At 42.0% G+C, this 115,343-nt stretch carries 91 protein-coding genes, 1 tRNA gene and 9 pseudogenes (1 of these 101 running past the window's edge); 45 read left to right on the top strand and 56 right to left on the bottom strand.

Annotation, left to right across the window (positions count from 1 at the left end; all coding sequences use genetic code 11):
- Positions 1-278 carry the 3' end of a thioredoxin family protein gene (locus PUQ00_RS04330; protein WP_300413517.1) on the top strand. 304 nt of this gene lie to the left of the window's left edge, so the window shows 278 of its 582 coding nt (coding positions 305-582); the start codon falls outside the window, past its left edge; it ends in the stop codon at positions 276-278.
- A gap of 115 nt (positions 279-393) precedes the next feature.
- Here PUQ00_RS04330 and PUQ00_RS04325 read toward each other — a convergent pair whose 3' ends face one another.
- Entirely contained in the window at positions 394-906 is a 513-nt protein-coding gene (locus PUQ00_RS04325) for a hypothetical protein (protein WP_300413515.1), read from the bottom strand.
- A 415-nt stretch (positions 907-1,321) separates the two neighbouring features.
- Between PUQ00_RS04325 and PUQ00_RS04320 the strand changes: the two are divergent.
- Positions 1,322-1,584, top strand: a pseudogene (locus PUQ00_RS04320) (3-phosphoshikimate 1-carboxyvinyltransferase); the annotation flags it as partial.
- A gap of 475 nt (positions 1,585-2,059) precedes the next feature.
- On the opposite strand, the gene PUQ00_RS04315 reads toward PUQ00_RS04320, so the two are convergent.
- The 6 genes and pseudogenes from PUQ00_RS04315 to PUQ00_RS04290 form a co-directional block, all read right to left on the bottom strand.
- Entirely contained in the window at positions 2,060-4,090 is a 2,031-nt protein-coding gene (locus PUQ00_RS04315; protein WP_300413513.1) for an iron uptake porin, read from the bottom strand.
- Positions 4,091-4,328: 238 nt separating this feature from the next.
- Positions 4,329-4,907 (bottom strand): annotated as a pseudogene (locus tag PUQ00_RS04310) (glutathione S-transferase family protein); the annotation flags it as partial.
- A 63-nt stretch (positions 4,908-4,970) separates the two neighbouring features.
- Entirely contained in the window at positions 4,971-5,261 is a 291-nt protein-coding gene (gene gatC, locus PUQ00_RS04305; RefSeq protein WP_300413511.1) for an Asp-tRNA(Asn)/Glu-tRNA(Gln) amidotransferase subunit GatC, read from the bottom strand.
- Between the two features lie 6 nt (positions 5,262-5,267).
- Positions 5,268-5,402: a hypothetical protein gene (locus tag PUQ00_RS04300; protein ID WP_300413510.1), complete on the bottom strand. Its 135-nt coding sequence runs from the start codon at positions 5,400-5,402 to the stop codon at positions 5,268-5,270.
- Positions 5,403-5,421: 19 nt separating this feature from the next.
- On the bottom strand, positions 5,422-5,943 hold the full coding sequence (locus PUQ00_RS04295) for a photosystem I assembly protein Ycf3 (RefSeq protein ID WP_300413535.1): 522 nt from the start codon (positions 5,941-5,943) through the stop codon (positions 5,422-5,424).
- Positions 5,944-6,090: 147 nt separating this feature from the next.
- Positions 6,091-6,792 (bottom strand): SOS response-associated peptidase, encoded by a 702-nt coding sequence (locus tag PUQ00_RS04290; protein WP_300413508.1) that lies wholly within the window; start codon positions 6,790-6,792, stop codon positions 6,091-6,093.
- Between the two features lie 197 nt (positions 6,793-6,989).
- On the opposite strand from PUQ00_RS04290, the gene PUQ00_RS04285 reads away from it, so the two are divergent.
- Positions 6,990-7,601, top strand: a complete 612-nt coding sequence (locus PUQ00_RS04285; protein ID WP_300413506.1) for a glutathione S-transferase family protein — start codon at positions 6,990-6,992, stop codon at positions 7,599-7,601.
- 85 nt (positions 7,602-7,686) lie between these two features.
- On the opposite strand, the gene PUQ00_RS04280 is transcribed toward PUQ00_RS04285, so the two are convergent.
- From PUQ00_RS04280 to pgmB, 4 genes are all read right to left on the bottom strand, one after another.
- Complete coding sequence (locus PUQ00_RS04280) at positions 7,687-7,914, bottom strand: DUF167 domain-containing protein (protein WP_300413504.1); 228 nt, start codon at positions 7,912-7,914, stop codon at positions 7,687-7,689.
- Between the two features lie 34 nt (positions 7,915-7,948).
- Complete coding sequence (locus tag PUQ00_RS04275) at positions 7,949-8,386, bottom strand: Rrf2 family transcriptional regulator (RefSeq protein ID WP_300413502.1); 438 nt, start codon at positions 8,384-8,386, stop codon at positions 7,949-7,951.
- Positions 8,387-8,638: 252 nt separating this feature from the next.
- Positions 8,639-9,988, bottom strand: coding sequence for an ATP-binding protein (locus PUQ00_RS04270; protein ID WP_300413500.1), 1,350 nt, complete (start codon positions 9,986-9,988; stop codon positions 8,639-8,641).
- Positions 9,989-10,103: 115 nt separating this feature from the next.
- Complete coding sequence (gene pgmB, locus PUQ00_RS04265) at positions 10,104-13,157, bottom strand: beta-phosphoglucomutase (RefSeq protein ID WP_300413498.1); 3,054 nt, start codon at positions 13,155-13,157, stop codon at positions 10,104-10,106.
- Here pgmB and PUQ00_RS04260 point away from each other — a divergent pair.
- Positions 13,131-13,328, top strand: a complete 198-nt coding sequence (locus PUQ00_RS04260) for a hypothetical protein (RefSeq protein WP_300413496.1) — start codon at positions 13,131-13,133, stop codon at positions 13,326-13,328. The two genes, pgmB and PUQ00_RS04260, sit on opposite strands and share 27 nt — an antisense overlap.
- Here PUQ00_RS04260 and PUQ00_RS04255 read toward each other — a convergent pair.
- Together PUQ00_RS04255 and PUQ00_RS04250 are read right to left on the bottom strand one after the other, a co-directional pair.
- Positions 13,325-15,790, bottom strand: a complete 2,466-nt coding sequence (locus tag PUQ00_RS04255) for a sucrose synthase (protein ID WP_300413494.1) — start codon at positions 15,788-15,790, stop codon at positions 13,325-13,327. The genes PUQ00_RS04260 and PUQ00_RS04255 overlap by 4 nt on opposite strands.
- A gap of 402 nt (positions 15,791-16,192) precedes the next feature.
- Complete coding sequence (locus PUQ00_RS04250) at positions 16,193-16,414, bottom strand: DUF4327 family protein (protein ID WP_300413492.1); 222 nt, start codon at positions 16,412-16,414, stop codon at positions 16,193-16,195.
- Between the two features lie 307 nt (positions 16,415-16,721).
- Between PUQ00_RS04250 and PUQ00_RS04245 the strand changes: the two genes are divergently transcribed.
- Positions 16,722-17,954 (top strand): cysteine desulfurase-like protein, encoded by a 1,233-nt coding sequence (locus PUQ00_RS04245; protein ID WP_300413490.1) that lies wholly within the window; start codon positions 16,722-16,724, stop codon positions 17,952-17,954.
- 170 nt (positions 17,955-18,124) lie between these two features.
- On the opposite strand, the gene glp is transcribed toward PUQ00_RS04245, so the two are convergent.
- Complete coding sequence (glp, locus tag PUQ00_RS04240) at positions 18,125-19,390, bottom strand: gephyrin-like molybdotransferase Glp (protein WP_300413488.1); 1,266 nt, start codon at positions 19,388-19,390, stop codon at positions 18,125-18,127.
- Positions 19,391-19,439: 49 nt separating this feature from the next.
- The gene (locus PUQ00_RS04235) at positions 19,440-19,853 is read right to left on the bottom strand and encodes a hypothetical protein (protein ID WP_300413486.1); all 414 of its coding nucleotides are present in this window, start codon (positions 19,851-19,853) and stop codon (positions 19,440-19,442) included.
- Positions 19,854-20,124: 271 nt separating this feature from the next.
- Between PUQ00_RS04235 and PUQ00_RS04230 the strand changes: the two genes are divergently transcribed.
- The 5 genes from PUQ00_RS04230 (at position 20,125) to PUQ00_RS04210 (ending at position 23,553) form a co-directional block, all read left to right on the top strand.
- On the top strand, positions 20,125-20,682 hold the full coding sequence (locus PUQ00_RS04230) for an RDD family protein (RefSeq protein ID WP_300413484.1): 558 nt from the start codon (positions 20,125-20,127) through the stop codon (positions 20,680-20,682).
- Between the two features lie 43 nt (positions 20,683-20,725).
- The gene (gene rpmG, locus PUQ00_RS04225) at positions 20,726-20,920 is read left to right on the top strand and encodes a 50S ribosomal protein L33 (RefSeq protein WP_196524501.1); all 195 of its coding nucleotides are present in this window, start codon (positions 20,726-20,728) and stop codon (positions 20,918-20,920) included.
- Positions 20,921-20,922: 2 nt separating this feature from the next.
- Positions 20,923-21,138 carry a 30S ribosomal protein S18 gene (rpsR, locus tag PUQ00_RS04220; RefSeq protein ID WP_012411240.1) on the top strand — a complete coding sequence of 72 codons (216 nt, stop codon included), beginning with the start codon at positions 20,923-20,925 and terminating at the stop codon, positions 21,136-21,138.
- Between the two features lie 112 nt (positions 21,139-21,250).
- Positions 21,251-23,311 (top strand): ribonuclease R, encoded by a 2,061-nt coding sequence (locus PUQ00_RS04215; protein ID WP_300413480.1) that lies wholly within the window; start codon positions 21,251-21,253, stop codon positions 23,309-23,311.
- Between the two features lie 56 nt (positions 23,312-23,367).
- Entirely contained in the window at positions 23,368-23,553 is a 186-nt protein-coding gene (locus PUQ00_RS04210) for a type II toxin-antitoxin system ParD family antitoxin (protein ID WP_300413478.1), read from the top strand.
- A 568-nt stretch (positions 23,554-24,121) separates the two neighbouring features.
- On the opposite strand, the gene PUQ00_RS04205 is transcribed toward PUQ00_RS04210, so the two are convergent.
- The 3 genes from PUQ00_RS04205 to PUQ00_RS04195 all read right to left on the bottom strand — a co-directional run bounded on the left by PUQ00_RS04205 (position 24,122) and on the right by PUQ00_RS04195 (position 25,830).
- Positions 24,122-24,280, bottom strand: coding sequence for a GrpB family protein (locus tag PUQ00_RS04205; protein WP_300413476.1), 159 nt, complete (start codon positions 24,278-24,280; stop codon positions 24,122-24,124).
- 121 nt (positions 24,281-24,401) lie between these two features.
- Complete coding sequence (locus PUQ00_RS04200; protein ID WP_300413474.1) at positions 24,402-25,016, bottom strand: transcriptional regulator; 615 nt, start codon at positions 25,014-25,016, stop codon at positions 24,402-24,404.
- A 157-nt stretch (positions 25,017-25,173) separates the two neighbouring features.
- Entirely contained in the window at positions 25,174-25,830 is a 657-nt protein-coding gene (locus PUQ00_RS04195; protein ID WP_300413472.1) for a sigma-70 family RNA polymerase sigma factor, read from the bottom strand.
- Positions 25,831-26,604: 774 nt separating this feature from the next.
- Between PUQ00_RS04195 and PUQ00_RS04190 the strand changes: the two genes are divergently transcribed.
- The gene (locus PUQ00_RS04190; protein ID WP_300413470.1) at positions 26,605-27,567 is read left to right on the top strand and encodes a L,D-transpeptidase; all 963 of its coding nucleotides are present in this window, start codon (positions 26,605-26,607) and stop codon (positions 27,565-27,567) included.
- Between the two features lie 74 nt (positions 27,568-27,641).
- Here PUQ00_RS04190 and PUQ00_RS04185 read toward each other — a convergent pair whose 3' ends face one another.
- The 5 genes from PUQ00_RS04185 to PUQ00_RS04165 all read right to left on the bottom strand — a co-directional run bounded on the left by PUQ00_RS04185 (position 27,642) and on the right by PUQ00_RS04165 (position 33,231).
- Positions 27,642-28,181 carry a late competence development ComFB family protein gene (locus PUQ00_RS04185; RefSeq protein ID WP_300413468.1) on the bottom strand — a complete coding sequence of 180 codons (540 nt, stop codon included), beginning with the start codon at positions 28,179-28,181 and terminating at the stop codon, positions 27,642-27,644.
- Between the two features lie 122 nt (positions 28,182-28,303).
- A complete protein-coding gene (locus tag PUQ00_RS04180) occupies positions 28,304-29,239 on the bottom strand; it encodes a M23 family metallopeptidase (RefSeq protein ID WP_300413466.1) in 936 nt (311 codons plus the stop codon).
- A gap of 737 nt (positions 29,240-29,976) precedes the next feature.
- Positions 29,977-30,675 carry a DevA family ABC transporter ATP-binding protein gene (locus PUQ00_RS04175; protein WP_300413464.1) on the bottom strand — a complete coding sequence of 233 codons (699 nt, stop codon included), beginning with the start codon at positions 30,673-30,675 and terminating at the stop codon, positions 29,977-29,979.
- Between the two features lie 81 nt (positions 30,676-30,756).
- Positions 30,757-31,929 (bottom strand): ABC transporter permease DevC, encoded by a 1,173-nt coding sequence (gene devC / locus PUQ00_RS04170; RefSeq protein ID WP_300413533.1) that lies wholly within the window; start codon positions 31,927-31,929, stop codon positions 30,757-30,759.
- Positions 31,930-32,031: 102 nt separating this feature from the next.
- Positions 32,032-33,231: an ABC exporter membrane fusion protein gene (locus PUQ00_RS04165; RefSeq protein ID WP_300413462.1), complete on the bottom strand. Its 1,200-nt coding sequence runs from the start codon at positions 33,229-33,231 to the stop codon at positions 32,032-32,034.
- 312 nt (positions 33,232-33,543) lie between these two features.
- Between PUQ00_RS04165 and PUQ00_RS04160 the strand changes: the two are divergent.
- From PUQ00_RS04160 to PUQ00_RS04145, 4 genes and pseudogenes are all read left to right on the top strand, one after another.
- Positions 33,544-33,687 (top strand): annotated as a pseudogene (locus tag PUQ00_RS04160) (sulfite exporter TauE/SafE family protein); the annotation flags it as partial.
- A gap of 146 nt (positions 33,688-33,833) precedes the next feature.
- Entirely contained in the window at positions 33,834-35,318 is a 1,485-nt protein-coding gene (locus PUQ00_RS04155) for an acyl-CoA synthetase (RefSeq protein ID WP_300413460.1), read from the top strand.
- A 289-nt stretch (positions 35,319-35,607) separates the two neighbouring features.
- Positions 35,608-35,961: a hypothetical protein gene (locus PUQ00_RS04150; protein ID WP_300413458.1), complete on the top strand. Its 354-nt coding sequence runs from the start codon at positions 35,608-35,610 to the stop codon at positions 35,959-35,961.
- 65 nt (positions 35,962-36,026) lie between these two features.
- Positions 36,027-36,284, top strand: a complete 258-nt coding sequence (locus tag PUQ00_RS04145) for a hypothetical protein (RefSeq protein ID WP_300413456.1) — start codon at positions 36,027-36,029, stop codon at positions 36,282-36,284.
- A 379-nt stretch (positions 36,285-36,663) separates the two neighbouring features.
- Here the strand turns inward: PUQ00_RS04145 and crtR are convergent, their stop codons facing one another.
- Positions 36,664-37,554: a beta-carotene hydroxylase gene (gene crtR / locus PUQ00_RS04140; RefSeq protein ID WP_300413531.1), complete on the bottom strand. Its 891-nt coding sequence runs from the start codon at positions 37,552-37,554 to the stop codon at positions 36,664-36,666.
- 382 nt (positions 37,555-37,936) lie between these two features.
- Between crtR and pyk the strand changes: the two genes are divergently transcribed.
- The gene (gene pyk, locus PUQ00_RS04135) at positions 37,937-39,706 is read left to right on the top strand and encodes a pyruvate kinase (RefSeq protein ID WP_300413454.1); all 1,770 of its coding nucleotides are present in this window, start codon (positions 37,937-37,939) and stop codon (positions 39,704-39,706) included.
- A gap of 164 nt (positions 39,707-39,870) precedes the next feature.
- Here pyk and PUQ00_RS04130 read toward each other — a convergent pair whose 3' ends face one another.
- Together PUQ00_RS04130 and PUQ00_RS04125 are read right to left on the bottom strand one after the other, a co-directional pair.
- Positions 39,871-41,655 (bottom strand): M61 family metallopeptidase, encoded by a 1,785-nt coding sequence (locus PUQ00_RS04130; protein WP_300413452.1) that lies wholly within the window; start codon positions 41,653-41,655, stop codon positions 39,871-39,873.
- Positions 41,656-41,732: 77 nt separating this feature from the next.
- Complete coding sequence (locus PUQ00_RS04125; RefSeq protein ID WP_300413450.1) at positions 41,733-43,331, bottom strand: cellulase family glycosylhydrolase; 1,599 nt, start codon at positions 43,329-43,331, stop codon at positions 41,733-41,735.
- 573 nt (positions 43,332-43,904) lie between these two features.
- Between PUQ00_RS04125 and PUQ00_RS04120 the strand changes: the two genes are divergently transcribed.
- A complete protein-coding gene (locus PUQ00_RS04120; RefSeq protein WP_300413448.1) occupies positions 43,905-44,708 on the top strand; it encodes a hypothetical protein in 804 nt (267 codons plus the stop codon).
- 782 nt (positions 44,709-45,490) lie between these two features.
- On the opposite strand, the gene PUQ00_RS04115 is transcribed toward PUQ00_RS04120, so the two are convergent.
- Positions 45,491-46,285, bottom strand: a complete 795-nt coding sequence (locus PUQ00_RS04115; protein WP_300413446.1) for a hypothetical protein — start codon at positions 46,283-46,285, stop codon at positions 45,491-45,493.
- Positions 46,286-46,497: 212 nt separating this feature from the next.
- On the opposite strand from PUQ00_RS04115, the gene PUQ00_RS04110 reads away from it, so the two are divergent.
- The 5 genes and pseudogenes from PUQ00_RS04110 (at position 46,498) to bcsA (ending at position 57,466) form a co-directional block, all read left to right on the top strand.
- Complete coding sequence (locus tag PUQ00_RS04110; protein ID WP_300413444.1) at positions 46,498-48,354, top strand: carbohydrate porin; 1,857 nt, start codon at positions 46,498-46,500, stop codon at positions 48,352-48,354.
- Complete coding sequence (locus PUQ00_RS04105; protein WP_300413442.1) at positions 48,351-50,708, top strand: tetratricopeptide repeat protein; 2,358 nt, start codon at positions 48,351-48,353, stop codon at positions 50,706-50,708. The genes PUQ00_RS04110 and PUQ00_RS04105 overlap by 4 nt, the downstream gene beginning before the upstream one ends.
- A gap of 79 nt (positions 50,709-50,787) precedes the next feature.
- Positions 50,788-52,053: a glycosyl hydrolase family 8 gene (locus tag PUQ00_RS04100; protein WP_300413440.1), complete on the top strand. Its 1,266-nt coding sequence runs from the start codon at positions 50,788-50,790 to the stop codon at positions 52,051-52,053.
- A 359-nt stretch (positions 52,054-52,412) separates the two neighbouring features.
- Positions 52,413-54,752, top strand: a complete 2,340-nt coding sequence (locus tag PUQ00_RS04095) for a cellulose biosynthesis cyclic di-GMP-binding regulatory protein BcsB (protein WP_300413438.1) — start codon at positions 52,413-52,415, stop codon at positions 54,750-54,752.
- Positions 54,753-54,807: 55 nt separating this feature from the next.
- Positions 54,808-57,466: pseudogene (bcsA, locus tag PUQ00_RS04090) on the top strand (UDP-forming cellulose synthase catalytic subunit).
- 280 nt (positions 57,467-57,746) lie between these two features.
- On the opposite strand, the gene PUQ00_RS04085 reads toward bcsA, so the two are convergent.
- The 6 genes from PUQ00_RS04085 to PUQ00_RS04060 form a co-directional block, all read right to left on the bottom strand.
- Entirely contained in the window at positions 57,747-58,835 is a 1,089-nt protein-coding gene (locus PUQ00_RS04085) for a hypothetical protein (protein ID WP_300413436.1), read from the bottom strand.
- Between the two features lie 234 nt (positions 58,836-59,069).
- Positions 59,070-59,753: a Crp/Fnr family transcriptional regulator gene (locus PUQ00_RS04080; RefSeq protein WP_300413434.1), complete on the bottom strand. Its 684-nt coding sequence runs from the start codon at positions 59,751-59,753 to the stop codon at positions 59,070-59,072.
- Positions 59,754-59,959: 206 nt separating this feature from the next.
- Positions 59,960-61,210, bottom strand: a complete 1,251-nt coding sequence (locus PUQ00_RS04075; protein ID WP_300413432.1) for a pilus assembly protein PilB — start codon at positions 61,208-61,210, stop codon at positions 59,960-59,962.
- Positions 61,211-61,490: 280 nt separating this feature from the next.
- Positions 61,491-62,678 (bottom strand): HetZ-related protein 2, encoded by a 1,188-nt coding sequence (locus PUQ00_RS04070; RefSeq protein WP_300413430.1) that lies wholly within the window; start codon positions 62,676-62,678, stop codon positions 61,491-61,493.
- Positions 62,679-64,444: 1,766 nt separating this feature from the next.
- Complete coding sequence (locus PUQ00_RS04065; protein WP_300413428.1) at positions 64,445-64,795, bottom strand: carbon dioxide-concentrating mechanism protein CcmK; 351 nt, start codon at positions 64,793-64,795, stop codon at positions 64,445-64,447.
- Positions 64,796-64,880: 85 nt separating this feature from the next.
- Positions 64,881-65,192, bottom strand: a complete 312-nt coding sequence (locus PUQ00_RS04060) for a BMC domain-containing protein (RefSeq protein ID WP_300413426.1) — start codon at positions 65,190-65,192, stop codon at positions 64,881-64,883.
- A gap of 123 nt (positions 65,193-65,315) precedes the next feature.
- Here PUQ00_RS04060 and PUQ00_RS04055 point away from each other — a divergent pair.
- Both PUQ00_RS04055 and PUQ00_RS04050 read left to right on the top strand, forming a co-directional pair.
- Positions 65,316-65,573: pseudogene (locus PUQ00_RS04055) on the top strand (alpha/beta hydrolase); the annotation flags it as partial.
- Positions 65,574-65,966: 393 nt separating this feature from the next.
- Entirely contained in the window at positions 65,967-66,986 is a 1,020-nt protein-coding gene (locus tag PUQ00_RS04050; RefSeq protein ID WP_300413424.1) for an acyltransferase family protein, read from the top strand.
- Between the two features lie 76 nt (positions 66,987-67,062).
- Here PUQ00_RS04050 and PUQ00_RS04045 read toward each other — a convergent pair whose 3' ends face one another.
- Positions 67,063-67,686 (bottom strand): hypothetical protein, encoded by a 624-nt coding sequence (locus tag PUQ00_RS04045; RefSeq protein WP_300413422.1) that lies wholly within the window; start codon positions 67,684-67,686, stop codon positions 67,063-67,065.
- A gap of 2 nt (positions 67,687-67,688) precedes the next feature.
- On the bottom strand, positions 67,689-68,321 hold the full coding sequence (locus PUQ00_RS04040; RefSeq protein WP_300413420.1) for a ParA family protein: 633 nt from the start codon (positions 68,319-68,321) through the stop codon (positions 67,689-67,691).
- A 320-nt stretch (positions 68,322-68,641) separates the two neighbouring features.
- Here PUQ00_RS04040 and PUQ00_RS04035 point away from each other — a divergent pair, with 320 nt between their 5' ends.
- On the top strand, positions 68,642-70,024 hold the full coding sequence (locus PUQ00_RS04035) for a cytochrome P450 (RefSeq protein ID WP_300413529.1): 1,383 nt from the start codon (positions 68,642-68,644) through the stop codon (positions 70,022-70,024).
- Positions 70,025-70,558: 534 nt separating this feature from the next.
- On the top strand, positions 70,559-70,957 hold the full coding sequence (locus PUQ00_RS04030; protein ID WP_300413418.1) for a hypothetical protein: 399 nt from the start codon (positions 70,559-70,561) through the stop codon (positions 70,955-70,957).
- Between the two features lie 185 nt (positions 70,958-71,142).
- On the opposite strand, the gene PUQ00_RS04025 is transcribed toward PUQ00_RS04030, so the two are convergent.
- Positions 71,143-71,571, bottom strand: coding sequence for a hypothetical protein (locus tag PUQ00_RS04025; protein WP_300413416.1), 429 nt, complete (start codon positions 71,569-71,571; stop codon positions 71,143-71,145).
- 39 nt (positions 71,572-71,610) lie between these two features.
- Entirely contained in the window at positions 71,611-73,419 is a 1,809-nt protein-coding gene (locus PUQ00_RS04020) for an ABC transporter ATP-binding protein (protein ID WP_300413414.1), read from the bottom strand.
- A gap of 81 nt (positions 73,420-73,500) precedes the next feature.
- Here PUQ00_RS04020 and PUQ00_RS04015 point away from each other — a divergent pair.
- Positions 73,501-73,749: pseudogene (locus tag PUQ00_RS04015) on the top strand (Uma2 family endonuclease); the annotation flags it as partial.
- A 342-nt stretch (positions 73,750-74,091) separates the two neighbouring features.
- Here the strand turns inward: PUQ00_RS04015 and PUQ00_RS04010 are convergent.
- A pseudogene (locus PUQ00_RS04010) lies at positions 74,092-74,960 on the bottom strand (IS5 family transposase).
- A 1,765-nt stretch (positions 74,961-76,725) separates the two neighbouring features.
- Between PUQ00_RS04010 and PUQ00_RS04005 the strand changes: the two are divergent.
- The 3 genes from PUQ00_RS04005 (at position 76,726) to rbsK (ending at position 80,593) form a co-directional block, all read left to right on the top strand.
- Positions 76,726-77,346 carry a hypothetical protein gene (locus PUQ00_RS04005; RefSeq protein WP_300413412.1) on the top strand — a complete coding sequence of 207 codons (621 nt, stop codon included), beginning with the start codon at positions 76,726-76,728 and terminating at the stop codon, positions 77,344-77,346.
- Positions 77,347-77,739: 393 nt separating this feature from the next.
- Positions 77,740-79,425 (top strand): SulP family inorganic anion transporter, encoded by a 1,686-nt coding sequence (locus PUQ00_RS04000; RefSeq protein ID WP_300413410.1) that lies wholly within the window; start codon positions 77,740-77,742, stop codon positions 79,423-79,425.
- Positions 79,426-79,648: 223 nt separating this feature from the next.
- The gene (gene rbsK / locus PUQ00_RS03995) at positions 79,649-80,593 is read left to right on the top strand and encodes a ribokinase (RefSeq protein WP_300413408.1); all 945 of its coding nucleotides are present in this window, start codon (positions 79,649-79,651) and stop codon (positions 80,591-80,593) included.
- A 73-nt stretch (positions 80,594-80,666) separates the two neighbouring features.
- Here rbsK and PUQ00_RS03990 read toward each other — a convergent pair whose 3' ends face one another.
- The 3 genes from PUQ00_RS03990 to PUQ00_RS03980 all read right to left on the bottom strand — a co-directional run bounded on the left by PUQ00_RS03990 (position 80,667) and on the right by PUQ00_RS03980 (position 84,526).
- Positions 80,667-81,644, bottom strand: a complete 978-nt coding sequence (locus tag PUQ00_RS03990) for a D-glycerate dehydrogenase (RefSeq protein ID WP_300413406.1) — start codon at positions 81,642-81,644, stop codon at positions 80,667-80,669.
- 96 nt (positions 81,645-81,740) lie between these two features.
- Complete coding sequence (locus PUQ00_RS03985; RefSeq protein ID WP_300413404.1) at positions 81,741-82,859, bottom strand: hypothetical protein; 1,119 nt, start codon at positions 82,857-82,859, stop codon at positions 81,741-81,743.
- A gap of 179 nt (positions 82,860-83,038) precedes the next feature.
- The gene (locus PUQ00_RS03980; protein ID WP_300413402.1) at positions 83,039-84,526 is read right to left on the bottom strand and encodes a galactose oxidase-like domain-containing protein; all 1,488 of its coding nucleotides are present in this window, start codon (positions 84,524-84,526) and stop codon (positions 83,039-83,041) included.
- A gap of 609 nt (positions 84,527-85,135) precedes the next feature.
- Between PUQ00_RS03980 and PUQ00_RS03975 the strand changes: the two genes are divergently transcribed.
- From PUQ00_RS03975 to PUQ00_RS03960, 4 genes are all read left to right on the top strand, one after another.
- Entirely contained in the window at positions 85,136-86,191 is a 1,056-nt protein-coding gene (locus PUQ00_RS03975) for a glutathione S-transferase family protein (RefSeq protein WP_300413400.1), read from the top strand.
- A gap of 51 nt (positions 86,192-86,242) precedes the next feature.
- Positions 86,243-87,127 (top strand): aspartoacylase, encoded by an 885-nt coding sequence (locus PUQ00_RS03970; RefSeq protein ID WP_300413398.1) that lies wholly within the window; start codon positions 86,243-86,245, stop codon positions 87,125-87,127.
- A gap of 98 nt (positions 87,128-87,225) precedes the next feature.
- On the top strand, positions 87,226-88,209 hold the full coding sequence (locus tag PUQ00_RS03965; RefSeq protein ID WP_300413396.1) for a polysaccharide deacetylase family protein: 984 nt from the start codon (positions 87,226-87,228) through the stop codon (positions 88,207-88,209).
- Positions 88,210-88,526: 317 nt separating this feature from the next.
- On the top strand, positions 88,527-88,766 hold the full coding sequence (locus tag PUQ00_RS03960) for a hypothetical protein (protein ID WP_300413394.1): 240 nt from the start codon (positions 88,527-88,529) through the stop codon (positions 88,764-88,766).
- Positions 88,767-88,828: 62 nt separating this feature from the next.
- Here the strand turns inward: PUQ00_RS03960 and PUQ00_RS03955 are convergent, their stop codons facing one another.
- Positions 88,829-89,023, bottom strand: coding sequence for a hypothetical protein (locus PUQ00_RS03955; RefSeq protein ID WP_300413392.1), 195 nt, complete (start codon positions 89,021-89,023; stop codon positions 88,829-88,831).
- 117 nt (positions 89,024-89,140) lie between these two features.
- On the opposite strand from PUQ00_RS03955, the gene PUQ00_RS03950 reads away from it, so the two are divergent.
- From PUQ00_RS03950 to PUQ00_RS03940, 3 genes are all read left to right on the top strand, one after another.
- Positions 89,141-89,446: a hypothetical protein gene (locus PUQ00_RS03950; protein ID WP_300413391.1), complete on the top strand. Its 306-nt coding sequence runs from the start codon at positions 89,141-89,143 to the stop codon at positions 89,444-89,446.
- A complete protein-coding gene (locus tag PUQ00_RS03945) occupies positions 89,443-89,865 on the top strand; it encodes a PIN domain-containing protein (RefSeq protein ID WP_300413389.1) in 423 nt (140 codons plus the stop codon). The genes PUQ00_RS03950 and PUQ00_RS03945 overlap by 4 nt, the downstream gene beginning before the upstream one ends.
- 589 nt (positions 89,866-90,454) lie before the next feature.
- Positions 90,455-92,053, top strand: coding sequence for an Hsp70 family protein (locus PUQ00_RS03940; RefSeq protein ID WP_300413387.1), 1,599 nt, complete (start codon positions 90,455-90,457; stop codon positions 92,051-92,053).
- Here the strand turns inward: PUQ00_RS03940 and PUQ00_RS03935 are convergent, their stop codons facing one another.
- From PUQ00_RS03935 to PUQ00_RS03910, 6 genes and pseudogenes are all read right to left on the bottom strand, one after another.
- A complete protein-coding gene (locus tag PUQ00_RS03935) occupies positions 92,054-92,326 on the bottom strand; it encodes a type II toxin-antitoxin system VapC family toxin (RefSeq protein ID WP_300413527.1) in 273 nt (90 codons plus the stop codon). It lies immediately after the preceding gene.
- A 272-nt stretch (positions 92,327-92,598) separates the two neighbouring features.
- Positions 92,599-92,877 carry a type II toxin-antitoxin system prevent-host-death family antitoxin gene (locus PUQ00_RS03930; protein ID WP_300413525.1) on the bottom strand — a complete coding sequence of 93 codons (279 nt, stop codon included), beginning with the start codon at positions 92,875-92,877 and terminating at the stop codon, positions 92,599-92,601.
- 106 nt (positions 92,878-92,983) lie between these two features.
- Positions 92,984-93,547: pseudogene (locus tag PUQ00_RS03925) on the bottom strand (Uma2 family endonuclease).
- A gap of 154 nt (positions 93,548-93,701) precedes the next feature.
- On the bottom strand, positions 93,702-94,241 hold the full coding sequence (locus PUQ00_RS03920; protein WP_300413385.1) for a L,D-transpeptidase: 540 nt from the start codon (positions 94,239-94,241) through the stop codon (positions 93,702-93,704).
- Between the two features lie 607 nt (positions 94,242-94,848).
- Entirely contained in the window at positions 94,849-95,364 is a 516-nt protein-coding gene (locus PUQ00_RS03915; protein WP_300413383.1) for a L,D-transpeptidase, read from the bottom strand.
- Between the two features lie 113 nt (positions 95,365-95,477).
- Entirely contained in the window at positions 95,478-96,110 is a 633-nt protein-coding gene (locus PUQ00_RS03910; protein ID WP_300413381.1) for a bifunctional 4-hydroxy-2-oxoglutarate aldolase/2-dehydro-3-deoxy-phosphogluconate aldolase, read from the bottom strand.
- A gap of 226 nt (positions 96,111-96,336) precedes the next feature.
- Here PUQ00_RS03910 and PUQ00_RS03905 point away from each other — a divergent pair, with 226 nt between their 5' ends.
- The 3 genes from PUQ00_RS03905 to PUQ00_RS03895 all read left to right on the top strand — a co-directional run bounded on the left by PUQ00_RS03905 (position 96,337) and on the right by PUQ00_RS03895 (position 97,478).
- Positions 96,337-96,612, top strand: a complete 276-nt coding sequence (locus PUQ00_RS03905) for a hypothetical protein (RefSeq protein ID WP_300413379.1) — start codon at positions 96,337-96,339, stop codon at positions 96,610-96,612.
- Positions 96,613-96,893: 281 nt separating this feature from the next.
- Positions 96,894-97,049, top strand: a complete 156-nt coding sequence (locus tag PUQ00_RS03900) for a hypothetical protein (protein WP_300413377.1) — start codon at positions 96,894-96,896, stop codon at positions 97,047-97,049.
- A gap of 156 nt (positions 97,050-97,205) precedes the next feature.
- Positions 97,206-97,478, top strand: coding sequence for a GlsB/YeaQ/YmgE family stress response membrane protein (locus PUQ00_RS03895; RefSeq protein ID WP_300413375.1), 273 nt, complete (start codon positions 97,206-97,208; stop codon positions 97,476-97,478).
- A gap of 283 nt (positions 97,479-97,761) precedes the next feature.
- On the opposite strand, the gene PUQ00_RS03890 is transcribed toward PUQ00_RS03895, so the two are convergent.
- The gene (locus PUQ00_RS03890) at positions 97,762-98,928 is read right to left on the bottom strand and encodes an AAA family ATPase (RefSeq protein ID WP_300413373.1); all 1,167 of its coding nucleotides are present in this window, start codon (positions 98,926-98,928) and stop codon (positions 97,762-97,764) included.
- Positions 98,929-99,231: 303 nt separating this feature from the next.
- On the opposite strand from PUQ00_RS03890, the gene PUQ00_RS03885 reads away from it, so the two are divergent.
- Complete coding sequence (locus PUQ00_RS03885) at positions 99,232-100,062, top strand: metallophosphoesterase (RefSeq protein ID WP_300413371.1); 831 nt, start codon at positions 99,232-99,234, stop codon at positions 100,060-100,062.
- A gap of 167 nt (positions 100,063-100,229) precedes the next feature.
- The gene (locus PUQ00_RS03880; protein WP_300413369.1) at positions 100,230-101,063 is read left to right on the top strand and encodes a metallophosphoesterase; all 834 of its coding nucleotides are present in this window, start codon (positions 100,230-100,232) and stop codon (positions 101,061-101,063) included.
- 620 nt (positions 101,064-101,683) lie between these two features.
- Here the strand turns inward: PUQ00_RS03880 and PUQ00_RS03875 are convergent.
- From PUQ00_RS03875 to PUQ00_RS03870, 3 genes are all read right to left on the bottom strand, one after another.
- Entirely contained in the window at positions 101,684-102,373 is a 690-nt protein-coding gene (locus PUQ00_RS03875; protein ID WP_300413367.1) for a hypothetical protein, read from the bottom strand.
- A gap of 309 nt (positions 102,374-102,682) precedes the next feature.
- Entirely contained in the window at positions 102,683-102,784 is a 102-nt protein-coding gene (locus tag PUQ00_RS32700) for a WD40 repeat domain-containing protein (RefSeq protein WP_334759767.1), read from the bottom strand.
- A gap of 305 nt (positions 102,785-103,089) precedes the next feature.
- Complete coding sequence (locus PUQ00_RS03870; protein ID WP_300413365.1) at positions 103,090-103,695, bottom strand: DnaJ domain-containing protein; 606 nt, start codon at positions 103,693-103,695, stop codon at positions 103,090-103,092.
- A gap of 29 nt (positions 103,696-103,724) precedes the next feature.
- Here PUQ00_RS03870 and PUQ00_RS03865 point away from each other — a divergent pair, with 29 nt between their 5' ends.
- Together PUQ00_RS03865 and PUQ00_RS03860 are read left to right on the top strand one after the other, a co-directional pair.
- The gene (locus PUQ00_RS03865; protein ID WP_300413363.1) at positions 103,725-104,822 is read left to right on the top strand and encodes a tocopherol cyclase family protein; all 1,098 of its coding nucleotides are present in this window, start codon (positions 103,725-103,727) and stop codon (positions 104,820-104,822) included.
- Between the two features lie 33 nt (positions 104,823-104,855).
- A tRNA-Arg gene (locus PUQ00_RS03860) sits at positions 104,856-104,929 on the top strand.
- A 247-nt stretch (positions 104,930-105,176) separates the two neighbouring features.
- Here PUQ00_RS03860 and PUQ00_RS03855 read toward each other — a convergent pair.
- Together PUQ00_RS03855 and PUQ00_RS03850 are read right to left on the bottom strand one after the other, a co-directional pair.
- A complete protein-coding gene (locus PUQ00_RS03855) occupies positions 105,177-105,821 on the bottom strand; it encodes a Uma2 family endonuclease (protein ID WP_300413361.1) in 645 nt (214 codons plus the stop codon).
- A 125-nt stretch (positions 105,822-105,946) separates the two neighbouring features.
- A pseudogene (locus PUQ00_RS03850) lies at positions 105,947-106,234 on the bottom strand (hypothetical protein); the annotation flags it as partial.
- Between the two features lie 190 nt (positions 106,235-106,424).
- Here PUQ00_RS03850 and PUQ00_RS03845 point away from each other — a divergent pair.
- The gene (locus PUQ00_RS03845) at positions 106,425-107,171 is read left to right on the top strand and encodes a TIR domain-containing protein (RefSeq protein WP_300413359.1); all 747 of its coding nucleotides are present in this window, start codon (positions 106,425-106,427) and stop codon (positions 107,169-107,171) included.
- 602 nt (positions 107,172-107,773) lie between these two features.
- Here the strand turns inward: PUQ00_RS03845 and PUQ00_RS03840 are convergent.
- Both PUQ00_RS03840 and PUQ00_RS03835 read right to left on the bottom strand, forming a co-directional pair.
- Positions 107,774-112,984 (bottom strand): hypothetical protein, encoded by a 5,211-nt coding sequence (locus PUQ00_RS03840; protein ID WP_300413357.1) that lies wholly within the window; start codon positions 112,982-112,984, stop codon positions 107,774-107,776.
- Positions 112,960-114,291, bottom strand: a complete 1,332-nt coding sequence (locus PUQ00_RS03835) for a P-loop NTPase fold protein (protein WP_300413355.1) — start codon at positions 114,289-114,291, stop codon at positions 112,960-112,962. The genes PUQ00_RS03840 and PUQ00_RS03835 overlap by 25 nt, the downstream gene beginning before the upstream one ends.
- Positions 114,292-115,343: the final 1,052 nt, after the last annotated feature.

Raw genomic sequence — 115,343 nt, 5'->3', positions numbered from 1 at the left:
ATTTTACGTTATGCTATGACGAAAGCCAGGAAACGGCAAAAGCTTACACAGCAGCTTGCACACCAGATTTTTTTGTATTTGATGAACAACGACAACTTGTTTATCGGGGACAATTAGATGATAGCCGTCCCAGTAATGGTAAACCTGTTACGGGCGCAGATTTACGCGCAGCCATTGAAGCAGTGCTAGCGGGTAAACGTGTTACGAGTGAGCAAAAGCCGAGTGTTGGTTGCAATATTAAATGGAAACCTGGAAACCAACCCAGTTATTTTGGTTGAAAGGGATTGGGCATTGGGAAACTTGAAGTTCTGAGGTGAATGAATGAGTCTTTAATTTTCCTTGTCTCCCTTGTCCCCTCATCCCCCACTCCCCACTTCCCACTCCCCACAACTATCAGTGTTTAATTTCCAAATTAAGTATGTAGCATCCTAGTTGGACTTTTTCTGCCCACAATTCATATTCCAGACGCAAATGCTCTGGCAAAGGATGTCCGTTGAGAGTTAGGCTACTAGTAAAATTTCGTAAACGAATAGGATCGTTTGGTTGCAATGATTCAGTTGGCAACCAATAACGACTAATTCCATAAACACCTTGTTCCCAAAAGTGACGGTAACTCACTTGAGCGTTACCTTGCATAGTCATAATTACTCGGTATGGGGAAATTTCCAGCCACAAAATTCTGGGACTACTAGGAGCGTAAGCTTTGCTCTTACTTTGGGGAAGTGTGTCCTCTGGACTTAGGACACTCTCAACTTCGCAGTTAATTAGGGGCGGTGCAGTCAATAGCAAATGGAACCGGTCAGTGTCTTTTTGATACAATGTCCCGGCGGTTTCGACAACAGACCAGATTGGTAGGTCAGTGGAAATAAGTGATAAGCACACGGGCTTGCGGTGATGGGTGAGCATGGGAGCGATAAGGGCTAATAGCTATTGAACAAAGTCAAATGAACACTCTAGCTGTCTAATAGGTCAGGGTAAGAAACTAAATAGTAAAACAGGCTTAATATTAATGAATCCGCTAATTTGTTAAGCTACACAAATGCGGATATAAACAGGTAAAATGTCAGCCTAGACAGCAAAAACGATACTTTTTCTAGAGAGAGCTAATTTGTAAGTAAAGCTTGTAAATATTCTAAGGCTATAGCCTCAAAACAGTGCGAGTCGTTGTAGATGCTAAGAAACCTTCTTGAGGGAGACTTCCTGTAGATTGGAGTAAGTTTCATACAACAAAAAGCGATAGGATACTAGGCAGCAAGTCACCAGCAGCAACTTTATTTATTGCTGCTGAACTTCTGGTGTATTCAAAAGCCAGTGTATCCTAATGTCGGCTTCTGTTAGAACCGTAGAAACTCACGAAGACTTTTCTCACAAGTTAATTATTCCGCGGCCCCCTTTTGGCTCTTTTTACGGGGTCGCATCCGGTTATCTGCGGATAAATCTATCTCTCACCGTGCTTTAATGTTGGGCGCTCTAGCCGAAGGTGAAACTGAAATTCAGTAACTTCTCTTAGGAGAAGAACTCCGCAGCACTGGTAGTTGTTTTCAAGCTATAGATGTTCAAATTTCGGAAATGAGAACCAAAATTTGAATTGCCAAGGATAATTCTTTAGCGCCCTTGGCAATTCAAATTTTGCATTTACAGCATTTTCAGGTTTATAGACCACGGTTAGGACAGGGAGTAAGGAGTAGTCTGGTTGAATCTCCTGCCCTTCTGCCCCCTGACCAGAAATAAAAAGGTACAGAGCACCTCTGTTATAAAGTTCTGATGCCTGCGGCGGGCTGTGCCAACGGATAGCGCCACGGAGAGCGAGTCCGCGAGCGTCGGAAACCTCCGCTCAGACTTGGCGCTAAATTTATTTATGGAAAAATAAAAAATGTATTTCAAGACATGCAACGCAAGAAATACGGCGGACGCTGACTCAAAGCAACTAAATTTATTTATGGTTACTGAGCTTGTCGAAGTATGGGGTTCAAAATTTTAACTTTTGAATGAGTGACTTTTGACTTCCCCGAACGCGAGTGCGTCTCCAAGAGTTGGGGCTGACCCCTGACTACTTTTACTAGAAGATGAAAGTAGTACGAAGTACACCTACAATCGCTGTATCATTGGCGCTAAATCCTTCGGGGTTGAGGAGAAAATATACACCAGGGGTAACGCTGATATTGTCATTAACCCTGTAATTAAAAAATGTTTCTAAATGGTAGGGAGTCGTGTCTTCAGGACGAGTAGCAATTCCCCCTGTAGACTGTCGGTAAAGCGGCTGTCCAAAAATCACTGCTGCTGCGTTTCCTTTACAGAATACATCTCTAAAATACAACCCGGCTGACCAGCTACTAAATGTTGTGGAAGCATCCACATTCAACAAATCGGCGAAGAGTAAAGCACCCGATACTGAGAAGGATGTTTGAGGAGTAAACCGCCACGTTACTGTTGCACCAACGGAATCCACATTGATTGGCTCATTGAGAATTGCCAGTGTGGAGTTACCACCCACGTTCCCCAACTGTGCGACATTGGGAGCAAATCGAATAGAGCCAACATCAGCGCTACTCAAACCTGTACCCAGAATGTTGATTTTGTGGTAACTGTGTGCATAGTTGATCCCAATATCAAGATTTGAAATTGGTTTTAAGGTAAGTTGGGCTGCAAGCGCTCCTGTGCCGTTAAAGAAACCTCCCCCCAAAGGTGTATTCAACAGACTACGATCTTCTGGTAAAGATGATGTACCGTTGCCATATATGACTCCGAGTCCCACTTGTTGTGAAGGATTCCACAAAAAACCAACGCCTGCAAGTAAACCTGTGCCAGAAGTACCACCTGTGATTCGTACAGCAGCGTTATAGCCTGCAAATCGAGAAATTGCTCCCTGGCTATCGCTGGCGTAGGGAGTGATGGCAGGAAACACATCTGTAATCTCTGCATTTGTTGCAGCAAATACGGCAAATTGCTGGGACAAGGGTAAAACATACGCTAGCTTGTAGAGACTAACTGAATTCGCTCCGCCATCAGGTTGTAATGTCTGGGGGTTAAAACCAGGAAATTGAGGTTCAAAGCTTAACTTGGTTGAACCGGCGCTAAGAGCACTGGAATTTGGGAATAATTGGCCTTGAATGGTTCCTCGACTATAGAGTGAATCAGTTGCTCTGAAGTTGTAAGCTTGGAGGCCCACAATTAACAAGTCTGTGCCATTAAAGCTGCTGGTGAGATTTAGCCTGACACGATTATTGAAGACAACATTGGCATCTTGACTACCTGGTTCTCCACCCGTGCCTGTTGCCAAAGAAAAAATCACTTCAGCATTAAGTTTAGTGGTGGTAGAGAATTGTTGCTTTTCTAAGGTAGCTGTGCGACCTTCTAAGGCATCTATTCGACCACGCAATGTGGCCAGTTTAGATGCGAATTCTTCTTGAAGTTTTTGGAGAGTAACTAAATCTTCTTTCCTGACTAAATCACCAGTGCTGGAAGCAATCCGCTCGTTGATTCGGTCAAGGCAAGCATTTAAGCCAGCCGCAAACTCGTAACGGGTTAAGGTACGGTTCCCTCTGTATGTGCTATCAGGATATCCAGTAATGCAACCATAGCGTTCTACTACAGATTGTAGTGCTTGGAACGCCCAGTCTGTTGGTTTGACATCAGATAATTGAGATACAGAATTGACCTGAGCGTAGACACGTTCGCGGAGGGTTTCCAAGAGTTGTGGTTTGTCGTCAGACGTTGCATCAAAGTTAGGGCTAGCAATACTAGAATCAGAGGCATACTGACTTTGACTAAGCAGAGTTTCTACTTGAGGATTAGCAGTGTTCTCTGTTGTATATTTAGTTGGGTCAATTGCGAAATTTGCTCCGGTGACATTATGAAAACTTCTTACTTTATCAAATAGCTTTAACTCTTGCTCATCAGAAGTATTCGCAGCCGCAGGATATGCTCCCAGCAAAATTAAAGCTGTAAACAAGTACAGCCAACTGACTTTTCTAATATTGATTAATTGATGGTAATTCACACCTAACTCCTCACAAAAAATACATAACACCACTGTTTGATTCAGATTACCGTCTTGTTCACTAGCTAAATGTATTGCCAGACAGGACACAATAATGCCCTCGCCCAAATAAGTTTCTTTGGAGAGTCATAAATCACCAAAAACCAAGAGTTTTACCTCGCGTTTTGGGATAAAATTAATTAGTAAGATAAAGGAGTAACAGTAACATTCTTGTCATCCTGCCCATGCTTGAGTTACTATCTTTGAGTACCTACTATAATCTGCGAGTGTGGCAGTTACTTTACCAACCGTGCATTAAGCGATCGCTTCTTCGTCACTAATGTCAGAGAAATCCCGCCCGGTAGACACCGTTATTTATTGGTTGATAAATTGTATCAATCGTCTCGTCAATTACTTTTTGTAAATGTTGTGGATAAAAGTTAATATTTTGTTTAGCGAAAGCATTGAATTCTGTATCAAACATTCGGATGATTTCGCGGGATTCATTATTGACAATTGTCGCATTTTGGATATCCCATAAAACTGGAACTGTCACCCGGCCGCTATAGTTAGGGTCAGCCTTTAGATAAAGTTGCCAAAGATACTGAGTACCGTTGACTGTATCGGGAATGCACCCCGGTTCATCGCCAAATTCCCAGCTATTTTGATCAATTTCTGCTGCAACGACCGATAAACCAATGACATCTTGGAGTCCTTTCAATTGGCGGATAATGGCGGTGCGACACGCCCAAGGGCAAGCCCAAGAAATATACAGATGATAGCGCCCCGCTTCAGCTTTCAAACCACTAGAACCATCAGATGTAATGTGGTTGCGGAAAGTTGTTGATGGACGGATAAATTTACCTTCTGAGTCTTCTTGATCCCTTTGAGATACCCACTGACCATCCTTAAGAATTCCCAAACCCATAATTATCTCCTTAGTTATTAGTCAACAGTCAAGAATCTAAAACTCTGGACTTTTGACTTTTGACTATTCAGCGTTGAGGATTTTTGGTACTTTGAAAAATTCGCGTTCTTGTTCAGGCGCATTGTTGAGGATGCTTTCCCGGTCTGGATAGGGTTGCAATTCATCCTCTCGTGTGATATTGCTGACATCAATTGCCCGTGTTGTTGGAGACACATTACTGACATCAAGTTCATTCAACTGTTCAATATAATCCAGAATATTTCCTAACTGGATAGTGAATTGTTCCTCTTCTTCTGGAGTCAATTCTAAACGAGCAAGATTAGCTACTTTATGAACTTGTTCTTGGTCAATCATATTTTTTTAGTTAGAGACGCGATTAATCGCGTCTGTACAGCAGTGAGGAGAGACGCGATTAATCGCGTCTGTACAGCAGGGAGGAGAGACGCGATTAATCGCGTCTGTACAGCAGGGAGGAGTTAGGAGTGAATGATTCATGATTCCTAACTCTTCACTTTTAGAAGAATACGTCAATTTGCGATCGCCCACTGGTTTTTAGCCAATTTTGGGCTTCGATGTAGTTATTGGGAGCCATGCGAATAGCTCGAATCCAATAGTCTGCGGCTTGGTCAAAGAGTGCTTCGCCAGCCTCGTTATCTCCAGCTTCTTTCTCTTTTTCGCCTTGGTAGTGATAAATCACGGCGATGTTGTTCAAGGCTTGGGGCATACGTGGGTTTAACTCAATTGCCTGGTGATACAGTTCTAAAGCTTTGTTGTGGTCGCCATTGCTGGCATAGATTAGCCCCATATTGTAGAGAATATAGCCGCGATCGTTGGTGTCTTCTTCTAGTGTTAAAGCTTCTTCATAATATTCCAATGCTTCAGCATATTCCCCTTCTGCTTGGGCCGACATGCCATCTCGATAATAAACAAACGCTTCTTTAGCTTTTTTGTTGGTTGGCAGGATCTTCAGGATGATATCTGCCATAACTGTAAAAGATTTGTCAACAAAATTATCGTTTTTTTGTGTTCTTGGCATATTTTTCTCTGGATATTGGGCATTGGGGCATTGGGCATTGGGCATTGGGCATTGGGCATTGGGCATGGGGCATTGGGCAATAATCAATAGTTTTTTTCCCTGTTCCCCATCTCCCTCATCTCGCCAATCCCCTAGCACACTCAATAGCTAATTTAACTGATTTGCGGGTGCATTCTGATCACTGAGGGGTATGATGCATTCCGAACTATTATGCCGGGCGTTATTGACCAAGGTGCTAACTGGATAGGCAGTCATTGCTGGCGCTGGATAAGGACGCAATAGTTGCTGTAAGGTTTGGGGTGTTTGTACTTGTGAATCTAGCCATAAATCGTAATCTTGCGGGTCTAGAATCACTGGCATCCGCTCGTGGATAGGTTGGAGTAATTCGTTAGCTGCCGTTGTCAAAATTGTACAAGAGATTATTTCCTCGTCAGCAGGCGATCGCCATTTCTCCCACAAACCTGCAAAGCCGAAGGGTTGTCCATCTTGAAGGCGAAAATAGAATGGCTGCTTCTTACCTTGTTGCCGTTGCCACTCATAAAAGCCATCAGCTAGCACTAAACAGCGTCTGTGCTTAAAAGCCGAACGAAAAGCGGGTTTTTCGGCAACAGTTTCTGCCCTAGCGTTAATCAGCTTTGCCCCCATTCCTGCATCTTTCGCCCATGACGGAATTAAGCCCCAATGCAACTGCTTAAATTCACGCTTTTCACTTTCGGGATTTTGTAACACTGTTGCCACCATTTGCGTAGGTGCAATGTTATATTCTGCTGCTAAATCTGGAACTGCCTCAACACGGAAAAGTTGAGCTAAACTTGCTGCCGACTGGTTTAGAGTAAATCTTCCACACATACTTTTATTCTCGACCACTGACTAAATTAAACATCTCAATCTAGAAATAAATAATACTTTTTTGATTTTCTTGAATAATTTTATCTAGTACTCAGAAGCCAAATATCAAAACAATTATCCGGTTTTGGCAAAATATTTTGGTAAAATATTGTATTTTGAACCTTCACTTATCAACATATTCCTAACTGGATTTTAGCATGGAACTACTGCGTTTGTACGATTTTTTACCTTCTGGTAATGGTTATAAGATACGTCTTTTATTGACACAACTAGGTATACCTTTTGAGAGGGTAGAGCTTAACATCTTGAAAGGGGAGACTCGAACACCAGAATTTTTAAGTAAAAATCCTAACGGTAAGATACCTCTTCTGGAAATTAAGCCAGGGAAATACTTGGCAGAATCAAATGCCATATTGGTGTATCTGAGTGAATGCACAGAATTTTTACCCTATGACCGATTTTTACGATCGCAGGTGCTGCAATGGTTATGCTTTGAACAGTATAGCCATGAACCTTTTATTGCTACATTAAGATTTTGGATTTCTATTTTAGATAAAACTGAAGAATATAGTGAAGCTATCAAGCAAAAACGTGAATCAGGTTATGCAGCACTTAACTTGATGGAAAAACACTTAAGTTCTCACACTTTTTTTGTGGCAGAGCGTTACACGATTGCTGATATTGCCTTATTTGCTTACACTCATGTAGCTGATGAAGGTGGGTTCGATTTAGCACAATTTCCTGCTATCCAAGCTTGGATAGAACTCGTCAAAGCTCAACCCAGGTATATCAGTATTACACAAGCTTAAACAATTCCTAATTCCAAAGCCAAAATGAATACAGTGTAAGCGTTTTATTAATTTGAAATCGTTGGTTTATTTGGGCCACATTCTACTAGATATCTGTATCAATTTCTATCAACTTTTGCCGGGCGGACAAACCTGACTTAATTCTGATATGAGATTTGTTTAGATCAAATTTATCTGCTAGTAGTTTAATTAACTCTTCATTCGCCTTACCATCGACTGGGGGCGATTTTAAATACACAGTCAGACTGCCATCAGGTTGTTCTTCAATCTTTTGGTGTTTTGAATTAGGTTTAACCTTAACTTTTTTTTGCATAACCTATTCATACTAAAAACAAAAAGACTCTTACCTAAATGTAATACATGAGTTCCTTCTGTTTTCGGATTGCTCTTCGTTCACAAAGGTCTTGCAGTGTATATTTTTCCAAAACGGAGTTGGCAGCCTGACGTGCTTCCTGCCAGACTTCCTGAATTAGCTCACCTTCTACCGTGTTGGGAGTCGGCTCACAAGTAGAGACAACAATATCTGACCCTTCCATGCAGCTAAAAGCATCCAATACTGTAATCTTCTGGGGGTCTCGTGCCAGAACATAGCCACCTTTGGCTCCGCGTATACTGTTAATTAAACCTCCACGCCTTAATGTTGCTAGGAGTTGTTCCAAATAACGGTTTGGTATGTCTTGCAATGCCGCTATCTCTCGAATTTGCAGGGCTTCACCCTTAGGGTAGCAGGCTGCCAACTCTAACAGGGCTAGAAGTGCGTATTCTGATTTGTTAGAGATTACCACAGGCGTAATATTTTCAACTCACATTTAAAGATAAAAAGTCTTTGAGTTCGTTTCCCTAAGCTACTGTTAAGAAAAACTTTACAATCAACTTATTGTTGACCGGTTAACTTTACTTTAAAGACCTTAATGCATAAAAGCAATTATATTTCCTTTTTAATTCAATAAAAAAAAATGATTAATTATTTTCGACTTTATTATTCTGCAACTTTGGACTATCGAATTGGAGGGCAGCAAAATTCTTAGTGGAAGTCGTTATACAGGCAAATTTCTGGAAAATGGCAGAATGACTGTAAAGGTAGTTCCCGCACTGATCGCACTTTCGACAATAATCTCGCCCTGATGTAAATCTACAGCCTGCTTGACGATGGACATCCCCAATCCCATTCCTGAGATATTGCTGGCATTACTGGCGCGATGAAAGGGTTCAAAGATGTGTTCGATGTCAGAAGGGGGAATGCCAATACCAGAGTCTTGAGTCTGGAATATAGCTTGATCGTTGGCAGTGGTGACAGAAAATCTAATTATACTGCCAACGGGAGAGTATTTTAGACAATTCGAGAATAAATTACTCAAAATTTGCCGCAGTAGTTTAGCGTCTAAGTTAGCTGATGTGCATTGGCACTCGCCGCTAAAAACGATCGCATGTTGTGAGCGATCGCTCTGTTGTAATTCTTCTAAGAGATCGCGGCAAAATTCCACCAGATTCAGGGGTGTTGGATTCAATTCTAACTTGCCTGTTTCATCCTGACTCAGCATCAATACATCATTTAACAACTGGGTCATGTGCATAACTGATGTTTGAATGCGACGCAGGTGGGTATTTTGTCGTTCGTCGCTCCATAGATGGCGATAATGTTCTAGTAGTTCCGCAGAAGAGTGGATGGTTGCCAAAGGGGTGCGAAACTCATGGGAGGTGATGGTGAGCAAACGAGATTTAAGTTCACTAAACTGCCTTTCTTTGGCAAGCGCTTGTCGCATCGCCTCTTCTGCACATTGCAGCTTGGCTTGGGTTCGCTTGCTTTCGCTAATGTCCCGGAATAGCCAGCGCAGACCGACTAACTTACTATATTGATTACGGATAGCAACCATCTTCACGGCAGCAATAATCGGCGTTCTATTACGTGGTCGCAGGTTTACTTCCCACTCTTGGATTTTCCAGTCTGGAATTTCGGCATGATCGCGCAGATTAGCCAGTTTCAAATCAAAAGCAACCAATTCTTTCTCAAGCACATAAATCTCCAGGAGTTCGCCTAAAAGGAAACTCTTGGAAATGTTTAGGAGGGTAGTGGCGGCAGAATTAGCTTCCTGAATTACCCCTTTGGTATCAGTTACCAAATAAGCGTCTGGTACTTCTTCAAACAGTTCTTGGTAGCGTTGACGTTGTGCCACCAAATCCTGTTGAGTGTTAAATAATTCTTCATTCTGTTCCTGTAGGTCTTCATTAGCTATTTGCAGTTCTTCCAAAGCTAGGTGGATTTCTTGGAATACTGCGGTGAGGAGTTCAATATCTTTTTGTGCTTTTTGCTGTTCACTTTGGCGTTGCAAAAGGGCGACGCGCTTACGCATATTCTCTAACTGTAAAGCTAAATCGTCCACATTCACTCTCTTACTCCTAATTTGGATATCTAAAGTTGGGTTTTATTTGAGATTCCCTACTTGGATGATCTTAGCTTTTGGAGTTTAATACTATATGCATATTGCAGTGGTGGCTACTTCACTATTTTTGTCTGACAATGTTGCTTAATTTGGCTCTTAAATCTGCCCATTTGATGCCTTCTAGGCTGGGCAAAACAAGATGAGCCGCTCCAACTCGTTCAGCCGGGCCAAGTCCTACTACCCACATACCAGCAGCTAGAGCCGCCTCAACACCTGCTGCGGCATCTTCCACAACTACAGATTGCCCTGGTTCGAGTCCTAACTGCTTGGCTGCGTACAGAAATAGGTCGGGTGCTGGCTTAGGTTGATCTACACTATAACCGTCAGCGATCGCATCTACTTTATCAGCAATGCCCAACCGCTCGATCACTGTCTGGGCATTTTTGCTAGCCGAACCAATACCAATCTTAATCCCAGCTTGGCGCAGTTCATCCAAGAGGGCGATCGCACCTGGTAACAAATCCTTGGCTGTCATCTTTTGGAGCAATTCCAGATAATAGCGATTTTTCCGCTCCATCATCTCCTGGATTTGTGCTTCCGAATACCGTCTATCCCCAAGAATCAGCATTAGGGAAGCACGACGGGATACACCCCGCAGCGCGTCGTTAGACTCACGATTAAATGGTATATCCTCTTCATCTGCTAGCTTTTTCCAAGCTAGATAGTGAAGTTCTGCTGTATCTGTTAACACACCATCTAGGTCGAAGATGAATCCTTGGATGTTGGGCATTGGGTATGGGGGATTGGGCATTTGTACTGACTTGTACTGAGCGGGGTCGAAGTAGCCTTGTCCAAGTATTGGGGATTGGGCTTTGGGGATAAGGGGTAATGGGGAAGCAGAGGAAGATGAGGGGGGATTTGGGGAGAGGGAAAGTTGGAGATATTCTAGTTGACGAGTGATATCTTGGGCGACTTGTCCCTGATGCAGATCGAAGTCGTGCCATTTCCCGCGCCAGTGCAGTTTAAACTTCAGGCGCGTCCAGCCTGGGGGGAGGTGGGGGTTGGCTACAGGGCCATTTTCGGTTAGTTGGATGCCGCCGAACCCAAAAATTACAGCTTGCCAAATGCCACCAGCACTAGCGCCGTGAATTCCATCGTTGGTATTACCTCGGTTATCTTCAAGATCCACCATTAACGCCCGCATAAACAGTTCGTAAGCTTCGGTTAATTTGCCCAAATCTGAAGCTAAAATGGCTTCAACTGCTGGGCCAAGGGACGAACCATAGGTAATATCGGTGCGGGGTGCGTAGTAGTCCCAGCTTGTCTGCAATGCTTTTTGGTTGTAGGGAAAATCTGCTGATTCTCGCATTAAATATAGGAGCATTAATACATCTGGCTGCTTGAGTACTTGACATTTGTTGATTTTCTCAATACCCAAGAGCGGTTGCATGGAGCGATCGCGTGGTTCATAGTCTGCTAAGTTAATATCTTCTAATTGGAAAAATCCCTCGAACTGCTCAATTAGTTCTGTTGATGGGTCATAGAGAAATAATATTTTGGCGATGATATCTTGCCAGTGTGATCGCTCCTCTGAGGTCAGCTTTAGTTTCTGTTCTAGTTCGCTGGCTTGTTCGGGGAAATTGTCAACCAACCAATCATAAACTGCGATCGCTTTCTCTAAATGCCATTGTGCCATGCGGTTTGTAAAGGCGTTGTTGTGGACAAATTCATGGTATTCATCCGCTCCAATCACTCCCCGAATTTCATACTTTTGGCGCTCAGGATTGAATTCTACCCGGCTACTCCAAAAGATAGCGGCATCCAAGATTACCTCTGCACCGCGCTTTTGCATCCAGTCATCATCACCAGTAGCTTGCCAGTAGTTCCAAATAGCGTAGGGGATATCTGCATTGATATGGATTTCCTGATCCCGGCACCAAATCCGCACGTCTTCACCATAAAAATCACTGCCTATAGCCCAACGTGGTGTCACTTCATCTCCGGTAACAGCACTTTCCCAGGCAAACATTGCCCCTTTATAGCCGTAATGGGCTGCCTTGCGTCTAGCTCCATCTAAAGTATGCCAACGGTAACTAAGTAAGTTGCGGGCGATCGCTGGTTGGGTAAACACAAACAAGGGCTGCATAAAAATTTCTGTATCCCAAAAGATATGACCGCGATAGCCAAACCCTGAAAGAGTTTTCGCCGGAATGCTCACCCTATCATCATGCTTTGGAGCAGCAATCAGCAGCTGAAACAGATTGTAGCGAACAGCAAACGCAGCTGTGCTATCCCCTTCAATGAGGATGTCACTTTGCTGCCAAACCTCATGCCATGCCTGTTCATTGGCTTTTAGTAATGTTGCGTAGTCTGACAAGTGCGCGAGTTTTTCTTGAGCTGCTGAAACTGGTGTTTCAGTCTCCCGCGAGGTAAAAACCGTCACTAATTTATCCACAGTTACGGTCTGTTGCGCTTTCGCGAAGAACGTTGTGCTCAAGCTCGGATAACCAGGTGCGGTATTGACTTGTAAAGATGCTTCAGTGCCTAATATTCTTACCTTAGCCGCCATACCGAGTTCAATTTGGGAATTGCGGGTGGAACGTTGCAACCAGATTCCTTGATTAGTCTTGCCCTGGTCTAGTCCTTCCCAGTGATTCAAACCCTGATTTTCTGGATAGCCATTAATACTAGCTTGAACTTCGATAAACCCATCAAAATTTACTGGCGTTAAATGGCAGCGTAGCGCCAACACATGGGGATCTGCAAGACTAGCAAAGCGTTCAAAGCTGATGTCTATGGTGTTTCCACTGGGAGAGCGCCAACGCAAGGAACGGCTGATAAGTCCGTAGCGTAAATCAAGCTGCCGATCATAGCGCAATATCTCACCTTGATCAAGACGGAAGCGATCGCCATTCACAATCACCACTAAGGGTAGCCAGTCAGGGCAATTTACCAGTTCAGTGTACACCACCGGCACATCATCGTAGACACCGTGGATAAAAGTAGCTGGCGAGCCATGAGGATAACCTTCCTCAAAACTGCCTCTTGTTCCCAGGTATCCATTGCCGATTGTAAAAACGGTTTCTTTAGAGTGCAATTGCTCAGGGTCAAACTGGGTTTCAATTAATATCCAGTCTGTGTAGATAAAATGGCGAGAACGACCTTTTGTGTCCATAAATTAGGGAGTCGGGATTTTGAGGTGGATGAACGGAGTTCCGAGGTAGATGAACGGAGTTCCGAGGTGGATAAACGGAGTTCCGAGGTGGATAAACGGAGTTCCGAGGTGGATGAACGGAGTTCCGAGGTGAATGAACCGAGTTCCGAGGTGGATGAACGGAGTGTCTAATTCTCCTTGTCCTCTTGTCCCCTCATCCCGCACTCCCCACTCCCCACTCCCTCACCCCCCATATGCTTTTCCAAAATTTTTTCGGCTCTGGGTTTATAAATGAGATGAAATAAGGCTTCCATGTACCGATCTCTGGCTTCGTTATTTTCGGGAGCAACAAAGTTCCAAAAACTAAACATTTTAGCAAGCAGTAGTAATTGATTGCTATGTAAATGCCAATTATATTTGTGATGAATTCGCTGACTCATCCGTTCTGATACTTCCTGCCAGTATTGAGCATGAGTATCGCATTTTTCAAGGAAGTCTAAAATTTTCTTTGCTGTGCCTTCTAAGTCTGTAGGATTAACATTAAACTCGTTTTCTTCGTTCTCGATAATTTCTAAAGAACCGCCAAATTCAGTAGCGAAAGTAGGCAAGCCGGAAATCATCGCTTCTAAAATACTCCGTGCGAAGGATTCAAAGCGGGCAAAATGGATATAAATTCCTTGAGAATCTGCAACTACTCGGTAGGCTTCGGCGAGTTCATTGCTGGGGATACGCATCCCCAGCCAGCGAATCTTGCCATTGAGATGATATTGATCAATAATATCGTATAGTTTTTGAATTTCTTCTGCTTCGTCTCGGTTTATAGCTTCATCTGGATGCAGTTTACTACTTAAGAGAATCAGGTTACAACGCTCTTGCAACGCTTGACTTTTACCAAAGCATTCAGCTAAACCAGTCAGATTATTGATTGAGGTGATGGTATCAACCACAAAGATTGGTCGCTTGTTATGGTGATCTATGTTACCAAATATTTCGGGGTCTTCGCGGCTAAAAAGTAGGTCGTGGACTTGGGCGCGAAGGTTAGAATCTCGTTCTTCTTTTTGGCTATAGGGAAAGAAAATATTCTCATTTATTCCCGGCGGCACTAAGTTGAATTTAGGGCTAAACAAATCAATGCCATCAACTACATGATACAACTGCGGCATCGTAAAGCACTTGTACGACTCATATTGACCTATGGTGTCGGGTGTGCCGACAATTTCTTGATAGGACGATGTGATGATGAACTCGGCTGCATTCATGCTAATCAAATCGGCAGTGAATTGTACTGAGAAATGATATTGGTCTTCTAAATCTTGCCAATATAAATTACTAAATAGATATTTCGGCTTTTCCAAAGAATGGGCAATGTTGCACTGCGTAACTTTCATCCGGCGAGATAAGAGAAAGGCTACTAAGTTACCGTCGCTGTAATTACCAATAAGCAGATTAGGTTTGCGCTGGAATTCAGCTAGTAATTCTTTTTCTGCATCTAGAGCAAATTGTTCTAAATAAGGCCAAATCTCAAATTTAGAAATCCAATTGTTGGTGATTTCTGGATTGAATTCACCAAAAGGAACCCGCAAAATCCAAGCATTTTCAGTATCTTGGACTTTTTCTAAGCGCAGGTTGCAAAATGTCCCTTCACAGTTAGGGATTAGCCGAGTGAGAATAATTACATGGGGTTTAATGCCCAGCAGGTCGAGACCAGCGAGTTTGATTTGTTCACGCAGTTCGTTTTCTAAGCTGCGAGCTTGTTCGAGGACATAGATAACTTGACCGAGTGTTTCATTTCTTCCCAAAACATCTTCCTGTCCCACCCAACCGTGAATGGAAATGAGAACGACGCGAAAGACAACGGGGACACGGGCGACAAATGTTTCTAAGATGCCAGGTTCTGGGGAGTAAATAAGTCGGTCGAGGAGTTCTAGGGTTCCCTTGACTCGCGCCGCAGTGTTACCCCAACCCGGCTCAAAGCCTAGTTCTCGGAAGTCAAAGCTAAATTTTTCATAGGGTTCATCAGGCTCAAGCTGACTTAGGAATTTCAGCGCTTGCTTAATTTGTTTGCCTAAGTGAATACTGGAGGTAATGCGATCGCTCAACAGCAGGGGAATACCATCATATTGCTGCCCATGTAATGCTTGAAATAACTTTTCTAACCAATATTCCGGGTCAGTCAACAATTGATTACACAGGTAACGGTTGAGAAAGGCTAAACCTTGACCGATATTTCTGGCATCGTCGATTCTTAAGGAACTCTCATAGAAGGGGTGGAGGTCGATTTCGAGGATGTGGTTTTGGTAGCGGTTGACTAGGCGATCTCTCACATCTAGTAGCGCTTGAAGTGTCATCTGCTCGAACTTGCTAAAGTCGGCTGTCAGTTGCCAAACTTCTTGATTAGCAATTCGAGTCCGAATCACGAACCAAATACTTTCCTCTTCAAGAATTATTTCGTGAGTGTAATGTATCAGTTTGCCAACAGAAGAAGAGTAGTAAAAATAGGCTGGCTTTTGGGATTGATGACAGTAGTCGCCAAAAGCTTGCAAAATCTCATTTCTCAGGAAGTAACGCTTACCTGAAGCACTCAACGCATAAATAAACTGATGCATATCAGTTTTTTCATCACCGTTGAAGACACCTTGAACTAGTTCATACATGATGACGAATTCCAGAAATTTAGCTAGGTCACGACCTCATTTTTCTTTCCGGTCTCCAGTTCTGTGAGGTACATTTCCCCCATAATGGTAAATAACCATAATAACCGATACAAAAATACTAACAATTATTAACAATTGCCAGTTCGTCTTCCTGAAAGTGTCGGCACTATCCAGTCCACAGGCTAATATGACTAATTTAGCCGCATCTGAACTTAAGTCAGACTTAAAACTGCAATGTTCACGGTTAAATATTCGTTGTGAGAGTAATAGAGATAATTTTTTCTCACCATAGCTAGTTTCTAACCCCCGACTTAAGTCGAGGGTTTTTAGTGCTGAAAAATTAATTTTTAATTTTAATTTTATTCGGATGCTGCTAATGGGGTTCAGCTTTTAGATGCAGCCTCAATCGTCTTCCCAAGATTCGTGATTGAGTAGGTCGATAATTCTATCTCTGAGTAGAAATTCATTTTTTTCTAACTCAAGCTCAAAATTAACCCAGTCACTATGAGGAATATATTTACAGATGGTATAAATTGGCTGTTGACGGTTAACAAGTCTCTTTTTAACAAGTTGAAGTGCTTCTTCCTTGATCACCTCAATGTCGTATTTAACCGTAATGTTCATAGGTCGTTCCTTTGTTTCCAATCAAGGAATTAAGAATCTAAACAATAGTTGCTTTGACTCTCCCTTAAACTTATCAAATAAAATTGGCGAGAATTGTGAAGAATCAAGACATTAACCTTTGCTGTAAGTTAGATATGTCATTAAGCTACTATTTGGGTCTCCAAGTATACCTCCTTTAGAGAGATTCTTACACAGCCAAAAGGCTAGTACAACAAGCTATAAACACCAAAAGAGGATGTAGATGCTCTGGGAGGGACTTGCCAAAAGGTAAGCTAGGGTAAAGAACATTCTCTAGAAAACTTATACTATGCTCCTGAATCTTGATAAAGTTCGTCAATATTTTCCTGCCCTAGCTGGTGAATGGACTTTTTTCGATAATGCTGGCGGGTCACAAACCCTGAAAAAAGTAGTAGATAGAATTAGCGAATATCTCCTGAGTTCTGATGTCCAGTTGGGAGCTTCTTATGCAGTGTCTCAACTTGCAGGAGAAAGATTGGCTTTAGCAACTAGGGGAATGGCGACTTTCATTAATGCCAATTCTTTTAAAGAAGTGGTTATGGGCCCATCTACTACAATGATGTTGAAAGTTCTCTCCATTTGTCTGGGTCAAACCTTCACACCTGGTGATGAGATTATTGTTACTAATTGTGACCATGAGTCAAATATTGGTGCTTGGGTGGCTCTTGAAAAACAAGGAATGAAGGTTAAAGTGTGGCAAATTCGCCCAGATACCTTGGAACTTCATTTAGCAGATTTAGAACCATTGATGAGTCAGCGCACCAAACTAGTAGCCTTGACTCATGCTTCTAATGTTCTGGGAACGATCAACCCGATCAAAGAAATTGCTGCATTTGTACACGAGCGCAACGCGATGATTTGTGTAGATGGTGTAGCTTATGCACCTCACAGATTAGTTGATGTCCAAGATTTAGATGTTGATTTCTATACTTTGAGTTTTTATAAAGTTTATGGTCCACATCATGCCTTACTTTATGGTAAAGAAGAACATTTATTAAAATTGCCTGGTCTTAACCATTATTTTATTGAACAGACAGATATACCTTATAAATTTCAGTTAGGGAACGTCAATTTTGAATTAAGTTATGGAATGTTGGGTTTATGTGATTATCTCAGTGAATTAGCACAACTGCACTACGGCAATCAAACTGCACCTGATTTGAGAAATCAAATGGTGCAGGCGTTTGATTTAATTAGCATACATGAAGAAAAGATTAGCGATCGCCTACTAAATTACCTCAACAGCAAATCTAATGTGCGAGTGATTGGTCAATCAAAGGCTGACCGTCAATTTCGTGTGCCAACTATATGTTTTGTGGTAGATGAAATAAATAGCTCAACCATTCCGGTAAAAATTGATCAACATTACATTGGAATTCGCTATGGGGACTTTTATGCTAAACGGCTGATTGAATACCTGGGGTTAGCATCGCAAGGCGGAATAGTCCGGGTAAGTATGGTGCATTACAACACACTTGAGGAAGTTAACAGCTTGATTGAGGCTTTTGATCAGATATTTTAATACTGGGCATTGGGCATTGGGCATTGGGCATTGGGCATTGGGCATTGGGCATTGGGCATAAGGAAGAAACTTGTTCAATAATTCTCCCTTGTCCCCCTTGTCCCCATCGTCTCCCTCAGCTTCCCCTGCTCCCCCTGCTCCCCCTACTCCCTCATCCCCCCTACTCCCTATTACCCGTTAAAAAGCTGCAAAACTTGCACCTCTTCTTGTGGGGAAATTAATGTTTTACCCATCGGTAGAACAGCTAAGGCATTGGTTTGAGCTAAATTAATTAAATTGCCAGAACTGTGACTACCACCAGCTTTGTGAAATTCGTAAATCCCATCAATTAAATGCAATTTACCCCAAAGGTAAGTTTCATTCTTGCCGTCCGATCGCAATTCATCATGCGATCGCACTTTCAAAAATACTGGCTCCCAAGCTTCAGTAATTCCCGAAAGTTTCTTGATTGCTGGTAGCACAAACCGCCAAAATGTCACTAACACAGCACCAGGGTTTCCTGGTAAACCAAAATAGAGTGGGGAGTGGGTACAGACGCGATTAATCGCGTCTGTACTGGGGAGTGTGGCGACGGTGAGGGGTTTTCCGGGCTTTATCTGTACAGCCCGAATATGGATTTTTGCTCTTAGTGACTCTAGAATTTTGTCAACATAATCATAATCTCCCACTGAGACACCACCAGAAGAGAGAACTATATCAGCGATCGCCACGGCATGGGTAATGACTTTCTCCAGAGCAACTGGATCATCCTTAACAATACCTAAAATTAACGGTTCTGCCCCACTCTCCTTTACCAAAGCTGCGATCGCATACTGATTAGAATCCACTATCTGTCCTGGTTGCAGTAGTTTATCAACTGATACCAACTCATCACCAGTAGAAAAAATTGCTACACGCGGACGACGATAAACACTTAATTGCTGACATTGTGCTGCTGCCAATACGGCAATTTCTGGGGCATTTAACTTAATTCCTGCTGGTAGTAGTTGTGTTCCAGCTTGATAAAAAGATGCTTTATGTCTGACAAATTCTTGCGGTTTTGGCGTATCTAGGATAAATACGCGGTTTTCCTCTTGGCGTGTCTTCTCTTGCATAACTACAGTATCTGCCCCTGCTGGCATCACCGCACCTGTGAAAATCCGCGCTGCTTGCCCTGGTTGAATCGTAGACTTGGGCTGATACCCAGCCGGAATCTCTTCAACAATTTCTAAAATGGCTGGTTGTTCGGCGCTAGAGTCCTGTACATCTTCGTAGCGAACTGCGTAGCCATCCATTGCCGAATTATCCCAATGAGGAAAATCTAGCGGACTGGTGACAGGCACTGCCAAAATCCGACTAGCGGCTGCCAATAAATCGACAACTTCTATATCCCGTTGATCATCCAACGGTTGTACTAAATTTAAAATAATTGCTTCTGCATCGCCGACTGATAACATAGCGATCGCCTCCGACTTTTTCTTTTATCCCTGTAAAGTAACACTGAGTCTACTCTTGGGTAGCTTTGTCTAGATTTCTATGAGCGGTAAATCCCAAACTACACGCTACTAGTAAACCTATAATTATGCTTCCTTCGGAGACTTTGGATACCTGAACCAAATTGTTACTTAAATATAGTATTTGCTTTGTGCCTGCTGCATCTCTATTGTTAAAACCAAATTCTTTAGCTAGAACCTCATTACTAAAACCTTCGTTTATGAGTGCGAGATTATTATTAAGCCATGTGTCGCCAGGAAGTTCATCATCCTTGCCAACATCAAAGCGGCCAAAGATTTGCTGGGTAGTGTTATCAAAGTTGAATCTCAAAAAGCTGTAGTTAGAGACACCATTAAGCACTGGAGTGAAACTATTTATGAGAGTACTCAATGGATCAAAGAAGGAAATTGAGAGAGATTGCGGCACTATACTCTCATCCTAAGCCCTTTGGGCAGGCTGCGCGAACGGACACCCTAGCCCCTGCTGTATGTTGCATCCATGACGTGTAATGGCTTAAGGCAGGGTATAAGAACGCTTAATCCTATTCTTAAGTCGTGCAGTTGGCAGGCAGTTGTATAAATTTATGTTAGCTGGTTTTTGTTTGTTTACAGCGCAGCAAGTAGCCAAGTCATCACCTTAATATTAAAAACAGGAGCAATCATTATTTCCCAACCCTAAATAAAAATACTTGTTTTGTATGACAATCGAACGAGTTCCCCAAAAACACTATCCCAAAGCTGAAATTGGGCGGCGAGGTATGGCATTAGGACTAGATTTTCTTGGTGTCTGGTTAGTCAGTTCCCTACTGGGAAGCGGCGATATCGGTATTCAATTTGTTGAAATCCTAGTTTTTGTAATACTTTGGCTAGTTTTGCGGGTGCTGGTGGTATATAACAATCAAGGGCAAAGTTTAGGGCGTTGGGCGTTCGATTTAAAGGTGTTGTCAGTCGAAGATGGGCAAGTAATGGGCAGAATTCCAGATTTGCCCTCACTGCTGAAGCGAGAGGCGATTATCGGCTTGGGTGCCCTTTTCGTGTCAATTGCCCTGAGCAATATTAGAGCCAATCCCACTGCTATACTGCTAGTAATTCCTCTAGCAATTGATTGTGGCACTGCCTTCTCTGATGCCCAGATGCGGCAGGCTTTACACGATCGCTATTGCGGAACTTTCATCGTTTCGTCGCGTCGTGGCTACTCGCTCGATATAAAAATCAAAAGATTAGTTGAAAATATGCGGCGAAATGTGAGACGATAGTCATTTGTGTTAATTCTCTTCAGGCTTCACTGTTTGTAAGATTATGGCTAAGAGTAAAGGTGCCCGCATAATTGTGACACTAGAGTGTACCGAGTGTCGGACAAATTCAAACAAGCGTTCTGCTGGTGTTTCCCGTTATACCAGTACAAAGAATCGTCGTAACACTACTAACCGGCTAGAACTGAAAAAGTTCTGCACCCACTGCAATAAACATACCGTTCACAAGGAAATTAAGTAAAGATGAGTTATTTCCGTCGTCGCCTTTCTCCAATCAAGCCCGGAGAACCAATCGATTATAAAGATGTAGATTTATTGCGTAAGTTTGTCACAGAGCGGGGTAAAATACTGCCACGTCGGATTACTGGGCTGACGTCTCAGCAACAGCGAGAGTTGACATTAGCAATTAAACGTTCGCGGATTGTGGCTTTGTTGCCATTCATCAATGCGGAAGGCTAAAAAGAGTGATGAGTTATGAGTGATGAGTGATGAGTTAAGAATCAAAACTCCTAACTCCTAACTCCTAACTTAAAACTATTTAAACTGTTCACCAAATTAAAGTGCGAGAGTTGTGGAGAAGGGGACGCTAGTTGAATTTAGGGTTCAAGGCGATCGCCGTCTGGGCATCGTAGAACGTCCAGACGGTAAAACCCGCTGGTTTGTGGTAGATGAACGTGGTCAATCCCACAGCCTCGCGCCTAGACAAATTACCTATACAGTTACCAAAGAGACTTACAAGCCCTCTGAAATTGCCAGCTTTTTGGAGCAGGTCAAGGCTTATTTAGATCCATCCAGCTTGGAAGTAGCTTGGGAATTACTGGTTGAAGATGGGGAAACAATCACCCCAGACCAAATGGCGAATCTGCTATTTTCAGAATCAGCCGCGCCTCATTGTTACGCCGCCTATTGCTTGTTATCAGACGACAAACTCTATTTCAAGCAAAAAGGAGACGCTTACGAGCCGCGAACTGCGGCTCAAGTGGCAGAACGCAAGCACCAACTGGAAGTAGAGGCACTAAAAGCTAAGGGACAGCAGGAATTTTTAACTCGCGTAGAGCAGGCACTCAAAGGTGAAGCAGTAGAGTGGCGGCGCCACGATCGCCAGCGCTTAGAAGGACTAGAAAAATACGCAGCGCTGCTTGCTGACACTGTGCGGACGGGGGTCAATTATGACTCCTTGGCTCGTGCTTATCCGCCAAGCGCTCCAGTATTAGAAACTATGACCATGCTGGGACGGCCCACAACACCGCAAGGAGCCTTTCAACTGTTGGTGGATTTGGGTTGCTGGAGTCCTTATGAAAACTTGTTCCTGCGTCGTTCTTCAATTCCGATTCAATTTCCTAATAAGGTATTAGAAGTGGCGCAACAGCGTTTGGATTTCCCGCCGATTGACTCAGATACAAACCGCCTGGATCTGACTCACCTGAAGGTCTACACCATTGATGATGAAACTACCACAGAGATCGACGATGGTCTAAGTTGGGAAGTACTCCCCGATGGACGGGAACGCCTGTGGGTGCATATCGCCGATCCGACTCGATGGTTAGTACCAGAAGATGAATTAGATTTGGAAGCCAGAAAGCGGGGTAGCACAGTTTATTTACCTACGGGGATGATTCCCATGTTCCCAGAGGTATTAGCAACTGGGCCAATGAGTCTAATACAGGGACAGGTTTGTTGCGCCCTCAGTTTCGGGATTGTTTTAGGTACAACTGGGGTAGTAGAAGACTATAGCATTCATACCAGCTTGATTAAGCCGACTTATCGCCTCACCTACGAAGATGTAGATGAAATGCTGCAATTACGGGTACAAGCAGAACCGGAAATTGCCGCGATCGCCACTTGGGCACAGAGGCGCAAAGCTTGGCGTTACGCCCAAGGGGCAATTAGCATCACTATGCCCGAAGCGATGATCAAAGTCAAAGATGACGAGATCAACATTGACATTTTGGACGATTCCCCGTCGCGGCAAGTGGTAGCAGAAATGATGATTCTTGCCGGTGAAGTTGCAGCTCGTTATGGTAAAGCCAATAACATACCTTTGCCCTTTCGTGGTCAGCCGCAACCAGAATTACCTCCAGATGAGGAATTACTTCAGTTACCAGCCGGATTCGTTCGCGCTTGCGCTATGCGTCGTTGTATGCCCAAGAGTGAAATGAGCATTACGCCTTTGCGTCATGCTGGTTTAGGTTTGGATACATATACCCAAGCAACGTCTCCCATCCGCCGCTACAGTGACTTACTCACCCACTTTCAACTTAAGGCCCATTTGCGGGGTGAAGTTTTACCATTTTCCGCAGAACAACTAAAAGAAGTAATGATAACTGTCACCAGCATCACCCAAGAGGTGACGATGGTAGAACGGCAAACTAATAGATATTATGCTCTAGAGTATTTACGCCGTCATCCAGAGGAAACTTGGGATGTGACAGTGTTGATGTGGCTGCGCGAAGATAGCAACTTGGCCCTAATTTTGTTAGAAGATTTAGGCTTGCAGTTACCAATGGTTTTCAAACGTTCTGTGAACTTGGGTGAACAGATATTGGTGAAAGTTAGCCACGCCGATCCCCAAAAAGATATGATCCAGTTTCAAGAAATAATTTATCAAGAAGCCCAAACAGCCACGAATTAACCTTGCTCCAACCTCTTTCAGTTAGCATATAGAATAAATGGAATGAGGTAATAGTTGTGAATATATCTTTAACTCCAGAACTAGAGCAGTTGGTTAAGGATAAGCTTAATAGTGGTCGATACCACTCAGTTAGTGAGGTGATGGGTGAAGCATTAAGATTGCTAGATGAACGCGATGCCTGCGGCGGGCTACGCCAACGCCTTCAAGAACAACGTCTAGCAGAATTGAAAGCTAAAATCTAAGAAGGTATTGAAGAACTCGAACGTGGTGAAGTAGTTGATGGTGATGAGGTATTTGCAGAAATAGAGGAAGACATTCGACGCGCTGAAGCTCAAATGCAACAAGCTGAGGCTGCTAAATAATGAGTAGGTGTATTTTAGCGCCTTCAGCTAGATTAGATTTGAAATAAATTACCAGCTATATTAACCGCTTTAATCCTGGTGCGGCTCGAAGACTCAACAAAAAAAATTATACAGCAGTGTAAAGTGTTGGCTGATTTTCCTAATATGGGGTAAAGTTGCGATAATTTTGGCAACGGTTTACGGAGTTTGCTAGTAGCAGATTACTTAGTATTTTATCCTCCCATTGATGGCGGTGTGGAAGTTGCACGTATTGTCAGTGGTTATCGGGATTTAGAGACAGTTTTCTTAAGTGAGGATATTCCTTAAAATTGCATTTGATCTAAGCGATCGCTTGATCTCGGAATATGCCAATAAATAATAACAAAGTAATTATTTTTGATCCTACTATGCGTGATGGAGAATTGACACCTAGTGTTAAAATGAATTTGCAACAAAAAACTACGATATCTCAACTGCACCGTGCTTTTGACATTACAGCCCGGATATAGTCATTTTTACCATTAGTATAAGCCTCGCGATCGCTCCAAAAACTTGCCGCAAAATCGCGTTTTAAAGCTTTATATCTTTTCGCCTCCTCAGATAGTCGTAAAATAGCTAGCGTTGTCAAAATTCGCTGTTAACTTCGACTATATAAAATATTGGACTATTTAGTTTTGCTCCAAGCTGACGACTGGTACAAAGGCTGTGGTTTAATCCCAAAGTACAGTTATAATCTGTGAACTTTAGGATTAGTTTATGTCCTGTTTGGAGTCGTGCCGTTGCGGCTCTACCTGATAGATTAAATTTTCTGGAGAGGCTACTGCTGCTTTCGGAATTTCAATTACCGGGTTATTTAGTCCGACCATCAGCGGGGAAGGGGGAACCATAGACGCTGAGTATGTTTGTATCGGTTCTATTTGTGGTCGTTGTGCCAGTTGCGCCGTCCTCGAACCACCAGATACTAAGCCAGATATTGCACCGATCGCACAAGCAGCGACTGCTGCAACTCCCACCATCCAGTTGAAACGGGAACGGCGGCGCAAACGTTTCAATACTTGCTGAACTGTTGCTTCTGGTGACTGTTGGGCTGTTGGCACTGGGAGAGTCCGCAAGCCTTGGCGCAGCTTTAACAGTCGGGCATACAAGCATTGAACTGAGGCATCATTTGCCAACCATTCTTCTACTTGCCTGCGTTCTATAGCCGTGACTTCACCATCGAGGTAAGCACTCAATAACTCGAAGCGATCGCGCTTCACCATATCCATAAGACCCGTTGATTCATTGGTATGCTTGCCCATTCCATCTGGCAAATCTTGACGAAGTTGCAAAGGTGAACGGTCGTAAAACTGAGAATCAGTAGTCATCTTAACATTATTACCAATTCATATACCGGTAAATGGGGCGGGAAATTTGGAAAAATTAGCCAATTTTCCTCCTAACGGGAGAAGCGATCTACATCTTTGGTGTAATTCTTAATCAATGCTTAAATTCTGTCGTTGGGCAGAGGCAAGATACTGTAAATTAGGAGTCTAGATAAGTCTGCAAGTGAGCTTGCAGCCTCGTTCTCGCTCTGGCTATTCTTGACTTGACAGTTCCTAAGGAAACTCCAGTGATTTCGGCAATTTCTTCGTATGCCAAGCCTTCGATTTCTCTAAGGACAATAGTAGTACGAAAGACTTCTGGCAAATCCGCGATCGCTTCCCGCAGTTGCTCGTAAAATTCTCTAGTTGTCAGTTCTTCCTCAGGACCTGGGGTATCGCCGGCGATTTCCCAATCCATTTCGCCGTCCTCTACCGAGCGGGGGGCATCCAGTGACAAAGGACTCATAACCCGCTTGCGTTTCCGCAACTCGTCGTAAAACAAGTTGGTGGCAATACGGCTTAACCAGCCCCGAAATTTAGCAGGATCTTGTAATCGGTTAATATTCCGATACACTCGAATCCAAACTTCTTGAGCCAAATCGGCTCTGTCAGCCCAATCTGGAGCCAGGTGGTATAGAACTCTATCAACTTGACTTTGATAGCGGCGTAATAGTTCTGCAAACGCAACACGATCTGGTCGCAGTCCCGCTTGACAGCGCAAAATTAAATCGTGGTTAGGGAGTTTGTCAACTTGCACTGATGCTTCTGGATACTTTGCATCAATGGTTGACCAGGATACAGTAATCGACTGACTCATAGATCGTACTGGCTCTAAATCATCCCTATCTATTAGACCTGCTAATGGGACAGAAGTTCCATGCTAAGGTGACGGATTTATGACTGGAACACTGAGCCATACAATTTTGGATACATTTATAGCAATAACGAGAGCGATTTTTTCCTTATACTGTTCGCATAGTTGCCTTTGTACCCATCAACTAACAAAGACGCAGTTATATGCACATTTTGGTACTTTTAACAACTGGGTATATACGCTTGATAAAAATAATTAAATCTGGTTATAAGGATGAAAATCAAAATTTTGTAATTCTAGCTTCTTGATACCTTTAAAATTCAGGTAATAATTTCTGGAAGTTGGGTTGCTGTAGTTACGATAAGGGTGATTTATTTTTTTGATTTTGTCACCAGAATAGTTGCTGATTGTTCTACTTGTGACCTGTAGGTAGCACCAGAGTTCTTTTGCTCTGGTACGCGAACTTAAAAAAAGAAACTGAGGGAAAATGTAATTGTGACTGCTAGCAATAGTTTTTCAAACATGGTTTTTCTCCCACCGACACCATTAATCATTGATTGCTATATTTCAAAGGTTCCACCAGAAAGTCTAAGTATTAACTTACAACCACCAGAACTCTTGGAGTTTTGCTGCTGGGACAATTTGCATAGTCTTACGTTTGCCCAGAGGTGTTGGCAAATTTATATCGGAAATGATAAGTATTGATAAATTTTTGATAATCGGATGATCAACGCATCCAATTGCTCGGCTGGATATGTCAGGGATAAACAATAGGCGATGGCAATGGTAAGAAACGAATCTCTAGGGCGGATGATAATGTTGCTCTGTTTTGGTACAGCATTTTTATCTTTAGCTGTCCATTGGCGCATTACTACGGCGGAACGACAGTCTGAGCAGTCTGCATCTACTTCGATGCGGCGAGACTCCACCCTAACCAATCCCAAGGGAAACCGCCCAGAGGGAGTCTACAAGAATCTTTCCCAAGTGAGTTTAGGGGAAATTGCGCTGGGTGGATCTGTGCTTCCTAGTGAAGTTACCCAAGACTCAACTGCCCAGAAGGCGTTTACACCAAAGTACTCTGCTATTAAGCCTCAAACTAAGTCGAAAATAATTAAGAAGAATATAGCCAAAGCAACTACTCGGAGGGCTTCTACACTCAGGTCTTTTGGTATTAAACCTCTACCTCAGCCCCAAATCATTAAGAATAATCTAACTAAAGCAAGCGAACTACCAACTAAGACGCGCCTGGTGGCGCAAGCACAAAGTCAAAATCCCGTTGCGGATAGTTGGCCAAAAACTCTATGGTCTCAGGCTTCAGCCCAACAAGTACCATCTAGTAGGCTGGCAGATACCAAGACGCAAGTAGTAGTTGTTTTAAGCGATCGCCGCACCTATGTATACGCAGGAGATGAGGTGATAGCCAGCTACCCGATTGCTGTCGGTAAGAAAGGTTGGGAAACGCCCACAGGTTCTTTCCAGGTGATCCATATGCGACACTATCCAATCTGGCGTCACCCGATTACGGGCAAAATATTTCAAGCTGGTACGGATAGTCCTTTGGGAGACAGATGGATTGGTTTTTGGTCAGATGGACGGAATGAAATTGGCTTTCATGGCACGCCAGATGTTGACCTGGTAGGAACGGCTGTATCCCACGGCTGCTTAAGAATGCGTAATTCTGATGTCCGATTGTTGTATGAGCAAGTGAGTTTAGGGACAACAGTGGTAGTACGTAATTAATTTATAGAGTCATTAGTCATTAGTCCTTTGTGCTTCGTCTAAAATAAATGACCAATGACTAATGACTATTAAAATTATAATTTTTGCTCGAAGTTAGGTGCGTATGTCTGGAGTAAAGCACTAACTTGGCGTACAACTTCATTGCCAGTGTTTTTGCCTAAAGCTTGCCGTTCTGGGAAGAAGTTGGGTTGATCGAGGTAACGGTTAATCGCCTCACTTACTTGCTGAGAAATTAATTCTTGCAGTTGTGCCTGAGCCGTTTGGCGCTGGAAGTGAGCACCTTCTTCTGTAGTAGCATACAAAGGTGGTAGCCGATTGAGAGCGTAAGCAGCAATATCCCCGACATCAAGAGAACTTTCGCTGGTGGCTTCAATTTCTGCGACTCGTGCGATCGCTTCCGTCAGTACCAATTCTTCCATGACGTTAATGAATTGTTTGCGAGGCACCGCCACTACCTCACCAGTCAATAGCGCACCCATCAGCCGATCCAGCGCCATATACTCTTCAATTGACAGTTCCGAGGCATTATCACAGATTCTACCGACTTCTGCTTCCATTGCTGGTGTCAAATAACCATCCTGGAGAGCTTGTTCTACAATTTTTTCGATACTCATAACACTTATCATCATTTATTTTAGCCAAGCAAGGTAGGGACGGTATCAATCCAATTAATTTTGTCTAATTCTCAGCAAAAAAAAATACAAATTATGCACAGAGACAATCAATTTCGGCTCTACTAGTTAACGACTTTAGTTCGCCAAGGTGTTGGATCAACAGATTGTCCGTTGACATACAGACCCCAGTGTAAATGCGGGCCGGTGGCAGCACCTGTTGAACCTACTGCGCCAATTAATTGACCAGCTTTCACAAAATCACCTTCTTTAACGTTAATACGACTCAGGTGCATGAAAATACTGGTTACTCCTTGACCGTGGTCAATGCCAACTACGTTACCGTGTACCCGAAACCCTTGGGATACCCTACCTACCAAAGCAACTCGCCCAGCAGCTGGGGCAATTACCGGTGAACCGGCAGCACCTGCGTAGTCAAGACCACGATGATAGTAGTCATTTGCAAATGTACCATTATAGTAGCGACGTACACCATAGTTTGTACTGATCCGTCCGGCATTTGGCTTCAGGAATACTCCATTCCAATACTTTTTTGGTGTTTGTAACGCCTTAAAAGCTGCCACACGCTTAAGTTCAAACTCTGTGGCATCCACTCCGGCTTTGCCAGGTGGCAAAGTAATGTGTTGTACGGGGAACTTGCGATTAAGCACATTCACTGCCAAGTTTTGCACCTGACCATCTCCCGCGACCCGGAGTGTTCTAGTTCCAGCTTTTTCTAGTGGAGTTGTGGGAACAAAAGCCCGATACTGATTGGGCGCCATTTCAAACGCTGGGTATGTATTATTACCACTAGCGACTGTTGGATTTGTACTATTTTCGGAATTATTTAAATTAACCTCTACCGATAGTGTATCCCCTAATTTAGGATTAGTTGGAGTTACCTTTACTTGCAAAGCATTTACAGGCAATGCGAAAGTGACAGGGAGAACAGCAAATATTCCCTTTAACACATTTATTGCATGGCGATTGGTTGTCAAACTTTTGACATTAAAACCGAGCAACTTTTTGTTTGAACTACTAGCGCTATTCTCAGTAATCATAGAACTACAAAAAAACCTTGCTTGTGTTAGAAAATAGACTAGCTTATTATCACCAGTGTTTCCTGTTTGAAGCAGATGTTGTTGAAAACCATAAATGTTAGGAAATTCTCCAAGTGCTTATTGATTGGAAGGTGAATGATTTTATCTGTAATTTTAGTGAATTGGTCTTAAGTCTAAATAACCAAGGTATATGACATTGACAATGAGCATAAAATTTAACTAGATTGATAGCAAAAATGCTCTCGTGGCTTGCCATAGGTGTCACTTGTTAGGCAACAAAGGAAACTCGTTGTGGTTACAGCCATTACATAAGAATACTTGAAGGAAATCTTGGAATCAACTGGACAGTTTTTCAACTGGACACTAATATCACATTGTTAGGTTGAAATTGCTATAGGGAAATCACCTAAACTATGTCAGGAAGTCGGCGAAGATAAATTAAATTATATTAAATAATGTAAATATCTTAAAATTTGCTCCTAGTGTACCCCTTTAGGGAAGCAAGCTACGCGGAGGGTTTCGTAGACAAGAGAGGCTGCACTAAGGAGATGCTCCGCGAATTGAGATTAGGACTGAGTACGGTAGGGCATACCGGAATTTACCTACAGGAGATTTGCTAAGAGGGCAGTTGGTGCAAACCTGCTGTCTAACGGCGAGTCTATGAATGTAGAATCTCCGCACCTTTAGCTCGCAGAGTGTCAAAAATTAACTCTGAATTATGGAATATCTGAGGAACTTTAGACTGATAGTATTACTTTTGACTTGAGTTTACCATCTTCCATGTGAACGATGCGATCGGCAATGTCTAGGATGCGGTTGTCATGAGTAACCATCAAGATGGTACAACCTTGTTCTTTTGCCAGTTTTTGGATCAGATTGACTACATCTCGTCCCGATTGACTGTCAAGGGCGGCGGTGGGTTCATCCGCTAGGATTATTTGAGGCTGACTGACTAAGGCGCGAGCGATCGCGACTCTTTGTTTTTGTCCTCCAGACAGTTTATCAGGATAGTAATGCAAATGATTTCCTAATCCTACCTGCTCTAACATCTGGGCTGACCTAGCTCGCATCTTTTTTAACCCAAGATGTTTGTGCAATTCTAAAGCCATTTTGACGTTTTGGAGTGCCGTCAAACTACCATGCAAGTTATGTGCTTGGAAAATATAACCGTTATGGCGTCGCGACTGCACTAGTTTTTCAGCACTAGCACCACAAAGTTCTCGTCCCAACACCCGCAAACTACCAGATTGGGTAGAACGCAACCCACCGACTAAGGTGAGCAAGGTAGTCTTTCCAGAACCAGAAGGCCCAGTCATAATAATAATTTCACCGGCGTTAATCTCCAAGTTGATATTACATAAAATTTGCTTACGCAGTGAGCCGTGACCAAAATGGTGGTCGAGATTCTGGATGGAGATGATGGATTGACTAGTCATAAATAGATCGATTACTCGTGATGCTCGTCATTGGTCATTTGTCCTTTGTCCTTTGCTAATGACCAATGACAAATGACAAATTTAAAACATATCAGCAGGATCGGTGGCTTGGAGTTTGCGGGTGGCGATCGCACCGGAAATTGCACACATAATTATAGTCAGCACTAATACCTGCAATGCTCGAATCGCAGTCATGTACATGGGTAAATTTGTGGCTGTGCGAGTCAGTTGGTAAAGTGCTAAGGACGCTCCCAATCCGGGGAAGAAGCCCAGTGCTGCCAATATCAAGGATTCTTCAAGCACCACACCTAGCAGGTAGTAATTGCGATATCCCATTGCTTTGAAGGTGGCGTATTCCCGAACGTGGGCATTAACATCTGTGGAAAGGACTTGATAGACGATAATCACGCCCACCACAAAGCCCATCGATACACCCAGGCTGAAAATAAATCCAATTGGGGAGTTTTTTCTCCAGAAGTTGTTCTCAAATTCAATAAATTCGGCATGGGTTAATACTCTGACATCATCTCTGAGGTAAGCTTTCAATGTTGCTGCTACCTTTTTTGGGTCATAGCCTGGTTTAAGAAGAATCAAACCTAGACTGACACTGCTAGACTGTCGCCCAGAAAATAGCCGTAAAAAGTTTTCATCGCTGGTAATTAGATTACCATCAGAGCCAAAGGAAGCCCCGATTTGGAATAAGCCACTAATGGTAATTGTGTGCCGTTCTATTTCGGTAGTTAGAGTTTTACCTTGGTCAATTTGAGCGATCGCTTTTTGATAATCTCCTCTAGCACCACGATCGAATAAGACAGCGCCTGGCAGCTTAATCGCTTGCAATTGCTGGTTAACATCCGGTAAGTCAAAGGCTGGCTTGTCTGGGTTGAACCCGATAACTAACACCCCAGTCTCACGGTGTGTTTGGGGATTTTTCCAGATTGTGTTGTTGAAATACATTGGTTGGGCCGACTTCACCCCTGGTATATCCATTGCTTGGTAAAGTCGCCGACGAGAAAATGTAGACAAGCTTGGCAAGTTACGGGCTTGGGGACTGGTTAAAACAATGTCTGCTTGCAAACTGCGATGCAGTCTAGTGTTACTGTCATACAGCGCAGTCTGAAAGCCTAGCTGCATGAACATGAGAAGATCAGCAAAGGCAATACCTGACAATGCTACCAAGAGACGGCTTTTTTCATGATTCAGTTGCAGCCATCCTAGAGGAGTTCGCCGTAGTAGTTGTTTGATTAATTGCATCATAATAAGTGGGGAGAAATCAATTCAAAATTCAAAATTCAAAATTCAAAATTCAAAATTGAAGAATTTCTGCCTCCTCTTTCCCAATGCCCAATGCCCTTTTCACAATTCAATTACTGCCTTAACTTGCATATTAGTTAAGGTGGCAGCTTTTCGGCTGGAGGCTTCATCTAGTCGGATATGAACTTCCACGACTCTGTTGTCGATATTGCTGACGGGATCTGTGTTGATCACATTCTGCCGTCGCACTTGCAAGCCTTTGCGATCTACGATTCCCTGCAATTCAATCGGGAGGTAATCACCAAATACTTGCACTTGCTGCCCTGAATGCACTTTGCCAATATCGCTTTCGTAGACTTCGGCTATGACATACATCTGGCTGGTTTGTCCAATATCTGCAATGCCATCATTTGATACCAATTCCCCTGGATGGGTATGGATCTCAAATACCTGTCCATTTTCAGGCGATCGCACTTCGGCCTGTTTGAGATTGACTTTTGCCAGATTCATCGCTGCTACGGCACGATTGACTTCTGCTTGGGCAACTTCTACATCTACTCCCCGCACTTCGGCAATTTCATCAAGTCTTGCTGTGGCTTCTTTGACTTGTTGCTGGCTAGTTGATTGCGTACGATTTAATTGTGCCTGTGATTCTTGTAGGCTTTTTTGGGCGGTTTCCAAGTTTAAACGCTTGCTATCCCGTTGGGAAGCGGAAATTGCGCCCTGTTGATCTAGTTGCTGATAGCGTTCGTCTTCTGCTTGGGCATTACGCATTTCGGCTTGGAATCGCTCAATTGTCGCTGCTTGGGCATTAATATCACCTTGGCGTTCTGCTTCTAGGCGGGCGATCGCGGCTTTTTGGGCGGCAATTTCACCGTGTTTAGCACCTGCTTGGGTGCGATTTAGGTTTGCTTGGGCGACTTTTACTTGTTCTTGCGCCTCTTTTAATGCTGCTTGCAAGCGATCGCGGCTGTTCAAAATTGCAATCACCTGTCCTGCTTTTACCCTATCCCCCTCCTTCACTAACAACTTTTCTACCTGACTTCCTTCCGCAGACACCGCAGCAGAGAGTTTTATTACCTTTCCCTGTGGTTCAATCCGCCCTAAAGCTGTTACCGTTTTTAACTGTGGCAATTGTGTTGCTGGCATTTGTGCCTCTGAATTGGCATAATTTTGCCAGCGTTTTACTATATAAAAACTTATTCCGCCAACCAATAAAGATGCAATTATACCTATAGCAACGGATGGACGCAGAATAGACTTAGGGAACGTTCTGTACCCTAGCTTTGAGTTTCGCACCATAGATTACCTCTTAACTAGTGGCGCAGAAAAAACTAAATAGATTAAGCTTTTCTCCTTAACTTGTTAGTTATTGTTCATTTATTGGTTTAGAGTCCATAAAAAATGGAAGTTGTTGATAATTTACCAACCGACTGCGATTTAGCCGGATCGGATAACAACAAGTCACTCTCCATTATTCAGAGACTTATGTTCCTGACGAACTACCTTTGTTTTTTGAAAGTCTTCAGGTATAGTAAACGGTTTTAAAATTACGAGTTGTAACAGCGCCAACAATCAGAGGTAAATTCAGTCAGCTAAAAAGCTTATCGGCGATCGCCAGTCTCTGTAATTGCTACGTCTAGTGGAGCGACTTCTGCCTATGTTAAGGAAGGCTACACAAATCTGCGGTTGGAAATATTCCTAGAAGTAGCTACAACTTTTGGCGCAATATTCCGGGCAACTATAGAAAGTTGGTTGTAGCATCTATACAAGTTACAAACAAAAAGATCCCCGACTTCTTGAAGAAGTCGGGGATCTGAGCCTGTCGTGTTGGCAAATCAAATAGAATTGTTATATATGCTTTTAGTAAGTAGATTGAATCAATCCTAAATCAGTAAAGAAACGTGAATCTCCCATTGATTATTCGTGCTGAAGAACACAACGAGAAAACGGCGATTGCTACAACGGACGAAGCATTTACCTATCGGGATTTGCTGCATACTTCCAGTCAAATAGCAACAGGTCTTCTTAAAAATGTAGAAGATTTACAAGAGCAGCGAGTTGCTTTTCTGATCCCGCCGGGGTTTGAGTATGTAGCCACTCAATGGGGGATTTGGCGGGCTGGTGGCATAGCTGTACCTCTGTGTATTTCCCACCCGCGACCAGAATTAGAGTATGTCATTACCAATTGTGGAGCATCGATTATTGTTGCTCATCCCAATTTTGAAAGTATACTGCGATCGCTCGCTAATGAACAAAATTTGCGATTTATCCTCACCTCAGAAACGCTGCCATCTAATGTTGGTCGCCTCCCAGAGGTAGATATCACTAGACGCGCCTTAATTCTCTACACGAGCGGCACAACAGGTAAACCGAAGGGTGTGGTTACAACTCATCAAAATATTCAAGCGCAAGTGACTAGCTTAATCACCGCTTGGGAATGGACATCTAGCGATCGCATTTTGCATATACTGCCACTACATCATATTCATGGGATTGTTAACATACTGACCTGTGCTTTATGGGCTGGGGCGGAGTGTCATATGTTGAGCTTTGATGCCAAAACCGTTTGGAACCGAATTTGTCAGGGTGACTTAACCCTATTTATGGCAGTACCGACGATTTATGTAAAGCTAATTGCGGCTTGGGAAACTGCCTCTAAGCAAAGCCAAAAAAGTATGTCAGAAGGCTGTGCTAAGATGCGCTTGATGGTTTCTGGCTCGGCGGCGTTACCAGTTGAAGTTTTAGAAAAGTGGCAGACCATCAGCGGCCATTTTCTGCTTGAGCGATATGGGATGACGGAAATTGGCATGGCGCTATCGAACCCTTTACACGGTGAACGGCGATCAGGATATGTGGGAAAGCCTCTGCCTGATGTTGAAGTCAGGTTAGTGAATGAAAGTAGACAGTTAGTCCCAGCAGGAACACCAGGAGAAATCCAAGTTAAAGGCCCCGGGGTGTTTCTAGAATATTGGCAAAACCCCCAAGCAACCGCCAAAGCTTTCCAAGATGGCTGGTTCTGTACTGGAGATATCGCCGTAGTTGAGAACGGCAACTACCGTATTCTGGGACGGATGAGTGTGGATATTATCAAAACAGGAGGGTATAAAGTTTCAGCTTTAGAAATTGAAGAAGTGCTGCGATCGCATCCAGATATTCAGGAATGTGCAGTAGTTGGGGTTGCAGATATAGAGTGGGGTGAACGGGTTTGTGCCGCATTAGTATTGCAACGGTCACAATCTTTAACATTAGAATCTTTCAGGAGTTGGGCAAAAGAGCGATTGGCTGTCTATAAGGTGCCAACCCAAATTCTGACGGTTGAAGAGTTACCTCGCAACGCTATGGGGAAAGTGATTAAGCCAACAGTGGTTGAGCTATTTCGCTCATAGCGATCGCCTGTTCGATTGAAGTTGCTGGAATTTTCCATAAATTTACTATAGCAGTCTGTTTTGATTTTTGAAAAACCAAGCTTGCTGAAAGTTACCCCATAATAGTGGTTAAAAAATAAACGAAGAGAGTCACTTCCTAGTTCTCTCAAATACTCAGCATTTAAGTAATTTTTGAACCTCTTTTCCTTAAACCAAAATAACAGTTTGAATATTACAACAAGCAAAAATAATCTTTTACATAAATTTGTAGCATATATAATTACTATTTAAAACTTGAGAATAGAAAACTATGGAAGATTTATACAATATTTTAGAGACTCTAAAAAAAGAGCCATATCGTCTAGGAAAGCACTCTATATTTAATTTAGAAGCTTTTTTCTTGGGATATGATTATGCAATGCATAACACTCAATCACCATCATACAAGAAATTTCGACAAGAATTTAGTGAGTTGATTAGATGGATTTGCAACAAATATAGCGCGGGTAAAAATCGCGCATGGTCTAGTGTAATACTTTTTTATTCAGAAGATGAAAGAGATGCTCTAGATAAGTTTTTTGAATTGTCTGATGAGTTTTTTGCTCATAAAAAACATTTAGAAAATCAATACTCTGATAATAATAAGGATATAAAAAATGACTGATTTATACGATATCATAACACAAATAAAAGATGAGCCAATTTTTTATTTAGGAAGGCGTTCTCTTATTGCTCTTTCATGCTTTTTTACATGGATATAATGTTTCTAAACGGGAACTTCAATTACCTAAAACAGAACAAGAAAAAGAATTTGAAAAATTTCCAGAGTGGATAAAATGGAAATCTATGGTTGAATTAAGTCAATCATGGGAGAAAATAATTCTGTTGTATTCTGACGATGATGTGAAAGCTTTCAATAAATTTTTTGTTTTATTTGAAGAATTCGTCAATAGAGATAAAATGTTGGAAAATGAAAAAAATCTCTAAAATTTCAATAGGTTAATGTTTTAAAACCATACTTTAATCTTTAAAATTTTTGGTTGACAATGAATATTTAAGCCCTGAATAATAAAAACTAAAATTAGAAGATATTAAGAAGTGAATAAATCTAGTTTTATAGCAGCTTTCATAATATAGCAATCCTATCTGATTTGTGAAAATTCTCGGTGTCCAGATCCCCGACTTAGTAAAAGTTGTCGGGGATCTAACTTTTCACGAATGATTTAGAATTGCTATATAGGACTCGTATTTGATTTTTGAAAAAAATCAGTACACCCCGAAAAGGCTTCTTCCCCACTCCCTGTCCACGCAAATAATTATGGCTACGCCACGCTGGGCGAACAAAAATCAAAGCAGACTGCTGTATCTATTCTTTGTGATGATCAAACCGAATTCCGAGAAAGATGTCATAAACAAACTCAAAAAAGTCCTTTTTCTGTAACAATCCTGAAGTTTGATAACATCCTTTTTCATCTAATAGGGGCTTCATCAGATAATAGCTGGGCTGATAATTGTACCAAGGAATAGAAGGCCACAAATGATGAATTAAGTGGTAATTTTGTCCCATAATCAGGATATTGAGAACTGGGTTAGGATAAACGCGAGCATTTTTCCAGCGATCGCGCTCCGCAAAAGGACGATGGGGCAAATAATCAAAAAATAATCCTAGTGCTATCCCCACCACAAAAGCCGGTATAAACCAAAAATTGAGAATGTAACCCAAAAAGTGGTATTGCACTGATATATAAACAATTACGCCGACAATTAAACGGCTGATGAACCATTCTAATAGCTCATATTTACGCCACAGTTGCCGTTGAAAGAAAAATACCTCGTGGTATAAAAACCGCACTGCAATCAACCATAGCGGCCCACCCGTAGAAACATAATGATCTGGATCGTTTTCGGGATCATTAACATGGCCATGATGCTGTAAATGCACCCGCGTAAACACTGGAAAAGCAAAAGCTAGCATTAAAGCACTGCCATGCCCTAACATCGCATTAATCATCCGGTTGCGATGGGCAGATTGGTGACACGCGTCATGAATTACCGTTCCAGCACAATGCAATGCAATAGTGTTAACGCTAAAGCACAGCCAGTGCGGCCATTCCCAAAGCCAGTAACCAAAGCTAGATAACACCAACATTGCCACAGCTACCAAAAACAGCAGTAGTGTGGGATTGAAATCACCAGGAGGCGCTAAAAATTCCTTGGGTGGGATCGTCAGTGGCTTTTTTGCCTCCGATGTGATCATTTCTAACATTGACTCCTTCTTGAGCAAATATTTATTACAAATATACGATAAAGATTATCAAATAATAAAGTTTTACAAAGTATTGTATAGCAATATTTATCTACAGCTTTGCATATCAGCAGATGAATAACGCTATGATTCCAGACGAGGACTAGTCTTTACTGATAAGTGGGGTATAACAATCGGCAATAAATTGATGGGATAAATTCCTTGGTGGAGAGGTATGGATACAAGATTGATGTACGATATCTAGTCTATCCCACAGCCTCCACTTTCTCATAAATCCTCTCTAACTGCTTATCTATTGATATAGCAGTGACTGAAAAGGAGATGCGACTTAAGTTACGATGACTTCCCAGATAGCTCCCTAACTTCAGCCCCTATGCAATTAAGAGATTCTCTGCGCCGGACAAAAATTGTCGCTACTATTGGCCCCGCCACTAGCAGTCCTGAAATGCTCAAGGCGATTATTGAAGCGGGAGCCACGACGCTGCGGCTAAACTTCTCTCATGGAACTCATGCCGACCATCAGCGTAGTATTCGCTTAATTCGGCAAACTGCCTTTGAACTAAATCAGCCAGTGGCTATTCTCCAAGACTTGCAGGGCCCAAAAATTCGCTTGGGGAAGTTTGACAACGGGTCTATAGTTTTGGCAAAAGGCGATCGCTTCACCTTGACAAATCGTCCAGTGGTCGGTACGCAGGAAATTAGCTGTGTCACCTACGATTATTTAGCCGAAGAAGTTCCGGTTGGTGCAAAAATCCTCCTCGATGATGGACGAGTAGAAATGCTGGTGGAGGAGATTAATCGGGACAAAGGTGATTTGCATTGTCGGATCACCGTGCCTGGAAAACTTTCTAATAACAAAGGCGTAAACTTTCCCGGCGTTTATCTGTCAATTAAGGCAATGACCGACAAAGACAGAGAGGATCTGATGTTTGGTCTGGATCAGGGTGTAGATTGGGTGGCACTTTCCTTTGTCCGCAATCCCCAGGACATGATCGAAATTAAAGAGCTAATTTCCAGTACAGGCAAGCAAGTGCCAGTCGTGGCCAAAATTGAAAAGCACGAGGCCATCGAACAAATGGAGGCGATTCTGTCTTTGTGTGATGGCGTGATGGTTGCCAGAGGCGACTTAGGGGTAGAATTGCCAGCAGAGGATGTCCCCGTACTCCAAAAGCGGCTAATTGCCACAGCAAATCGCTTGGGGATTCCGATCATCACCGCCACCCAGATGTTAGACAGCATGGTGAGCAATCCCCGTCCCACTCGCGCTGAAGTGTCGGATGTGGCAAATGCGATTTTAGATGGCACGGATGCGGTGATGCTCTCCAATGAAACCGCAGTGGGTAGCTTCCCTGTAGAAGCAGTGGCGACGATGGCACGGATTGCCGAGCGCATGGAGCAGGAGGAAGTCCAACACTTAAACTTACGTTCTTTGAGAGATACCCGGCGATCCATTCCCAATGCTATTAGTCAAGCTGTAGGTCAAATTGCCGAACAACTAGGCGCAGCAGCAATCATGACCCTAACGCAAACCGGGGCAACAGCTCGCAATGTCTCTAAGTTCCGTCCCCAGACACCGATTTTGGCAGTGACACCCCATGTGAATGTGGCGCGACAGCTACAAATGGTGTGGGGAGTAAAACCGCTGTTGGTGTTAGGATTACCTTCCACTGGTCAGACATTTCAAGCTGCGATCAACGTAGCTCAGGAACTTAAGTTACTGTCTCAGGGAGATTTAGTAGTGATGACTGCTGGCACACTCCAGGGAATTTCCGGCTCCACAGATTTGATTAAGGTAGAGGTGGTGACGGCAATACTAGGTCACGGAATTGGACTGGGACAAGGTTCAGTGAGTGGTCGCGCACGGGTGGCTAATACTGGCATGGATGTTAGTAACTTTAATCCTGGAGACATATTAGTTGCACCCCGCACTAGTGCCGATTTTGTTGAGGCAATTCGGAAAGCTGCTGGGATTATTACAGAAGAGGAAAGTCTCACAAGTCACGCAGCAGTGATTGGTTTACGTCTCGGTGTGCCAGTGATTGTCGGCGTAAAGCAGGCAACGCAGGCGATTCGGGATGGGGCAATTATAACCCTGGATCTACAACGGGGTTTGATTTACTCTGGGGCAGTGAGAACGGCTTAGTAGGAGGGAGTGGGGAGTGGGGAGTGGGGAGTGGGGATAAGAATTAATAACCAATGCCCAATGCCCAATGCCCAATGCCCAATGCCCAATGCCCAATGCCCAATGCCCCATGCCCCATGCCCAATGCCCAATGCCCCATGCCCCATGCCCTATGCCCAATCCCTTTATGAAACAGTTGCGATCGCAACCCCAAGCCATCCAGCAAAGTTTTGCTGCTGTGTAGAATCAGGATGCTCAAGAGGCTTTACCTGATATCGAGTGGGATGTGGTGACGCTAAAGTAATGGAATAGGTACGCAGTTCGTCTTGGTGGAAAACTGTAACCTCGATTGTATCGTTTGGTTGGTAATCTTTGAGGCGATCGCTTAAACTATTCCCCATTACCTTAATCCCATCAATTGCTAGCAACTCATCACCTGCATCAATTCCCTTTATTTGTGCTGGTGAACCAGTCTCCACAAACTTAATAATCTCCCGCCCATTCTCTGTATTTATTCTCACACCCAGGTAAGGTTCTTCCTGCTGATCAGCTACTAACTGCAAACCAAAGGGTTTCAGGTACTGATTCCAAGGCAAATCGTCAATGCCATCAATGTAGCGTTTAAAGAAATCAGTCAAATTGATTCCGGCAACAGATTCTATAACTTCCTGCAACTGTTCTGGAGTATAGCCAATTTCAGCTTGTCCAAATTGCTGCCACATTTTCAGCATCACGTCATCAAGGGAGCGCTGATTGTCGTGAGTAGAGCGAATCAGTAAATCCAGCAACAACGATACCATTTCTCCTTTTAAATAGTAGGAAATTTGGGAATTACCGCTATTGGCATCCGGGCGATAGAGTTTAATCCAAGCATCAAAACTCGACTCGGAAGCAGGTTGTACCTTGCGCCCCGGTGTCATTTCATATCTGGTAATTTCTTTACCCAAGTTATTCAAATACGACTTAACATCGTAAATTTCCGCCCGCAAAGGAATTAACAAGTCATAGTAACTAGTAGTGCCTTCACAAAACCACAATGATGGTGTGTAGTTTTCCTGGTCGTAATCAAAAACCTCTAATGCTTTTGGGCGAATTCGCTTGACATTCCACAAGTGAAAGAACTCGTGTGCTACCAACTGGATAAAGCGATCGTACTTATCCTGAGCGCGAAACCCAAAACGGTGGTAAATTAAAGAGCAAGAATTTTTATGCTCCAAACCGCCAAAAGCTTGACTAAATAAATGTAGCAGAAACACGTATCGTTCATAGGGCAAACCGCCGAACATCTTTGCTTCTACTTGAACAATTTTTTGGATATCAGCAATCAATCGCTGGGTTTGGAAATTACCCTGTCCCCAGATTGCCAGTTCATGGGGTTTTCCCAAAACCTCAAATTTATACAATTGGTGCAGACCAATCTCAAACGGAGTATCAACAAGAGTATCAAAGTCGCCAGCCAAGAAAGTATTCGTTTCCTCAGCAATGGGTGGCAAGGCAGTAGTTACCTGCCATTCCCGGCGTGGTGGTACGATGGTGATGCGAATGGGTCGGTTCTCGCAACCCGGTATTCTAAAAAAGAGTGCCGCACCGTTAAAATAACCGTGGCTTGGATCTAAGTGATTTGTCCGTACCGATAACTCATTCGCAAAAATGCGGTAACGTACAGTTAATTCTGAAACATCTATTTTGTCTATCTGCCAGTGATTTTTACTGATCTTCCGCCAAGGTAAAGGCTTATCCTCTGCAAAAGCCACAAAATCCTGTAAATTCTTGGCGTATTCCCGGACTAAGTAGGAACCCGGTGTCCATACCGGCAATTTTAAATCGAGAATCGGCGAGGGGTAATCGACAAGGTGTAAAGTCACCTCAAACAGATGGGTTTCTGGTTGGGACATTGCCACCAGGTAATGAATCCTTGGCCCGGTTTCCTGGACGTAGATATTGGGACGAGTTGCTGTTGCTTCAGTCATCTTGTGTGCTGAGTTAATAGTCGATAGGTAATATCTCCCATCATGACAAATTCGCCTTTTAACTTTTGGCTTTGGCTTTAAATGGAAACGGCGGCTATTTGCTGCGGCTGGTAGTCAGAACCAAGTTTATTGGCACAAAAGCCGGTATCCCGTACTTGATTTGGTTCAATTGTTTTTCCCCAGTCCAAAGGAGTTACTACATACTGTATCGCTCCTTGCTGCTTAAAATCTGCGTTCCAAGAGTTATTAATCTTAGCTTGATTCATCTTAAATCCCAGTTGCCAATTGCTAACCTTGGTATTTCCCTGATTTGTAATTTTGAAACTGACACAAAAACCAGTTTTCCAGTTGGAATTGATGTCAGTAGTTACTTTTAGTTGGGCAGTGCTAGTCGGAGATGGCGAGACAGAAGCACTTGGAGTTGGGGAAATAGAAGGATTACTCGGTTGGTCTGGCGGTTGAACTTGTACAGGTGAGAGCAGTTGAGACAGTAATTGCTGCTTGGGTAGATCAATACTTTGCCAATCATCTAGTAAAATTCCGCCTGTATCACTACTATCAGGATTCCAACTCCAGTAAGTAAAGCTCAAGTTATTTTTTTGAATGTATTTCACCAACTCATTTTGCCAAATTCCTTCTTTGGAATTTAAGTCTACTTTCCGTCCGCCAAACTCGCCAATTAAGATGGGAGCAATATTCTCACTAGCGATATAGTTAAATCCTATTTGCCAGCGTTCAATTAGATTTTTAGGAAAGTTAGAGGCAGAAAAGTAGGGCTGATTGTACACCCCAGCGCCGTACTCATGAGGAGAATAGACTAGTTTGTGAGAAGGAGATAAACGTACTGGGTAGCTCTTTACACCTTCTAAATTCCCACCATGCCAATGCTCTAGCAGTTTTTGACCAGGGACATTCTTTTCTACTCCTTCAACGACAATCAGCCAATTAGGGTTGACACTGAGAATAGCATTGCCTGCGCGTTCTGCTGCTAGTCGCCAGTCGGTATTGATGTTGTTATCACCCCAGCTCGCTTTGCCGTGAGGTTCGTTTTTTAAGTCTGCGCCGATAACATTAGCTTGATTTTTGTATCGGATGGCTAACATTTTCCAGGTATCGATCCAGTCTGTTTCCGTAAATCCATCTCCATACCATAATTCTGGAATTTGCTGGTCGTTGAGACGGTGGTTGTCAAGTAGGATTAGTAATCCTTGGCGTCCTGCTTCTTGAATGATTAAGTCCATTACCTCTAAGGGGGTTTTACCTTGGAGTTCTATGTTGCTGCCAATTCCAAACTCAATGTTACTTACATTAGGCGATCGCAATGCTGCCACAGAATAAGGTAGCCGGATCACGTTATATCCCAAGCTTTTAATTTGTACCAATATTTCTTTATAATCTCGTTTCCATAAACCATGAGGGGCGTGCGTATCAGTTTCCATACCAAACCAGTTAACACCTCTGAGCAATACAACCTTGCCTTTCGCATCCACAATTGTTCTACCAATCGTTGAAAGCGGTAGCTCTATGGGTGTCGCAGCCCTAGAAGCATTTAGCTGGATACTAGCAGGTAGTTTAGTCAAAATTATTACTAAAAATACCACTAAGCTTAAGGAAAATATCAGGAATTGCTTGTGTAACCTGAATGTTCTTGGTTTACTTTTAGAGATCACTCGCATAATTTTATTACTTTTCCTGGAGATCTTTTCTACGTTTAATTATTTAAATAAATATGTAACTTTTATGATAAACAATATACATTTTAAGTATCTTTACTTAAAAACTGTTTTTAGATATATAACTATTTCATCGAGCATAAATTTTTAGACTCTGATTACAATGCATTTATTTGGCAGCTTTTTAGTTATTAAATTAACATTCCATATATCTAACCCTCTAGTAATCTTAGAGCAATATTTAGCTACTATTGTTTCTGTATCCGCAAAAATTGGCTAGTGGAAGTCAAGAGCGCTAAAATCTTTGACTGGTAATACCTATAAACTTCTGTCTATATTTTGTATTTCCCTTTATACAACCTGCGTTAGTTACTTAATTTACAGAAAGTTTACGTAATTTACTGAGTTCTTCATGAGTTAGCTATTGAAAAAATCTTGTAGAGAGAATAACTTAGATATTAAGGCAGTACACATATTGAGTGACCGTGAAAACTCTAAATAAGTTAGATGTTACAAGCGGTAAATATATCTGCTGCAATCTATCCATAGTCTTTTATTTTACAAAAGTTTTCTGATATGACACTTTCTGCACTGCAAAAATTTTTACTACCACCTGCGATCGCTTCTCTAAGTGTATTTTCTTTAATGTCATTGCCCCTTGCGACACTAGGCGATAAACAAATTGCCATCAAATTCCAGGAAGAACCTATTTTTTCCGGCAAACTTAGAGATATTGCTATTCCTTACGTAGTTTTTGCAACTGCACTGAGTATCGGGTCTGGAATTTCAGCACTCGCTTTCTGTGGTTGGCGAAATTCTTCTGACAAATCAGCGAAAATTCGTGAGGAATTATCTAATCTAGAGCAACACCTACTACAAAAAGAAACATTACTAAAAGAATGGCAAGTGTCCGAGCCTCGGCTGCAAATTTCTGGATTGAGCGCTTTTTTAGATGACGAGATGCCTTTTGACCAAGCTCTCAGTTCAAAAAGCTCTGCAATAACTGCATCTCAACCTATTGGAGCGCAAACCCCGACATCAATGTACACACAGCCAATAAATCCTGTACCAAAGGTTGCAACTCAAAAAAATAGCACTACGACTATGACAAATGTTGCTGCTACTTCTGCATTTGCATCTGCTGAAGCTTTCCTTAGCTATGCTCAAGAAAATCCGAACAGCATCAAACAAACTCTTGCGGGTGAAGTGAATCAAACAGCAATCATGTCATCAGAATTTGAAGAGTTGCAAAAACAAATTAAAGAGATGATGTTACAGATGCAGGCAATGCAGAACAATTTGCAACTAACGCCCCAAGCAACAAATGCTGAGGTGGAATCCACAGCTAAATTTCAGATTTACTACAATACGGTTATTTGAAATCTACTTAAATCTGTTTATCAAAGAGCAAAAGCTGAAGATAAACAGGTTTATAGCGACTTAAGGTGAAAACCAGCCTATAACCCAATACGCTTGGGTTAAGGCTAAAACTCTTTGTCAAAGTCAATTTTTTTAACGAACCGCAAAGGAGAGGCAGCGCGTTGCGGTGAATCCAGCGCTATAGGGGGGTTTCCCGCCGTAGGCGACTGGTGAACCCGAAGGGGGGTTCCCACGCCACTCCCCCCAACGGAGGGAACCTCCGCAAGGGGGTGGCTAAGAGTTGTAGCGACTGCCGTCGCAAAGGAAGAGAAGGAAGAGAAGCAAGAAATGCTTAACTGAACTGTATTGGCCTATAACCAGCTTTTAGCAGATTATCTCATTATCTCGTTCCCAGTCGGAGACTGGGAATGCCTATTGGGGGGCTGCCGCCTTCCTGACTCGCGGCAGAGCCGCAATTGAAGAGCATTTCCAGCCAGAGGCTGGAAACGAGGTTTTAAAGGGGTAAAGGTAACGTATTTGCGTCATTGCGAACGTTGGTGCAGCCTCTGGTAGAGAAGCAATCTCATCAAGACTGGGATTGCTTCTCTACACTGCGTCTGGTAGAGAAGCGTTAGCGTCTGACTCGCTCTCCGTGGCGCTATGCGCTAAAGCGTCTCCAAGAGTTAGGGAGAAGACCACACTTTTCGCTCCGTTTGAAACTCTCTTCTCTAGGAGACGATGCACTTCGGCAAGGCTCAGTGACCATGCAAACAATTTTGAATTGTTAATACCAATATTAATTCTCACCTAAGAAACTCTGAAGGAGTCACATAGGCATTCGTCTGCCTATTTTTAGCCGGTGCAAGTAAGGTCGTTTTAGAAGCTATGGATTGCGGCGGGATTTGATATCGGTTTCCCCAACCACCATTCAAGTCTTCCGGTTGCGGACGAGGTGATATTGTTTTCCCCGTAGGTAGGGGTATTGTTAAGCTTTGGCTAACTTGTAAATACTTTTCACCTTCGTTAGTAAAGCGAATCAACTTGCTTTCAAGCTTTTCAAGCTGTTGATTTTCTGACTTTAACTTTTGAGGGTTTTGATTATCTGACTGTTCCCACTGACTAGCAGGATCGAAAATAGCGACAAATGTAACGGCATCTTCTGGAAACAGTCGTATTTGTGCTAGATTTCCTTGCCAGGCTTCCTGAAAACTACCATTGGGTGAAACTTGCCACAGATTCAGCGCGGCCTCCCATTGTCCCTGTTTCACTTCCACAATTTGACGAGCCAGAATTGAACGGTTAGTATTTGTGTCTGAGTTCAGCAAAGCTTCTGCTTGTCCTGATACTGGACGCAAATAACGCACAGCCACCACTGTAATCTTGCTAGACTCAGGCAGATTACTACTACCGACGACGTTGTATACGCCTTTACCTGATATAGGTTGTACATTTTCAATTTGCATCTCCACCTTTTCTTGTGCTTTTTGAACACAGCCATAACTGGTAGCTAAAAGCATTAAGCAAATGGCTACCTGGAGATTAGCAGTAGTTAAAGCTTTAAATTTGGGAATAATAGTCTTTAAATCAAGATTTTTCATGATAAAAGGCAATATTTTTGGCTTTTTTGTAATTAACTCAGCTTTTTACCTATTATGCCCAATTTATTCTTATAAATAACAAGTTTTATGACTCTTAATCTAATTAATTGAAAATTGCAAAGTTTATGTAATCTAGTGGCTAATACTCATTAGGTTTGCTAAAGTTGCGACATTGAATAACCTAAATATGTAGTTGTTACTCAACTAGGCTGATGAGGCAAACAGTACTCGATTGTTATAAATTTACTTTTCCAAGCCAGTACCACAAGGTTTATCCACTGCTTTGCACTGTCGCCGTTTCGATTTGCTGGGTACTGACAGTGAGCGAAAAGTCTTCAGCTCAAGTCAACCCATCTCAGCTACAAACTAGCGACTACCAATTGGGTTTAGCAGAACCGCTACCAGTGCCTCAATTGCTTGTGAATAACCGTCAATCGCAGTCAAGATCGCAAACATTGCCTGCTTTACCCGCGACGACTGGTGTAGCAGCTGCACCGATCGCCAATCCAAAATTTGTACAGCAGAAACCAGCCAACGATCTCCAACAACTGGAGAGTGTCTTCATTCAACAGCAGGTGACTGGAAAAGCCCCGCCAGTACCACGCAGTTCTGTTGCACCAAGAGTGACAGCAGGTGGGGACACTTCTGACCTTAATTTAGGATTCCAGGGACAGATGAACGCCTTGGAGCCGCCAATTAGCTCAGTAGTAGCCCCACTGCCACCACTAGACAACTCATCTGCAACCCAAGAATTCACTGCACCAGCAGCACCAACTTTTAATCAAGTACTCAGTTCTCAAGCAGCTCCCTCGCCACCACTGGCTAACTCGTCTGCAACGCCAAAATCAAGTGCACCAGCACCAACTTTTAATCAAGTACTCAGTTCTCAAGCAGCTCCCTTGCCGCCACTTCCCAACTTGCCTGCAACGCCAGAATTGACTGCACCACCAGCACCAACTTTTAATCAACAATTACTCAGTCCACAGACAAAACCATCAGTCCCTAGTACTACTCCCACTCCAATCACAGTACTACCAGTTACGCAATCAGTAACTACTCAACAACGCCCTCAGCTTACTAGCAATAGTTTAAGAGAACCCTCTTTACAATTCCAAGGAGTTTATATCAACCAAGACGGTGACACCACAGCACGGGCGAGACTGACGGGATTCTATCCACTTTCTCCCCAAACTTTGGTTGGGGCAACTTTGGATTTAACCAGCCAAGGTAGCAAATTGGATGACTCTCGAAACGACGGTTTAAACGTCAACGAGCTTTATTTGGCGACTTCTCTGCCAGGAGTGCCTAATCTACGGTTTGTGATCGGTCAAATAGATTTAACATCTTACTTTGATCGCAACAGCTTTGCTAAAGATGGGGCAAGTCAATTCTTTAATCCGGTGTTTCAAACTAACCCAGCACTGGCGGCGACGGGGATTAGTTCACGCACTAGTTTATTAGTCAATTGGAGTGTCACCGACAATATTGAAGCGAAAGCTGCTGTCTTTTCATCAGCGAACAAAATCGGTGACTTTTCCTTAGATGGATTTGCCGGAGAAATTGGCATCCGTTACGGCAATGCGATTATTCGTGGTACTTATGCCAGCGATCGCGATGCTGGTGTTGGTGATAGCTTCCTTGAAAGCTACAGCATTCCCAGAGGTAACAATCAATTTGGCCCTCAGAAAGACGATCGCGAAGAATCATATGGCCTCAACGCCGAAGTCTTTATTCCCAATCTGAAATTAGGTTTGTTTGGGCGCTATGGTCACTACGAAAATAGTACTTTAGGAGAGGGTGCAAATACTTACGTCTTGGGAGCCAGTTTATTAGATACGTTTACCCCAGATGACCGATTAGGTATAGCTTATGGACGCCCTCTCTCTAACGAGAGTCTGCGTCGTGGAGACCGTCCAGATGTATTGGAAGTGTATTATGATTTTAAGTTTCTTGATAATCTGCGGCTAGGCTTTTCGGTTCAGGAACGTGATAATTTCTCCGATACAGTCTTCGGTATCAGGGTGAAATCAGAATTTGATGTGACTCCAAGACGGGGAATTAGTCAATGAGTCAAAACAACATACATAAAAGCCAAAAAGTAAAAGCTAAAAGAATTAAATATTGTTCTCTTTTTACTTGTTCATTTTTGCTTTTTACTTATTTAGTAACTGTGCCGCCTTTGGGCAGCATTGCCCCTGCTCAAGGGCAGAACATACCTGCATCGGCACAAAAGGGTTTTGCATTCTTAAAAAAGGGCTTAATTAATGATGCGATCGCAGCCTTTCAGCAAGCCCTCAAAAGTCAACCGCAATCTTCGCCAGTTAGGTTAGGATTAGCGATCGCTTTTCGCAAAGCCGGACGTATTCCCGAAGCTTGGAATGCTTATCAACAAGTACTGGCGGTAGACTCCAACAACCAACTAGCTTTAAAAACGGTTGGTCTATTAGCTACTTATCGTCCTGAGTGGAATTTAAAAGGAATTGAGGCTCTGACAACTTTATTAGAGTTGAATCCCAATGACTCAGAAGCTCGCAATTACCGGGCTAGACTCTACTCCTATCAAGGACAATTAAGCGAGTCCTTAGCAGACTACCAAATCGCGTTGAACAACAACCCGACGCCGGATGCAGTCCTTGGTGCAGCTCAAACTTATAGTTACAGTGGGGATTTCCCGAAAGCACTGGAGTTGTTTAACCGCTACCGCTCTAATGGCAAAGCGATTACAGGGTATGCAGCAGTAGCCTACGGTCACACCTTACGAGAAACAGGCAATCCGACGGGGGCAGTACAGGTGTTAGAAGCGCAGTTGCAGCGCTCCAAGAGCCTTGACCCGATAGCAATTGAAACTCGCAAAGAACTAGCTGTGGCATACCTTGTCAATCAACAACAAGCCCAAGCATTGGCGGTCTTAGATGTATTACAGGGAAGACCAGATGCGATTTTGCCCTTAGCGCGATCGCTCAATGAAATTCGCAAGTACACCAATAACCCCACCCTCACCCAGCAAGTTTTCAATCTCTATGGTCAAGCCCTCCAAACTGATCCCAACCCTTCTCCGAAATTGCTGCGCGAAGTCGCTGATGTCTTTACTGGGTTCCCCGAAGGACGGCAAACAGCACTGCAACTGTATCGACGGGTAGCATTAGAATTTCCCAACGATCAAAGTTTGTTAGTGCAGCAATTAGCTTTGGAAAATCAGCTAGGTTTACTCGGTAAAAATGACTTGAAACAGCGTTTGACGACTGCAATCCAATCACTGCCGAGCGATCACGTGCAGTTACAACAGCTAGCTAATGCCTTAGTCAACATTGATGCTCCAGATCCAGAATTTTTACCTATATACCAAAATATTTTGCAAACAGGGGTCAACGCACCATTTTTGAATTTCCGGGTGGCGCAAATGTATGTGCAACGCCAAGACTTGAATGGCGCAAGGCAAGCCTTGGTAGCTTACACAGCTACCCCCGCAGGTACTAAAGACCTCGCACCCCAGTTACTAGCAGCAGAAATTGAGCGTCGTGAGGGTAGTCTCGAAGCTAGTGCCCAGCGTTACCAAGCTGTGCTTGCTAGCAAGCCAAATAGTAGCGATATTATTGATGCTGCTTTGGGCGGACTGGCTGGAGTGCGACTGCAACAAAAGCGTTTTGATGAGGCTGTAACAGTTTATGACCAGCTAATAGCTCGTAATCCTCAAAATTTATCGATTCAACTAGGGCGTGCTAGTATCGCCTATCAAGCCAAGCGGATCTCCCAACCAGAAGCAGAGGCAGTTTTAAACAATTGGTTAGCTACACAACCTGCAACCAATACTCCTCCAGAACTATACAGTTTGCTAGGAACGCTGCCTACAGATCCGCAAAGAGAAGCTTTATATAGTTACCTGCTAGAAGCTGACCCTAGTTCCATACCATTACAACTGCGCCTATTACAGGTGATTGCAAAACGTAATCCAGCCCAAGCACAAGCGCGGATGAAGCAGTTGATTGCTCGCATTCCCAAGAATTCTGACTCATACCAGTTGCAGGCAGAGTTGGCTCGATCTGTAGGTGATTTTAATTTGGCTAGCAGTACTTATGAGAATATTTTGGCACAACAACCGGATAACATCGATGCCCTAGCGGCTTTGGGCGGAATTCGCTTTGAACAGCGCCGCTTTGAATCGGCACAGGAGATTTATGCTCAAGTGTTGGCACAAAAACCAGAAGACAAAGGCGCACGCCACGCCCTCGCTGGATTGAATGCGATTTTAGATCAGCCTTTGACGGCGCTGGCGCAGCTAGAAAAATTGCAACTAGAAGCCGCCGCCGAAGGAGGAATTGATATTGATACATCTCGGCAAATACAGCAAATCCAAACAGACTTTCTGCAACGACGAGGATTTCAACCCCCTTGGGAAGACTATCAACGTCGAAACGGGAATTAGCGATCGCTTAAATTTCTTTATGAAAGTTAATTTTCAACAACTACTCGGCTAATGTTTTATAAATCAAACTGTTCTTAGGATGTGGCACTTCCCAAGAGTGGCAGCTATTGCCAGCCTGATTGGTTTATCTGCCTGTATCTCTAGTTACTCGGCAGCAAAACCCAAAACATCGGATAACCTAACTCCGGTGGCAAACCTCCCCACTGAAGGTAGTAGTCAAAATCTGACTAGATTTTTCGCTGATCTTCCTGAATCCACCCCTAACCGGGAATTACTAGCCCAAAGCTGGGACAGCTACCGCCAAAGATTTATTCAGTCAGATGGGCGGGTGATTGATTATGAAGCAAGCGATCGCTCAACTAGTGAAGGTCAAGCTTATGCTTTACTACGAGCAGTACTGATTAATGATCCGGCAACTTTTGCCCTAACCTTACACTGGTCGGAAAATAACCTCCAGCGCCAAGCGGACGGTAAACGCACAGATAGTTTGTGGGCTTGGAAATGGGGACGAAAGGAAGATGGTAACTGGGGTATCATCGATACCAACTTTGCCAGCGATGCAGATATAGATGCGATTACTGCCCTGATTTTAGGATCACGCCGTTGGAATCGACCCGAATACTTGGAACTAGCAAAACTTAAATTGCAAGATTTATGGAACCTGTCCACCATCTCAGAAGCCCAAGGTAAGCGCTACCTGTTACCAGGGTCTACAACTGCATTTGTCCCGAATGCATCTACCTTTTACCTCAATCCCTCTTATTTTGCTCCCTATGCTTTTCGCATCTTTGCACAAGTTGATCCCCAACATGATTGGTTGAGTTTGGTAGACAGCAGCTATCAAGTGCTAGAAAATTCAGCAAAGCTTTCTAGCGTGGGTTTACCCAGTGACTGGGTAGCTCTAAATACCAAAACAGGACAATGCCAAACCCTACCAGCATCTAGCACCCTGAAGAGTTTGTATGGCTTTGATGCCTATCGAGTCTGGTGGCGTTTGTCGTTGGATGCTGCCTGGTTTAATTCACCCCAAGCGCAGCGCTATCTAGTGACATCCACTCAGCACCTGCGAAAACTGTGGACTAAACAATCGAGTCTACCAGCACGCATTGATCTCCAAGGGAAAGCATTAGTGAATTACGAAGCTACATCCCAATACGCTATGTTATATGCCGCTATGCAATTGGTGGAACCAGTAACTGCTCAAGAACTGCTTGTGAAAAAAATACTGCCTCAATACAAGCAAGGAGTTTGGGGAGATCAGTCGGCTTATTATACCCAGAATTTGGCTTGGTTAGGATTGCTACCTCCAAAGACAATACCCCAGCGACTGCTTATCGGCAAATGACATCCTCCGATGCTGAATTAGAGTACGGGCTTCCCAAACTCATGATTGAGTATTTGCCTTTTATTCCCAGCAGACTGACTCCGATTGATTTCCTTTAGAAAATACGAGGAGATGATTTTTAAGTCAACACACTTCAGTTAAGCATTTCTTCCTTTGCGTCCTTTGCGACGGCAGTCGCTCATGGGGGAGACCCCCAAGACCGCGCTGCCTCTCCTTTGCGGTTCGTTGAAAAAATTGACTTTGACAAAGAGTTAAACCTTAACTAAACCGGATTGATTTTTAAGTTCTAAAAGCACCGAATTAGTTGTAGTTTTTACGTAAAAACCCTGAGTAAATTAACACTAAAATTACGCTCTACCATGAAGCAGTTGTTTCACCTTTCCCAAATTAGTAAAAAAGCAATTATTGTTACTTCTTGCTTTTTTTTGTTCCCTAGTTCATTATTGAGCGCCCAAGCTCAAACCAAAGGGGAACTACGACAGCAAGTAACCTTATTAGCTCAAGCAACGACATCAGAAAATAGTACTAAAGCAGACTTAGAAACTGCTAGCGCTAAAAAACTGGCAACTTACATCCTAGAATTTAATCGTAGTCCGATTGTGGGCAACCGGATGCGCTTGCGCGGGGTTTACTCAGAAGGTCGTCTTGCTTTTACCCGTCCCCGTGGCTGGAAACTAGATCGGGGTAAAATACAAGCCTTAATCCGCTTTCAACACTCACCAGCACTGTATGCCAATCGCTCCAACCTGACCGTGCTAGTCAATGGCACCAGTGTTGGTAGCGTACCGCTCAATCGCAAAGATTCCCAAGTAGGTCAAGTACTGTTCAATATTCCACCAAAGCTGGTTCAAGACTACAACGAACTCGTATTGGTGGCACAGCAGAATAACACTCTCGAATGTAGCGACCCCAGTAGTCCCGACTTGTGGACAGAGATTCTGCCAGATTCCAAATTAATCTTAAACTATGAACAGCAGTCGATTCCCCTAAATTTTAGCCGCTATCCTTATCCTTTCTTTGACGAACTCGGCTTAGAAACTAACCAAATTGCTTACTTGCAACCGAGTCAAGTTGATCAATCCTGGCTGACAGCAGCAGCTCGTTTACAAGCAGGATTGGGGAGAATCGCAGATTTTCGCCCGATTCAGACGAGTTTGGTGTCTAATGTGGTAAATGTGAAGGCAAGCGATCGCTTGGTGATCATTGGCACTCCCACCGAGCAACCAGCCCTAAATACTTGGAAGAATTTGCCCCTGAAAGTCGTCAGCAATCAAATTCTGGATCGTGATAACAACCCCGTACCTGATGAAACAGGGGTGTTGATGATCACTAAAACTGAAAAGAGCGGGGTTCCGGTTTTAATTGCCACTGGCAACAGCACAAAAGCTGTGGAAAAGGCTATCCAATTTTTATCACAGCCAGACTTACGGAAAATGGGGACTGGTCAGGTAGTTTTTGTCAATACCCTCAAAGAAAGCTCGACACTAGGACTGCGCCAATGGCCTCGTTATTTGCCAGAGCAAAATTCTTTTAAACTCAGCGACATCAAAACCCAGGTAAATGGTGAGCCGTTTAATGATGTCACTGTACGTGGAATGGCAGCACCACCAATCGAAGTCGATTTTCGCGCTTTGCCGGATGATAGATTTCTCCGGGGTAGTTCGATGAATTTGATCTACAGCTATGGGCCGCAGCTTAATCCTCGAACTTCTGCGCTCGAAGTTTTACTGGATGGAGTTTTCATCGGTGGAGTACGTCTTGATTCTGAGTCGGGAGAAACTCGCAAAAACCTCAAAGTCAATTTGCCGGAAAACTTGATCAAACCTAACTCAAAACTGCAAGTTTTCTTTCGGATGAGTCCCAGAGAACCGTTTGATAAACAGAACTGTCTTCAGCCACCAGATCAACAATTAACAGGTACGGTGCATTCTGATACTAGCTTCGATCTGAAGCGGGAGATATCTACACAATTACCAGACTTGAACCTGCTGAAATTTGGTTTTCCCTTTGCTGCACCACAGGATTTGTCCCAGACGGCGATTGTCGTGCCCCAAATCCCCTCGAAGACAGATATTTTGACCTTGTTAGCTTTTAGCGAACGCTTAGGCAGGCTCAGTCAAGCCGATACAGTCAAACTAGAAGTTTATACACCGGATGCTTTACCAACAAAAGTCCGCAAAAATGACCATTTGGTAGGAATTGGAACGCGGGAGGAGTTTCCTTTCCCGGAAGTGTTTAATTCCAGTGGCTTTAACTTGAATCAAGCATTTTCCCGCTCCTCTGCCTATGCTGCGATTCAGACCCCGCAGGACACACAAGGGATGATTAAGCAAATTATCTCTCCTTGGAATAGCGATCGCGTCGTTCTAGCTTTAACATCTCAAACCGAAACTGGTTTAGAGCGAGTGCGGCAAGTCCTTAATCAAGACTCGTGGTTCTTCCAACTCAAAAAGGATACGGTGCTAATTAGTAGCGATCAAAAAGACTCAGTTACTTACGATGCTGATGCCTATCAACTACAGTTTTTCCAAAGCGCCCCGAATAGTCGTCGCTGGGAAAATACCACTCCCCTCAGTAAAGCATCACGCTTTTTACAAGAAAATTGGCTGTTGCTACCTGTAGGTATTTTGAGTATTTCTCTAATTCTTTACGGGATTGTTCAGTTGTATCTCAAACGGCTAACTGCTGACAAAAAGTAGAGACTTTCCGTCAGGTATCGCTAACTTAAATTTAAATTTCAAAATTGAGATCAAAATGTCTTCTTCCCCCGACACATTGCCCCAAAAATCACGCGATCGCCAGCGCTTAAAATTGAGCCATTGGCTGATTGATATTACCCCCCGATTTTTTGACCGCACTCTCCAAAGGGTGGGTGTGAAACAGTTTAAGTGGCTTATCCTACTGCTATTGGTGCTCTCAGTCCCACTGATTATTACCCCGATAGAAGTTTGGCAGCAAGGATTGGTAGCAGTATTTCTGGTGCTACTCGGTCAACTGGTGATCCACGCAGAGTTTCAAGAGTCCTCTCCAGAAATCAGCCAGTATTACCACTTGTTTCTGCTGTGGCTGAGTATGATCACAACGCTGCGTTATTTATTCTACCGCACCAGTTATACCCTCAACTTTGATGGTTGGCTCAACAGCATCGCTTGTGTATTGTTGTTCCTCGCCGAACTCTATGCCATCCTCACCTTGGTACTGGCATACTTTCAAACTCTGAAAATTCAAGAACGCCAACCAGTTAATCTCACAACTATTCCTCAACACGAATGGTTCAAAGTCGATATTTACATCCCCACTTACAACGAAGACGTGGAGATTGTTCGTAAGACTGCCGTGGCAGCCTTGGCTTGTGATTATGCTGCCGATAAAAAAAAGGTTTATGTTCTTGATGATGGTCGTCCAGAAAAGTATAAAGAAAACGACCCCCGCCGAGAACAGTTTAGCGCCAGACGGGAACAGCTACGGCAAATGTGCGAAGAACTCGGCTGTATACACATGACGCGGGACAGTAATGACCACGCTAAAGCTGGTAATATCAATACCGCCTTTGAGAAAACCGACGGCGATTTAGTGTTGATTTTGGACTGTGACCACATTCCATCGCGGCAAATTCTCCTGCATACAATGGGTTTTTTCTTCGATCCCAAAGTATCCTTTGTCCAAACTCCCCACTGGTTCTATAACCCCGATCCCTTCGAGCGTAATTTGGTCACAAAAGGTAGAATCCCCGCAGGCAATGAACTGTTTTATAAGGTGCTGCAAAAGGGTAACGATTTTTGGAATGCTGCCTTTTTCTGCGGTTCGGCAGCATTAATCCGTAAATCCCACGCTTTAGAAGTTGGGGGAATTGCGGTGGAAACAGTGACAGAAGATTGTCATACTGCCTTGCGATTGCATTCGCTGGGTTACAAGTCTGTCTACTATGACAAAATTATGGTGGCTGGTTTAGCACCAGAAACGTTTTCTTCTTATGTGGGGCAACAAGTTCGCTGGGCAAGGGGGATGGCGCAGATTCTGCGATTGGAAAACCCCGTTTTTAATCGGAAGCTGAACCTGACATTTGCCCAGAGGATTTGTTACTTTAGCGCGACTTCGCACTTTTTGTATGGCTATCCTCGACTAACATATGCGATCGCACCGCCGCTATTTTTATTATTTGGCGTTAACTCTGTTCAAGGTTTGGGTTTAGAAACTCTAGCTTATGCCCTACCCCATATTCTCCTTTCCCTTTTTACTAACTACATCATTTACAAAAACGTCCGCTTCTCCTTCTGGAACGAAATTTTTGAATTTGCGATGGCTTTCCAGGCTGGGTGGGTGACGATGTTGGCGCTGTTTAACCCCAAACTAGGTTCATTTAACGTTACCGATAAGGGGACATCTATTAGCAAACGCATCTTTGATTGGGAATCAATGCGTGGTCTTTTGGTGGTGACAGCATTTGTAGTCTCTTCCTTACTGGCTGTTCCCTATTGGCTGCTGCTACGTCCTGAAGATTGGCAGGCGGTCTTAGTCAACACCATGTGGTCTATTTTTAATCTAGTTTTGCTCTCAGCTGCTTTGCTGGTTGGCTTTGAACAACCGCAAGTACGTACTGCCCACCGTTTACAGCGTCGTCTGCCCATTTTAATTACCAATAACGGTCAAACAATCATGGGCAAAACCGTGAATATTTCCGAAACTGGCGCCTTAATTTCTTTGGAAACCTGGCCCAATTTACTGGATGAAGTAGAAGTTGAGGTGATGGGAGATTATACTGCTAGCGCCTCTTTAACGGCGCAGATTGTCCGACTCTCTCCGATAAATGACACAGAAACGCTTTTGGGTGTTGATTTTGTGAAACTCAACAATGCCCAACGCGATGCTTTAACTCTAGTTTTATATTCTGATGTCCGGGAGTGGTATTCTCAGAAAGCCCAGTACGTAGACCAGCCCCTAGCTTCTCTGGGATTTCTAGCCACGAGTCTGACTCGGGCCTTGCGTGACCTCAACCAAACTAGCCGTAAAAAGGTACGCAAGCAGGTAAACACCAATAGTCAACTCTACTGGGATGGTAACTTCTTCTTTGGAGTAGCCACAGAACTAGGAACAACGGGTTTGCGCTTGGAAATAGAGGATAAAAAAGCCGTGTCTTCTCACAAAATGATCGGACAACAGGACTTGCATACGATGCGAACTGTTAAACCACTGGTTGGTTTACTGTTAAATCAGGATGCCGAGAATTTCTCATCTAACCGATTTGTTGCCGAAATTTATGCAGTAGAAGAACAAGCAAATGGCAAGATTGCGATCGAGTTAATTTTTCCAGAAAAATTCAAGGAACGCCAAGACACCAAAATTAAACAACTGTTGCAGGTTCTGTAATAACATTGGTGTCAATTTAAGCCAAAACACCTTAATTTTTGTTTAAGTCCCATTAGGAAGATTAATTAAGATAGCAGGGGGCAGAAAGGACTAGCTCTCTGCTGTTCCAAGCTCCCCGAATACGCTCAAGAGGATTTTAAATCCTCTTGGGATAAAGTTCATAGCTGGAAGTGAGTCAGAAAATCTGTAGCTGAGTGACCCCCATTTTTTGGAGTTTCAACCTCATGAAAATCTTTCCCGATTACGAGAGCACAGAAATTAACATCTGCTGGGATGGTATCGGGCAGTGGCAATCATCGGCGCAGAGAAAACAATCTAAAACTGTTTTACATTTTTGGTTTCCAGCGATTTCCGCATCTTAAACAATTGAGGCGTATTTCATTACTTCCCCACAAACCAGCAACAAGCCCGACCCCGCCAGTTACTAAACCTCCAACCAGAGCATGACCAACGTTGAAGCCTTTTTTGTTTGAAGTGATTTGGGTAGAACCACATTTGGGGCAGCTAATTGGTATTTCGTGTTGTATAACAGGCTGGACGACTACGTGGGTTTGGTGAACAACAGGTTGAGTCTCTGTGTATGCTTGTGTCCCTGGTAAATTAATTTTTTCTAAAATCAAAAATCTTGCTTTATCAAACTCGCTAAATTTATCATGAAAAAAAATTACCGTATCATGATTAGATGCAGCTTCCAAGTATTTTAGGTTTCCAGAGGAGCCTGCTATTTGAAAATAAATAAAGCCATACGAAAGAGAGCCAGAATTGTGAAATTGAATGTTAAGAATATTTCTGTAGGCAATGAAGCGCTCTCCTTTGGTATGAGAGGAAAAGAGTTTACCTAATCTTTTTATAAGTACACCGTCATTTTTAAGAGCCAGAATTGTTGCATCCCCATAACACTCAAAATCCTTAGATACTCTTGGCTTTGTTGCTTCGGCAGACAAAGCTTTTGGCTGTTTATTTAAAGATTGAGTATTCAAAAAGTCAAATTCTTGCTGCCAAACTGGAAAATCATTACCAGTTTGCTTACCATAAATTATTACTTTATTTATAGATTGTGGTTTTAATTTATTTATAGCGTTGTAAATGTAATTAAAAATTACTTGTTGCGGAGGTACTTCTGTTGCCTCAAAAATGATTTGTAGACACCCTTTTATAATATTAGCTTTTGCCAAAATGCCTTTAGGGTTTAATTGTTTATTTATAAGCGTAGCAATTGCTTGTGGATCGCCCTGTTTTGCTAATTCTAATAACTCTGGTTGATTCATGGTTGGAAGGAATTTAATTTTTAGTATTCCGCGGTATGAGTAGCATTCGCGCGAAAACGGCTTAAGAGATATTACATGAGTAATACAAGTATTTTCAGAAGCTGAAACCCTTATTTTATCGTTGACTAGTGACTCGATGATCAGCATTAGACTTATCCGGAAATGAGAACTTTATTTGGCTGAAACCTAGCTCTGGAGAGGGTTTTAGAGGTTCCTGTTTTATATAAGCTAAAAAGCCAGCTATGTAAGGGTTTCAGCTATTTTGAGGTTTATTTGTGGATAAGTCTATTAGTCAATGACCTTCGTTATCAGTATAATCCTTATCTAATAATGCTTTTAACCTTAACTCAGTTTTCTGTTCCGATGATACTTATACCCGAATCACAGTTTGCCAGCTAAGTTGATCAACTGTTTGAAGTTCACAAGATAAATGATGTTGTTGGCGCTGTCAATTTTGATCCACCCTTTCTCATGCAGCTTTTCCATAATTTTGGTGGTTTCTTCAACGCCAATTTCTGTCACCTCTGCTAAATCTTTGAAGGGAATGTTAAAAATTTCCTTCCCCAAATTTGATTCCTGACCATAACTTTCCCCTAAAGTCACTAGGGTATGGGCGAGTTTGACTGCTGGTGGTGAAGACCGCATTTGCAAGCGCAGGTTAATTTGCCGCAATCGCCGCACCATTAATTGCAACATCCGGTGATGTAACTGCGGGTCTTTAAACAATATTTGTATAAAACGCTCTCTGGAGATACTAAGCAACTTCACCGGTGAAAGGGCAATGACATCGGTTGAACGTGGAGATTCATCCAAAATTGCCATTTCTCCAAAAAAATCGCCACGCCCAAAAATTGCCAGAGCTACTGAATCTTCACCGACGGTACGTCGGACTTTGACCCAACCAGAGACAACGAAGTAAACGGCGTTCCCCCAAGCATCTTCCATCACAACAGCTCGCCCAGATGGGTATTCATGTTCAATTGCAACGTTGAGTAGCCATTCCAAAGTCTGGGGGGTGGCTGTACTCATTAAGGGGAAAAGTTCACTAAAAACCTCAGTTAGCATGAAATATTTGCAAGAGATGGATTCAAAAGCGGGAAATTAACTTTGCTACTATTAAGTTTGTTTAAACCGTAATCTTACTCAGAATACGATCACGAAATTTGTATTTATTTGAGATAAACCTCTAAGGTTGATCGGTCTGAGGTTCCATTAAAACATAACAATTATGTATGCGATCGAAATCAGGGGTTTCACTGACAGATTGATGATTAGCTGGTTGTTGGTAGATTGCTTTCCAGTGCTAGTATTTTGATCTGTTGGTCTAAATTTTTCACTAATTGATTCAGGGCAACCAAAGCCTCTGATTGCTGAGAGTCAAGGCTGGAATTCAGTAAAAACCGTTCTTGTAGTTCATCCAGCTTGAAGCTTAGTTGCTGAGAAATTCCGAAGGCATCGCGGCTCAAATGCGCCAACTGTTGTTGTTGATAGAACTTTAATGCTGCTCCCCGCAACACTTGGAGTGTTGCCTCTTCGCCGTAGATTCCTGGCATGACTCGCAAGCGTAATAACAAGTGATTTTTTTGATATACGTATTCCTTCTCTACCTGTTTTGGTTCTGTAACCGTGGTGACAGGCAGAGAAGCAAAGCGCTTTAATTCATTCAGTACTCCTTGGAAAACAGAGAGCGGTAATTTGTCTAATACAGACTGCAAGACTCCATTGTCACTCCATAATATCCTGCCTTCATAAGCTTGTCTTTCTAAATACAGCCGACCAATTCCCCCAGCCAGAATTCGCCCTAGCAATTCTTCTAGTAATTTCTTGGGTGGTAGTGTTGGTAGCACCTCAATAGGACTAAATAGTTCGGGAACTTGTGTAGACAAAATAGGTAAATTGTTTGGTGCTGCTGCTTTGGAAGTCTCTCCCTCTTGACCTCTGGAAATAGGGGTTAAGAACGTCGTAGTTTGAGATAATTTATCTAGCTCTGGAATAGGAGGCAAGTCTACGCGCTGCCAAGAATGTTGACGCTTTTGTGTCTGAAACAGCATCAATATTGGTTGCTGATTTGATTCCGATTCTGGATCTAGGGAGGGAATAGGTTTGTCAGTAATGGTAGCTGCACTATTTGTTGGGGGAAAGTCCTTTCTTGACTGATGCACTTGTTTGGCATCTAGCTGAGATGTATTCTTATAGTTGAGGTAGGCTGAGAGTATTCTGCGGTAAGCGTCGGCTGCGATCGTCTCAGTTACCGTTGTGCAATTGATATAAGACAAGATGCGACTAACGTAATCTAGTGCGTTGCGGTCTTGTAGATGAACCATACCTAGCAAGAGGTTGTTGTCTTCTAATTCCAAAGGCACAATCTGGTGATAGAGGCAAGCTTCAAAAGACAAAAGACTATCAATCAGCTGGAATATTTGCTTAGGAATGTCTACTCGATCCCAGTAACTTTGTGTAGCAATTAGCACTTGCTTACTACTTACTGCGGTATCTGTTAGTTTGCCTTTTGAAGACAACATAGGTTTGATTTACTTTGTGTTTGCTTTTATACTATCTTTCCTCTAATTTAGTAAACATCTAATCAAGATCCTTTGTTAAATTATTAAAAATTAAATTATCTATATAAATAGACGTAAGTAAATGATCAATTTTGGATTGTAGTTTAGTGATAATACTGAGTTCGGGATGAGGAGATGAAGAGGCAGAGGGGAGGAACTTGCTATATTCCCCTACTCACCTGTCTTCTCCATCTCCTACTCTTCCCCACGACCTCAGTAAATCAACTAGATGCTTCATAACTTACTCCTGAGTTCTTAAAGCTTGGGCTGCAAGATAGACTTTTGTCCATTCGCCTAGCACTTGATGGGTTTTGAGTTTTAAGTGTTCGGCTATTGCTTCTATTGAGTTACCTGCTTTCCGCAAATCTAGAATTTGCCGCCCCAGAGGAGTCAATTTTTCATCAAGTTGCTGCCATTGGTTTGGCGTTAACCCCAAGTTATGTTCTTGCAAGGAAATTGAGAGCCAACCGTCTACGAGTTCTGGTTTACCTTTGAGGGCAAAAACACGCACAGCATGGTAACTAATTTTTTCTCGCAGACGGTATACTTCCTTAGTCTGCTTATTCATTCTCTGGGCAATATCTTCCTGGGACTTACCTTGCAGATACAGTCGTAGCCATTCTACTGCCTCTGCCCCGAGATTTTCTTGTAAATAATTTTCAAATTCTTTTTGTACTGACTGGCGCAGTGCTTGTTGTTCCTCTAGTTGTTGTGCTTCTTGATATTCTGCGATCGCCTGACTATCCACTAAGTTAACTCGATTATCACTGTCGTCTGTGAGAACCTCTTCCGACACCAGTCTAATCAAGTCACGTCCTGGCACTTGGGTTAAGCCACCGCGCTGAGTCCGACGCAAGTAATTCACAAATCGGTAAGCTAATAGTGGTTGATTGCGTACTGGCCGCAGAGAATATTCTTCTACACTGGCAAATAGCAGAGCATCCCTTAATCGTCTATCACTTGTATATTTAGCAATATCAGCCATTTGCTGTTGCATGTGGCTATCGCTTTGTAGTAATTCTTGGAGTACTTCTTGTAACACATCGATTACACTGCGCTGGCGATCGCGGCTGAGGGAAACCCAAGTCTGAATCTTATTCCGTAATGTCACTAAACTCCCCAATCGCGTTATCAAGTTGCGATAAGCACGTTCTCGCCCTAGCCCCAAGTAGCGTTGAGATAAAATTCTCCAGCGATATTCCATCGCTTGCTTGGCAATATCAAATTCCTTCGGGTTAGACAGATCAAACCGTTTTGAGTCAGATCCAAATAGCCAGAGAATAATACTTTGCTTCGCGGCTTCATTTTGGTCTGGACATTCCGCAACCAAGCGCTTTTGCCAATCTAGAGCTAGTTGTTCCACATCCCTTGTCATAGTGAGATTGCGTTCCTCGAAACTCAATTTTGAAGTTTGCATCACAACCCCCATTCGTCCCACCTAATTGTTTAACTGGCAGTTGCCCCGGATTTCATGAGTCTCATGAAAATAGTTCAGTGATTCCACTTTTATTACGTCTTAATTCACTGAAATTATGCAGAAATTTCTATATTGATGTTTTCTTTTCAATTTCAAAATGCCCTAAACCCATGCCTATGAAGCGTTTAGGTCAATTCTATTTATTTAAACTTTTTGTAAAGTTGTGTTTTTTAACTGAGAACATAAATCTGCTTAGAATGGTTAAGAGACAGCTTTGCACGAGATAGATTGAGAAAATCTGACATTTTGTAACCGAATCGAGGAACGAATTTAATTTAACTCAATACTAGACGTTATTTCACCAGTATAAGTTTCAACCCTCTACAACCCCTTACGTAGTAAAATACCAGGGCAAACGCATCTAAATCACTCTTGATCACAACCAACATTAAGAACCAACGAAAAAATAAGCATTTCTCGTTTGGTTTAGTTTCTAACACTCAAAGCGATGTCTGTCTTGAAAAGTTCAGATCGGCGGAAGCCACCGCTCCGACTTTTCGCTACGACGGGCTACGCCTACGCTTAAATCTTGAACAATAAACAAGCGTTAATGAGATTAGCTGCAAGTCTATTGATAATATACGAGTGTTATTGACATAATGTGTTCACCCTGATTCTACTCCCATTTGAGGAAGAACCAAAAAAATCATTGAATCTCAAGCTTCTTGTTTTTCTGGTTTTTTGCTTTTCTATAAACGATAATAGTTTGAATTTTATGTATAGAAAATCTATAAAACTAATATATTTTTCAGATAAACTTCATATAAAAACTCATCATCAACTAAGTTCAAGCCTCACATCTATAGCAATCCTAAATGAGTTGTGAGAAAATACTGAGGAAAGGAGCAAAAATGATTGAAACTAAAAGCTGATTCGTAAATAAAATCTAAAGAGAACGGAATCTGGCTTCAGGGCAAACGCATCTAAATATTGACGAGCCTCAAAAAGAGTGAAATACGCTAACACTACAACAATAGCACAACTATATAGGGCTTTCAGAAAATTAAATATCCCCGTTTATCGAAATTATAATCGTAGTCTTGAATAAAATGCTCAAACGTTTGCCAACTTTGTTCGCAGTCATTGGGGGATAGAGAATTCATTACACTGCATATGAGATTTAACAAAGTATGTTCAGTTTAATTCCCCTGCCTCTTGTGGCAACAGGAATTGAACGCCTAATTAAAATCCCCGTCACAAAACGTAATTGCGAATTGCGAATTGCGAATTGGTTTAAATAGATTCTTAGATAAATACTATTGCTACAGTGTAGAATCAGCCCCAGTATGCCACATGGCGATGTCTACGATGGTCACTGAGTCTTTGTCGTACCCCTACTCTTAAGCAAGCTACGCGCAGCTTCTCGTAGAGAAGTGCGGGCTACGCTTATGCTATTCTGGATAGTTGGGATTAATAGGCAAATTTATCCTTTTTAAACTAGCTTCACCCACGACTGCGCCTCTAATCATTAGCAAGTTTTTCTTAAAACTTTTACATTCCTAAAAATGAATAGTCAACAGTCAATATTGATTTTGACTATTGACTTTGACTGTTGCTTTGCGTCTGCTTCAAAATTTAACTTATGCAAAATCTAAAAACAGAAAGAATGCAACCCTCAATAGTTTTAATGGTCAGAAGTCTTACAAGAGACTTCTCTTTAAATTCATTTATGAGGATTCTTCCTTTGAAATTTTGAATTCCCCCGCAGGGGGTTGACTCTATCGACCGTTCGATGATCTAACAACGGGATTTTCTACAGATTCTCGATACTGTTGGACTTCTGCTGTGTAACCAATTGGTAGAACAGCTTCAACGTTTTCATGGGGACGAGCAATAATCACCCAAGATTCTAGAGTACCGCCATAAACATTTTCTGCGGCTTCAATACCAGCAGCCATAGCAGCTTTCACTTCAGAAACATCGCCACGAATATTAACTGTAAAGCGAGCACTACCTACTCTGATATAACCAACGAGGGTGACTCGACCAGCTTTTAACATAGCATCTGCTGCTGCTAGCACCGCAGGAAAACCCTTCGTTTCAAGTGCTCCAACTGCCTGTAATGACATTATTAATCTCCTGTATGAATAAACGATATGGGGGCTACAAGTTAATTGTACGAAGTTTCACTACAGATTCTGATCGCAAAATTGCTTAGAACATGCGGAAAGGTTCTGATTCTTCTGTGAAATGGATTGGTAATATGGTTTCCACATTTTCCGGGGGATTAGGAACGATGTAGTAGGTAATTACTGTACCAACCTTGACTTCCTCTCCAGCTGCAATTCCGGCTTCAACAGCTCTATTTACTTCAGAAACGTGTCCCCGGACGGCGACTAACAAGCGAGCACTTTCCGCTTGACCATAATAGACAATTGTGACTGCGGCAGCTTTGACCATTGCATCTGCTGCTGCTAAGACACTAGGAAAACCTAAAGTTTCAATTACGCCAACCGCCATTGGCATGGCATTAGCTCCTGGATTAAGGGATATGCGACTTCAATTGTACGTGGCTTTAGTCCCAATTTTGACATTTTGGAAAACTTTCTTTGATACCATAATTTTTGGGGGAGTGGGGAGTGGAGAGTTTGGCATCAAGCTCTGATTGCTTTCACTAAAAGTGGTCGTTACAGTGCTTTTAGATTTGAAATACTATCACAAATTGTGCACCTAACGCTAATCTTATGGGGCGATTCCGATAAAATTTTGGGTACTAAGGATGGCATGAGATTTAAAAGGACAATTCCACACAGTACTCTCGTCTGGATTCAAAATTGTGGTCATCTCCCACACCTGGAACAACTACAAATCACCGCGCAGCATATTCAGGACTTAGGCAAACAATAGCTGAAACCCTGATTTTTAGGTAGGGGCAATTCATGAATTGCCCTTACAGCGTGTAGTTTTGCGTAAGTCCTAATATTTTAAACTTTCGATAATTGTAGTTTAAACCCAAGAAATCTGATGCATCTATTGCAACTTCTTGGGTGTACTTGGGGAGAACGTATCAAGGTAGCACAACTATTAATAATTTTTATGTAAGGCTGAATTGTAAAGTTTTTCATCTATTGCTAATGGCTTCTGTCAGAGCTACTATTTTTCTTTTTAATAGTGTTACTTTCATAGAATTTTAGGGAACTCTGTAGCTAGAGCGATCGCAAACCTGTCTTTCAAATAGACAGTAGTTCATTAGAGTTGATTTGGAAATTTACTAGAAAGTCAGTTTATAGATAAATAGCGATGAGAATAGAAAGAAATAATAGTCTGGATGCCTTGAAAGCATTAAGCATTGCTTTTGTTTTCATCTGGCATTTACGACCATTTCAATTTATTATAAATGATTCTGCTCATATGACTGTACTTCTTATTGCTAAAATTCTGAGGAATTTGGAACTGCAATTATATTTAACAGCCGTTCCGATTTTTTATCTTGTTTCTCTTTACTTATTTTTTCAGAAATCTGGCGACATTACATACTTCCAAAAAAGAATTACTAAGTTAATTAAAATTTATTTATTTTGGGTGATTGTTCAGAATATATTTTTTATTATAGCTACGAGAAAAATTCCTAATTTTTCATGGGAAGTCATTACAGGCTTAGAACCAAGCTTACCAATTGTTGGTGATTCAGTTTTCTATTTTCTCTTTAATCTAATTTGTTTGACAATTTTGGCCTTTTTATATCAAATCATAAAATCAGATTCTTTCAGAAGAATTATATCTTGTAGAATAATATTATTTTGTTTATTTTATTTTGAAGCCTGTTGTATACTAAATTTCAGTATTCCTTATCATTGGCTAATAAATTTTGTTATTTATATTCCCATAGCTTTTTACTTAGTTAAGTTTCCTGATAAATTATTAAATTTCAAATTTTACTACCTGATAGCATTTATACTTTTTTCATTTCATGACATTTATCTACGTACATATGGCTATTACTCAAGTATCTATGGAAGAATTGCCATTATTTGCGGAGCAATAACTATTTTCTGTTATGTTCATTCCCAAAAAGAAATAAAAGAGAATTTCTTGGTACAAAAATTATCTCAATACTCTCTTGGTTTGTTTTCATTACATAAATACTGGCAATACTTGTTCTTTTTGTTAATTAATAATTATAAAATTGGCATAGATATAGGATTTGTTGGAACTCCTTTGAGTACAATCTTTCTAATTGAAGGATTTTTTGTTGTATTTTTTACTATGTTATCAATTTATTTATTAAAGTTAACTCGTTTAAAACAGTTTGTTATCTAGAGCATCGATTCAACAATCAAAAACCAACCTCCAGCCCCTTCCTTACTAGGGAAGGGGGAGCCAAGATTAACTGACTTTAGTCAAGTAACCACATCTCATTAGAACTATCAGGATACTCATTTGGTTGATTTTGAGGTTGATTTTGAGCTAGTGTTTCCGATGACCGATGTGATTTCTTGTAGTTAAGTGGATTGTAGTGTTCTTTTACGGGTTTTATAGCACTAGTTTCCTTTACAGCTACAGCAAGTTTAGATTTATCTTCTGCTGTTTGTTTTAAAGAATTAATTTCTTCTATAAGCTGGGAATTTGCTTCTGCAAGTTGCAGTGCTGTTTTTTTGGTTTCATCAAGTTCTTTTGTTAGCTGTTCTAGTAATGATTTTTGTTCTGATGCAAACGTTTTTTGTTTAGATAATTTTGATTGCAAATCAGCAATGTCTTGTGCAAGAGATGCTTCTTTTTTGTGGCTTGTTTCTAAATTAGTTGTCAATTCTTTGACAGTTGTTTCTAAATCAGCCTTAGTGGAACTTGTGCGCTTAGTAGAAGTTGGCTCAAGTGTTTCTGCTGAGGATTCCTCATCAGATGAAGCCTCTTCTTCGGCAATTTTTTCAGATGTAACTTCGATCGCAGATTCACCTTCTGAGGGTGTAAATTTTTGCGCCTCTTCTTGTAATAAGTCAGAGAGACTTTGTTTCCTAGCCATTATTATTTTCTCCAATCACGCTGTAATTCATCAGCTGCACGACGGTAATCTAATTCCGCCTCCCGTGCGTTACTTCCTCGCCATTGAGTAATTGCTACACCTTCAAGTGCTGCTCGTTCATGAGCTTTATAGGCACGGATGAAAGTATTAAAAGTAGGAATACCTAAGCGAGTAAGAGTGTTTTTTGCTTCTAGTGCTTCCCCCAGACTGCGCGTATCGACTTTGGTAAGCAATACCCGATGGGGGGTTCCCAAGGGGATGACGGCTTCCTTGACTGTTTCCACGAGGATAGCTAAATCCATTGCGGCTGGGGGTGTAGGCAAAACTAGATAATCTGCGATCGCAATTACCGCCACTAATGCTTCAGAGCGCAGTGCGGGAGGCGTATCCACCACTACTAAATCGTAACCTGTTATCTTTCCTAAATCACCTAAAAGTGTCGGATCGGTTTCTTGAGATAAATCAAATCCCATTCCTTGCTGACTGCGCCCAAACCACCAGCTGGCAGAACCTTGAATATCTGCGTCAATCAAAAGCACCTTTTTTTTATTCGCAAAGTTTGCAGCCAGATTGACTGCGGTAGTCGTTTTACCGACTCCTCCTTTACCGTTGAGAATAGCGATGATTTTTGGCACTGCTTTAGCTAGGAAAAGGGAGTGGGGAACTCAGGGTTCCCTCTAGGGATTAGGGGCAATGGGGAGCGGGGAGTAGCCGAAGAAATCTTTTTCATGTTTGGTTGTGGGATTTTTTGACGATGGACTGACTTGAAAGAGTGTTGAGTACTGAGTTAGTCATTAGCAGTTATTAGTTATTATCCTTTTCTTTTCTCCCACTTTCTACTCACCACTCTCTACTCCCCACTCCCCATTGATTGAATATACCGCTTTCTGTAACCCTAAAGAACATGAAAACTCGTAACAATAAAATTCATCAGCCATTAATTCCCCAAAATTCTATGACAGCAACTTACCATCTGCCTGATGGGCCTCAAATACCGCGCTGGCTAAGGATGATCAAGTTTATTAGTCAGCCTGTGAAATATGTGGATGATTTTGCCAAAATCTATGGTGACACTTTCACGATCAGGAGTCGTCGCTCTGATAACCATCTTGTGTACTTTAGTCAACCCCAAGCACTTGAGCAGATTTTTACTGCTGATTCCAGCCATTTTGAGGTTGGGGGGGGGAACATGGGACTAAGATTTTTGCTGGGCGATCGCTCCTTTATGTTATCAGATGGCGATCGCCACCAGCGCCAACGGCAACTATTAACTCCTCCTTTTCATGGCGAAAGAATGCGAGCTTATGGTCAGGATATCTGTAAAATAACCCGACAGGTGAGTCATGAATGGCAAATTGGCAAGCCTTTCAATATCCGTGAGTCGATGCAAGAAATCACCTTGCGTGTTATTCTACGGGTTGTATTTGGTTTGAGTGAAGGACAGCTTTTTAAGGAACTGAGGCGATCGCTAAGTGACTTACTAAACTTCATCAGTTCGCCCGTAATGTCCAGCGCCTTCTTTTTCCGGTTCATGCAAAAAGATTTCGGTGCGTGGAGTCCGTGGGGTTGGATTCTGCAACAACGGCAAAAAATTGATCAACTTATTTATGCTTTGCTTCGAGAACGTCGGGCTGAATCTGAGCAAAATCGCCAAGATATCCTAAGTTTGATGATGGCGGCTCGTTACGACGATGGTCAAGGGCTGTCAGATGAAGAATTACACGATGAGTTAATGACATTGCTAGTTGCGGGACATGAAACTACCGCTTCGGCATTGACATGGGCTTTTTACTGGATTGACTATTTACCAGAGGTGCGTGAGAAGTTGCTACAAGAACTTAACACCATTGGAGTTAACCCCGATTTGAGTAGTGTGGCTAAATTGCCCTATTTGACAGCAGTTTGCCAAGAAACATTGCGAATTTACCCAATCGCCATGACTGCTTTCCCCCGGATTGTGAAGACCCCAATTACAATTATGGGCTACGAACTGCGAGAGGGAACGGCAATTGTCCCCAGTATTTATTTAGCGCATCATCGGGAAGAAGTTTACCCACAATCCAAGCAGTTCAAACCAGAACGCTTTTTAGAAAGACAATATTCACCTTATGAATATTTACCTTTTGGTGGCGGTAATCGTCGCTGTATTGGCATGGCATTTGCCCAGTATGAAATGAAAATCGTCTTGGCAACTGTTTTGTCTGAATTTCAAGTATGGCAGGTGAATAAGCGTCCTGTGCGTCCTGTGCGCCGTGGGTTAACTATAGCCGCACCCGCCGGAATGCGGATGATTGCAACACCTCAAGTAAAGCGTGCAAATACACCAGCGTTAGTTTAGGCAACTAGGGTGGGTATCAAAATGCCCACCCTACTATGGGGTAATAATTACGAATTAAATTTGACTACTATAGGAATCGTATTTGATTTTTGAAATTATCTACGTAGGCGGGGAGTGGAGAGTAGGGAGTAGGGAATAGGGAATTAGGCTTTTCGAGTTGTACCGAGCTTTTTCAGAAATCAAATATTAATCTTATATATCAGTAGTAAATTAAATGGAAGCTTTACCCAATAATTGGGAAGATATTCAACCTAATACTGTATATTTTCAACCGGTGGACTACTAGTCTCATTTGGAAGTGAACAAATAAAGTTTGCATTAAAATCCGATCGGAATGGCAAACATTAAAAAGCTATTGAGAAAGGGCAAGTACCTCCTCGCGGTAATCTGGGGTTAGTGACTTCCCAAGAATCGGACTACGATTTGAAATCTAAAGTATTAGGTAAAACTGGCGAGCGCCGATTTCATGCAAAATTTATTGATGGTATATTACACTTCCCCGGTTTGGTAACAGAACATTAAACCCGCAGAACTATGACAAAACTCGAATTAAAAAATCATCAAGTTTGGCGAGATTTAAGTGAAATATTAGAAACTTTAGATGCGAATACGCTTGTTAAACAACATTTGGAACTATCTGATTATAAAATATACGGCTACTGGGATGAACAAGATAAATATTATGAAACAATTACTTTGCCTCGTACCCTAGAAGCTGAATTAGTTAGTAGCTGTATTGGCGTTACCCACAAAGAACGCTTTCTACAACTAAAGTTTTTCCTTATAGCTTCTGCTGTTGATGGCACACAGACGGCAAATAATAACGCTCAAAAGCTAGGCGAGTTGGTTCTTATTTACAATGAAAATTTAGAGTTTATTGATGAAAGTTGGCTTTTAGATATCGATTCTTCAATGCTTGAGATACAACTCTGAAGTCTAGCAAAATTTATAGATACTCATCTCGCTATGAGGCTGCGTTTAACATCATCTGGCACTGTGCGAAAAATCTAACTTATCAATATTTCTACAAAGCAATCAACTAAACAATAAGCGCAGAGTTCTTATCTTCCTCCGCGTTCTTCTGCGCTTCCCTCCGCGTCCCTCCGCGTCCCTCTGCGTTAAAAAACAATCTCCTCCCTCATCCTCTCTTCCAGCACATCCAATAACCCATCCACATCCTTCCCAACTTCCTCAAAACAAATCGGTGGTGCTGGTGACGGTGCAAACTGAATTAACTTAATTTCCCCCTTCCCAATCCCAATCATCACAACTTCCACATCCGGCTGATGATTCTCAACAATTCCCAAAATTTCCTGAAGCCGATTATCAACTTGATTATTTAACTTATCTATCTGCTCTTTCGGACAATAAACAAAATGTGGCGTTGGTTGCAAATCAATACCAACAGTACCCTGACTGTCGCCATTTGCTAACCACAATCCCCAAAAAAGCGCCGCCAATTCTTGCTGATTTGCTTTCACAAACTTATCCAACTGGCGACGCCACTTGTTATCACCTGATTCTGGTTGACTATTACCAAAAAACATAAATAATTTGTAATGAAGACACAAAACTTTGCGCGAAAGTTATCTCAAACCTGACTGTACACGCCAGAGACTAGAATAAATCCCATCTTTCTCCAGCAATTGCTCATGGGTTCCCGACTCTACTAATTTCCCATGTTCCATGACATAAATGCAATCGGCATTGCGAATGGTGGAAAGACGATGAGCGATCGCAATTGTAGTTCTATCGACAGTAATCCGTTCGAGCGATCGCTGGATTGCTGCTTCTGTCTCATTATCCACCGCCGAGGTCGCTTCATCTAAAATCAGAATCGGGGGATTTTTGAGAACTGCACGGGCGATCGCAATCCGTTGTCTTTGTCCACCAGATAACTTTTGTCCTCTTTCCCCGACAATTGTCTGATAACCTTGGGGCAATTCAATAATAAATTCGTGCGCCTCGGCTACCTTCGCCGCCCTGATGATTTCTTGCTCTGTAGTCTCAAAGCTACCATAGGCAATATTTTCCCCTACAGTGCCATGAAATAGAAAGACATCCTGACTCACCAAACCAATGCAACGGCGTAAATCTTGCAAATTCAAACTTTGTAAATCAATGCCATCGAGAGTAATACTTCCCGTTTGCACTTCGTATAACCGCAATAAAAGTTTGACTAAAGTGCTTTTACCAGAACCCGTTGAACCGACAATTGCAATGGTTTTTCCCGCCGGAATATCCAAAGACAGATTTTTAATAACTGGAAATCTATCTTGATAGGCAAAATAAACATTTTTAAATTGCACTTCACCGCGCACTTCATCCACAGGTAAGGATACATTACCTGTATGAATAGCGATGGGAGTATCTAACAAATTCATGACTCGATTAGTAGAAGCCATTGCCCTTTGATATTGGTCAAAAGTTTCGCCTAATCTTGTTAAAGGCCACAGCAAGCGCTGGATTAAAAACACTAATACGCTGTAAGTACCTACAGACATTGCTCCAGAAACTGCTGCCATCCCGCCATACAACAGTAATGCCGTGAAACCCACCAAAATTAGCATCCGAATTAATGGGACAAAAGCAGCAGAAAGAAGAATTGCTTTAGAGTTACTACGACGATAAGCATCACTATCTAATTCCAAACGGGAGGCTTCATAAGCTTCGGAGGTGAAACTTTTAATAGTAGTAATTCCGCTGATATTGTTTGACAAACGCGAATTGAGGAAACCCACCTTTTCCCGGACATCAGCATAGCGAGGCGCAAGTAATCGTTGATAGGCAAAGGAACCCCAGAGAATAAATGGCATCGGTGACAAAGCCATCCACGCTACACTAGGAGCCAAAATAAAGAAAGCAGCGCCAATAATTACAACAGTTGCGGAAACTTGGATAATATCATTCGCTCCTCCATCCAAAAATCGCTCTAATTGGTTAATATCATCACTGAGAATAGACATTAAACCGCCAGTGCTGCGTTCTTCAAAATAAGCCAATTCCAACTCTTGCAAATGTTTGTATGCATCCAAACGCAAGTCATGCTGAATATTCTGAGCCAAATTACGCCAAAGTCGAGCGTAGGCGTACTCAAAAACAGATTCTAGTATCCAAATGATCACAGTCAGGAAGGAAATAATCAAAAATTGTTGAAAGACATCGCGTACCCCTAACTGTGCAATTATGGAATCCTGCTGTTTGACTACCACATCCACCGCGACGCCAATTAAGCCGGGTGGTGCCAAGTCGAAAAATTTATTCAGGGTAGAATAAGTAGTCGCCAGCCAAATTTGTTTACGATACTGGTGTCCATACTCAAGCAAACGCTGGAGAGGATGCGTTGAATGTTTACGCCTTCTTGATACCCGATGAGATTTTAATACTGTAGTCACGGCTTTTTGCGGTTTCGTGCAGTTGATATTAACACAGAACACACTCCTGAGTCCTGAGTCTGAAGATTAAAGACTTAATGTAATTGGCAAGATGATTATGCAAGAAAAGTAGAAGAATACGCTTTTCTTAACATCCCAGAATATTGGATTGTAGACTTTCGGGGCTTAGGTGGTTTGCAATTTATCGGCAATCCCAAACAACCTACCTTCACAGTTTGTCAGTTAGTGAACGGTGTGTACCAGCAGCAACAATATCGCTTAGGAGATACTACTTATTCTGAGATATTGCCAAATTTAAAACTTAAACTCGACGACATTATGCATATTTGACAAATAAAATTTTGTTTTGGCTGAGGTGAGGTAGGGGCGTTCGCTACGGTTTTCTAAGCTAGAATACCAAAGTTGTGTTTAGATACATCTGACTTGTAAGCTGATTTGAGAGGATATAGTCAAACAGCACAATGAAATATTCTGATTTCATTCAAGAAAGTTCGGCCATGCTTCTGATTGATCATGAAGTTGGCACGATAAAGCTGATTAAAAACTTCCCTCTGACCGAGGTAGAAAAGAATACTCTTACACTTGCGAAAGTGGCAAAGTTGCTTAAGATACCTGTAGTTTTGACAAGTACCCTAAATAATGCAGTTTCATTAGACCTTTTGCAAAAGTCATTTAAGCAGATTGAGTTTTGGGGAGACGAAGCTCATAGTTGTACAAACCAGCTATGAGATTAAATCTCAAAGCAAATCTTTTTCGACGATTGCGATAACGGTCAGACAAAATTTTAAATATTTTCAGTTTTCGATTGATATGCTCACCCACAACTCGGACTTTGGCTAACTCTTGATTACTTTTTTTATCTTCACGGTTGAGTTCACCACCTAAGCGGTTTCTTTTTTGGTATTCGGCTCTTGGCATGAAGTTTATGAATTCCTTGATATCCTTTATCACCCAAGCATTCGATATCTTTTCTTAACCTAACTTTACTATTTTTGAAGATACGAAAATCATGCTCTTTTCCCTTACCATGTGCGGTACAGAGGATTTCTCCAGTACTTCGGTCTACGACAACTTGAGATTTTAATGTATGTCTTTTCTTTTTACCACTATAAAACTGTTTCTGTTTTTTTTAGGACGTTCTATCGGACTTTCCGTAACATCCACTACCACTACTTCTATCTGATAATTTTGGTAGGAAAGCTTTTTCTTCCCAGGAAGCGAAAATTCTCTTGAACTGATGAGAATATCTTCGATTTTTCTAATGATACGATATGCTGTTGACTCGTTGACTCCCCAAGATTGGCCAATATTAAAATAGGTGCGGTACTCCCTCCAATACTCCAATGTCATCAACAATTGGTTTTCTAAGCTCAGTTTACCTGGTCGCCCTGTTTTCAGCTTTGTTTTTGAACGCGGTAAGCGAAGCCATCCTGTTAGGCTTATCGCACTACCTCTGTCATCTGAATAAAAGTCTCAGGATGCACACCACACAAGCGTTTGAATTCTTCCGGTTTGAGATTTTTTACCTTTTCGTAGGTCATAGATGTAAAGAAAGTTCTAACCTACTTGTCCCACGCTCATGAGACTTTTGCAAGAGGTCTACTGACTCGAATGGCACTAAGAAAAGCTGAAATAGTTGCAGGATAAGGAGTTTATAAAACTAATAGTTTTCAGGTCGGGAATCAGAATAATCTGCAACTCTCAGTTTGCGATCGCTGCTTCATTAGTCTACATTTTTCCAAAGAGATGAAACCCTTGTAAATAATACATTTGCGCTTTTCTTAGTGCCATTCGCCTTAAAACCCTTTTCTGTGTTGATCACCAAAATCTGACAAGAACCTTAATGTGGTTTCAAAATCGCCTTGTTTGCAGTTTGAAGCGTTTCTGTCTGCAGTTCCTTACATATACCTACCGCTTGACTACTGGTCAAGCGGTCCTAAAGCCTTCTACAAAACAAATCCTATAGCAGAATGGTAATGATTCACATCTCCCCCTCTCGACAAGCCTCTTAAAAAGCAGCAGGGATGGGTGGCGGCGAAATACTCTTACCCCAGGGCGAACGCATCATGTCAAGAAGACTACTATATTCTCAATAAATCCAAAAGCAATCTCATTAAGCTTTGTTTATTCACAAAGAATTAAGCGTTGGCGTAGCCCGCCGCAGGCATCGCTTTGAGGGTTAGAAAACAAATCAAACAAGAAATACTGATTTTTTCATTGATTCTTAACCTCGGTGGTGAGCAAGTATAATTTAGATGCGTTTGCCCTGGTTTCTGCCTGAAACAGCACCAATAGTAGATTGAAAACTGAAAGTTGCTCAAAAAATCAGATTTAGGTAGGTAAAAATTCTGGCAAATATCATTGGAACTAAGGGTAACGATATCCTATTCGGCAGTAACACCGACACTTTGACTGGTGCAGGTGGCAACGATATTTACGAATCCGACTACGGGACTTATATCACTTTCTACTGTCATAATAGTGTCCAGTGAACAGTCTAACATGCGGCGATCGCGCTCTTGCGGGCGGGTACGCCATCGCGCTGCGGGCTGCTCCCATTCAGAGATGTCGTTTAACTACACATTTGCCGACTTTTTTAGAGTTAAAACCCTGTTATATGGTAAATGGCGAGATATGAATTTTTCTAGTTTAAGTAATGATATTTTTAAAATAATTCGTACTAACTAGTCCAATTGGAGAATTGTCATACTCAAAATCATGAGAGTCGCTTACGTATTAAAGAATAAGTTTATCTACAACAACGCTTCAGATTACTTTTAAATAAAACTGATAAGCTATACACTATCCAATATTTAATAGTTAGATTCAGGTAGTGACACAATGTCTTCATCCATATCTTACTAAATTTTATATATTGTTAATTGTGAACAACGTTATAGCGTTGAAATTTCTAAGCATAAGTCAATAATGATAAAAAAATATCGGGTTATTTCCTCAACTTCGATAGTGTGAACTATTTCAAGGTCATATGGCGGCTGATTGCAGTGGAATTGGTCTATTCTTGCTTCTGGGTTGCGGCTGAGTCTAATAGACCTATCCACAAATAAACCTCAAAATAGCTGAAACCCTTACATAGCTGACTTTTTAGCTTATATAAAACAGGAACCTCTAAAACCCTCTCCAGAGCTAGGTTTCAGCCAAATAAAGTTCTCATTTCCGGATAAGTCTAATGCATAAGCTAATTTCACTCATTCCTAACTAAATAATGATGGCACGCATATACTCCGCTATCCTTAAACGGGGTTTCTTTACAAATACTCTTCATATAAATAAACAAGCAAAATCATGAAACTTCTTAAATTAGTAAATATGTTCCTGTTAACAGGAGCATTTGTAAGCGCTCAGACTATTATCAGCATAACTTTTTCACAGCCTGCTGCCTCACAGTCCACTAATCGCAGTAAAGCGATTGAAGTACCATTTAAAATTTGCAACTCATCCGAAACATGGGTGCGTCCTACTAAAGCAGAACAAATGAAGTTTCTGCTGTCGTCGATGAACGCAAGATATAATGATCTGACTCAGAACCCTGAGCGTTATGAAAGATGGTTGAGCTATAATATTTATTCGTTTACAACTTTTGGTGGTAGTTCGTTTTTTGATTATCATTATCTTGCGGGTTTATGGACACCCAGCGGTAATCTTGAATGGCAATGTGGTGAATCCTCAAGGAATAAAATTAACACTGGAGAGATAGCTGAAGTCTGGGTTTTGCTGTACAGAGTAATAAGTATTAAGTGGGTAGGCAATCACTATCTTATGGTAGTTAAGCCTACAAAAAAAGGTCTTCAATATATTCAATTATCTAGACAAGAGCATCAGGATTCACTTCCATTAAAAGTCGTTCCTGAAGACGGTAGTGAGATAAAAGTGTTACCCTTATCACCCAAAAGGTCGTATTATTAGGACTTAGGCATCGTACATAAGTACTATATGCAATTTAAGAGACCTCTTGCATAAATGCTTAAATTGTCATATTGAGCCGAGTGATACATCTAGTGAGATTCTTCTCTCCACCGCGTTCTGCTCAGAATGACATGCCTGATTTTGGGACTTTTGCAAGAGGTCTATTATCCATCGCTGAGGTCGCTTCATTTAAAACCTAAATGGGCGGATTTTTCAAGACTGCACGCTACAAATTAATAACAATATAATTTTGACTTTTTTTAGAGATATCTATAATAAAAGGGCTTTTCCCCTCAGGCTCTTTGAGGTTCCGGGTATTATGCTTAATTGCCCGGATATCATATCACATCAATGTATGTATCAACAAATTGTGTATGAGAGTTGAAACCGAATATGGCAATCTCAGATATTCTCGAAGAACCACAACGTCTGGGACGCTTATTTAGTGGACTGCGTGGCGATTTGACGGGAGGATTGACAGCAGCAGTGGTAGCCTTGCCTTTAGCTTTAGCTTTTGCGGTGGCAAGTGGAGTAGAACCAAAAGCTGGACTTTACACGGCGATTGTAGCAGGAATAGTCGCGGCAATTTTTGGTGGTTCCTCAGTCCAGATTACAGGGCCAACAGGTGCAATGGCTGTGATTTTGGTGGCAATTGTCGGCAAGTACGGCATTGAAAAAGTTTGGATTGCTGGGGTGATGGCTGGAATTATCCAGATTGCCTTGGGGGTTGCCAAACTTGGACAGCTAGTTAAGTTTATTCCCTATCCAGTGACGGCAGGCTTTACCAATGGTATTGCCGTGATTATATTTTGTGGTCAATTAAATAATTTCTTTGGTTTACAACTACCGCGTAGTGAACATTTTCTGCCGGGACTTTGGCAAAGTGTAAGTCATGTAGAAGCTTTAAACTGGGCTGCTGTTGGGTTGGCAATGGTAGTGATTGCAACCACGGTTTTGTGGCCCAAGATTAATTCTACAATACCAGGTTCTTTAATGGGGTTGGTGTTGGCAACAGCGATCGCTACTTATTTCCATGTGCATGTACCCACAATTGGCAGCATTCCACAATCTTTACCGATGCCCCAAGGCATTCCCCACTGGAATAATTTTGGCTTGATTCGGGAACTGATTAATCCCGCTTTGGCTTTAGCAGCACTGGGAAGTATTGAATCGTTGCTATCGGCGGTGGTGGCTGATGGGATGACGGTGAGCGAAAAACACAATAGTGATCGCGAATTAATTGGTCAAGGATTGGCAAATATCATTGTGCCATTTTTTGGTGGCATTCCTGCAACAGGTGCGATCGCTCGGACTGTTATCAATGTCCGTTCTGGCGCTAAAACCCGACTATCTGGGGTAATTCACGGCGTTGCCTTAGCGATTATTGTTTTAACTTTAGCACCCCTAGCAGCACAGATTCCTTTAGCAGCACTTGCTGGCATTTTGATGGTAGTTAGCACGCGGATGATTGAATGGAAAGCGATTGGTTTATTAATGCGTGCTACCTACTCCGACTTTGCTGTGATGATTCTCACCTGGCTAGTGACAATCTTGTTTGACTTAGTTCTGGCTGTAGAAGTGGGATTGATTGCAGCTGGAGCCTTGTTCATCAAACGGATGAGCGATTTAAGCCTAGTCAAAATACCTGAAACCGAAGTATTTCCCCCTGGTACTCCTCTAGAATTAGGTAAGGAAATTGCCGTTTATCGGGTAGATGGGCCCGTATTTTTTGGTGCTGCTGAACGGTTTGCTACCTTCCTCCGCCATGAACCGGAAGTGAAGTATTTAATTTTACGGTTGCGGTTTGTGCCAAATATGGACACAACTGGGTTAGTAGCCTTAGAGGATATTTATCACGACATGGAACGGCACAATTGCCGCTTAATTCTCACAGGTTTACAACCCGGAGTCAAACAACTACTAGAACGTTCAGGATTGTTAAAAACAATTGGATTATCAAATTGTTTTGAAACAACGACAGATGCGATTTGCTCTATCTCTCCTCAGATTGCAGAATGTTCTCTACCTGTAGCGGCTGATTTGAAAACAAAAGAATTAATGGAATTAAATGAAGGGTAAAACCTTGGTTAATCAGCTATTTTAGACTTGTGTGTACACTGTAGGCAGGCTCTTAGGGGAGACAACGCGCAGCTTTGGCTCTTTGGGGTTCTTCGGGTTTAAGAACTAATCAAGCGGATATAATATAAATCGCACATCGCCTGATATTTGGTTGTTTCAACCATTGCGATCGCATCCTCTAATATTAGGTTGAATGACTTGACGATCAACAAAAATAAGCATCATGGGCATTATCAGCTTCGGCAGCATAAATATAGACTTGGTAGCAACAGCACCTCGGTTGCCAGTCCCAGGAGAAACGTTGCTAGGAGAAGACTTTTTTCAAGTTTCGGGAGGTAAAGGAGCTAATCAAGCCGTAGCATTAGCAAGATTGAGAATTCCTACCCAAATGGTGGGGCGTGTGGGTGCAGACAGTTTTGGTGTACAGCTTGTCAACAATTTGCAAGCATCCGGTGTGCAGATTGACAATATTTTTGTGGATGAAACTGTTAGTTCTGGAGTCGCCATCATCGCCGTCAATCATGCTGGTGAAAATCAAATTATTGTAATTCCTGGTGCAAATGGGTGTGTCAATCAAGAAGATGTAGAACGATTGTCCCATTTATTACCAGATGCTACAGCACTGCTTTTACAATTAGAAATTCCGATTACTGCCGTGATTGCAGCCGCTAAAGCCGCCAGAAAAACCAAAATAACCGTAATTCTCGACCCTGCACCCGCACAATCTGATTTCCCAGATGAACTTTACCCGTTGGTGGATATTATCACACCGAATGAAGTTGAAGCAGCGCAGTTAGTCGGTTTTCCTGTGGATGGAGAAGAACAAGCAGCCAAAGCAGCTGGAGTTTTATTACAACGGGGTGTGAAATGTGCGATCGTCAAACTGGGTGCTAAAGGTGTTTTTTGTGCCACTGCTGAGGAAAATTTTTTTATACCAGCGTTTCCAGTTCATGCAGTTGACACAGTAGCTGCTGGTGATGCTTTTAATGGCGGCTTAACAGCGGCACTTTTTGAAGGACTTTGTTTACATCAGGCGGTTGTTTGGGGTGCCGCCGCCGGTGCTTTGGCGACAACAAAATCAGGCGCACAAACTTCGCTACCGGATAGGTTTACATTTGATGCATTTCTTAGGGAAAGGGAAGTGGGGAGTGAGGAGAGACGCGATTAATCGCGTCTGTACTAGGGACTGGGGGAAATGAGGCTTTCAAGGTAGGTATTTAAAAAAGATATTAATTAGCGAATTATGAATTATAAATTTCAGGGTTAATACAATAAACTAGACGATCGCCTGTCAGTCCAGCGATTAAGTTAGCGATCGCCATTGTTGCCATTTTTGAGCGCGTCTGGCGGCTGGCACTACTAATATGAGGTGCAATAATTAGATTATCTAAGGTCAACAACAGGCTATCGGTGGGAATCGGTTCTGGTTCGGTGACATCCACAGCCGCACCGGCAATTTCACCACTTGCAAGGGCACGATACAGAGAATCTGGATCTACAATAGTTCCCCGCGCTGTATTAATCAAAATAGCCGATCGCTTCATCAACTCAAATTGGCGATCGCTAATCAGATGATAAGTATCATCAGCAGATGGTGTATGCAGTGTCACAAAGTCTGACTCTTTAAGTATGTGTTCCAACGTAGCAAACTCCACACCTAGAGATTGTTCTAATTCTGGCTTGCATCGTTGCCTACTCGTATACAAAATCTGCATTTCAAATCCTTTGGCACGACGAGCTATCGCCTGACCAATGCGCCCAAAACCCACAATCCCTAAAGTAGCACCTGTAACATTTGACCCCAATAACAAGTCTGGTTCCCAAGTCTGCCATAACCCTGCACGAGTAAACCGATCTGCCTCCACGACTCGCCGCGCAGCTGCCATCAATAATGCCCAAGTAAAGTCTGCGGTAGCATCAGTTAACACACCGGGAGTATGACCCACGGGAATCTGCTGTGCAGTAGCGGCACGAATGTCAATGTTATCGTAACCCACCGCCATTTGACTGATAACTTTGAGTTTCCCAGACTCTATCAGTTGCCGATCAATTTGGTCAGTCAGCAAGCAGAGCAATCCATCTATTTCCTTGACTTTTTCTAGTAAAATTTCGTAGGGAGGGGGTTGGCGTTCTGGCCAAACTTCCACATTAGCGAGCGAGCGCAGTTGCTCCAATTCGATGGGCAGGCGACGAGTGATAAAGACTTTAGCTTGAGGCATATTGTTGATCCTCCAACAAATTAGATGCCTAAAATGCAGCCCTCAAATCCAGACGAGGGCTTGGCATTTTTTTGCTAGATATCGGCTCAATCCCTTCTACCCACGAGCAAGCGTAATCTGGGCAGCGTCAAAGTCTTGTAGCCGAGTCATGTTTCCACTGTTCTTATCTATGCTATACACAGCATTAGGTGTTTGATACCTCATCCCTCCAAAGGCGAGGAGTTGACCTGTTGCAGAGCAAACCAAGCTTTGTAAGCCATTATTCCATGCTTCACCATTAACTTTCAATTGTCCCAGTTTGATCGGGTTTTTTTGATTTGAATCTAGCTGTACCAGAGTTGTACTACCATCGAATCCAACTAAAGAGGTATAGAGTTTTCCATCTGGGCACTCAGCTAGATTACTGACTCGCTCATCCTCCGGGAATTTAACCTTAGTAATCAAACTGATCTCTCCTGTTTGAAGGTTAATATCTACCAATCTGATTGGTGGTGTACCGTTCTTCTTACCTACTAAACCGATGAGTCGCCCATCATTAGTGCCTAGCAAGCTCCCAAGCTGTTGATTCTTTTTAAGTCCTGAGACTATCAAAGTTTTGACAGGTGTACCCAAAAATGTAATGCGAGTAGGTGTCGCCTGTTTCTTAGTAGTGCTAACAGGAGTAACGGCTACGACAAGTGTGCCATCGCTTAAACTAGTGAAGCCACTCAATATCTCATCAGAATCTACTAAAGGTGTAAGGTGATCGGCAGGTTTGCTATTCCTTAAAGAAGTCAAGTCACTCAATATCTGATTAGGCTCTACTAAAGCTGTAATGCGATCGGCAAGTGTGCCATCACTTAAAGAACTGAAGACACTCAATGCCTCATTAGACTCTACTAAAGCTGCATCGCGCTCAGCAAATATCTGAGAGGCTAGTGGAGTTAGAAGTTGAGTTTTTCCTGAAACTAAGGATTGCAAAACAAGTCCTAGTCCTACAGGCTTAATATCTGTGAGTACAGTGTTTGTGTTTGAGTCAGTGCTGTCTAATTCAGTGGTGTTTACCTCTGGAATAACGGTTTGGTCACTGCTGATGATAGACCCAGAATCTATACCAATAATTTTTAAACTTGGTGTTTGCGCCAAAGCTTTGTTAGTTAGATAAGTAATTCCAGATACTACAGTTCCAGCAACTGCCAACTGGGCAAATTTTCGACGTGATAGCTTGTAACTCATATTTCCACTCCTAGAATTTAGGTAAAGTGCAGTGTATTGAACATAAACGCGTTAGGAACTGACAAAAAAAATATTCAACTACTGATTGTGGGGTGGATGTCTCGAATCTCTTAGCCCAAGGCGGGCTTTTCGGCCCACCCCACAAGATTGAATAATTTATTTGTTGGAAATCCCTAAAGCTAAGATAATTGTGTCCAGGTTGCTACTGAGGGTGTCCCATTGTTGTCACTAATAAAAAGCATGTACCAGCCTGGTGGTGCTATGTTTCGATTATCTGTTAGGGTGACACTCAGAGAAGTAGCGGTTCTAGAACTAATCGGTACATCCACTAACCTTTGTTCTGTATCGCAGGAATGGGTGGTTGCCATTGGTCTAATCAGACTAACCCATTTAATATTCGCAGCCTGGGGTGTCTGAATCGTAAATTGCAGCCCGTAGCTCAATGTTTGAGGAGCGCTGTTAATGATTGGTCGTGACCGCGACATATACGCAGGACTGTAGATTTCTAATCGCAGTTCATTGACCCTGCGCTTGGGATTACCTCCAGCTGTGGCTACCCTACCATCTGGCAGGAGCAAGGCTACCGAGTGATATACGCGGGGGACATTTTGTTTAGCTACTGGTGTCCAGGTATTTGTGGCTGGATTATAGATTTCTGCTGGCAGCATTGATCGTGTTATGTCCTCATTTATTGTGCTACCATTGCAAACAAACACTGTCCGATCGGGCAACAAAACTGCGCTGTGATGCTTGCGAGCATATTTTAGATACCTTGATCCTACGTAAGTTGGATTAGTAGCTTTTAGATTTACAATATTCACTCTGGATGTTGCCGTATTACCTAAATTACCCCCACCAATAATCATCACCCTTTGGTCTTGTGCCGGTGGTAAAAGCACACTCGCAGCTTGATCACCGAAACCTGGGTCTTGCAGCCCTAGCACCGCTTTTTCTGTAATGGATTGTGTAAATGTCCCTGGCAGGGTTAGTATCCTTGGCATCAATCCACTGTTGCCCATATGACCACCTGAATAAAAGAGGTTTCCACTACTTAGTAGAAACAGATGTGCGTATGACTGGAAGTTACTAGTTATTGGAAAAGCGTTCCAACCATTTGCAAATGTAGAAGAATAAATTTCTGGTTGTTTGTTGAGATTGCCATCTTTATCTGATCCAGTCACTGCAAATATCCGACCACTGCCTAGTGTTAACAAAGTAGGATACCAGCGGCCATTATTCATTGATGGCTTCTTGACCCATGTCTCGGTAATCGGATCAAACGTCAGAGCAGAGAATGAACCACAAAATGGATCGTAGCGCAGAGTTCCACCCGCAACCATCAAAAGACCATCAGGGGTGAACGAGTGACCGGAGCAAAAAAGGTCAATAGGTTGATTATTACTATCCAATGGAGGCGCTTGATTGGAAAAGGTTCCCTTGTTTACATCCCAGACCACACTGTCATAGGGAGTATTTGACCGATTGGGATCATTACCTGAGCCACAGAAAAAGAATACCTTACCAGTACGAAGTAGAGCGGCATGTATAGGTAGGATTGGAGCACTGTACGGCAATACTTCCCATTTGTCTGTGGTAGTAGCCTGAGCTATGAAAGTTCCTAAATCCGTTTCTTCTCGAAAGTTAGTCTTGTTATTTGGCTGAGTCACTTTATTTACAATATTCCTATGTAACTTTTATGTAATTTATTCCTAAACTTATAACTTTTTTCCGTTTAGTTAGTGTTAAGATGTGATGTTTTTTATAAAAAGGTAATGTAAAATTAGTTTTGTCAATAGTAATTACACTGTTAATTCTTAATAAGTCTGAGCATTTAATTACGCCTTAAGTTAGTTTTTTGGGGTAAGGATGAACGATGCTTTTAAATATGATCTGTAGACGCAAAGATAATTTTGAGGGTCAGTTTTCTTTAACTCATAACTTTGAAAGCTGCTTGCCATTGGGCATCGCAGGCTGAAAAGTTGTGTTTCTGACCTCGGTTTTTGACTAGGTTTGAAACACTATTACTTATTAACAAATAGTTGATAACTTTAACTTATTACTAATATTCTAATGTAAGAAAGGCTACATAGACACAAAGATGTAACTTGAACGACAATTAGCTTAAAGCTGAGAGATGTTTTGTAATCAACATGAGACAAAATACAGGCAAAGCGTAGTAAAGTAAAGTAGTAAAACTCAGAGTGGGTTGTAAGCAGGGAAACCTACTCAGTAGAAACAGTGGTAACGTCAATCCCTCCCAAAGCCAGATTGTCGCCATGAGCAACTCAACTCCGATGGATGACGAGAAAAATCTCTCAAAGAAAAAGGGCAAGACACTCCCTCCCAAGCTGATCATTTGGCTGGGAAAGTATGTCTGGACAACTATGTGGCAGCTCATGATGTCAAAGCTTGCTCCCAGCAATCAGTCGGGCGCGTATATTCGTCCTAATAGCCAGTTTCGGAAGTTCATTGGTACAGAGTCAGGGAATCCTTACCCACCAGCAACGGGGCGCTACAAACTCTATGTTGGGCTGGGCTGTCCTTGGGCGCACCGAACCCTGGTTGTGCGATCGCTCAAAAAACTCGAAGCGGTAATATCAGTGTGTATCGTCTCTCCTTCTCCCATTGAAGGCGGTTGGATATTCAACCAAGAAGAACAGGGTTGTCGCACACTAGCAGAATTTTATCAGCTCGCAGAACCTGGCTATAGTGGACGCGTCACAGTTCCAATTTTATGGGATAACCAAACAAAAACTATTGTCAATAACGAGAGTTCAGAGATTATCGTGATGCTGAACTCTCAGTTTAACGAGTTCGCCAACAATCCGACGCTAAATCTTTACCCAGAAGAACTCAAAGAAAAAATTGACTGGTGGAATGAGAAGATTTATCACGCGGTAAATAACGGTGTGTATCGCTGCGGCTTTGCCCAGAGTCAAGAAGCATACAATCAAGCTTGTAATGAACTGTTCGCAACTCTTGATGAGATTGAGATTGCATTGCAAAATAGTCGATATCTGTGTGGGGATAATCTCACACTCGCAGATGTTCGTTTATTCACAACGTTATTTCGGTTTGATAGTGCCTACTACGGGTTGTTTAAGTGTAATCGGCGGCGAATTCGAGACTATCAGAATCTGGGACCTTATCTACGTGATCTATATCAGCTTCCAGGTGTTGCTGACACCTGCGATGTAGAAAGTGTGAAGCGGGACTACTACGGCAACCTATTCCCACTTAATCCGGGCGGGATTATTCCCGATGGCCCTGATATGTCTGATCTTTATCAACCACATGGTCGCGATCGCATCGGCAAAGTGAATGCTTCATAAGGTACATTGAAAACTGATACCTTGATGGCTGCATTCGGGAGTTGGTGTAATGTGAACCAGATTAATCGAGTTGCAATTGTTGGTGGAACTCATGGCAATGAGTTTACAGGGGCCTACCTAATCCAAAAATTTGCCCAGTTTCCCGATTTAATTATTAGACCAAGTTTTGAAACAGTCACTCTGTTAGCAAATCCTAACGCTTTTGCGGCGGGGAGGCGATATGTAGAGAAGGATTTAAATCGCTGTTTTATCAAGCAAGATTTACAAGATCCGACTCTGAACAGTTACGAAGAATTGCAAGCTAAATCAATCCAGAACACCCTAGCATCAAATGCGGATAAACAAGTAGATTTCATCTTAGATTTGCACAGCAGTACAGCTAATATGGGTCTGACAATTATTTTGGTAAACAGTCATCCCTTAAACTTGAAATTGGCTGCTTATCTGAGCCATGTTAGCCCTTTGGTGAGGATTTATCGCTGCTCTTTTAAATCAATTGAAGAAAACCCATTTGTAAATTCCCTGTGCGAATTAGGCTTTGCGATCGAGGTTGGCCCCATTGCCCAAGGTATATTAAAAGCGACGCTGTTCCAAGAAACAGAGGAACTTGTTTATGCGGTTCTGGACTATCTAGAACAATTTAATCAGGGTCAAACTTCATCAATTAATCAAACGTTGATTCTTTATGACCATTTATCAGTTGTAGACTATCCAAAAAAACAGGATGGGACAATCTTTGGAATGATTCATCCAGAGCTTCAAGACAAGGATTATCAAGCCTTAAACCCAGGAGATCCAATTTTTATCACATTTGATGATAAAACAATTATTTATGAGGGAAAATCTACCGTTTGGCCTATTTTTATTAATGAGGCAGCTTACTATGAAAAGGGAATTGCAATGTGTTTGACTCAGAAGCAGCAAATAAATATTTAGTAAACTGTGGCGTAAGTTTACCTACCTTTAACGAGTTGCTCAAGCCCATAACATTATAATAATTTACGCTTAAAATTGTCCAAAGATTCAAACTAATAATGCAAACCAAGCGAACATTAAACAAACCAATAGCCAGTCTTTCTTTAGATTTGGATAATATTTGGTCTTATCTAAAAAATCAGGGCGCTCCGGGTTGGGAGACTTTCCCTTCTTACCTGGATATCGCAGTACCTCGTTTCTTAGATATTCTTCAGCAATGGGATTTGACAATCACAGTATTCATTGTCGGTCAGGATGCAGCGCTGGAAAAGAACACCAACGCATTACAAGCGATCGCTAGGGCTGGTCACGAAATAGGCAATCATTCATTTTACCATGATCCTTGGCTACATCTGTATTCAGAGGATGAGATTGAACAAGAGGTAGCGATCGCCGAAGAACATATCAAGCGCGTCACTCATCAACATCCTATCGGCTTCCGGGGGCCTGGATACAGTTTTTCTCCTGCGGTATTGAAAGTCTTAGCACGACGGGGATATGAATATGATGCTTCGACTTTTCCCACATTTTTGGGGCCAATAGCACGAGCTTATTATTTAATGACTTGTAAACTGAGCAAGGAAGAACGCAAGAAACGCAAAGCCTTATTTGGCGGTTTCAAAGACGGTTTGCAGCCTCTAAAAGCTTACCAGTGGCACATGGGTAAGGATAAACTGATTGAGATTCCCGTTACCACCATGCCAATTTTCAAGGTGCCAATTCACTTCAGTTACATAATGTATCTGAGTACATTTTCTTCGGAAGTGGCGTTACTCTACCTGCGAATTGCCCTGTGGCTGTGTAAACTTACACGCGTCCAGCCTTCTTTGCTACTCCATCCTACAGACTTTTTAAGTCAAGAGGATGTGCCAGAACTATCATTCTTTCCTGGTATGAGTGTCCCCACCTACAAAAAGCTGGCAATAGTGAATAAAAGCTTAGAACTTATATCCAGTCAGTTCAATGTTTTGACTGTTGGACAACACGCCAAATTCGTAGCCGGTGCCCGTCAACTGCCTGTATTAGTGCCTCAAAAAAGGTAATATCAGTCCAATTTGTATCCTTAATTACAAATAAAATAAACTTTGACCTGTTTTTGAGAAGGAGAAAAGAGTGTTGGCAAAAAGATAAATTTATTTTTATAATAGTTCCCTATTGTAATGTCTTTATTAAAAACCTCTGGTGATATTCCTTCCGCAGAGGTTATTTTTATAAGATGCGATATCTAATCAGATTTTTTAATACTTGTCTATGTTTGGAATAACAGCCAGTTCTCTTGAAACCAGATGACATTTGCTAGCAAGAATGTGTAAAGTAAGTGAGTGCCCGTTACTATATTCAATCTTTGAAACATCTATCTATGGCTAGAAAAAATCAACGTCTTTTGCTGTTAGTTGTTTGCTGTAGTATAACTGGTGTAATTTTAGGAGGTACTGCTGCTTGGGCAGAAAGTAGTCTCTGCTTGGATGACAGTAAGGTTACAAGTGAGTGTCTAACTCAAAATCCAATCCAAAGAACTATCCAAGGAATGAGTACCGGATTGTTAGCTGGGGCTGGGGCCGCTTTCGGTGCAGTATGGCAGTTACGGCATGAAGATTGAGCGTGAACTACCACTAACCCGGATTTTCGGGTTAGACCCAGTTTCTGTACTAAAATCCTGATTTATGTGGCTTTGGAAGAATACCGATTTATTAATGCATGAGCAAATTTCTGGTGTTGTTCGGCGAGATGTTGAGGATAGATGAACTGAGCATTGCCCATGAAGCGGTACACCCAGCGACAAAACTCCTCCAGCGATCGCTCAGGAAGTTTAACAATATAATCTATGTAAGTAGGTTTGCTATGTGTCTTATTCATAAGTCTGGGTTAATCGCCTGGATTGATGAACGAAATAATCAGCTTTTTCGCCACCTACGCTATCAAATTGACAAAAGCTAGTCATCTCAAAATTTTCAACGCTCTGTTGGTTTCTGTGTGACTGAAGCAGTTGGATTTAGACTTGAAGTGATGGGACTGGAGGAAAGACTGGTGACCAGAGCAATTGGTATAGATCAAATTATTACCCAAAAGGTTCTTACCTTATCAAAAGAACAACAGCAGCAAGTACTTGACTTTGTAGAATTTCTGCAATTGAAATCACTAACAGTGGAGTTTAAGCACCATGATGGCACGCCAATGTCTGCTTTAGAAGCAGCGGGAGACTTAGTTGGCTGTGTGGATTCTGGGCCTGGGGATCTCTCGACAAACAAGGAGTACCTTAAAAGACCATTAGCAGAATGAAGCAAGCGGTACTGCTAGATACAGGCCCATTAGTAGCTTTAGTCAATCGGAGAGAGCAGTTTCATAAATGGGTGACAAATCAGTTTAGACAGATTGAACCACCTTTGTTAACTTGTGAAGCGGTAGTTACAGAGGCTTGTTTTCTCTTACAGAATGTTTCTGGAGGAGAAGCAGCAGTAATTTCTTTTGTGCAAAAGGGAATTATCCATCTCCCGTTGAGCTTGAGTGAAGAAGCTGGGGCGGTTTATGAGTTGATGCTGCGTTATCAGTCTGTACCGATGTCGTTAGCGGATGCCTGTTTGGTGAGGATGGCAGAACTGTATCCTACTCGTGAATTACTCACATTTGATAGTGATTTTAGAATTTATCGGAAAAATCGTAATCAATTAATTTCTGTGATTATGCCAGAAGAACTGTGAGCCTACAAATTTTAATCTTAGACATTAAAGAAAGGTCAATGAGGTTGCCACCCCCAACTCGTCTACCCAACAAGCATTACATATATAGAGAATACCTGACACCAACTGAGGTGCGATCTCTTTTGATTGGGGCGATTTATGACATTTCAGCATCTGCGTGTGAAGTGAGTTTAAGCACGTTATGCCAATAGACTTATCCGGAAATGAGAACTTTATTTGGCTGAAACCTAGCTCTGGAGAGGGTTTTAGAGGTTCCTGTTTTATATAAGCTAAAAAGCCAGCTATGTAAGGGTTTCAGCTATTTTGAGGTTTATTTGTGGATAAGTCTAATAAGAAAAAGACTGCAACTATGATAAAGCCTGCTGTTGAGTTTATTGCTCCTTTTATACATTTACAGCCAATGATTTCCATGCTTTCTGACAAGCCAATTGTCTAATGCTAACACTTGGCTGCAACGGACTGAATCGATATCTGGGTTAGGATACAAAGAAGCAAGCGTCTAGGCGCATTTGCATTCTTGGTGGCTTATAGAGAATAATCACAAATAAAGTCGCTTTGGCATCTTCGTGCGAGATAATAAATATAAAATATGGCGATCGCAATCGATTTTGGTACTAGCAACACAGTCATTGCTCGTTGGAACCCCGTAACCCAGCAGCCAGAAACCCTGAATCTACCAGGTTTATCAATTAAACAAAGTCTCAATCCGCCACTGATTCCCAGTTTGGTTTATGTTGAAGACGCAAGACAAAATAAAGTTTTAGTAGGGCAGCAAGTACGCGATCGCGGTCTTGACCTCAAAGGCGAAACGCGATTTTTCCGCAGCTTCAAGCGCGGTATCGGTGCAAATATCCAAGGTTTCTTACCCGAACTAGATGGGCAAGTTGTCACCTTTGAACGAGTAGGGCAATGGTTCCTCACCCAAGTAATTGAACAACTAGCGCCTCTGCAAGGTGGGTTAGATTCTCTAGTTTTAACTGTACCCGTAGACAGCTTTGAAGCCTATCGTCACTGGTTGGGGAAAGTTTGTCAATCCCTTCCCGTCGAACAGGTGCGAATGCTAGATGAACCCACAGCCGCCGCCTTGGGTTATGGCTTGGCAGATCAAGAAATTCTCTTGGTGATTGACTTTGGTGGCGGTACTTTGGATTTGTCCCTTGTGCGGTTAGATCAAGGTGTGCAAGCAAGCACAAAGCCCTTGGGATTTATCCTTAAGTGGGGCAATAAGTCCTTGGCTGAAGACTCAAAACAAAAAGTCAAAACTGCCCGTGTCCTGGCGAAAGCTGGGCAAAATTTGGGCGGTACTGATATTGATAATTGGTTGGTAGATTACTTTGCCAAAACTCAACAACTGACGATAAGTCCCTTGACAACACGATTGGCAGAACGGGTGAAAATTCAGCTATCAACCCAAAACCAAGCTAGTGAAGTTTATTTTGATGATGAGACATTTGAAAGCTATGAACTGGAATTAAACCGCGACACTTTTGAAAATATCCTCAAAGAACACGCATTTTTTGAGTTACTCGATGAGTCAATGACAACACTGTTGCAGCAAGCAAGACGCCAAGGGATAGAACTTCCAGATATTAATGCAGTTTTGTTAGTTGGTGGAACAGTGCAATTACCGGCAGTGCAGACATGGATCAAACAGTATTTTCAGCCAGAAAAAATCCGTTGCGAACGTCCCTTTGAAGCGATCGCTCAAGGTGCATTACATCTAGCACAAGGGGTACAAATAAAAGACTTTCTGTATCATAGTTATGGTATCCGCTACTGGGATCGCCGCAATCAGCGTCACAAATGGCATTCTCTGATTAAAGCTGGACAGGCATATCCAATGAGTCAGCCAGTGGAATTAGTCTTAGGCGCTTCTCTGGAAAATCAACCTAGTATTGAATTAATTATGGGAGAATTGGGAGCAGATACAGGCAATACCGAAGTTTATTTTGATGGCGATCGCCTGATTACTCGCCGTCTGGACAGTAGTGAAACCAGGGTCAAACCCCTCAACGATCAAGAAGGCGCGAGGACAATTGCCCAACTGACACCAGCCGGATATCCCGGAAGCGATCGGATAAAAATCCTCTTTGAAGTTGATCAACAACGCTTTTTGCGAATTACTGTTGAAGACTTGTTAACTAATGATACACTTTTGGAAAATCAACTTGTGGCACAGTTGAGTTAATTAACTAAAAGGATTTAAAAGTGGGATACCGCAACCGTCGAAATCTCGGATGTTGCGCCTTACTAAAGTCAATTGATGAATTTGACCAGTAGCAGCAATCATCATATCTGCTTGGCTGTGTGTTTTCCCACTTAATCTTAGTTGACCTCGCAATTCACCAGAGCGCTTGGCAATTTCAATGGTGATGGGTAATACTTGGGAGTTATTTTCCAAAAAGCTCTCCAACCATATTTTAATTCTAACGTTGGGCTTGAATGTCAGTCTATAAAATATTTCTTCAACGGTAATTGCACTCAGAACTATTGAGGAAACTCTTTCTGCCCATTTCAGTACACCAGAGTTAGAGGATGTTTGAAATGTCCTATTGTCGGTATCAACTAGTTTTAGATCCCCCTAAATTTCCCTTAAAAAGGGGGACTTTGATTCCGGTTCCCCCCTTAAAAAGGGGGGTTAGGGGGGATCTAAAAGTGCCTAAAGTCACAGCGAAACACTTTTCAAACAACCTCTTAGGTTGGAGTCTTAATAATTCGCTGATAATGTTAGTGTCACAGAGAAAAGTCATCGATGGCATCAGCGAAAAGGTTAGGACGGTCTTGGCGGCAGGGTACTTCGAGGATATAATCTTCTTCAGCAGCTATCTGACGTAGTTCTTTGAAAACATCAGCTAGAGAAATTTTTTCGTGCTGCTTGCGCCACGTCAAAAATTCTTCAAACATCTCAGCTTCAACAACAACAGCCACCAGTTGATTTCGCTTATAGATGAGTTGCGGTTCTTTAGTGACAGCATGAATCAGTTCGGAGAACCTCTGTTTCGCTTCTGCAATTCTCCAGTTTATCTAAAACCTCTTTTCTTGATAATTAATGTCTATATTCTCATAAAAAAAGTGCAGACGCTAGGCTGAGGCTACACCTAACGGCGAATGTGTATTTCTAGCCACCCATCTTTAACCATCCAAAAACTTGATTGACGGTTAGTGCAAGTTGAATTTCTGGTAATACAGGCAAAAAATCTTCTCCCTAGAGTAGCACTGGCTGTTGCTCTGCTAGAAATACCAAGATACTCAGGTCATCAGGGTCAAGAAACCATCCCAGGCGGCTGCCATAATTCAGACAGTGAAGAATATTCCCAATTACTTTGTTGGGTTTTTGTTCTGGCGAGAAAATTTCAATCGTCCAGTCTGGTGGAAGTTCAAAATTATCAGGTACTTGCTCATCAACGGTGAACGGTATGCGTTCCCACTGAAATACAGCCACATCCGTTACAGTTGAGCGTTTCCCAAAAGTACACCGTAATTCGGGAAACGCATAGGCAATCTTTTGATTCTCCGTGACTTGATTGACAACAGCACAAAGTTTACCTTGTAAGCGGCTGTGTCTCCCTTTCGGCATTGGTTTTTGAATAATCTCTTTGTTAATATATTCGCTTGCAGGCTTTGTTTCTGGGAGGTTCAGAAACTCTTCCAGGGTGAGAGGTTCAGTAGTTGTGGCGCTCATAGCTCCTGAATTCCTGGAAAATGTGTTTTTAGTCTAGCAGTATATATGGACAGGTGCTTTCACGGAACGCACCTGTCCATACATCAAGATAAGAATTGCAGCAACGATCAATTCATCATCACGATAATTCGTAATTGAAACTCTTAATTACGAATTATTTCCGCACGACTACTAAAGTTCCCATTGAAGCCCAGTTGTAAAGATTACGAGCTTGCTTAACAGGTAAATTTACGCAACCGTGGCTGACTGGAGTTCCAAAACGGTTATGCCAATAAGCACCGTGGATGGCATAGCCTCTGTAGAAATACATTGTGTAAGGAACGTCAGGAATGTTGTAGCCACTGCCTCGCATTCGGTGAGTGCGATACTTAGAATTAATCCGAAATCTACCTATGGGTGTAGGGGTCGATTGCTTACCTGTGGAAATGCGGTATGAATGAATAACTTTATTACCTTCCCATGCACGTAAGCGTTGCTGTGACAGGTCAATTTCAATCCAGCGAGGTTGGGATCTTTGCCTGATATTAGATAGAGTGATGCCGTTTTCATCGACTGATGTGGCTGTTGCTGTAGTCGAATTGGGTGTACCTGCTAACGGTGATGACCAAGAAAATAAAGTCACCACCATGAGTGCTACGCCTGTACAAAAAATTCCTGGGGAACGAATCCCACCACTGCGAATCCAGGTTTGCATTATGTCTCATCTTCTAAACTACGTAAAAATCATGAAGTGAAGTAATTTTCTGGAACATTACAAATTTCCAGAGCGACTACTCGCTTACTGTGGAGGATTTACGCAATTCATCCGCTAATGCTTCTCAAGACAAGTTCTAAGCTAATCTGCGTCCAATTTGCATATTTGTCATTTGTTATTGACAAAGGAACACAGATTTATTCGTCGCGTGTGTTACAGAAGCCGTAACGCACCGAAAATATAGCAATGGTGCGTTATACCCTTGACTAACGCACCTTACAAAATAGAAGTTTTACATTTTGTTGAATCCACATTCCTAATGACTAATTACAAAGGACAACCTTTACAAAAAATCTGTCATTTAAATGCCTAAATGCAAACTTTCCCCGAATTCATATTTGCATTTGTAATTTCACACAGGAATTATCAGGATTTACGCTTATTTTTTTGGGCAAATTGTTGAATGCCCTCTTTTCTATTTTATTTCAAGTTCAGTAATTCCGACTCCGAAGATTCCCAGCAAGATTTTATGCTGGGAATTACTTAATTGTCTTGATTTATTGTTATTTATGATTTTACCTAAATTGCGTTCTGGCTGCTTCACCGACTATTTCTGGATGACTACTGGTGTCCCTACTGATGCCCACTCGAATAGCCATTTAGCATGTTTAGGTGCGATATTGACACAGCCGTGGCTTACTGGAGTGCCAAATCTCTTATGCCAGTAAGCTCCGTGAATAGCGTAATTACCTTGGTAAAACATTGCATAAGGAACGTTGGGAACATTGTAGTCTTCTCCCTGCATCTGTGTAGTTTTGAACTTGGATTGAATCTTAAAACTACCAACAAGAGTAGGAGTAGATTTTTTGCCAGAGGAAATAGCACTTCCATAAACAACTCTGTCACCTTGCCAAGCTATTAACCGTTGCTTTGAAAGATTAATTTGAATCCAGCGCTGATCCGATTGTTGTAATGTCTGGATTGTTTGTGCAATCACTTGATTTTGGGAATTCGCCCAAACTTCACTCGTTCCAGTAGTAGTAAAAACACTTAAGGACAGTGCTGTACCAGTGAGGAGTATTTGTAAGCGACGCACCCAGTCAGGATAAATCAGTCTTTTCATTTTAGATACACTCACACTCAAATCATCGGGTCTTGGGAAACTTATCAGTTTTCACCTTTATTTCCATATCTATTACTTTAATAGATGTGAATTTTTGATGATTGGATTCAAAGTTAAGTTAACTGTCGCATTAGCTTTTTTGCCCCAGATGCGATCGCTTCCCAATTTCCCTCTGTGACAAGCTTTTGGGGAAATAATTCACCACTCAAACCTACAGCGATCGCTCCCGCTTGTAAAAATTCTTTAGCATTTTCCAGGGTAACGCCGCCAGTCGGAATTAAGGGAATCTGACCCAGCGGCCCTTGCAAACTTTTGATATAATCAGCCCCTCCCACTGCTTGTACAGGAAATACTTTTACACAACTAGCGCCCTGACTCCAGGCGGTAACAATTTCTGTAGGAGTCAGCGCTCCTGGTATAATAGGTACATTTTTTTCTTGTGCCGCCTGAATCATTGCGGGGTCAACGTGGGGTGTAAAGAGGAATTGCGCCCCAGATGCGATCGCATCTTCTAGCTGTTGCACATTGAATAGCGTACCAGTACCAATGGTACAGGCTGGTAATTGTGAGCGTAGTTGACTGATTAATTCCCCAGCGCGATCGCTATTCCAGGTTATCTCAATTAACTGCATTCCCCCAGATACTACAGCCATTGCCATTTGCTGTCCCACTTCGATTTTAGGGGCGCGGATGACTGCGATCGCTCGATGTTTTTCCAATTGTGATAACCAAATTTGATTAGGCATTTTGACTGGGAATTAGGGGTTGGGGACTAGGGATTGGAGACTGGGGATTTCTAATACCTAATACCTAATTTTCAATACTAATGCCCAATACTCCATCCCCAATGCCCTTAAAACTTGCTTCTTGTATCAAGCTATGAGATATTGCATACAAACATCGTAAAACCTATCGAATTACCGTAGTTTAAAATTAAATGCCTCAGCGTTTAGGTCTAAAGGAGTAATTAAAATGACAATTGCGCGACAAAACACAGCAGCATCCTTAGCAATTAGCATTCACGATTCCGAAAGCGTCGATATAAGCAGCTTGTGGAAGCTTGTGCGACTAGGTGCAGGATTTTGGTGGCATACTAAGGCATATGGAACGATTTTGGGTGTCATGCTGCTGACATTGGTGAGTTTGATTTTCTTAAGTATGCATTGGTCTTACCGCAGACTGTTCCCATTTCTCAGCCATCGAGTCATTGAGAGTAATTGGGATAAGCAATTAAAAATTAAAAGTTAGAAATGTTCGCGTAGCGTCTCGTAGAGAATAAATGCGATGTGACAGGTATCCTGGCGATGTCCAAGTGGGAAATGCTGGTAAAAAAGTTGCTACAACTACACCCGTCGTAGATATCGCCTGATTTTGCTTCCTTTACATTACTTTAGAGACAGTCTTTGAAAACTCAGCTTAATTCTTCTAGTAGAGGAGAGAGCTAATTAAAAGGCATATACTGCAATTACCAAGCAATAGTTTGATAAGCCCCTAGTTAAAGACCTACTAGGAGCTTTTTTTAACAAAGTATGTTCAGTTTAATTCCCCTGCTTCTTGTGGCAGCAGGAATTGAACGCCTAATTAAAATCCCCGTCACAAAACGTAATTGCGAACTTGTACTGAGCGCAGCCGTTGGCGCAGCCTCTGGTAAAGAAGTATTGCGAATTGCCAATTGGTTTAATTGATTATCTACTTCAATTAGGTTATGTATTAAAAAACTTAGGATCGATAAAACTATTCCTTATGGATATAAATAATTAATTCTGATGATAGATGGAATCAAAAGATTAAGATTGCTAATATATATTTGTGAGTGAAAAACGTTTACCGAATTAAGAACAATGAATATTCTTGCTTGGATTGTTTTAGGTCTAATTGCTGGTGCGATCGCAAAAGCTATCTACCCAGGTCATCAAGGCGGCGGAATTCTGGGAACAATCTTGCTAGGAATCATCGGTGCTTTTGTTGGCGGGAGTTTAGGTGTATTCTTCACTACACGAACCTTAGCTCTAGCAGCTCCTACTCTTAGCATTCCTGGTATTGCGCTAGCAGTTCTTGGTGCAATTATTGCAGTTTTCGTGTGGAATTTATTAACCAACCGCAGTGCTGTATAGTAATAAGATCGCGGTGAATTAACGAGAAAGATTTAACAGGTTTATCGAACTATTTTTAACTGTCAATTAAATAAAAAAAATAACGCCACCTTAATTGCAGGTAGGTGTTATTTTTTTTGATTATTTTGCAACAGAATAGTCAAAATTAGCGCCATTAGGGCGTGTTACGGCTTAGAGAATATTTGAAAAGTCTCAGAGAAGCCCTCAATGTTAGCACAGATATTACTAAAAATTTTATAGGGAAATTAGCGATCGCCCCCGATTATGAATTTTATTAAGAGTCTTAATTAGCTCTAAGAATTCCTATACCAGCTTTTCTTTCAATGTAATCTGCTAAGTTGATAAAATCTTCACGCGGGTAGCATCTTCCGCCAACCAGATCAAACGCTAATCTACTGGCAGGATTTTCTGGGTTTTCGAGTATATGTATACCCCAGTAATAAAGGAGGTCGCTAGCCCGAATACAAACTTCTTCTGGATCTATACAATGAAATTTATTATCTATCTTGCTAATTTCCTTATAAGCATTAGAATACACTTCTTTTAAAAGCCTTAAACGCTTAATTCCAGGATCTTTAAAATTGTTAACTAGCACAAATAAATGAGCTTCATTATTGACTTTACGTATATCTACAACAGTTGATTGAATAACTTTACCATGTTTGCTTATTCCCAGTGGGTTGAAGGTAGTTGGGATAATACAATAATCTAATCGCTTAACTAGCTCTGAGGGATTACGTTCTAGTGCTGGTGAGCAATCGCAAATTACGATTTGACAGTCACGGGCAGCATCTTCATTCCAATCCTTTCCATCAAACACTTGAATAGTTGTACCTACCCCTTTAGGATTGGGAACAAAAACACCATCACCTACTAATTTTTGCAGATTTTGTTCTGGGTCTAAGTCCACAAGTGCCACATTAAATCCTTGCAGCGCTAATGCTCCTGCTAAATGCCCTGCTACAGTTGTTTTTCCTACTCCGCCTTTACAGGTAAAAACTCCAAAATAAACTTTTTTTGGCATAGTTTCTCCGTTAGGATTCCGATTATATCCGTCCTTATCGTCGAAACTGCCATCAATCGCAACCAGCTTATTTTCATGGGCAATCCCACAGCGAACTTTAGTATCTTTACGCCAGGTTCTGATTAATGCCAATGCTGGGCCACCAAATCCTTTTGTGGTTATGAACCAACCAAAATTAAATTTTTTGCCTTCGTCAGAATCTAAAAAGTCAGCAAACTTTAAAAGCTGCGGCGCTGTTACGTTACCTTTTAACCATTTAACCTGAACAACACCAACTAGGTTTCCTTTTTTGACCACTAGATCATAGCCAGGTTGATTGGTCTTTGCAGTTTCAACTGTCCAATCTGCTTTATGGAGCAGTTTTGCTACGTGCTGCTCAAAGTGGGTAAAATCCTCGCTGAATTGTGGCTCTAATGGTGATGACATAAACAACTTTAAGTGTTTTGCTTCAATGAGATAGTATGTAATACAGTATACTTTATCAAAATAAACCCTGTCCGTATAGTTGATTTATATACGTAACATGAATCACTATTCTCCTCTTTCAAAGAAATGCACCATACTCTAAGATAAATTAACTGCAAAGTTACGTCTGATTTAAATAAGTATAAATACACTAAAATCTAGAAGTTTTATAAAATTTTCAATAAGTTGCACTGGTCGGTACACACAATCTGACAATGTTCAGTTAAGCTGTAAGCGCTATGATTGAGCTTTATTGAACGTCTTATGCATTGGTTATTATCTGGGCCGTTGAGTATAGAGAAATTGACGGTTAACATTGCAGGATTGCCTGCATCGTTACAAGGTAAGAAACTGGTGCAGCTGTCAGATTTTCACTACGATGGTTTGCGGCTGTCGGAAGACATGTTAGAAAAAACGATCGCAGTTACTAACGAAGCTGAACCAGATTTAATTCTATTAACTGGTGACTACGTAACTGATGAGCCGACACCGATTCACCAACTGGTACTTCGACTCAAACATCTGCAAAGTCGCAGTGGTATATATGCTGTTCTTGGCAATCACGATATATATTACAGACACGCAAAAGCAGAAATTACAGATGCCCTTACTAGCATTGGGATTCACGTCCTTTGGAACGAAATTGCCTATCCACTAGGAAAAGAATTGCCACTCGTTGGACTGGCGGATAGTTGGTCACGAGAATTCCACCCCGCACCAGTCATGAACCAGCTAAACCCCAACACACCCTGCATCGTTTTATCCCACAACCCAGATAGTGCGGAAATATTACAATCCTGGCGAGTCGATTTACAATTATCGGGTCATACTCACGGTGGGCAAATCGTGATTCCGGGAATTGGCCCTGCGGCGTTCTTTTACGAAAAGCTTGTAAAAAAAATACCCAGAAAAGTGCGGCGTCTAGTCCCATTTTTGCAAATAAATGTTTCTGTAGTCAGCCATTGGGAATGGGCACAGGGTTTCCATCGACTAGGAAAAAATCAGCTATATGTCAACCGTGGTTTGGGAACTTACCTCCCAGGACGCTTATTTTGCCGCCCAGAAGTTACTATAATCACCCTACAAGGTGAATGAGAAGACAGGAAGTATAAGAAAAACCCCATAACTAAATTCAGCTATTTCAAATAAATCAATTAGTTAATTATATCTGGAGTATATGACATAAATTATTGCAGTTTCTCAAGTTACATTTTGATTTTTGGTAAGCTGTAAGCGCTGGTATGAGGAGTATCGGTTGCGTTATGCATTGGTTGTTTACAGGACATTTAAGAGTAGATAAAATCAGGGTTAAGATTGCGGAACTTCCAGCATCTTTACAAGGTACAACGCTAGTGCAGTTGTCAGATTTTCACTACGATGGTTTGCGGCTATCAGAAGATATGTTAGAAAAAGCGATCGCACTTACTAACGAAGCTGAACCAGATTTAATTCTATTAACTGGTGACTACGTAACTGACGATCCCACGCCAATTCACCAATTGGTGCTTCGACTCAAACATCTGCAAAGTCGCTATGGTATCTACGCCGTACTTGGTAATCACGATATCTATTACAGCCACTCAAAAGCAGAAGTTACCCAGGCGTTAACTAGCATTGGGGTGCATGTGCTTTGGAATGAAATCGCCTATCCACTAGGAAAAGAATTACCACTAGTAGGACTAGCTGATTATTGGTCACGGGAATTCCACCCCGCACCAGTCATGAATCAACTAGACTCGGCTACACCCCGCATCGTTTTATCCCATAACCCAGATACAGCTAAGATATTGCAACAATGGCGCGTAGATTTGCAACTATCTGGTCATACCCACGGTGGTCACATCGTAATTCCGGGGATTGGGCCTTTAGTACTCTATTATAAAAAGCTACTCAAACAAATTCCCAAAAAATTACGGCGTTGGGTAACATTTTTCCTGGGAGACTGTTCTAAAGTAGTGCGATATTGGGAGTGGGCGCAAGGGTTTCACAAGGTGGAAAAAAATCAACTATATGTCAATCGGGGTTTAGGAACTTATAAACCAGGACGCCTATTTTGTCCGCCAGAAGTAACTGTGATTACCTTAATTAGTCATTAACAATTCTGAACTTTTTAATTAACTCAACGCAGAAACCGCCGGAAGCTGCGATGGATAAATATCAACAGCTTGCGGCGGTTTCTTGAAGATTGGAGAATTCAGAAGTAACTAACTCAACTAATTAAGGTGGACAGCATTCGCGTAGGTGTAACCCGTCGTAGACATCGCTATACTCAGAATTGCACATCCTTAGATTTCAATTAGACAGGCATTTTCTGGCTGTGCGTTCTCATTCCTCCAAAACAACTCATTGAACTCAATCTAAAAATACATTCAATGGATGCCACAACTTCAGAGCGAGCGCAAGAACATTAGAGCAGGAGGCACAGGCTCTAACTTGAAAGTTTTTGTTTAACTTTTAACCTGTTTGTACCTTGCTCTTAATCTAGCCTATGTTTATTCAGGTACACCATATATTTACTAAACTTAAATACCATTAATTCATCGCAACAATTCAGAAATATTGATAAAAAAATTGTCCCACTTGTTAGACGTTGGCGTTAATGCCAGCATTATCAAGTGGGCTGAAAGTTCAGAAGCTGTTATTGAGCAGAATCGCCTGTAGTAGCATCACCTGCGGTAGAAGAACCGCTATTAGATGTACTGTTTGACTGACCTACTCATTGAGGTGGAGTGGTTTTAGAGGTATCACTTTTCGCACCTGGAGCGACACTATTAGTAGAAGTATCGTCCTTGTTCTCCGAAGTCGGAGTATTGGTTGGACTGGTCGTCGGAGTTTGTGCCGCTTTCGGGGTTGGCTGGGTTACAGGTGCTTTTTCTGCCGCAGGCTGCTGGGGTGGAATAGTAATGTTAATATTCGGTTGGCGAGGTGTAGATGGAGGTGTAACCTGCTGTTGTGGAACAGGAACAGGAATAGCAACAGGTATTTCCCTGGTTCTTTCGATGATTGTCGTTCGTGGTTGAGGAGATGCACTAGGAGTTGCACTACTCTTACTCGGTACAGGAACTGCGACTGGCACAATATTGTTAACCGGTGCGTTATTCTGCTGGTTGAAGTACCAGACCCCACCTATAACCAAACCAAGCAGGGAAGTAATGATAATACCCAACAGCAAACCACCACTAGCATTGTTATTGTCGCGCTCGGCTAAATCAGCTTGCTGATTGATATGCTCAGTATTTCGACCTTGTACGTAACCTTTTTGGTAAGAGTTGGGATCATGTGTGTTGTTTTTAGATCTTTCAGTGCTTTGTGTCAGGTTGGTGTGAATATTACCATTACTATCGGTGTAAGTCTCTTTCTTGACTTCAGTGTTTTCGCTTTCGCCTTGATTGGTAGGAATAGGCATAGTTGTTGATTTAACTCCTCGATACGAGATTGACAAACTAAAGCTTTGTAAAAACAAGAGGTTTTAATCAGCCGAAAAATGTATGTTGCTGATAAATATTGAGTTTTATTTGCTACTCAGATGTTGGGAGTTTTCAGTATAACCTCTGTGATCAGCAAGTGGCTCTATCTCTAGGGAGTTAATACTTAATCAAAAGAAAGAGTACCTCCAAAGATAGATGTTATTAAATTGTCAGGTCATACATAGATAAAAAATCTAGTAATTTACTGAAATCATCTAAATTTTTAATAAATCAAGAATAGATTATGCTTAACTATCACTGGCTAAAGTTTGCCCATCAGGACTGAAGACGACAGACATTACCTTATTTGAATGCCCTTTGAGAGTGCGTACAGATATTAAATCTTGCATATTAGACTTATCCGGAAATGAGAACTTTATTTGGCTGAAACCTAGCTCTGGAGAGGGTTTTAGAGGTTCCTGTTTTATATAAGCTAAAAAGCCAGCTATGTAAGGGTTTCAGCTATTTTGAGGTTTATTTGTGGATAAGTCTATTTAGGAATACTAAAAAATCACCAGCAAATCTTCCTATACTTAGTATTCCCAAGTGTAGATATTATCTAACTCAAAGTATGGTGTCGCCGTCTGAAGCAACACGCAGTAGGGGTACAGCATTGCTGTGCCCCTACGAATGATATGTATTCCGCTTCTCATCTTCAACGTCGATTTAGCCGCAGTAAACTTTTTATCCCCTGACAAAATCTTTTTACCAGAGGTCTAGGTTTAGATGTATGTCTAGCTGATCGTGATGTACGCGCAGCGCCGGGATTTCTTACCTCTTGTTCTATTTGTGCAGCTTTATTTAAATCTGAACTGGCTCTATATTCGTATCCCAGTTGGGAACAAACTAGCCCACGATATTTATATGCGTCAATATAGTGAGGATTGAGACGAATTGCATGGGTAAAATCTGCGATCGCATCCTCATATCTTCCTTCTGTAGCATTCTCTACTCCCCAAGTATAGAAAGTTTCTGCATCCCAACGATTGACAGATATTTTTGTGGTATTTGTAGGCGAAGATGAAGATGGATTTTCACTAGTGGGAGGCTCGGATAAACTTTCAGATTTTAGCTTGTTGTAAGCTGCGTTGATTGATTTGATTTTTTCCTCAGCTTCCTGTTTTTGCTCTTGATCAAGAAAGCGATCGGGATGCCAAATTTTCACCAGTTTACGGTAAGCTCGCTTTACTTGTGCTGGCGATGCACGGGGTTCCAGCCCAAGAACTTCATAAGCATGATTGATATCAAGGTCATCGCGCATACTGGAAAAATCGGCAACTATATAAATCTATGTTAACTATTCCCCTAAATCTTCTCCAATCAACCCAAACGCCCCATTCTGGTTATCACTGGGATAATAGTAGTCGCCGCTTCTTTGAAGGCTGGTATTACCGCGTCACTTTGCCGGAAATTGGGCAAACATTCGCCTTTATGTATTCAATTGAAGACCCCATCGGCGGTAAACCTTATAGCGGTGGTGCAGCCCAAATCCTTGGCCCCGATGATGGATATTTATGCCGTACTTTTCCTGATGTGAAGAAATTTTGGGGTAGTCGAGATGTGCTGGGTTTAGGTCATTGGGGTAAAACGGATTTGCAAGTTTCTCCTTTATACCTTCTGCCAGCCGAGTTTGAGCATCATGTTCAAGAGGGTTATCAAGCCACAGCCACTTTAAATCAGGGAATAATTTGCGATGGCTCCGCCAATAATTATTGCCGTTGGCAGTATGAAATTCAACCAGTATACGGTTGGGGTAATCAAAATAGCATTCAGCAATCAACCGCAGGCTGGGTCTCATTCTTGCAGATTTTTGAACCTGGATGGCAAATTTTGATGGCTCACGGTTTAGCTAGTGGGAAGATTGACTGGAATGGCAAAATCTACGAATTCACCAATGCCCCAGCCTACGGCGAGAAAAATTGGGGCGGTGCTTTTCCCCAAAAGTGGTTTTGGATAAATTGTAATTTATTTGAGAACGAACCCGACTTAGCATTAACTGCTGGCGGTGGACGGCGGGGTGTGCTGTGGTGGATGGAATCTGTAGCGATGATTGGCTTGCACTATCAAGGCAAGTTTTATGAATTCGTTCCCTGGAATTCCCAAGTAGACTGGGAAATTCAGCCTTGGGGCAGATGGCAAATGAAAGCTAGTAACTCTAATTATGAAATTGAATTGACAGGAACCACTGATCTACCTGGTACACCTCTACGTGCGCCCACAGCAGAAGGTTTAAGATACTGTTGCCGAGACACCATGCAAGGAAAGTTAAATTTAGAGTTACGAGAATTAAATGGGACAAAATCTCAAATAATCCTGAAAGCAGAAAGTTTTCTTTGTGGTTTAGAAGTAGGCGGGGGTTCTTGGGATAATTGTTGGCAGTCTCGGTAAAAGTACTGCTATAATTATATATGCTTCGTAATTGGGGTTGTAGCTCAGTTGGATAGAGCGGACGCCTCCTAAGCGTCAGGTCGTGCGTTCGAGCCGCACCAGTCCCGTAAGCCAAAAAATCCCTAAGACCTTGACTAATAGCAGGTCATAGGGATTTTATTTTTACCAGTCCTGAATTGGCAGCAGCTTTTAATGACAAGACTGATGAAGTAGCATTAATTAAGCCGTCTGCTCAGAGTGTTGCCTGAATTTGAGCAATGTCAGAAAGTCCTCCAGAAATTCCAATAATAGAGAATGTGGAGCCGCCAGAAGTGAAACTGGCGGTTTTAAGATTATTTGAGACAGAAATGCTAATCAGCGACTCATTGCAAAAATCTGTTCAGCCGTTAAGGGAATGTTCGGAAACAATCTAAAATCAATTCGATCTTGCCCTCGAAACACCTTTGGGGGTAAATACTCTCCATCTTCAAGTTGGTAGATTGTAATGGTTGGCTGCTTGGGAGAGCCAATGAACCGAATGCCACCAAAAGCAGCATAGTCCACAATGATGTACTCGAAAACGCCTAATTCCTCTCTACGAGACGCTACGCGAACATATTCAGCAAGTTTTGTCAGATAGTCGTCCTTCCAGTTGTTGCTAACGACCTCAATGATTCCGGGTGGTGGAATATATGCAGCAGCAGAGCTAGAGCTAGTTTTCATCCTCTGCCATTCTTGTCTAGCAAATATGACAATATCTGCTTTCCGGCTTTTTTCTTTTTCTCCTGTTGCTGTTTTGAGCCGAACCTGCTTGGACTGGCGCGAGATGTAAGGCAGGTCATTTTCTTGGCAGTGATTTTCTAAATAGGCACACAATCGCTCGATCAAATCCTCATGATTTGCATTTGGTTCTGATAATGGCACGGGAATCCCATCCAATAGCTCAAACTCTCTGCCTGAACCATCGTCCCAGGCAAGAAACTCTTCAAAAGTCAGTGGTTGTGTGACGGTTGCGTACATCGCCCTCGCTCCATTGCTGACGGGTACTTCACTCAATGCTATCAAGATGTACAGTTTTGTCTATGAGTCCTGCTTGATTTTCCTGCCATAGTTCTGAAATAACAGTTTGAAGTAGGGTAACAAAAGGCGATCGCAATTCCACGTACGGAATCATGGGATGCTCCGACATCTGGCCCACCCTCTTTAAGGACTTGCCAGGTTACAGGGAACAAGTTGTACAGAGATGTCAAAGCCTCTTGCAAAAGTCCGTTATCAACTTCCAATGGCTGAACTGCAATGCGAGTTACAAGTTCAACGTACAGTGACCAAGCGGCTTTACGCTCCGTTGGGTCAACTTCCCATTCTACAAAACCAATTCCAAAAGGAAGGCTGAATGATACTTTTTTGATTTTCGCTGGGTCAAATTTAGGCATAAGTTTGTCGCACTATTAAAGGTTAATTCTTTACACGTAGATAAGTTAATACTTTTTACTTGCCTTTTTTCTCAACCTCTAATGCTGATACCTCTCTTTTAATTCAGTATAATTTTAGTGTAGTAGCGTATTTTTTGTACGACAGTAAAAAATATGTTTCTTCACTGTGTGGTATTGTGAATCACTAATTATGGCTAAAAAATACGATGTTGTATTATCTTTTGCAAGTGAAAATCGAGAATATGTTCGAGCAGTTGCAGTTACTCTCCAAGCTGCTGGTATCAAAGTTTTTTATGACGAATTTGAACAGGCTAATCTTTGGGGCAAGAACTTGTATGTTCATTTAGATGAAATTTATCGCAATGAAGCACACTTTTGTGTAATGTTTATTTCTAAACATTATTTAAGAAAGACTTGGACTAATCACGAAAGAGAAAGTGTTCAGGCTCGTGTATTCCAAGAAAAAGAAGAGTATCTTCTTCCTGCGCGTTTTGATAATACAGAAATTCCAGGTCTTATTCCAACAATTGGTTATATTGATTTACAAAATGTTTTACCTGAAAACTTTGCAAAGATTGTTATTCAGAAGTTAAATAATACAAACTTAAATACCTCAATTCTTACTAAGGATAATCCAAAGCCTATTATAAAATTAAAACAAACAACTCAAACCGTAAATTTTAATTTTGAGGGAATTAGTCAATTATCTAATGATAAACCGATAGTTTATAAAGTTTTAACTCAAGGAGGAAGGAATAATTATACAGGAGTGGCAAAAAAAGGAGAAGTTTATATAACTCTTCAAAAACATTTACAACTTGGTAAAAATTATGTTCCAGGATACAAGGTTAAAATTGAACGAATGAGTACTATTCAAGAAGCACAGAAGAAGGCAAATAGAATTATAAATAGAACTAAGCCAAAGTATAATAAGTAATAAATAAATCAAGAATTAAGAAGTATTTTTTATAAGCGATAGATAATAAGGACATTAATTATAAACAGGATAAATTACAATTTGATGCTTTGCTCTTGCTATTCCTTTAATACTACTCTGATACATATCCCAATATTCAGCCTCAAGCATTTATGCTAATAATAGTTAGCTCGAATTGTTACTTTTAAATATTTCGGCTATACTGGTATGTTTTTCAGGGTAAGCGCATCTAATTTTGTAGCTCTTGATACAGATAAAAAGCTTGAAACTCTATCTAAATATCAATTTTTCATTCAAAATAGGACGAATTGTCGTAAATGATTGAAAAAACATGGGTCAAATAGCTTTTTATGTTTTTTAACCACATAAAGATGAAAATCTCAATCCCACCCTTTGGCTCAGTATAGTAAGTTTGAACTTATTTGTGCTTTGGGTGAACCCTAAAACGTCCGTGTCAAGAGTGTTTGAGATGCGCTTACCCTGGTATGTTTTTACAATGTCCAAAGTTGTGTTCTAAGTGATAACCTTTGATCTTAAGTGTATTGTTATTTTCGTTTTCCCTGTGATTATTGCTCGACATTGCCTTTCATAATTCTTCCTCATCACCTACCAGAACACAAGACCCGATCGCCCTTCATTACCTTCTGGTTAGTCTGCAAATAATCATGCAGCAAATGGCAACCCCGCGTAAGCAATTTTTCCAGTTGGATATCTGCCAAATCTCGAAATATTACTGTGCCATTGCCACTACCCGCAGCCAAAGTTTTGCCGTCATGGCTGAAACTGACGCTGGTTAACTCATCCCTATCACCTTTCAAAGCAATCAGCAATGTCCCTTCTCGGTTCCAAATCCTCACTTTGTCATCACTGCTAGCTGCTAGAGTCTTGCCATCAGGGCTAAAACTGACACTGATGAAACTATCGCCATCCCCAGCAAGATTATCTAGCAAATTACCGTCTCGACTCCAAATCTTCACCGTGCTATCAATACTAACTGAAGCGATCGCTTTCCCATCTGGCGACCAAGCAACCCCATTTACCCGGCGGCTATGACCAGTTAAGGTATATAGTAATTTACCATCTACACTCCAGATTTTCACTGTTTTGTCATCACTAGCTGAGGCTAGCAACTTGCCATCTGGGCTAAAGCTTACCCAATTCACCGCATCTTGATGTCCCTGCAAGGTGTTGAGTAGTTTACCCTCGCGACTCCAAAGCTTCACTGTTTTATCTTTACTAGCCGAGGCAATTACTTTACCATCAGGCGACCAAGCTACACCCAAGACGGCATCATTATGTCCCTGTAAAGTGTTGAGTAGTTTACCGTCGAGACTCCAAAGCTTCACTGTTTTATCTTTACTAGCGGAAGCGATAAGACCTTTGGGCATGGCTTTGCTTACCGCCTGACCATCAGGGCTGAAACTCACGCCCCAAACTTGACCCTCATGCCCCGTGAAAATACGGAGTAGTTTCCCCTCTCGACTAAAAAGTTTTATAGTTTTGTCTCGACTTGCTGCTGCTAAGGTGCGATCGTCTGGACTAAAACTGATGCTAGTTACCCAGTCATCATTATCAGCTTTCGGCTTTCGCAGCAGCACATCGTCCCAATGCCAGAGTTTAATAGTTTTATCCCGACTAGCAGAAGCGAGGGTACGACCGTCTGGGCTGAAACTGACGCTATTCACCCAATTATTATGTCCCTTCAGGGTTCCCAACAGCACACCTTCAAAACTCCAGAGTTTGATTGTCTCGTCGGTACTTGCGGAAGCGATGGTCTTACCATCAGGGCTAAAACTGACGCTGGTAACTCCAGCACTATGCCCCGATAAGGTTCGCAGTAGTTTACCCTCCAGATTCCATAATTTGATTGTCTGGTCTAAACTAGCAGAAGCGATCGCTTTCCCATCAGGCGACCAAGCTATACTTTTGACTGCATCCTCATGTCCTTGGAAGGTTTTGAGCAGCTTACCATCCCGACTCCACAATTTCACCGTCTTGTCAGCACTCCCGGAAGCAATAGTTTGACCATCAGGCGACCAAGCGACACTTAAGACTGCACCATCATGTAAGAGCGAAGTTTTGAGCAGCTTACCATCCCGACTCCACAGTTTCAGCGTCTTGTCTGAACTCGCCGAAGCAATAATTTGACCATCTGGGCTGAAACTAACACTATTCACTACACCCTGATGCCCTAAGAGAGTGGCAAGCAGTTGACCGTCCCGACTCCACAGTTTTACTGTCTTGTCTTGACTGGCGGAAGCAAGGATTTGACTATCGGGGCTGAAACTGACGCTATTAACTACATCTTCATGCCCCGACAAGGTTTTAACCAAGCTACCATCGGGACGCCAAAGTTTAATTGTTGTATCTGCACTGGCTGAGGCAATTAAAGAGTGGTCAGGGCTAAATATAACACTATTTACTCCTGAGATATGCCCTTCTAAGCGGTTATACTCTCTTAACCCAGAAACTGCTTGATAGAGTGCTGTCTGTACTTGTTGTCTTGTGTAGGAATCTACCCAGATTGTTTGTTGTAATTTTCTTCCCGCTTTTAAAGCTTCTTTTAAAGCATCAATACCTTTTTGTGAGGCAAATAGGGCTTCACTGGATGCACTGAAGGTTTTAATTTCGCTATCTACTGCTGTCACTATGGAAACACTTAATCCTAATATGGCGAGAACACAAGCAGTCAGGGCAATTTTTAGCGAACGATTTAATTGAGCTTCACTGAGCCTTTGTTTCTTTTGACTTTCTGCGAGTTTAGCTGTTAACTCTTTTTCTTTAAGTTCAGCTCGCAAGTGTTCAATTTCTAACTGACTCAATTCTTCGCGCTTGTGTAACTCTCGCAATTCTGTTAATAAGTCCAAACCCGGTTGGAGATGAGAATCTACTAATTTGGAACCCTGCTTTTTTTGGCTAAGTTCGCTTTTAAGTCGTTCAATCTCAGCTTGACTTTGTTCTACTTTTTGGCGTAGCTGGTTCAGTTGTACCTGTAAGCTCGATTCTTGTTGTTGCAGGTAGCGAATCAAGTATACTAAATAATCGTGAATCAGTTGATAGCGTTCTGGAACATCGGGAAAAAGAATCACTAAACCGGAGCGTACTAAAATGTCTAAAACTAACTCTAATTTGCCAGCATCTTCTAATTCTCCTAGCTGCGCCGCTAACTCAGCACGAGTTTTAAAAGGTCGGTTGTTACTTTCATCTGTTAATAAGTATAAGACGAGTAACGCGGCTCGTTCATTCTCTGGGCCGCAGTCTTTAATCAGTTCCTTAATATATCGTTCGATGAGTTTGTTCGGTCTATATGGCTGATATTCTTCTAGTGTAGTAATGCGTTCATCTTGGATTTGCGCTCCCACAACTTGCAATTCAATCGGGCGGACTTCTCCAAATTCTGTTGATAAATCTTCGATTAAGGCATCAATTAAAGCCGGTTCTAAATTAAACTGCGATCGCTCTGTCAATTTTCGGATAATTGCTTTGGCATATTCTGGCGTGAAATTATTTAACTGGTAGCGGATATGCTTGTCGAGAATATTGTTATTAATCGCTTCCAGTGCCGAAAGATGTTTAAAGTCTAATAAACGATGTAAATAATCTTCTCGCAAGGAAAGGATAACTTTGACAAAGGGTATATTCAGGCAATCGCTGATAAATTTATCAAATTCTTGCTTTTGATTGCGATCGCTATAACCAAAGAAAAATTCCTCAAACTGGTCAAAAATTAAAACTGTGATCAAATGGTGATCAGCATTTTCTTTTAGTTGCTGTAAAATACTAACGATGGTGAACGGTGTACCAGAGTAGGGCAAAGCCTCCGCTTCAATGGCTGCTTCTGACTTGATATCAGCATACACCGTGAGGGATGCGTCACTAGACATCGCCTCACTTAAAGATTTCCCTAATTCCCGCGCCCAATCGGTGTAAACTTGCAACACCACAGGTACGGCTATTTGATCGCCAATCGCTCGATTTTGCAGTGCTGGAACTAAACCCGCCGTGACAGTAGAACTCTTACCCACCCCTGATTGACCGTGAATCACCGTCAGCTTTTGATCGGCGCGGCTGATTCTGCCAATTAAGTTATTAATATCACGCTCTCGACCAGAAGCCGCAATTTCTAAAGCAACGCTGCTACTCCCCGAAGGTGACATCAATGCTGGATTTGTCGCCTGTCTTTGGGGTTGCAAACGTCCCGCACCGATAAAAGCCCGAAAACCGTACTGCTGCTCAACAGAACGCCGTTTCTGTCGAATGTAATAGGCTTCCAAATAGCGCCCTTCTTCAAAGTAAAGCGATCGCAGTCTCCGCAATAAGCGAATATAACGATGGGCATCGTATTGATGGGCACTGCTTTCTAAGGCTGCTGGCAGTTCTTTAGTCGCCTTGTCGAGGTATTCACGAGCTATTTCTAGCTCACCTAAATTTCGCTGGGCTTTCGCTAAAACTAAATAGTAAATTTGCCCCAATAATAATGGAAATAGACAGTTGTAAGGGTCGTTGTGCTTTTGCGCCTCACCTAATTTCAGCAGTGATACGTGTGCTAATATACTCGCCTGTACCCACCGTGACTGCTGCACAGCCACTTGTGCCAGAAAACCGTAGTCACAAGCTAATTCGATTTGAGTACCATAAGTTTGATGTAACTCCAGAGACTTTTGAGCAACCGTCTGCAATTCTTCCCACTCTTGCAGATATTGCAAAACCTCTGCAAGTTGATTAATAAATCCAGCAACTATATCTAAACGCCCAGCCACCTGCAAGATATTCAAGCATTGCTGAAAATAAGATTTAGCTGTGTACCAATGGCGGCGGTTTTCTGTTTGATTTTGCTCTGCAAAACGGCAATAACACAGCCCAATATAAAACAGTAAAATTCCCTGTCGCAAAAGTAGGGGAGATGGGCGATTAGGAGGCGTAGGCAAAGAAAATACTTCTTCATCCCCCCCTGCTTCCCCTGCTTCCCCTGCTCCCCCTGCTTCCCCTGCTCCCCTGCCCCCCTGCCCCTCATCCTCCTCATCTTCTCTCTGTGCCAACTTTTGCCAAGCTTCCAAGCTTTGCTGAAAATGGTTTAAAGCTGGATGAATGCGATCGCTAATATAATCATCTAGACCAAAAACAAATTCTAAACTAGCGTGTAATTCTGGCTTTAAGGTAATACCACGATTGTGTAACTCTCTAATCGCAAAGTGGAGTTCATAGCTATGTTTCCAGACTTGCTCCACTGTGGAATAATGCTTTGCAACTTGAGGAGGTTGGTGTTGTGCAGCATCGCTTGGTAACACCGTGGCAAACAAAGAGTCTGTTTCCTGTTGCAAAAATTGCAGCAGTGATTCAGTTGTCATTTCAAACTGAATCGGTGTCGCCGCCCAACTAGCAAAATCTGGTGCTAAACGCACTACCTTTTGCAACACTTCTTCATTCACCCACAAAATCATTGGAAATGGGTGACGTTTGCGAAATTCATCACGAATATGATTAATCGACCTAAGTAGATCATCAAGTCCATCTACTGACTCTAAACCCAAAATCATCAAGGCTGATGGCGGATTTTTTTCGGTTAGCAGTTGTAAATGAATACTTGTGTAAAGACTTCTGGCATTATGCGGTAGAACTACCTTTTGAATTTGATGTACTCCTGAAGAGAATTCTTCGAGTTGTTGCAGCATTTGCTCTTGCAAAACTCGATAATTGCAGCACACCAAAACCAGGGAAAATTGACCGCTAGAAAGGGCAATTGCTCTCCTCAAACTCCGCAAAGCTCGCTCATTAGCTGCTTGTATATCTACTTGTGGGTGTCGTTCAACCATGATTTAAATTTTTCCGTCTCTGCTAAAACTGGGTTGACGGCAAACCAAGCTCCCTGATGATCGCGGTATTCAAATACAAATAAACTTCGCAATAAAGTGTAGTATTCTATATCACCTCTAACTCTCTGCTGTTGCACTACCTGAAAGATTAATTCCCACTCATGAGGGTCGATAGCATTAGTTCGGTAATCCCGTTGTCTTTGAATTACTAGTTCGACACACTCCCGATCAAAGGGTGGATCTTGTTCTCGCAGACAGTCAAATAGTAACCCTAGCAAGTCGCGTACATGACCACCACTAATCAGGCACAATCGATCTAAGGTTTCCAAACTATTAAACACTTCTGTAATTAAGCCTAACCGATCGCTAGGTAAAATGTCTGGAAAAGCTCTAGCTAGCACCATTTGCCGCAACATTGTTAACCCTTGAGGGAAAATCTCCCCAGAGCGCAAACGCACAGGTATCATCGGTAACACTTTTGGCGCGACTCCACCCCCCAAACGATGCTGAAGTTCGGCGCTATCGTTGGAAAAAGTCAGAGCTAAGGGAATAGTGTAGACTACATGACAATTAAGTTTTCGTAACTGTTCACCACGCTGAATAAATAAGTATTCTGGCAGCGATCGCCCCGATGGTAAAGGTCGAATTGCGACTCTATCCAAGTTATCAACAATCACCACCAATCCTTTTTTACCCCTGGCTTTCAGTTCCTTGGTGGCACGTTGTAATAATTCTTGATTAATTGACTGTAAAATATTTGCTGTTCGCGGTTCCAAATAATCCCTTAACCGCCGCCGCAATTGGGGGCTTTCTTTAGTTTTAGCTGTAATTTTGGCAATTCCCACAGACAACTCTGCTTCTACCCCAATGTCAATTGGCGTTTGCAAGAAATCGACAATTTCACCAAACAACTTGGTAAAGTAGGTAGGTTTGAGCCTGATTTTCATCGCTTCTAGGCTTTCGCTCACCTGTCCGGCGATCGCTAACAAAATATCAGTCACATCCACATCTGCCATTTCTAAGACATGGGTAGACTCAAAGTAAACTACATGAAATTGCTGCACTTCTAACTCCGCTTTCAGGCGCAACAACTCCGTTGATTTCCCACAGCCGAGATGTCCTGTAAATAGTTGACAGGTTGGAGCATCCGGCGATATGCGAACGATCGTGCGCTGCAAAGCTTCGATAATTTTGCCACCCCGCACCGCAGCAAAATCGATATAGTATCTGCGATCGCTGGCATTTCCTATGATTAGAGGTCTGCTCGGATTGCAAGCCTGATAAAATCTTTCTAAATCTAGGAGCATAACTAATCGAGTTCACTGAAGAATAAGGATGAAAAAATCTGCTAAATAAATATATTAATGTTAGGGAATTTCTCCCTTAATTTAAGTACATCTCACTCAAAATACTAACTAAATTAGCAGCATTCCGGATGATTATTCATATCTAGGTTTCATCTAGCACAAAGCAATGCTGATATTTGATTTTAAGTAGAAATACTACTATAAGTACAAACATGATAAATGCCCAATCTTAAATAAGGTACTCTTATCAATATTAAAAATATCTCACATAAAAAAAGGTACTCTCAAGTACAATTTGGTCGCGCTCTTAAATATATAGCGGTTCTCAATTGCATAGAGTATAAACAACTCGTAGGAAACATTGCTCAGGAGTGTCAGCTTAGAACCAAAGCAAATAGAATTTAAAACCTCGTTAAGAGCCTCTGGCTAATAAATGCATGATGGTAAATAGATCCGCGCTGTAGGGGTTTAGTATTGCTCATTAGTGACAACTTAAGGTAAAACCAGTCTAGAAATAGCTTTTAGAGATTGTCTCGTTCCCAGTCTCCAACTGGGAATGCATTCAAAGAGGCTCCGCCTCAAGATTTGTGGCAGAACCGCAATGAGGTGCATTTCCAGCCTCTGGCTGGAAACGAGGTTTTAAAGGAGTTTGAGCTTAAGTTGACACGCATGAGCATTGCTAAACCCCTACGACAGATTTGGTTTTTTGCATCACACATATTTATTTAGTGTTTTCTGTCAATTCTTAAGTTGTAATTCCTTAAACTGGTAATTTGTTCGTTAAAGTGATAATTTACTCCTTAAAGCGATGGGTTACTCCTTAACGCCATTCTTTGCTCCTTAAAAAGATGATTTTTTTCTTAAAATGACGATTTTTTTCTTAAAAAGATGATTTTTTTCTTAAAAAGATGACTTTTTTCTTAAAAAGATGATTTTTTTCTTAAAAAGATGATTTTTTTCTTAAAATGATGAGCGAACAGAATTCAGGAGTCAGGAGTCAGAATTCAGAATGAATTCTGTACGACTGGTGGATGAATAATCGGGTTTAAGAC

Source organism: Nostoc sp. S13 (genome assembly GCF_029379315.1).
Taxonomy (GTDB): domain Bacteria; phylum Cyanobacteriota; class Cyanobacteriia; order Cyanobacteriales; family Nostocaceae; genus Nostoc.
This window is presented reverse-complemented; position numbering and strand designations above follow the sequence as displayed.

Excerpts from the sequence above, each read along its gene's own strand:
- PUQ00_RS04325 (WP_300413515.1), bottom strand. The coding sequence starts at position 906 with ATGCTCACCCATCACCGCAAGCCCGTGTGCTTATCACTTATTTCCACT.
- gatC (WP_300413511.1), bottom strand. The coding sequence starts at position 5,261 with ATGATTGACCAAGAACAAGTTCATAAAGTAGCTAATCTTGCTCGTTTA.
- PUQ00_RS04300 (WP_300413510.1), bottom strand. The coding sequence starts at position 5,402 with ATGAATCATTCACTCCTAACTCCTCCCTGCTGTACAGACGCGATTAAT.
- PUQ00_RS04295 (WP_300413535.1), bottom strand. The coding sequence starts at position 5,943 with ATGCCAAGAACACAAAAAAACGATAATTTTGTTGACAAATCTTTTACA.
- PUQ00_RS04290 (WP_300413508.1), bottom strand. The coding sequence starts at position 6,792 with ATGTGTGGAAGATTTACTCTAAACCAGTCGGCAGCAAGTTTAGCTCAA.
- PUQ00_RS04285 (WP_300413506.1), top strand. The coding sequence starts at position 6,990 with ATGGAACTACTGCGTTTGTACGATTTTTTACCTTCTGGTAATGGTTAT.
- PUQ00_RS04280 (WP_300413504.1), bottom strand. The coding sequence starts at position 7,914 with ATGCAAAAAAAAGTTAAGGTTAAACCTAATTCAAAACACCAAAAGATT.
- PUQ00_RS04260 (WP_300413496.1), top strand. The coding sequence starts at position 13,131 with ATGGCGAGAACGACCTTTTGTGTCCATAAATTAGGGAGTCGGGATTTT.
- pgmB (WP_300413498.1), bottom strand. The coding sequence starts at position 13,157 with ATGGACACAAAAGGTCGTTCTCGCCATTTTATCTACACAGACTGGATA.
- PUQ00_RS04255 (WP_300413494.1), bottom strand. The coding sequence starts at position 15,790 with ATGTATGAACTAGTTCAAGGTGTCTTCAACGGTGATGAAAAAACTGAT.
- PUQ00_RS04250 (WP_300413492.1), bottom strand. The coding sequence starts at position 16,414 with ATGAACATTACGGTTAAATACGACATTGAGGTGATCAAGGAAGAAGCA.
- PUQ00_RS04245 (WP_300413490.1), top strand. The coding sequence starts at position 16,722 with ATGCTCCTGAATCTTGATAAAGTTCGTCAATATTTTCCTGCCCTAGCT.
- glp (WP_300413488.1), bottom strand. The coding sequence starts at position 19,390 with ATGTTATCAGTCGGCGATGCAGAAGCAATTATTTTAAATTTAGTACAA.
- PUQ00_RS04230 (WP_300413484.1), top strand. The coding sequence starts at position 20,125 with ATGACAATCGAACGAGTTCCCCAAAAACACTATCCCAAAGCTGAAATT.
- rpmG (WP_196524501.1), top strand. The coding sequence starts at position 20,726 with ATGGCTAAGAGTAAAGGTGCCCGCATAATTGTGACACTAGAGTGTACC.
- rpsR (WP_012411240.1), top strand. The coding sequence starts at position 20,923 with ATGAGTTATTTCCGTCGTCGCCTTTCTCCAATCAAGCCCGGAGAACCA.
- PUQ00_RS04200 (WP_300413474.1), bottom strand. The coding sequence starts at position 25,016 with ATGACTACTGATTCTCAGTTTTACGACCGTTCACCTTTGCAACTTCGT.
- PUQ00_RS04195 (WP_300413472.1), bottom strand. The coding sequence starts at position 25,830 with ATGAGTCAGTCGATTACTGTATCCTGGTCAACCATTGATGCAAAGTAT.
- PUQ00_RS04190 (WP_300413470.1), top strand. The coding sequence starts at position 26,605 with ATGGCAATGGTAAGAAACGAATCTCTAGGGCGGATGATAATGTTGCTC.
- PUQ00_RS04185 (WP_300413468.1), bottom strand. The coding sequence starts at position 28,181 with ATGAGTATCGAAAAAATTGTAGAACAAGCTCTCCAGGATGGTTATTTG.
- PUQ00_RS04180 (WP_300413466.1), bottom strand. The coding sequence starts at position 29,239 with ATGATTACTGAGAATAGCGCTAGTAGTTCAAACAAAAAGTTGCTCGGT.
- PUQ00_RS04175 (WP_300413464.1), bottom strand. The coding sequence starts at position 30,675 with ATGACTAGTCAATCCATCATCTCCATCCAGAATCTCGACCACCATTTT.
- devC (WP_300413533.1), bottom strand. The coding sequence starts at position 31,929 with ATGCAATTAATCAAACAACTACTACGGCGAACTCCTCTAGGATGGCTG.
- PUQ00_RS04165 (WP_300413462.1), bottom strand. The coding sequence starts at position 33,231 with ATGGTGCGAAACTCAAAGCTAGGGTACAGAACGTTCCCTAAGTCTATT.
- PUQ00_RS04150 (WP_300413458.1), top strand. The coding sequence starts at position 35,608 with ATGGAAGATTTATACAATATTTTAGAGACTCTAAAAAAAGAGCCATAT.
- crtR (WP_300413531.1), bottom strand. The coding sequence starts at position 37,554 with ATGATCACATCGGAGGCAAAAAAGCCACTGACGATCCCACCCAAGGAA.
- pyk (WP_300413454.1), top strand. The coding sequence starts at position 37,937 with ATGCAATTAAGAGATTCTCTGCGCCGGACAAAAATTGTCGCTACTATT.
- PUQ00_RS04130 (WP_300413452.1), bottom strand. The coding sequence starts at position 41,655 with ATGACTGAAGCAACAGCAACTCGTCCCAATATCTACGTCCAGGAAACC.
- PUQ00_RS04125 (WP_300413450.1), bottom strand. The coding sequence starts at position 43,331 with ATGCGAGTGATCTCTAAAAGTAAACCAAGAACATTCAGGTTACACAAG.
- PUQ00_RS04120 (WP_300413448.1), top strand. The coding sequence starts at position 43,905 with ATGACACTTTCTGCACTGCAAAAATTTTTACTACCACCTGCGATCGCT.
- PUQ00_RS04115 (WP_300413446.1), bottom strand. The coding sequence starts at position 46,285 with ATGAAAAATCTTGATTTAAAGACTATTATTCCCAAATTTAAAGCTTTA.
- PUQ00_RS04110 (WP_300413444.1), top strand. The coding sequence starts at position 46,498 with ATGAGGCAAACAGTACTCGATTGTTATAAATTTACTTTTCCAAGCCAG.
- PUQ00_RS04105 (WP_300413442.1), top strand. The coding sequence starts at position 48,351 with ATGAGTCAAAACAACATACATAAAAGCCAAAAAGTAAAAGCTAAAAGA.
- PUQ00_RS04100 (WP_300413440.1), top strand. The coding sequence starts at position 50,788 with ATGTGGCACTTCCCAAGAGTGGCAGCTATTGCCAGCCTGATTGGTTTA.
- PUQ00_RS04095 (WP_300413438.1), top strand. The coding sequence starts at position 52,413 with ATGAAGCAGTTGTTTCACCTTTCCCAAATTAGTAAAAAAGCAATTATT.
- PUQ00_RS04085 (WP_300413436.1), bottom strand. The coding sequence starts at position 58,835 with ATGCTGATCATCGAGTCACTAGTCAACGATAAAATAAGGGTTTCAGCT.
- PUQ00_RS04080 (WP_300413434.1), bottom strand. The coding sequence starts at position 59,753 with ATGCTAACTGAGGTTTTTAGTGAACTTTTCCCCTTAATGAGTACAGCC.
- PUQ00_RS04075 (WP_300413432.1), bottom strand. The coding sequence starts at position 61,210 with ATGTTGTCTTCAAAAGGCAAACTAACAGATACCGCAGTAAGTAGTAAG.
- PUQ00_RS04070 (WP_300413430.1), bottom strand. The coding sequence starts at position 62,678 with ATGGGGGTTGTGATGCAAACTTCAAAATTGAGTTTCGAGGAACGCAAT.
- PUQ00_RS04065 (WP_300413428.1), bottom strand. The coding sequence starts at position 64,795 with ATGTCATTACAGGCAGTTGGAGCACTTGAAACGAAGGGTTTTCCTGCG.
- PUQ00_RS04060 (WP_300413426.1), bottom strand. The coding sequence starts at position 65,192 with ATGCCAATGGCGGTTGGCGTAATTGAAACTTTAGGTTTTCCTAGTGTC.
- PUQ00_RS04050 (WP_300413424.1), top strand. The coding sequence starts at position 65,967 with ATGAGAATAGAAAGAAATAATAGTCTGGATGCCTTGAAAGCATTAAGC.
- PUQ00_RS04045 (WP_300413422.1), bottom strand. The coding sequence starts at position 67,686 with ATGGCTAGGAAACAAAGTCTCTCTGACTTATTACAAGAAGAGGCGCAA.
- PUQ00_RS04035 (WP_300413529.1), top strand. The coding sequence starts at position 68,642 with ATGACAGCAACTTACCATCTGCCTGATGGGCCTCAAATACCGCGCTGG.
- PUQ00_RS04030 (WP_300413418.1), top strand. The coding sequence starts at position 70,559 with ATGACAAAACTCGAATTAAAAAATCATCAAGTTTGGCGAGATTTAAGT.
- PUQ00_RS04025 (WP_300413416.1), bottom strand. The coding sequence starts at position 71,571 with ATGTTTTTTGGTAATAGTCAACCAGAATCAGGTGATAACAAGTGGCGT.
- PUQ00_RS04005 (WP_300413412.1), top strand. The coding sequence starts at position 76,726 with ATGAAACTTCTTAAATTAGTAAATATGTTCCTGTTAACAGGAGCATTT.
- PUQ00_RS04000 (WP_300413410.1), top strand. The coding sequence starts at position 77,740 with ATGGCAATCTCAGATATTCTCGAAGAACCACAACGTCTGGGACGCTTA.
- rbsK (WP_300413408.1), top strand. The coding sequence starts at position 79,649 with ATGGGCATTATCAGCTTCGGCAGCATAAATATAGACTTGGTAGCAACA.
- PUQ00_RS03990 (WP_300413406.1), bottom strand. The coding sequence starts at position 81,644 with ATGCCTCAAGCTAAAGTCTTTATCACTCGTCGCCTGCCCATCGAATTG.
- PUQ00_RS03985 (WP_300413404.1), bottom strand. The coding sequence starts at position 82,859 with ATGAGTTACAAGCTATCACGTCGAAAATTTGCCCAGTTGGCAGTTGCT.
- PUQ00_RS03975 (WP_300413400.1), top strand. The coding sequence starts at position 85,136 with ATGAGCAACTCAACTCCGATGGATGACGAGAAAAATCTCTCAAAGAAA.
- PUQ00_RS03965 (WP_300413396.1), top strand. The coding sequence starts at position 87,226 with ATGCAAACCAAGCGAACATTAAACAAACCAATAGCCAGTCTTTCTTTA.
- PUQ00_RS03960 (WP_300413394.1), top strand. The coding sequence starts at position 88,527 with ATGGCTAGAAAAAATCAACGTCTTTTGCTGTTAGTTGTTTGCTGTAGT.
- PUQ00_RS03955 (WP_300413392.1), bottom strand. The coding sequence starts at position 89,023 with ATGAATAAGACACATAGCAAACCTACTTACATAGATTATATTGTTAAA.
- PUQ00_RS03945 (WP_300413389.1), top strand. The coding sequence starts at position 89,443 with ATGAAGCAAGCGGTACTGCTAGATACAGGCCCATTAGTAGCTTTAGTC.
- PUQ00_RS03940 (WP_300413387.1), top strand. The coding sequence starts at position 90,455 with ATGGCGATCGCAATCGATTTTGGTACTAGCAACACAGTCATTGCTCGT.
- PUQ00_RS03920 (WP_300413385.1), bottom strand. The coding sequence starts at position 94,241 with ATGCAAACCTGGATTCGCAGTGGTGGGATTCGTTCCCCAGGAATTTTT.
- PUQ00_RS03915 (WP_300413383.1), bottom strand. The coding sequence starts at position 95,364 with ATGAAAAGACTGATTTATCCTGACTGGGTGCGTCGCTTACAAATACTC.
- PUQ00_RS03910 (WP_300413381.1), bottom strand. The coding sequence starts at position 96,110 with ATGCCTAATCAAATTTGGTTATCACAATTGGAAAAACATCGAGCGATC.
- PUQ00_RS03905 (WP_300413379.1), top strand. The coding sequence starts at position 96,337 with ATGACAATTGCGCGACAAAACACAGCAGCATCCTTAGCAATTAGCATT.
- PUQ00_RS03900 (WP_300413377.1), top strand. The coding sequence starts at position 96,894 with ATGTTCAGTTTAATTCCCCTGCTTCTTGTGGCAGCAGGAATTGAACGC.
- PUQ00_RS03895 (WP_300413375.1), top strand. The coding sequence starts at position 97,206 with ATGAATATTCTTGCTTGGATTGTTTTAGGTCTAATTGCTGGTGCGATC.
- PUQ00_RS03890 (WP_300413373.1), bottom strand. The coding sequence starts at position 98,928 with ATGTCATCACCATTAGAGCCACAATTCAGCGAGGATTTTACCCACTTT.
- PUQ00_RS03885 (WP_300413371.1), top strand. The coding sequence starts at position 99,232 with ATGCATTGGTTATTATCTGGGCCGTTGAGTATAGAGAAATTGACGGTT.
- PUQ00_RS03880 (WP_300413369.1), top strand. The coding sequence starts at position 100,230 with ATGCATTGGTTGTTTACAGGACATTTAAGAGTAGATAAAATCAGGGTT.
- PUQ00_RS03875 (WP_300413367.1), bottom strand. The coding sequence starts at position 102,373 with ATGCCTATTCCTACCAATCAAGGCGAAAGCGAAAACACTGAAGTCAAG.
- PUQ00_RS32700 (WP_334759767.1), bottom strand. The coding sequence starts at position 102,784 with ATGCAAGATTTAATATCTGTACGCACTCTCAAAGGGCATTCAAATAAG.
- PUQ00_RS03870 (WP_300413365.1), bottom strand. The coding sequence starts at position 103,695 with ATGCGCGATGACCTTGATATCAATCATGCTTATGAAGTTCTTGGGCTG.
- PUQ00_RS03865 (WP_300413363.1), top strand. The coding sequence starts at position 103,725 with ATGTTAACTATTCCCCTAAATCTTCTCCAATCAACCCAAACGCCCCAT.
- PUQ00_RS03855 (WP_300413361.1), bottom strand. The coding sequence starts at position 105,821 with ATGTACGCAACCGTCACACAACCACTGACTTTTGAAGAGTTTCTTGCC.
- PUQ00_RS03845 (WP_300413359.1), top strand. The coding sequence starts at position 106,425 with ATGGCTAAAAAATACGATGTTGTATTATCTTTTGCAAGTGAAAATCGA.
- PUQ00_RS03840 (WP_300413357.1), bottom strand. The coding sequence starts at position 112,984 with ATGGTTGAACGACACCCACAAGTAGATATACAAGCAGCTAATGAGCGA.
- PUQ00_RS03835 (WP_300413355.1), bottom strand. The coding sequence starts at position 114,291 with ATGCTCCTAGATTTAGAAAGATTTTATCAGGCTTGCAATCCGAGCAGA.